This window comes from Undibacterium pigrum (genome assembly GCF_003201815.1).
Taxonomy (GTDB): Bacteria; Pseudomonadota; Gammaproteobacteria; order Burkholderiales; family Burkholderiaceae_D; genus Undibacterium; species Undibacterium pigrum.
This window is the reverse complement of the sequence record NZ_QJKB01000006.1, coordinates 229,410-342,124: the sequence shown is the minus strand read 5'-3', so window position 1 is coordinate 342,124 and position 112,715 is coordinate 229,410. Positions and strand designations below refer to the sequence as shown.

Annotated in this window: 102 protein-coding genes and 1 tRNA gene (1 of these 103 only partly in view); 34 read left to right on the top strand and 69 right to left on the bottom strand. The window is 51.5% G+C overall.

Annotated features, from left to right (window positions below; genetic code table 11):
* Positions 1-1,449 (top strand): DUF4214 domain-containing protein (locus DFR42_RS18870; protein WP_146218890.1); only part of this gene is annotated, 1,449 nt, incomplete at its 5' end.
* A gap of 104 nt (positions 1,450-1,553) precedes the next feature.
* On the opposite strand, the gene DFR42_RS29920 is transcribed toward DFR42_RS18870, so the two are convergent.
* A complete protein-coding gene (locus DFR42_RS29920; protein WP_281275181.1) occupies positions 1,554-1,688 on the bottom strand; it encodes a hypothetical protein in 135 nt (44 codons plus the stop codon).
* A 234-nt stretch (positions 1,689-1,922) separates the two neighbouring features.
* On the opposite strand from DFR42_RS29920, the gene DFR42_RS18865 reads away from it, so the two are divergent.
* The 9 genes from DFR42_RS18865 (at position 1,923) to DFR42_RS18825 (ending at position 14,023) form a co-directional block, all read left to right on the top strand.
* Positions 1,923-2,801: an ABC transporter ATP-binding protein gene (locus DFR42_RS18865; RefSeq protein ID WP_110256566.1), complete on the top strand. Its 879-nt coding sequence runs from the start codon at positions 1,923-1,925 to the stop codon at positions 2,799-2,801.
* The gene (locus DFR42_RS18860; protein ID WP_110256565.1) at positions 2,798-4,363 is read left to right on the top strand and encodes a hypothetical protein; all 1,566 of its coding nucleotides are present in this window, start codon (positions 2,798-2,800) and stop codon (positions 4,361-4,363) included. The genes DFR42_RS18865 and DFR42_RS18860 overlap by 4 nt, the downstream gene beginning before the upstream one ends.
* Positions 4,364-4,626: 263 nt before the next feature.
* The gene (locus DFR42_RS18855; RefSeq protein ID WP_110256564.1) at positions 4,627-6,471 is read left to right on the top strand and encodes a M48 family metallopeptidase; all 1,845 of its coding nucleotides are present in this window, start codon (positions 4,627-4,629) and stop codon (positions 6,469-6,471) included.
* 196 nt (positions 6,472-6,667) lie between these two features.
* Positions 6,668-7,936, top strand: a complete 1,269-nt coding sequence (locus tag DFR42_RS18850) for an efflux RND transporter periplasmic adaptor subunit (protein ID WP_110256563.1) — start codon at positions 6,668-6,670, stop codon at positions 7,934-7,936.
* A gap of 18 nt (positions 7,937-7,954) precedes the next feature.
* Positions 7,955-8,710, top strand: coding sequence for an ABC transporter ATP-binding protein (locus DFR42_RS18845; protein ID WP_110256562.1), 756 nt, complete (start codon positions 7,955-7,957; stop codon positions 8,708-8,710).
* Positions 8,711-8,721: 11 nt separating this feature from the next.
* Positions 8,722-10,035, top strand: coding sequence for an ABC transporter permease (locus DFR42_RS18840; protein WP_110256561.1), 1,314 nt, complete (start codon positions 8,722-8,724; stop codon positions 10,033-10,035).
* 7 nt (positions 10,036-10,042) lie between these two features.
* A complete protein-coding gene (locus tag DFR42_RS18835; protein WP_110256560.1) occupies positions 10,043-11,290 on the top strand; it encodes an ABC transporter permease in 1,248 nt (415 codons plus the stop codon).
* Positions 11,291-11,315: 25 nt separating this feature from the next.
* The gene (locus DFR42_RS18830; protein ID WP_110256559.1) at positions 11,316-12,650 is read left to right on the top strand and encodes a sigma-54-dependent transcriptional regulator; all 1,335 of its coding nucleotides are present in this window, start codon (positions 11,316-11,318) and stop codon (positions 12,648-12,650) included.
* A complete protein-coding gene (locus tag DFR42_RS18825; protein WP_110256558.1) occupies positions 12,647-14,023 on the top strand; it encodes a sensor histidine kinase in 1,377 nt (458 codons plus the stop codon). Before DFR42_RS18830 ends, DFR42_RS18825 begins: the two co-directional genes overlap by 4 nt.
* On the opposite strand, the gene DFR42_RS18820 is transcribed toward DFR42_RS18825, so the two are convergent.
* Both DFR42_RS18820 and DFR42_RS18815 read right to left on the bottom strand, forming a co-directional pair.
* Positions 14,020-15,255: an ATP-binding protein gene (locus tag DFR42_RS18820; RefSeq protein ID WP_245937013.1), complete on the bottom strand. Its 1,236-nt coding sequence runs from the start codon at positions 15,253-15,255 to the stop codon at positions 14,020-14,022. The genes DFR42_RS18825 and DFR42_RS18820 overlap by 4 nt on opposite strands.
* A gap of 2 nt (positions 15,256-15,257) precedes the next feature.
* Complete coding sequence (locus DFR42_RS18815; RefSeq protein ID WP_110256557.1) at positions 15,258-15,947, bottom strand: response regulator; 690 nt, start codon at positions 15,945-15,947, stop codon at positions 15,258-15,260.
* 222 nt (positions 15,948-16,169) lie between these two features.
* Between DFR42_RS18815 and DFR42_RS18810 the strand changes: the two genes are divergently transcribed.
* The gene (locus tag DFR42_RS18810; RefSeq protein ID WP_110256556.1) at positions 16,170-17,054 is read left to right on the top strand and encodes a dioxygenase family protein; all 885 of its coding nucleotides are present in this window, start codon (positions 16,170-16,172) and stop codon (positions 17,052-17,054) included.
* Positions 17,055-17,368: 314 nt separating this feature from the next.
* Complete coding sequence (locus tag DFR42_RS18805; protein ID WP_110256592.1) at positions 17,369-19,114, top strand: ABC-F family ATP-binding cassette domain-containing protein; 1,746 nt, start codon at positions 17,369-17,371, stop codon at positions 19,112-19,114.
* 137 nt (positions 19,115-19,251) lie between these two features.
* On the opposite strand, the gene DFR42_RS18800 is transcribed toward DFR42_RS18805, so the two are convergent.
* From DFR42_RS18800 to DFR42_RS18790, 3 genes are all read right to left on the bottom strand, one after another.
* On the bottom strand, positions 19,252-19,515 hold the full coding sequence (locus DFR42_RS18800; protein WP_110256555.1) for a hypothetical protein: 264 nt from the start codon (positions 19,513-19,515) through the stop codon (positions 19,252-19,254).
* Positions 19,516-19,581: 66 nt separating this feature from the next.
* Positions 19,582-21,105 (bottom strand): ATP-binding protein, encoded by a 1,524-nt coding sequence (locus tag DFR42_RS18795; protein ID WP_110256554.1) that lies wholly within the window; start codon positions 21,103-21,105, stop codon positions 19,582-19,584.
* Between the two features lie 64 nt (positions 21,106-21,169).
* Positions 21,170-21,811, bottom strand: coding sequence for a response regulator (locus tag DFR42_RS18790; RefSeq protein ID WP_110256553.1), 642 nt, complete (start codon positions 21,809-21,811; stop codon positions 21,170-21,172).
* 434 nt (positions 21,812-22,245) lie between these two features.
* Between DFR42_RS18790 and DFR42_RS18785 the strand changes: the two genes are divergently transcribed.
* The 3 genes from DFR42_RS18785 (at position 22,246) to DFR42_RS18775 (ending at position 25,128) form a co-directional block, all read left to right on the top strand.
* Positions 22,246-22,911: an energy transducer TonB gene (locus tag DFR42_RS18785; RefSeq protein ID WP_170133577.1), complete on the top strand. Its 666-nt coding sequence runs from the start codon at positions 22,246-22,248 to the stop codon at positions 22,909-22,911.
* Positions 22,912-23,031: 120 nt separating this feature from the next.
* Positions 23,032-23,427, top strand: a complete 396-nt coding sequence (locus DFR42_RS18780) for a hypothetical protein (protein ID WP_146218889.1) — start codon at positions 23,032-23,034, stop codon at positions 23,425-23,427.
* Positions 23,428-23,499: 72 nt separating this feature from the next.
* A complete protein-coding gene (locus DFR42_RS18775; protein ID WP_110256550.1) occupies positions 23,500-25,128 on the top strand; it encodes an alkaline phosphatase D family protein in 1,629 nt (542 codons plus the stop codon).
* A 92-nt stretch (positions 25,129-25,220) separates the two neighbouring features.
* On the opposite strand, the gene DFR42_RS18770 is transcribed toward DFR42_RS18775, so the two are convergent.
* The 7 genes from DFR42_RS18770 to DFR42_RS18740 form a co-directional block, all read right to left on the bottom strand.
* A complete protein-coding gene (locus DFR42_RS18770; protein WP_110256549.1) occupies positions 25,221-26,042 on the bottom strand; it encodes a penicillin-binding protein activator LpoB in 822 nt (273 codons plus the stop codon).
* 33 nt (positions 26,043-26,075) lie between these two features.
* The gene (gene lpoB / locus DFR42_RS18765) at positions 26,076-26,690 is read right to left on the bottom strand and encodes a penicillin-binding protein activator LpoB (RefSeq protein ID WP_110256548.1); all 615 of its coding nucleotides are present in this window, start codon (positions 26,688-26,690) and stop codon (positions 26,076-26,078) included.
* Positions 26,691-26,730: 40 nt separating this feature from the next.
* Positions 26,731-27,132 (bottom strand): YcfL family putative periplasmic lipoprotein, encoded by a 402-nt coding sequence (locus DFR42_RS18760; RefSeq protein ID WP_110256547.1) that lies wholly within the window; start codon positions 27,130-27,132, stop codon positions 26,731-26,733.
* Between the two features lie 94 nt (positions 27,133-27,226).
* Complete coding sequence (locus DFR42_RS18755; protein ID WP_110256546.1) at positions 27,227-28,738, bottom strand: COG3014 family protein; 1,512 nt, start codon at positions 28,736-28,738, stop codon at positions 27,227-27,229.
* A gap of 224 nt (positions 28,739-28,962) precedes the next feature.
* On the bottom strand, positions 28,963-29,940 hold the full coding sequence (locus DFR42_RS18750; protein WP_211324350.1) for an alpha/beta hydrolase family protein: 978 nt from the start codon (positions 29,938-29,940) through the stop codon (positions 28,963-28,965).
* Positions 29,937-30,314 carry a hypothetical protein gene (locus tag DFR42_RS18745; protein WP_211324349.1) on the bottom strand — a complete coding sequence of 126 codons (378 nt, stop codon included), beginning with the start codon at positions 30,312-30,314 and terminating at the stop codon, positions 29,937-29,939. Before DFR42_RS18745 ends, DFR42_RS18750 begins: the two co-directional genes overlap by 4 nt.
* 65 nt (positions 30,315-30,379) lie before the next feature.
* Positions 30,380-31,573 carry a toxin-antitoxin system YwqK family antitoxin gene (locus tag DFR42_RS18740; protein WP_110256543.1) on the bottom strand — a complete coding sequence of 398 codons (1,194 nt, stop codon included), beginning with the start codon at positions 31,571-31,573 and terminating at the stop codon, positions 30,380-30,382.
* 442 nt (positions 31,574-32,015) lie between these two features.
* Here DFR42_RS18740 and DFR42_RS18735 point away from each other — a divergent pair, with 442 nt between their 5' ends.
* The 4 genes from DFR42_RS18735 to DFR42_RS18720 all read left to right on the top strand — a co-directional run bounded on the left by DFR42_RS18735 (position 32,016) and on the right by DFR42_RS18720 (position 38,160).
* Positions 32,016-33,152, top strand: coding sequence for a DUF3466 family protein (locus DFR42_RS18735; protein WP_110256542.1), 1,137 nt, complete (start codon positions 32,016-32,018; stop codon positions 33,150-33,152).
* Between the two features lie 240 nt (positions 33,153-33,392).
* Complete coding sequence (locus tag DFR42_RS18730) at positions 33,393-35,741, top strand: Tex family protein (RefSeq protein ID WP_110256541.1); 2,349 nt, start codon at positions 33,393-33,395, stop codon at positions 35,739-35,741.
* A gap of 282 nt (positions 35,742-36,023) precedes the next feature.
* Complete coding sequence (gene adh, locus DFR42_RS18725) at positions 36,024-37,544, top strand: aldehyde dehydrogenase (RefSeq protein WP_110256540.1); 1,521 nt, start codon at positions 36,024-36,026, stop codon at positions 37,542-37,544.
* Between the two features lie 226 nt (positions 37,545-37,770).
* Positions 37,771-38,160 carry a DUF779 domain-containing protein gene (locus DFR42_RS18720; protein WP_110256539.1) on the top strand — a complete coding sequence of 130 codons (390 nt, stop codon included), beginning with the start codon at positions 37,771-37,773 and terminating at the stop codon, positions 38,158-38,160.
* Here the strand turns inward: DFR42_RS18720 and DFR42_RS18715 are convergent, their stop codons facing one another.
* Positions 38,161-40,008 carry a sigma-54-dependent Fis family transcriptional regulator gene (locus DFR42_RS18715; RefSeq protein ID WP_110256591.1) on the bottom strand — a complete coding sequence of 616 codons (1,848 nt, stop codon included), beginning with the start codon at positions 40,006-40,008 and terminating at the stop codon, positions 38,161-38,163.
* A gap of 544 nt (positions 40,009-40,552) precedes the next feature.
* On the opposite strand from DFR42_RS18715, the gene grxD reads away from it, so the two are divergent.
* Both grxD and DFR42_RS18705 read left to right on the top strand, forming a co-directional pair.
* Positions 40,553-40,864, top strand: coding sequence for a Grx4 family monothiol glutaredoxin (gene grxD, locus DFR42_RS18710; RefSeq protein ID WP_110256538.1), 312 nt, complete (start codon positions 40,553-40,555; stop codon positions 40,862-40,864).
* A gap of 7 nt (positions 40,865-40,871) precedes the next feature.
* On the top strand, positions 40,872-41,462 hold the full coding sequence (locus DFR42_RS18705; protein ID WP_110256537.1) for a UbiX family flavin prenyltransferase: 591 nt from the start codon (positions 40,872-40,874) through the stop codon (positions 41,460-41,462).
* Between the two features lie 182 nt (positions 41,463-41,644).
* Here the strand turns inward: DFR42_RS18705 and DFR42_RS18700 are convergent, their stop codons facing one another.
* Positions 41,645-42,487, bottom strand: coding sequence for a hypothetical protein (locus DFR42_RS18700; RefSeq protein ID WP_211324348.1), 843 nt, complete (start codon positions 42,485-42,487; stop codon positions 41,645-41,647).
* Between the two features lie 168 nt (positions 42,488-42,655).
* On the opposite strand from DFR42_RS18700, the gene DFR42_RS18695 reads away from it, so the two are divergent.
* Positions 42,656-44,743 (top strand): esterase-like activity of phytase family protein, encoded by a 2,088-nt coding sequence (locus tag DFR42_RS18695; RefSeq protein WP_245937012.1) that lies wholly within the window; start codon positions 42,656-42,658, stop codon positions 44,741-44,743.
* Between the two features lie 56 nt (positions 44,744-44,799).
* On the opposite strand, the gene DFR42_RS18690 is transcribed toward DFR42_RS18695, so the two are convergent.
* Positions 44,800-45,684 (bottom strand): LysR family transcriptional regulator, encoded by an 885-nt coding sequence (locus DFR42_RS18690; protein WP_110256589.1) that lies wholly within the window; start codon positions 45,682-45,684, stop codon positions 44,800-44,802.
* 78 nt (positions 45,685-45,762) lie between these two features.
* Here DFR42_RS18690 and DFR42_RS18685 point away from each other — a divergent pair, with 78 nt between their 5' ends.
* On the top strand, positions 45,763-46,191 hold the full coding sequence (locus DFR42_RS18685; RefSeq protein ID WP_110256536.1) for a DoxX family protein: 429 nt from the start codon (positions 45,763-45,765) through the stop codon (positions 46,189-46,191).
* A gap of 11 nt (positions 46,192-46,202) precedes the next feature.
* Positions 46,203-46,865 (top strand): glutathione S-transferase family protein, encoded by a 663-nt coding sequence (locus DFR42_RS18680; RefSeq protein WP_110256535.1) that lies wholly within the window; start codon positions 46,203-46,205, stop codon positions 46,863-46,865.
* Positions 46,866-46,908: 43 nt separating this feature from the next.
* On the opposite strand, the gene DFR42_RS18675 is transcribed toward DFR42_RS18680, so the two are convergent.
* From DFR42_RS18675 to DFR42_RS18615, 13 genes are all read right to left on the bottom strand, one after another.
* Positions 46,909-49,107 (bottom strand): S9 family peptidase, encoded by a 2,199-nt coding sequence (locus tag DFR42_RS18675; RefSeq protein WP_170133575.1) that lies wholly within the window; start codon positions 49,105-49,107, stop codon positions 46,909-46,911.
* Positions 49,108-49,279: 172 nt separating this feature from the next.
* Entirely contained in the window at positions 49,280-50,335 is a 1,056-nt protein-coding gene (locus DFR42_RS18670) for an AAA family ATPase (RefSeq protein WP_110256533.1), read from the bottom strand.
* Positions 50,332-50,922, bottom strand: coding sequence for a nicotinamide riboside transporter PnuC (pnuC, locus tag DFR42_RS18665; RefSeq protein WP_110256532.1), 591 nt, complete (start codon positions 50,920-50,922; stop codon positions 50,332-50,334). The genes DFR42_RS18670 and pnuC overlap by 4 nt, the downstream gene beginning before the upstream one ends.
* Complete coding sequence (locus DFR42_RS18660; RefSeq protein ID WP_110256531.1) at positions 50,919-52,271, bottom strand: AMP-binding protein; 1,353 nt, start codon at positions 52,269-52,271, stop codon at positions 50,919-50,921. Before DFR42_RS18660 ends, pnuC begins: the two co-directional genes overlap by 4 nt.
* Positions 52,268-52,855 carry a hypothetical protein gene (locus tag DFR42_RS18655; RefSeq protein ID WP_110256530.1) on the bottom strand — a complete coding sequence of 196 codons (588 nt, stop codon included), beginning with the start codon at positions 52,853-52,855 and terminating at the stop codon, positions 52,268-52,270. Before DFR42_RS18655 ends, DFR42_RS18660 begins: the two co-directional genes overlap by 4 nt.
* 10 nt (positions 52,856-52,865) lie before the next feature.
* Positions 52,866-54,701, bottom strand: coding sequence for a vWA domain-containing protein (locus tag DFR42_RS18650; protein WP_110256529.1), 1,836 nt, complete (start codon positions 54,699-54,701; stop codon positions 52,866-52,868).
* Entirely contained in the window at positions 54,701-55,720 is a 1,020-nt protein-coding gene (locus tag DFR42_RS18645) for a hypothetical protein (RefSeq protein WP_110256528.1), read from the bottom strand. Before DFR42_RS18645 ends, DFR42_RS18650 begins: the two co-directional genes overlap by 1 nt.
* Positions 55,717-57,297, bottom strand: a complete 1,581-nt coding sequence (locus tag DFR42_RS18640) for an AAA family ATPase (RefSeq protein ID WP_110256527.1) — start codon at positions 57,295-57,297, stop codon at positions 55,717-55,719. The genes DFR42_RS18645 and DFR42_RS18640 overlap by 4 nt, the downstream gene beginning before the upstream one ends.
* A 360-nt stretch (positions 57,298-57,657) precedes the next feature.
* Positions 57,658-58,155 carry a Csu type fimbrial protein gene (locus DFR42_RS18635; protein WP_110256526.1) on the bottom strand — a complete coding sequence of 166 codons (498 nt, stop codon included), beginning with the start codon at positions 58,153-58,155 and terminating at the stop codon, positions 57,658-57,660.
* Between the two features lie 235 nt (positions 58,156-58,390).
* Positions 58,391-58,858, bottom strand: a complete 468-nt coding sequence (locus tag DFR42_RS18630; protein WP_110256588.1) for a Csu type fimbrial protein — start codon at positions 58,856-58,858, stop codon at positions 58,391-58,393.
* Between the two features lie 2 nt (positions 58,859-58,860).
* Positions 58,861-61,149 (bottom strand): fimbria/pilus outer membrane usher protein, encoded by a 2,289-nt coding sequence (locus DFR42_RS18625; RefSeq protein ID WP_110256525.1) that lies wholly within the window; start codon positions 61,147-61,149, stop codon positions 58,861-58,863.
* Positions 61,146-61,856, bottom strand: coding sequence for a fimbrial biogenesis chaperone (locus tag DFR42_RS18620; RefSeq protein ID WP_245937011.1), 711 nt, complete (start codon positions 61,854-61,856; stop codon positions 61,146-61,148). Before DFR42_RS18620 ends, DFR42_RS18625 begins: the two co-directional genes overlap by 4 nt.
* Positions 61,857-61,884: 28 nt before the next feature.
* Positions 61,885-62,337, bottom strand: coding sequence for a Csu type fimbrial protein (locus DFR42_RS18615; protein ID WP_170133574.1), 453 nt, complete (start codon positions 62,335-62,337; stop codon positions 61,885-61,887).
* A gap of 382 nt (positions 62,338-62,719) precedes the next feature.
* Between DFR42_RS18615 and DFR42_RS18610 the strand changes: the two genes are divergently transcribed.
* A complete protein-coding gene (locus DFR42_RS18610) occupies positions 62,720-64,189 on the top strand; it encodes a hybrid sensor histidine kinase/response regulator (RefSeq protein WP_110256522.1) in 1,470 nt (489 codons plus the stop codon).
* Positions 64,189-64,839: a response regulator gene (locus tag DFR42_RS18605; protein WP_110256587.1), complete on the top strand. Its 651-nt coding sequence runs from the start codon at positions 64,189-64,191 to the stop codon at positions 64,837-64,839. Before DFR42_RS18610 ends, DFR42_RS18605 begins: the two co-directional genes overlap by 1 nt.
* Before the next feature lie 101 nt (positions 64,840-64,940).
* Here the strand turns inward: DFR42_RS18605 and DFR42_RS18600 are convergent, their stop codons facing one another.
* The 9 genes from DFR42_RS18600 to petA form a co-directional block, all read right to left on the bottom strand.
* Positions 64,941-65,381, bottom strand: a complete 441-nt coding sequence (locus DFR42_RS18600; protein ID WP_110256521.1) for a response regulator — start codon at positions 65,379-65,381, stop codon at positions 64,941-64,943.
* Positions 65,374-67,374 (bottom strand): sensor histidine kinase, encoded by a 2,001-nt coding sequence (locus DFR42_RS18595; protein ID WP_110256520.1) that lies wholly within the window; start codon positions 67,372-67,374, stop codon positions 65,374-65,376. Before DFR42_RS18595 ends, DFR42_RS18600 begins: the two co-directional genes overlap by 8 nt.
* A gap of 297 nt (positions 67,375-67,671) precedes the next feature.
* A complete protein-coding gene (locus tag DFR42_RS18590; RefSeq protein WP_110256519.1) occupies positions 67,672-68,070 on the bottom strand; it encodes an SMI1/KNR4 family protein in 399 nt (132 codons plus the stop codon).
* Between the two features lie 142 nt (positions 68,071-68,212).
* Positions 68,213-68,288: transfer RNA gene (locus DFR42_RS18585), tRNA-Thr, on the bottom strand.
* A 58-nt stretch (positions 68,289-68,346) separates the two neighbouring features.
* Positions 68,347-68,838 (bottom strand): ClpXP protease specificity-enhancing factor, encoded by a 492-nt coding sequence (locus tag DFR42_RS18580; protein ID WP_110256518.1) that lies wholly within the window; start codon positions 68,836-68,838, stop codon positions 68,347-68,349.
* 175 nt (positions 68,839-69,013) lie between these two features.
* Positions 69,014-69,625, bottom strand: coding sequence for a glutathione S-transferase N-terminal domain-containing protein (locus DFR42_RS18575; protein WP_110256517.1), 612 nt, complete (start codon positions 69,623-69,625; stop codon positions 69,014-69,016).
* Positions 69,626-69,776: 151 nt separating this feature from the next.
* A complete protein-coding gene (locus DFR42_RS18570; RefSeq protein ID WP_110256516.1) occupies positions 69,777-70,541 on the bottom strand; it encodes a cytochrome c1 in 765 nt (254 codons plus the stop codon).
* 22 nt (positions 70,542-70,563) lie between these two features.
* Entirely contained in the window at positions 70,564-71,976 is a 1,413-nt protein-coding gene (locus DFR42_RS18565; protein WP_110256515.1) for a cytochrome b, read from the bottom strand.
* On the bottom strand, positions 71,976-72,590 hold the full coding sequence (gene petA, locus DFR42_RS18560) for a ubiquinol-cytochrome c reductase iron-sulfur subunit (RefSeq protein WP_110256514.1): 615 nt from the start codon (positions 72,588-72,590) through the stop codon (positions 71,976-71,978). Before petA ends, DFR42_RS18565 begins: the two co-directional genes overlap by 1 nt.
* A 412-nt stretch (positions 72,591-73,002) precedes the next feature.
* On the opposite strand from petA, the gene mscL reads away from it, so the two are divergent.
* Positions 73,003-73,422, top strand: coding sequence for a large conductance mechanosensitive channel protein MscL (mscL, locus tag DFR42_RS18555; protein ID WP_110256513.1), 420 nt, complete (start codon positions 73,003-73,005; stop codon positions 73,420-73,422).
* Positions 73,423-73,622: 200 nt separating this feature from the next.
* Here mscL and DFR42_RS18550 read toward each other — a convergent pair whose 3' ends face one another.
* Positions 73,623-74,384 (bottom strand): Nif3-like dinuclear metal center hexameric protein, encoded by a 762-nt coding sequence (locus DFR42_RS18550; protein ID WP_110256512.1) that lies wholly within the window; start codon positions 74,382-74,384, stop codon positions 73,623-73,625.
* A gap of 13 nt (positions 74,385-74,397) precedes the next feature.
* Here DFR42_RS18550 and DFR42_RS18545 point away from each other — a divergent pair, with 13 nt between their 5' ends.
* Both DFR42_RS18545 and DFR42_RS18540 read left to right on the top strand, forming a co-directional pair.
* Positions 74,398-75,573 (top strand): Do family serine endopeptidase, encoded by a 1,176-nt coding sequence (locus DFR42_RS18545; RefSeq protein ID WP_110256511.1) that lies wholly within the window; start codon positions 74,398-74,400, stop codon positions 75,571-75,573.
* 6 nt (positions 75,574-75,579) lie between these two features.
* Positions 75,580-76,254 carry a DUF2461 domain-containing protein gene (locus DFR42_RS18540; protein ID WP_110256510.1) on the top strand — a complete coding sequence of 225 codons (675 nt, stop codon included), beginning with the start codon at positions 75,580-75,582 and terminating at the stop codon, positions 76,252-76,254.
* On the opposite strand, the gene tatC is transcribed toward DFR42_RS18540, so the two are convergent.
* From tatC to DFR42_RS18385, 30 genes are all read right to left on the bottom strand, one after another.
* On the bottom strand, positions 76,240-77,022 hold the full coding sequence (gene tatC, locus DFR42_RS18535; RefSeq protein WP_110256509.1) for a twin-arginine translocase subunit TatC: 783 nt from the start codon (positions 77,020-77,022) through the stop codon (positions 76,240-76,242). The genes DFR42_RS18540 and tatC overlap by 15 nt on opposite strands.
* A gap of 44 nt (positions 77,023-77,066) precedes the next feature.
* Positions 77,067-77,552 carry a Sec-independent protein translocase protein TatB gene (tatB, locus tag DFR42_RS18530; RefSeq protein ID WP_110256508.1) on the bottom strand — a complete coding sequence of 162 codons (486 nt, stop codon included), beginning with the start codon at positions 77,550-77,552 and terminating at the stop codon, positions 77,067-77,069.
* A gap of 46 nt (positions 77,553-77,598) precedes the next feature.
* The gene (tatA, locus tag DFR42_RS18525; protein WP_110256507.1) at positions 77,599-77,814 is read right to left on the bottom strand and encodes a Sec-independent protein translocase subunit TatA; all 216 of its coding nucleotides are present in this window, start codon (positions 77,812-77,814) and stop codon (positions 77,599-77,601) included.
* A 93-nt stretch (positions 77,815-77,907) separates the two neighbouring features.
* Positions 77,908-78,279 carry a histidine triad nucleotide-binding protein gene (locus tag DFR42_RS18520; protein WP_110256506.1) on the bottom strand — a complete coding sequence of 124 codons (372 nt, stop codon included), beginning with the start codon at positions 78,277-78,279 and terminating at the stop codon, positions 77,908-77,910.
* A 93-nt stretch (positions 78,280-78,372) separates the two neighbouring features.
* The gene (locus tag DFR42_RS18515) at positions 78,373-78,726 is read right to left on the bottom strand and encodes a phosphoribosyl-ATP diphosphatase (RefSeq protein WP_110256505.1); all 354 of its coding nucleotides are present in this window, start codon (positions 78,724-78,726) and stop codon (positions 78,373-78,375) included.
* Between the two features lie 24 nt (positions 78,727-78,750).
* Positions 78,751-79,152 (bottom strand): phosphoribosyl-AMP cyclohydrolase, encoded by a 402-nt coding sequence (gene hisI / locus DFR42_RS18510; protein ID WP_110256504.1) that lies wholly within the window; start codon positions 79,150-79,152, stop codon positions 78,751-78,753.
* Positions 79,149-79,913 (bottom strand): imidazole glycerol phosphate synthase subunit HisF, encoded by a 765-nt coding sequence (gene hisF / locus DFR42_RS18505; RefSeq protein WP_110256503.1) that lies wholly within the window; start codon positions 79,911-79,913, stop codon positions 79,149-79,151. The genes hisI and hisF overlap by 4 nt, the downstream gene beginning before the upstream one ends.
* Positions 79,910-80,701 carry a 1-(5-phosphoribosyl)-5-[(5-phosphoribosylamino)methylideneamino]imidazole-4-carboxamide isomerase gene (hisA, locus tag DFR42_RS18500; protein WP_110256502.1) on the bottom strand — a complete coding sequence of 264 codons (792 nt, stop codon included), beginning with the start codon at positions 80,699-80,701 and terminating at the stop codon, positions 79,910-79,912. Before hisA ends, hisF begins: the two co-directional genes overlap by 4 nt.
* A gap of 131 nt (positions 80,702-80,832) precedes the next feature.
* Positions 80,833-81,471 carry an imidazole glycerol phosphate synthase subunit HisH gene (gene hisH, locus DFR42_RS18495; protein WP_110256501.1) on the bottom strand — a complete coding sequence of 213 codons (639 nt, stop codon included), beginning with the start codon at positions 81,469-81,471 and terminating at the stop codon, positions 80,833-80,835.
* 67 nt (positions 81,472-81,538) lie between these two features.
* Positions 81,539-82,141, bottom strand: a complete 603-nt coding sequence (gene hisB, locus DFR42_RS18490) for an imidazoleglycerol-phosphate dehydratase HisB (RefSeq protein ID WP_110256500.1) — start codon at positions 82,139-82,141, stop codon at positions 81,539-81,541.
* Positions 82,138-83,214 (bottom strand): histidinol-phosphate transaminase, encoded by a 1,077-nt coding sequence (gene hisC / locus DFR42_RS18485; RefSeq protein WP_110256499.1) that lies wholly within the window; start codon positions 83,212-83,214, stop codon positions 82,138-82,140. The genes hisB and hisC overlap by 4 nt, the downstream gene beginning before the upstream one ends.
* A 60-nt stretch (positions 83,215-83,274) precedes the next feature.
* Positions 83,275-84,048, bottom strand: coding sequence for a DNA-methyltransferase (locus DFR42_RS18480; RefSeq protein WP_110256586.1), 774 nt, complete (start codon positions 84,046-84,048; stop codon positions 83,275-83,277).
* Between the two features lie 43 nt (positions 84,049-84,091).
* A complete protein-coding gene (gene hisD / locus DFR42_RS18475) occupies positions 84,092-85,408 on the bottom strand; it encodes a histidinol dehydrogenase (RefSeq protein WP_110256498.1) in 1,317 nt (438 codons plus the stop codon).
* Positions 85,409-85,425: 17 nt separating this feature from the next.
* Entirely contained in the window at positions 85,426-86,091 is a 666-nt protein-coding gene (gene hisG, locus DFR42_RS18470) for an ATP phosphoribosyltransferase (RefSeq protein WP_110256497.1), read from the bottom strand.
* A complete protein-coding gene (gene murA, locus DFR42_RS18465; protein WP_110256496.1) occupies positions 86,092-87,342 on the bottom strand; it encodes a UDP-N-acetylglucosamine 1-carboxyvinyltransferase in 1,251 nt (416 codons plus the stop codon).
* Positions 87,342-87,578, bottom strand: coding sequence for a BolA family protein (locus tag DFR42_RS18460; protein ID WP_110256495.1), 237 nt, complete (start codon positions 87,576-87,578; stop codon positions 87,342-87,344). Before DFR42_RS18460 ends, murA begins: the two co-directional genes overlap by 1 nt.
* 104 nt (positions 87,579-87,682) lie before the next feature.
* Positions 87,683-88,438: an ABC transporter permease gene (locus DFR42_RS18455; protein WP_211324356.1), complete on the bottom strand. Its 756-nt coding sequence runs from the start codon at positions 88,436-88,438 to the stop codon at positions 87,683-87,685.
* A gap of 5 nt (positions 88,439-88,443) precedes the next feature.
* Positions 88,444-89,364 (bottom strand): ABC transporter ATP-binding protein, encoded by a 921-nt coding sequence (locus DFR42_RS18450; protein ID WP_110256493.1) that lies wholly within the window; start codon positions 89,362-89,364, stop codon positions 88,444-88,446.
* A 193-nt stretch (positions 89,365-89,557) separates the two neighbouring features.
* Positions 89,558-89,836: an STAS domain-containing protein gene (locus tag DFR42_RS18445; RefSeq protein WP_281275182.1), complete on the bottom strand. Its 279-nt coding sequence runs from the start codon at positions 89,834-89,836 to the stop codon at positions 89,558-89,560.
* 36 nt (positions 89,837-89,872) lie between these two features.
* Positions 89,873-90,526 (bottom strand): MlaC/ttg2D family ABC transporter substrate-binding protein, encoded by a 654-nt coding sequence (locus tag DFR42_RS18440; RefSeq protein ID WP_425450889.1) that lies wholly within the window; start codon positions 90,524-90,526, stop codon positions 89,873-89,875.
* A 129-nt stretch (positions 90,527-90,655) separates the two neighbouring features.
* Positions 90,656-91,429: an MlaA family lipoprotein gene (locus DFR42_RS18435; RefSeq protein ID WP_425450888.1), complete on the bottom strand. Its 774-nt coding sequence runs from the start codon at positions 91,427-91,429 to the stop codon at positions 90,656-90,658.
* Positions 91,426-91,902, bottom strand: a complete 477-nt coding sequence (gene mlaD / locus DFR42_RS18430; protein WP_110256491.1) for an outer membrane lipid asymmetry maintenance protein MlaD — start codon at positions 91,900-91,902, stop codon at positions 91,426-91,428. Before mlaD ends, DFR42_RS18435 begins: the two co-directional genes overlap by 4 nt.
* A gap of 136 nt (positions 91,903-92,038) precedes the next feature.
* The gene (mlaE, locus tag DFR42_RS18425) at positions 92,039-92,809 is read right to left on the bottom strand and encodes a lipid asymmetry maintenance ABC transporter permease subunit MlaE (protein ID WP_110256490.1); all 771 of its coding nucleotides are present in this window, start codon (positions 92,807-92,809) and stop codon (positions 92,039-92,041) included.
* Positions 92,806-93,609 carry an ABC transporter ATP-binding protein gene (locus DFR42_RS18420; protein WP_110256489.1) on the bottom strand — a complete coding sequence of 268 codons (804 nt, stop codon included), beginning with the start codon at positions 93,607-93,609 and terminating at the stop codon, positions 92,806-92,808. The genes mlaE and DFR42_RS18420 overlap by 4 nt, the downstream gene beginning before the upstream one ends.
* Positions 93,610-93,939: 330 nt before the next feature.
* Positions 93,940-95,403 (bottom strand): glutamate synthase subunit beta, encoded by a 1,464-nt coding sequence (locus tag DFR42_RS18415; protein ID WP_110256488.1) that lies wholly within the window; start codon positions 95,401-95,403, stop codon positions 93,940-93,942.
* A 125-nt stretch (positions 95,404-95,528) separates the two neighbouring features.
* Positions 95,529-100,217, bottom strand: a complete 4,689-nt coding sequence (locus DFR42_RS18410) for a glutamate synthase-related protein (protein WP_110256487.1) — start codon at positions 100,215-100,217, stop codon at positions 95,529-95,531.
* A 441-nt stretch (positions 100,218-100,658) separates the two neighbouring features.
* Positions 100,659-101,357: a transposase gene (locus tag DFR42_RS18405; RefSeq protein WP_110256486.1), complete on the bottom strand. Its 699-nt coding sequence runs from the start codon at positions 101,355-101,357 to the stop codon at positions 100,659-100,661.
* 264 nt (positions 101,358-101,621) lie between these two features.
* The gene (locus tag DFR42_RS18400; protein ID WP_110256485.1) at positions 101,622-101,963 is read right to left on the bottom strand and encodes a hypothetical protein; all 342 of its coding nucleotides are present in this window, start codon (positions 101,961-101,963) and stop codon (positions 101,622-101,624) included.
* Positions 101,964-102,202: 239 nt separating this feature from the next.
* A complete protein-coding gene (phnD, locus tag DFR42_RS18395; protein WP_110256484.1) occupies positions 102,203-103,180 on the bottom strand; it encodes a phosphate/phosphite/phosphonate ABC transporter substrate-binding protein in 978 nt (325 codons plus the stop codon).
* A 585-nt stretch (positions 103,181-103,765) separates the two neighbouring features.
* Complete coding sequence (locus DFR42_RS18385; RefSeq protein ID WP_110256482.1) at positions 103,766-105,046, bottom strand: DEAD/DEAH box helicase; 1,281 nt, start codon at positions 105,044-105,046, stop codon at positions 103,766-103,768.
* Positions 105,047-105,271: 225 nt separating this feature from the next.
* Between DFR42_RS18385 and DFR42_RS18380 the strand changes: the two genes are divergently transcribed.
* The 5 genes from DFR42_RS18380 to pgm all read left to right on the top strand — a co-directional run.
* Positions 105,272-105,637 (top strand): hypothetical protein, encoded by a 366-nt coding sequence (locus DFR42_RS18380; RefSeq protein ID WP_110256481.1) that lies wholly within the window; start codon positions 105,272-105,274, stop codon positions 105,635-105,637.
* A gap of 167 nt (positions 105,638-105,804) precedes the next feature.
* Positions 105,805-107,076: a TolC family protein gene (locus tag DFR42_RS18375; protein WP_110256480.1), complete on the top strand. Its 1,272-nt coding sequence runs from the start codon at positions 105,805-105,807 to the stop codon at positions 107,074-107,076.
* A 7-nt stretch (positions 107,077-107,083) separates the two neighbouring features.
* Entirely contained in the window at positions 107,084-108,613 is a 1,530-nt protein-coding gene (locus tag DFR42_RS18370; protein WP_110256479.1) for an efflux RND transporter periplasmic adaptor subunit, read from the top strand.
* Positions 108,614-108,633: 20 nt separating this feature from the next.
* Complete coding sequence (locus tag DFR42_RS18365; protein WP_110256478.1) at positions 108,634-111,807, top strand: efflux RND transporter permease subunit; 3,174 nt, start codon at positions 108,634-108,636, stop codon at positions 111,805-111,807.
* Positions 111,808-112,112: 305 nt separating this feature from the next.
* On the top strand, positions 112,113-112,715 hold the start of the coding sequence (pgm, locus tag DFR42_RS18360; RefSeq protein WP_110256477.1) for a phosphoglucomutase (alpha-D-glucose-1,6-bisphosphate-dependent). It continues 1,101 nt past the right edge of the window; only the first 603 of its 1,704 coding nucleotides appear in the window; its start codon is at positions 112,113-112,115; the stop codon falls past the right edge of the window.

The window sequence follows — 112,715 nt, the reverse complement described above, 5'->3', positions numbered from 1 at the left end:
AATACCGTGACGGCGATTGGCAGCACGAATTGGAACCTGCCTAATCAGATTCTGAGTGGTAACAACACCCTGAAGGTCAGGGTAGCGGATCTGGCAGGTAATGGCGGGCCGACACTGTCTCAGGCTTTCAGCATCAATGCTGGTGTTGACAATCCCAACACGCCCAATAGCGATGCTGATGGTGATGGCATTACTCAGCAGATGGAATCGGAAGTCCCTAACCTGAACAGCGCCGGTAATGGCGATGGCAATGGTGACGGCATACCAGATCAGTCGCAGAAAAATGTGACATCCCTGACCTGGAACAGCAATACATCAGCGAATAACCATTATGTAACGCTGACCAATAGTAATTTCCTGGCACAAACCCAGACCCTGACCATGCCTGCGCTGACGAATTTGCCGGCAGAATTGAGCATGCCTTACGGCATGATCACGGCACAACTGGAAGGCCTGGCCGCTGGTCAGGAAACCACCATGACGATGTACACCGATGCATTGACACCGGTGAATGGCTACTGGGTACAGAACAAGGCTGGTGAATGGGTGAATATTGCCAGCAGCATTGCCAATGTGAATGGCAAGCTGAAGGTTGATTTCAAGATTGCCGATGGCGGCTTGTATGACAGTGATGGCAAGGCGGATGGCAAAATCCTGCTCAAAGGTGGCCTGGGCTTTAAAACCACGGTGCCGACTAACCCAAGTAGCTCTTTGCCTGGCGACAAGGATGGTGATGGTATCCCGGATGCAGTCGAAGCCAGGGTGGGTACCAAACTGGATCTGAAAGACAATGATGTCTTCCATCGCTCTGACTTGTTTGTGATGCAGTTATACCGTGACTTCCTGTTCCGCGAGGCAGATACGGCCGGGCTGCAATACTGGCAGGGGCAGATAGAAACCGGCAAGATGAGTCGCGCCCAGATGGCTGCATCCTTCATGGAGTCAGTTGAATTCCAGACTGGCATAGGCGGTATCACACGTCTTTACTTCGGTGCCTTTGATCGCTTGCCTGACCGTGAGGGCCTGGCTTACTGGATGCAGGCACAGAAAGATGGCATGAACCTGTCCAAGATCAGCTCGTCCTTTGTGGCCAGTGCAGAATTCCAGAAAACCTATGGGGCGCTGGACAATACCGCCTTTGTGGACCGTGTCTATCAAAACGTCTTGCACCGTCCTTCGGATGCAGCAGGCAAAGCCTATTGGCTGGGACAACTGGGCAATGGCTTGAGCCGTGGCGACATGCTGGCAGGCTTTACGGAGTCGACCGAGTTCAAGGCCAATTCACAAGCCAAAGTGTCGTTGACGCTGGATTATGTGGGCTTGCTGGGTCATGCCCCTGATCAGGCGACCTTTGATGCCTTGCTGGCGCAATCTGGCACGGATATCGTCACGCTCATTGGGCAATTCATGAATTCGCCGGAGTATTTGGCGAGGTTTATGGCTGGGTAATTTGATGCATGTGTAGTTCTGTGCGGAGTTCTCTCTTATTTCTATCTAAGGGGAACTCCGTCTTGTTTCAGTTATTCAGGCCATCAAGCCTTGCTAGATCTAGTTTATCCGCCCGTACGCTGCGTCCATGGCACAACTGTTCCAGCCTCTTTCTTGGCTTGCTTGGCGGCTTTCTTTTCTTTAGGCGTACTGGCCGCCTGCTTCTTGGTTTCTTTGTTACTTTGCTGAACTTTACTCATGATCTTACTCCTGGGAACACCAAGGCCTTGGTGACAAGCCAGTATAGGCTTCAATTAGCCCATTGACCGTTTTATAAAAAATATAGTCTCCTGAGTCTATTCAAAACCCTGACTCCAGAAGCAATCAGCCGTTCCATACCGCGATTTACGCATTCTGTCTCAATGCCGGGGCAAAGCCGACCGCTTTTCTTTACAGTCTTCCCATTCAAATAAAATCATGACGCGGGAGACAAGATGCTGGAAATCCGGAATGTCACAAAAAACTTTGGCAAGAAACTGACTGCCGTACACGACTTGTCACTCACACTGGACACAGGTGTGGTCGGCCTGATTGGACACAACGGCGCAGGTAAAACCACGCTAATGCAAATGGTGGCTACCCTGACGCGGCCCAGCAGTGGCAGCATACTTTTTCAGGGTGAGGATATCGTCAGAAAGCCGCAGGCCATACGCCAGAGACTGGGGTTTTTGCCGCAGGACTTTGGTATTTATCCTAACCTGACTGCACTGGAATTCATGCAATATTTCGCTGCGCTCAAAGGCGTACGCGACCCGGCCAGGATCAGGCATTTACTCGAAATGGTGAACCTGCATGAGCAGGCCAGACGCCAGGCATCCACATTTTCAGGCGGCATGCGCCGTCGCCTGGGTATAGCACAAGCCCTGCTGAATGATCCCGACATCCTCATCGTCGATGAGCCAACCGCCGGACTGGACCCGGAAGAGCGCCTGCGTTTTCGCCACCTCCTCAGTGAGCTGGGTTTCAAGAAACTGGTGATCATGTCCACCCACATCGTTTCTGACGTGGAAAGCATCGCCAGCAAACTGGCCATCATGCGCCAGGGGAGATTGATCACCTGTGCCACGCCAGATGAAATCCTGGCACAGGCACATGGGCAGATCTGGACAGCCGAAGTCGCCAGCCATGAATATGATGCCCTGCGCAGTAAAGTGCATGTCCTGCAAACACAAAAACAGGGCAATCAATTGAGCTTGCGTATCGCCCACCCACATCAGCCTTGTGCCGGTGCACTACATGCTGCACCCAGCCTGGAAGAAGCCCTGATGGCGCAACGCTATGCAATACCTGCTTCACAGGAGCTGGCAGCATGACTGGCGCGCTGTTAGCCACTCTGGTATTGAATGAAGCCCGTCTGCGGCTGCGACGCCTGAGCAGCGTGGTGACCGTGCTGGCGGTTATCGCTCTGGCCTGGAGCATGATACCCGATCCACGTTCGGGGCTGACCTTGATCGCCATCAAAGAGGCACGCGTCCTGTACACCAGTTCAGCCCTCGCCTATGGCAGTGCGATGCTGGCAAGCCTCTTGTTTGGCCTCGCTGGTTTTTATCTGGTACGAGGCAGAATTGCAGAGGATATGCGTAGCGGTTGCGGTGGAGTCATCGCTGCCACACAGGTCGGCAACGGCATTTTTCTATTAGGGCGCTGGCTGGGTGGAGTAGTGTATCTACTGGCCTTGATCGCTGCATTTCTGGGGGCCATGCTGGTTTGCCATTTGCTGCGTGGTGAAGGCCCAGTTGAATTGCTGATCTACCTGCAAACTTACGCAGCAGTACTCTTGCCCATGGTATTTTTTTCGGTCAGTTGCGCGATTTTGTTTGATAGTTATTCTATCCTGATGGGCAAACTCGGCGACCTTATTTTCTTTTTTATCTGGGTTGCACAAATCGCCTTGATGGAAAAAGTCGGAAATGGCATACAGGGAGAAATCAATCCCTTTATGTATATTGACTTCATGGGTTCGGCTACATCGATAGCGAACCTGAAAGTGTTAATGGGCACTACCCATTTTTCAGTAGGCGTCGCCAGCTTTAATGCAAAACTAAGCCCCATACTCCTTCCTGACAGCTTATGGACGGGCAAGCTGATGGCCTTGCGCTGTGCCAGTGCCGTGCTGGCTGTGTTGCCTTTACTACCCGCGACAATGCTGTTTCACCGCTTTTCACCAGACCGCATCAAGGTCGCCCAGACCCGCAAACGCCGTTCTCCCATCAACATGCTGAATCACCTGTTGCGGCCCTTTGCCCGTTTGTCACAACCACTATTCCGCCTGGCACAAACACTGCCCGGGCTGGCCGGCCAGATATGTGCCGACATGGCATTAACGGTAGCGACCAATCCACTGACGGGCGTGGCTTTGCTAGTCTTGCCCATGCTTGGAATATTTTTACGCATCACTGCCCTGCCCGGCTTGTTGACTATCAGTATCGCCATATGGGCCATCCTTATCTGTGACATGAGCTGCCGCGATCATCAGACCAGCACTGGTGAAATCACAGGCGCAGTCACTGGTGGCATAAGCCAGCGCTATATACGCCAGTTTGCTGCCACTGCCTTGCTTGGATTGCTATTGACCGGGGTTATTGCGGCCCGCTGGTCCATGCATGAACCTGTGCGTGCGATGGCCTTGCTGAGCGGTATTTTCAGCATGAGTGCAGTGGCCTGTTTGCTGGGACGCCTGTCAAAAACGCCGCGTACTTTTTTATCGCTCTTTTTGTTTACTCTGTATGTGGCAGTGAATGCAGTGAAGGTGCCCATGATAGATATATTTGGTTTCAATGGGGTGGCCAACACGCAATCCATGAGCTGGCAAATTATGCTGGGCCTGAGTGCGCTGACCACCGGATATATTTACAACAGACGCGCAGTGGCCTGAGAAAAATTGCCCTGGAGGAGCATTTGCAAATAACTGACATGCAAATGTATCCCCAGGGAAAAACACAAAATGTATTAATTGTAAGCAGACTTTAGTTTGATTGTTTTAGCAAAAGTATCTCCCTATACTTTTGCTCTACAAAAGGTGATTGGCGGATAGCGCCCTTCCCTGTATCCAGTCTGCTGAGTCCTCTGCCGTCTTCGTAGCCCGGCCTGTTCATCAGCATCGTTCCTTCGTTTTCATGACCAGGATAGATTACGCTTATGTCTGCCGGACTTACTCTAAAAAAAGATTTAGCAAAAATACTGCTGTATTCTCTGCTATCCCTGTTTTTGATCCCTCTGTTTACTTACTGGTTCGCCCAGCATGTGGAAAATAAACAGGATGAAAAATTTCTTTCCTATGTATCGCAGCAAATTACCAGCGATAGTAAATTAACTGCTGAAGAAAAATTTCAGCAACAAGAATTTTTCCGCCTGTATCCTCCTTCAAAAATCTGTGAAAGCGAAGTCGCTGAAGCTGCCAGTTACAAAGAGCGGGTATGTGCTCCTTACTCAGATAACTGGCAATTCACCATGGCCAGAAAAGTCTCAGCCTGGACCATGGCAGGTGGTGTGGTTTTGTTGATCAGTGTGTTATTGCTGGGTGCCTTTGCGTTTTTAAATGAAAAAGCCCAATACCTGAGTTTTGTCACTGGCTGGCGCTTGCTCACTTTAAGCTGCGCCGCCGGAACCATCGCTCAGGGAGCCATGCTGATGTGGCTGTCGTTCTGGGTCACTGCCTATTTCTTTCACAGCTACTCCATCAAGTTGATCGTCGTCGCAGTCATCTTTGTTGCGATAGCAGTTTTTTATGTGATTGCCAGCATCTTCAAGCGCGTCAGGAATGATCATCAGATACAGGGGGAACTCATTTGCGAACAGGCCGCACCGGGCTTGTGGCAACGCATACGCGATCTGGCTACCCGTCTGAAAACTGGCGCACCAGAGAATATTGTTGCGGGTATCGATGCCAATTTCTTTGTGACAGAATCACCCTTGAATGTCAGTGGCAGAAGTTTGCGTGGGCGCAGCCTGTTCATCAGCTTGCCGCTGCTGCGTCTGCTTAGCCAGTCCGAGGCAGATGCCGTACTGACACATGAACTGGCCCACTTCCGCGGCGGTGATACTGCCAATAGTGCTGCACTTGGCCCCAAACTGGCACAGTATGACCAGTACTGTGCTGAAATGAGTAGTGCCCACGTGCCTACAGTGTTTTATCTGATGTGCCTGTACCGCATGATTTTTGAAATTGCATCTGCACGCAATAGCCGCAACCGTGAATTTCTGGCTGACCGTATTGCTGCCAAAGTGATAGCGCCTGCTGCTGTCACTCATTCACTCATCAAAATTGCGGCTTATGCGAACTACCGCTCAAAAATCGAAAGTCAATTATTTTCACGCAATGAAAGGCAGGGCTCCAGTCTGGGGATTGCTCAATTCGTGGCGTCCGGCTTGCACCCTTATGCCAGCTCATCCGATTTCCTCGCCACCATGAAGCATGCCAGCGTGCCGCATCCTTATGACAGTCATCCCAAGATGATGGAACGCATGGAAAATGTTGGCCATATCGTGACCGAAGCAGGCTATGGTGCCATCGTCACCAGCGTACCAGCACAAACCTGGGCAGGCGATATACAAACAGCCGATGAAATAGAGCACCGTCTGTGGGCCAGCTACGAAGAAGATTTTTCCCAGGCACATGAACACAGTCTGGCCTATCGCTATGAACCGGCGAATGAAGAAGAGCAAGCACTGGTACTGCGCTATTTCCCGCCTGTGGAATTTTCCCTGAAAGAAGGCAAGACCATACAAGTAACCTATGCAGGCTGGATACTACCGGATGAAACCGAACCTGTCTCCTGGGACAGGGTAGCGACCTATGAATATGAAGATGGCATGATGTCAGACACCCTGACCATCAAGCATCCGGAAAAAGGCATGCTGGGTGCCAAGAGTACCAAGGTCAAGCTGCCAGGCATCAAGAAGGTACGTGAAGAATTCAAGAATGTCTCAGGACATTACTGGCATAGACACCAGGTCATGCGCCATCAGCAAGCCCTGCACTGACCCGGTTCTGGTCACACGAGAATCCCGCCCTGAACAGGCGGGATTTTTTTTGTACGCTCATTTGTACGCGCATCCGTACGGACAGCCGTACGGACAAGACGGACAAACGCACATCAAAAAATATCCATATAAATCAATCACTTAAAACTGGCACGCTTTCTGCTAATCATTAAGCAAACAATTTAGTGGATACATCATGATACGAGACACTTCAGGCCAGGACATGGTTTTATCAGCCGACAAAGGGAAAACACGCAAACGCGTGATCATGGCAGTTGCCGCCAGCGTAGTGGGCATCACTGCCCTGGCCTTGCTGATGTCAGCCTGGCGCGGCAGCAGCCAGTCTGTCAGTGCATCGCGCTTGCGTATTGCTGCTGTCAGCCATGGCAATCTGGTCAGGGATGCCGCAGTCAATGGCAGGGTAGTTGCTGCAGTCAGCCCCACTCTGTATTCCAGTGCCGGTGGCACAGTCACCCTGAAAGTCAATGCCGGTGAGACCGTTAAAAAAGGCGACATCGTCGCCGAGATAGAGTCCCCTGATCTGAATGACCAGTTGAAGCGTGAGCAATCGAATACCGAACAACTGGAAGCCGAAGTCGCACGCCAGCAAATCCTCGCAAAAAAGCAAAAGCTGATCGCCAGACGTGACGCTGACCAGGCCGAGATAGACCGCGTAGCTGCTCAGCGCGCCTTCCAGCGCATAGAGGCAGCCGGTGTCGTCGGTGTGGTTGCCAAGAATGATTTCCTGAAAGCCCAGGATGCCATGCATTCAACCGAGCTGCGTGCCAAGCATGCGGCTCAGGCTGCTGACCTGGAAAACGAAGATGTCAGCCTCGAATTAAAAACCAAGATGAGCCAGTTGCAACGTCAGCGTCTGAGCATGGATTATGCCAAGCGCCGCGTGGAAGAATTGAAATTGCGTGCGCCGGTAGACGGCATCATCGGCAGCCTGGCGATTTCCAATCGCAGCGTGGTGGCCGCCAATACCGCACTGATGACCCTGGTTGATTTGTCGCAACTTGAAGTTGAAGTCGAAATCCCTGAATCGTATATGACAGACCTGGGTCTGGGCATGAAGGCCGAGATCATGATCAACAATAATAAGGTCATGGGCACGCTGACCGCCATCTCGCCAGAAGTGGTGAAGAACCAGATCCTTGCCAGAGTTCGTTTCAGCGACAAACAGCCTGAAGGCCTGCGTCAAAGCCAGCGCGTCTCGGCCAGATTGCTGATGGAAGAAAAAGCCAACGTCATGATTTTGCCGCGCGGCCCTTTCGTTGAAGCAGAGGGTGGACGGTTTGTCTATGTAGTCGAAAACGGCGTTGCCCAGCGTCGTGCTATCAAGTTGGGTGCAACCAGTATTTCAGCAGTAGAAATTCTCAGTGGTTTGAAAGACGGCGACAAAGTCGTGATATCAGGTACCGATACATTTGAGAACGCCAATAGCGTATCCATTAACAATTAAATCAAGAAGGAATATCCCATGTTACGCATGAAAAATCTGAGCAAAGTTTACCGTACACATCTGATAGAGACCCATGCCCTGCGTGGCTTCGACATCCATGTCAAGGAAGGTGAATTTGTCACCGTCACCGGACCATCCGGTTCAGGCAAGACCACTTTCCTGAATATCGCTGGTTTGCTGGAAGACTTCAATGACGGTGATTACCTGCTCGATGGCATCAATGTCAAAGGCATGAACGACAATGCCCGCACCCGCCTGCGCAATGAAAAACTGGGCTTCATCTTCCAGGGTTTCAATCTGATTCCTGACTTGAATTTATTCGACAATGTCGACGTACCGCTGCGTTACCGTGGCTTGAATGCGACTGAACGTAAAGACCGCATTGAAGCAGCACTGGCACAGGTAGGCCTGGCCTCGCGCATGAAGCATTTCCCGGCTGAATTGTCTGGCGGCCAGCAGCAACGCGTGGCCATCGCCCGCGCCCTGGCTGGCTCACCCAAGCTCTTGCTGGCCGATGAACCAACCGGCAACCTGGATACCCAGATGGCGCGCAGCGTCATGGAATTGCTGGAAGAGATCAATGCCAAGGGCACGACCATTTTGATGGTCACCCATGATCCTGAACTGGCGGTTCGTGCCCAGCGCAATGTTCATATCATTGATGGTCAGGTCAGTGACCTGGTACGCAAGATGCCATCTCTGTATGATGCCAAAGCCGACGGGAAAAGCGAAGGCAGTTCGGCCAATGAAGTTGATAGTTCGGCAGTTGCCTGAGGAGCCGCATGATGTTTCGATATTATTTTTTACTTGGTGTGCGCAGCCTGCGCCGCAACCCGGCACTGACCGCACTGATGGTGCTGACCCTGGCTGTTGGCGTTGCTGCCAGTATCTCTACCCTGACTATTTTGCATGTGATGTCGGGTGACCCGATACCACAAAAGAGCGATCGTCTGTTCATGCCCTTGATGGATAACGGCCCATTGAAAGGTTACACCCCTGGTGAAGAGCCAAATGATATTCAGATGAGCTATCGTGATGCAATGAATCACCTGTCTGCCAAAATTGGAGAGAGGCGCGCGGCGATGTATGGCATCTTGATGGCCATAGAACCGGCCCGCAAAGACTTGCCGGCAATAGAATCAGAAGGTGTCGCCACTAACAAGGATTTTTTTGCCATGTTTGATACGCCCTTTGTGCATGGACAGGCATGGACGGAAAACGATGATGCAAAGGCGACGGATGTTGTAGTACTTGGCAACAAGCTGGCTGAAAAACTGTATGGCAAAACCAATCCCGTTGGCCAGTACCTGACCATGATAGGACACCAGTTCCAGATCGTGGGAGTACTTGGCCCCTGGGAACCCAGCCCTCGCTTTTACCGTTTCGCTGGCCGCAATGCGACCTTCGGTGAGCAGGAAGACTTCTTTATTCCCCTGGCAAGCGCCATCCGGCATGAAATCACCCACGCTGGCGGCATGGGCTGCACTGGCGACACCGAACCCGGCTGGCAGGGCAGGCTGAATTCTGAATGCACGTGGATAAGTTTCTGGTTTGAATTAAAGACTGCAAGCCTGCGTCAGGAACTGCAAAGCTATCTCGACAATTATGCCGCTGACCAGCGCAAACTGGGACGCTACATGCGCCAGGCAAAAAATAAGCTGTTCAATGTCATGGAATGGATGGAAGAAACCAAAGTCGTCGGCAACGATAACAAACTATCTGCATGGCTGGCCTTTGGTTTTCTGATGCTGTGTCTGGTCAATACCGTGGGGCTTTTGCTGGCGAAATTTTCTGTACGGGCATCGGAAGTGGGTGTGCGACGTGCGCTGGGCGCATCCCGCAAAGAGATATTTAATCAATTTCTCATCGAAAGCAGTGTCATCGGCCTGGCTGGCGGTGTCGCCGGTCTGATACTGGCTTTTGGCGCACTTGCCCTGATCGCCATGCAGTCAAAACAACTGACGGTCGTAGCACACATGGACTGGCAAATGCTGACCATCACCTTTGTCATGTCAGTCACGGCAGCGATAGTAGCGGGATTGTTCCCGACCTGGCGTGCATGCCAGGTGACACCTGCGATACAACTCAAATCACAATGAGGCCACTATGAAACTCAATTTCGAAATTCGCCCCATTTTTTCTGCGCTGCTGCGCAGTAAAACCGGTGCCATCCTGGTGGCTCTGCAGGTTGCCATCAGCCTGGCAATTTTAGCCAACGCTGTCTACATCGTTCAACTGCGTATGGAGGTAGTATCGCGGCCCAGCGGTGTGGCAGAAGAAAACGATCTGTTTTCCATCAACGTGAGTAACCGTAAGCTGGCTGAACACGCAGAACAAATCGCTACGCAGAAACATGACGAAGCGATCATACGCGGCGTATCTGGCGTGCAGGATGTCACGCGGGTCAGTCAGACGCCATTGTCCTGGTCTGGCAGCAGCACCGGCGTTTCGCTGGATAGAAAACAGGCTGCCAGCAGTAGCAGCGTATCGATGTATGTCGTATCCCAATCGGTGATGAAACTCTGGGGCTTGAAACTGACCGATGGTCGTGATTTCAACCAGGGGGAGTTCCGCGAAATTGATGCCAACACCAGCAAGGACTTTCCTGATGTCGTCATCATCACCAAGGCCACGGCAGAGAAGCTTTTTCCCGGCCAGGCCAGTGTGGTAGGAAAAAATATCTATTTTGGTACGGGTGACGATGCGAAGGAGACACGTATCATAGGTGTGCTGGACCGTTTGCAGACTCACGGCGCGCAAATAGGTGCAAAGGGTGAGATTTCAGTTGTCTTGCCTACCCGTATGTCAAACGACCCATATTCCAAGTATTCAGTACGTGCTGAACCTGGCCAGCGTGACCGCGTTATGAAAGATGTTGAGGTAGCCCTCAGAAAAGCCTCAGCAACACCGCTGATTATCAATCTGCGCAGTATGGAAAACGATCGCACCAGACGCTACCGTGCTGACAATGGCCTGGCCTGGATGCTGATCGCTGTATGCGTGCTGCTCCTTCTGGTGACTGCCAGTGGCATCGTCGGCATTTCCAGCCTGTGGGTGACACAGCGCCGCAAGCATATTGGTGTGCGCCGTGCCCTGGGTGCGCGCAGGATAGACGTACTGCGCTACTTCATCACAGAAAACTTCATGATCACCAGCTTTGGGATCGCCTGCGGCGTCGCCCTGGCCATAGGTCTGAATCAATTATTGGTCAGCAAACTGGAATTGACGAAATTACCCGTCGCTTATTTGCTGGGAGCCAGTGTAATTTTCTGGATACTTGGTATCATCGCGGTAGTAGGGCCAGCAGCACGCGCCGCTTCGATTTCACCGGCCACTGCTACCCGCAGTACCTGAAGCCCTGACATCCACAATAACGACAATGCCTACTGTATTAATAATTGATGACAACGCCACCGTCGCGGTGGCACTCGAAGTGCTGTTCTCATTGCATGAGATTGATGCAGTATGCGCCACATCGCCAGAGCAGGGGCTTGCGATGCTGGAGCACCAGGCTGTCGACCTGGTGATACAGGACATGAACTTCACGGCCGACACCACCTCGGGTGATGAAGGCCGTGCCCTGTTCACTGAAATACGCAAACGCTACCCTGACCTGCCCGTGATCTTGCTGACCGCCTGGACACATCTGGATGCAGCAGTAGAATTGATCAGATCAGGAGCTGCCGATTATCTAGGCAAACCCTGGAATGACCAGAAATTGCTGACTACCGTCAGGAATTTGATCGAGCTGGGGCAAAGCAATCGTGCCCTGCAACAAAGAATGCAGCGCGAGCGTAAGCAAAAGCGCGAGCTGGAGCAAAAATTCAATCTCTGCAATCTGGTCTGGAATGACGCTGCCACCGAGCGTGTGCTGGGCATGGCCTGCCAGGTGGCACGCGCCGATGTACCAGTGCTGATCACCGGCCCGAATGGCGCAGGCAAGGAAAGAATCGCAGAAATCATACAGGCCAATTCCAGCGTCAAGGACGGCCCTTTTGTCGTACTCAATTGCGGCGCACTGCCAGCAGAACTGATAGAAGCAGAATTGTTTGGCGCCGAAGCGGGTGCCTATACCGGCGCCAGCAAAGCCCGTGAAGGCAAGTTTGAAGCAGCAGATGGTGGCACCCTGTTCCTTGATGAAATAGGTAACCTGCCGCTGGCCGGGCAGATGAAATTATTGCGTGTGCTGGAAACCGGGCGCTTTGAAAGACTGGGCTCAAACAAGGAGAGGCAGGTCAAGGTCAGGGTACTGAGTGCCACCAATGCAGACCTGCCTGCCATGATCAGGGCGGGCAACTTCCGCCAGGATTTGCTATACCGCCTGAACGTCATCGAATTACATTTGCCCACACTGGCAGAACGCACAGGCGACATCTTGCCGCTGGCTGAACACTTCCTTAACAATGGCAAGACCCTGCATCCCAGCACCGCGTCGGCACTGGTGCAATATGCCTGGCCTGGCAACGTCAGGGAACTCAAGAATGTCATGCAGCGTGCCTGCCTGCTGGCCGCAAAAAATGAAATCATGCCAACAGATCTTGGCTTGCCGCTGGCAAATAGCTGGATCAACGAGCAAGAGCCAGACAAGGACGCCATAGAACGCGCCCTGCAAAAATCGCATGGCGTAGTGGCGCAAGCTGCTGCTGAACTGGGCCTGAGTCGCCAGGCATTGTATCGACGCATGGACAGACTGGGTATCAGCCGCAGCGCATGACAGACCAGACGCCCCCTCAGACAGCTGCATCAAGCAGCGGGCCAGACAAGCGCCCGCTGTTTTCCATACTGACACGCCTGACTTTGCTGATGCTGGCTATACTGCTGCTGGCGGTTGCCATCAGCATGGGCATCCTGCACTTGCTACCCGACCAGGTCTGGCTGGCAGCCGGGCTCAGCCTGCTGATCATCTTGCCGCTGGGCATAGGCATCATGCGCAGCCAGTTCCAGGCCATGATACGTTTGTTTCATACCCTGGCTGGTACGGTCATCAGTTATCAGGACAATGACTTTTCCATCGGCGTGCACTGGCCCCTGCAGGATGAGCTGGGCGAGCTGGTGGAGGCCCATAATGCACTGGGCGATGTTTTGCGCAAGCAGAGGCTGGACCTGGTACAGCGAGAATTATTGCTCGATACCATGGTGCAAAATACGCCGGTGGCGATGATGCTGGTGGCAAACCGTGGCCCCATAGTCTTCGCTAATATCGCGGCCAGGCAATTGCTCAATCAGGGGCGCAAACTGGAAGGTTTCAGTTTTGACGATATCCTGACCCAGGTCTCCAGCTCACTACGGGATGCCATACACCGTGGTGGTGATGGCTTATTCACCGTGGCTGCCAAAGATGCGGAAGAAGAGGAAGAAGTCTATCATCTGGCCCGTCGCCATTTCAGCCTGAATGGCCGCCATCATGAATTATTTTTATTGCGCCACCTGACAGTGGAATTGCGCCGCCAGGAAGTACAGACCTGGAAAAAAGTCATCCGCGTCATCAGCCATGAATTGAATAATTCCCTGGCGCCGATTGCCTCGCTGGCGAATTCAGCGGCAGTCCTGGTCAGCCGCGGCCAGACTGAACGCCTGCCCAGCATCTTGCAAACCATAGAAGAACGTACCCGCCATCTGGAAAGCTTTATCGATGGCTATGCACGCTTTGCCAAATTGCCGACACCCAGACTGGAAAGCACGCACTGGCATAGTTTCATTGCGGGCTTGAAGTCACAAGTCATCTTCACTGTCACTGACAGCCTGCCGGATGAAGCTGTCAATCTTGACCGGGCGCAGATGGAACATGCCTTGCTGAACCTCTTGAAGAACGCTCATGAGTCTGGCTCAAGAGCCGATGATGTCAGTCTCAGCATACGGACATTGCAAGGCGTAGCGCGCATAGAAGTCATGGACAGGGGCAGCGGCATGACAGACACCGTGATGTCGAATGCCCTGATTCCCTTCTACTCCACCAAGCGCAGCGGCACAGGTCTGGGGCTGGCACTGGTGCGCGAGATCATTGAAGCACATGGCGGCCGAATCAGTCTGCAAAACCGCGAAGGTGGTGGACTGACTGTGAGCCTGTTCCTGCCTTTGCCATCCTAGGCAAAGGCAAGCGGCAGTGTCATTTCCATGCATAGTCCCGCAGGCTGGCGATTGCTGGCGACGATATTTCCTCCATGCGCCTGTATCACACGCTGGGTAATCGCCAGCCCAAGGCCATAACCTTCACTGCCATGCTCGGCCAGTACGCTGCGATAAAACGGCTGGAAGATGCTTTGCAGTTCAGCTTCCGGTACACCAGTCCCCTCATCCAGCACCGATATATGCAACGCCCCCTGGCTGACTCCGGCTTGCAGGGTTACCGCAGTATCGGGACGGGTATGCCGGATGGCATTGCGCAAGACATTTTCCAGTGCACGGTGCAGTAATTCATAGCGCCCCAGCACACAGGTCTTGCTGATGTCATCGATAGAAAATTCAGTATGAAAAGTCTTGCCTGCGTTCCTGGCTTCAAAATGCGCATTGTCGCTCAGCTCGGCAAATAACTCATCCATGTGTATCAGGTCTTGCCCGGCATGGGCACCTGCTTCCAGACGCGACAGTGTCAGGATTTCGCCCACCAGCTTATCCATGCGCACGGCCTCCCTGTCCATGCGGACCATGTATTCCTCTGCCTTGTCTGGCTGCTGGCGGGCCAGGCCTATGGCAGCCTGCAAACGTGCCAATGGCGAACGCAATTCATGCGATACATCATGCAAAAGGCGGCGCTGGTTTTGCAGTGAACCTGTCAATTGCTCAGCCATACGATCAAAGTCACGGCCCAGCTCAGTCAGCTCGTCCTGGCGCTTGCCCATGCTGTCCCCTATGCGTGTATGCAGCTTGCCGCCTGTCAGCGCCTGAAATGCTTCACTCAGCTTGCGTATGGGCTTCGACATATACCAGGCCATCAGGGCGGCAAACAGCAGGCTGGCCAGCAAGGCACATGTCATGGGTATCAGGGCGCGCATGTCGCCACGCATTTCGCCACCATCAGGTGGCGGTTTGCGCTGTCCCATAGCCAGCGGCCCGCGGTCACCAGGTGGCTTTCCCGGCCCTTCCCCGCGATGGAAACCTGGCCCGGGGCCAGGACCTGAACCGGGACCAAAGCGACCGTCTGGCACAGGTTTGCCTGCATTCATATTTGCAATAGCGACAGACCTGGCAATTTCTTCATTGCTATGCTTGATCCAGAAAGTGATGCTGATACCGGCGATGGCAGTCAATTGTGCCAGCCAGATAAAGAAAAAGAACTTCCAGAATAATCGCCCGAGTTTCAGCATGCTGAGTTTAGGCATAATCACTCGCGCGTCAGCATATAACCCTGGCGGTACACGGTCTGGATGACGGTACGGCCATCAGCAAAGGCGCTGATCTTCTGGCGTATGCTGCTGAGGTGGACATCGATATTCCTGTCGAACCGGGCCAGTGGACGGCCCAGTCCCTGCTCGGACAATTCATTCTTGCTGACCGTTTGCCCGGCATTTTTTGCGAGCAGTTCCAGCAAGGTAAATTCGGTGCTGGTCAGGTCCAGCAATTTATTATTCCACTCTGCCCTGCGCTGGCCTGGCCATAATTGCAGGGCGCCGATGACCAGGCATTGCCTGTCCTGCTCGGCGGACATGCCAATTTCAGTACGGCGCAAGATAGCCCTGAGCCTGGCCAGCAATTCTCGCGGGGTACAGGGTTTGGGAACATAATCGTCGGCCCCCAGTTCGAGGCCTATGATGCGGTCTACATCATCTCCCCTTGCAGTCAGCATCAGCACCGGCATGCGACTATGCTCACGTATGCGGCGCAAGGCTTCTATGCCATTCATGCGCGGCATCATGACATCCAGCACGGCAATGGCATGCTGGCCAGACAGCGCTTCTTTCACGGCTTGCTCACCGTCATGCACGGTCGTAATGACAAAATCTTCACGCTCCAGGTATTCCCTGAGCATGCCTACAAGTTCGACGTCATCGTCTGCGAGCAATACCTTGGTCATGTGGAGAGAGAAGTGATTTTAGTTGCAGACGATGATAACAAAGCCCTACCCGCAGTTGGGTAAAACAGGGGCAAATTTACCTGCTTTTACAGTCTGTACTGTGTTACCGGCATTTTTATGGTGATGACACAAAATCCTTACCTAACTTTACCTTTGCTTTACTGCGCTTAACAAGTCGCCGCGACACAATGCAGCAAACCCACCCTGTAAGGAAAAGACATCATGCACAATCATGGCAAGCAACTGGAAACCGATCTCAATACGCTATTGCAGGCAGCGGCTTCGCGCAGGCAAATGCTGCGCTGGTTGTCCGCCGGTGGCGCGGTCACTTTACTGGGCTGCGGTGGCGGCAGCGATGCCAGCACAGCCACCAGCAGCTCCACTACGGCCACTACCAGTACAGGTACCAGCACTGGTACTGGCACGACCACAAGCTCAGGCACCAGCACAGGCAGCACTTCCTGCAGCATCATCCCGGAAGAAACCGCCGGCCCTTACCCTGGTGATGGCAGCAATAGCAATGGGACAGGCATCGCCAATGCCCTGGCCCTGTCCGGCATCGTGCGCAGTGATATCCGTTCCAGCATCGCCGGGGCCAGCGGTGTCGCAGCGGGCATACCCCTGACGATCAAACTGCAACTGCTGAATACCAAGAGCAGTTGCGCTTCGCTGGCTGGATATGCGATTTATCTCTGGCATTGTGACCGCGATGGCAATTATTCCATGTATTCAGCCGGTGTCACCGCAGAAAACTACCTGCGCGGCGTGCAGGAAACCGACAGCAATGGCAATGTCAGCTTTACCACGATCTTTCCTGGCTGTTACGACGGACGCATGCCGCATGTGCATTTCGAGATCTATCCCAGCCTGACAAAGGTCAGCAGTGCCAATAACAAGGTCAAAACTTCACAATTCACCTTCCCCATGGCGACCCTGAATGAAGCCTACCAGGCTACGGGTTACACCTCCAGCGTGCGTAATCTTGCGCGTATCACCTATGCAACTGACAATGTCTTCAGCGATGGCACCAGCCTGCAAATGGTCAGCGTCACTGGCAATGCCACGATGGGTTATGTTGTGACTTTGACTGTCGGGATTTCGGCATAATTTTTTGGCAAGTGGGTGGACAGGTAATCGGGCAGGGCAAAAGAGGCTAACTTGCCTCGCCCTGCAAACTTCACTAGAATCGGGTTTCGATCAAACTCTTTTTACAGAAAGGAGGAAACATGGAAGTTCTAAAGTATGCCATCAGCGGCATACGCAACTTTGGTACATTTGCCAGCTCTTGTCCTAGTTCCATCGCGCTGCGATAACAAGACGAGAGCACATTTATCCCACTTACCCTCCGGGCCTGTTCTCGGCTCATATCGTTAGCGCTCCTGTTGACGTGGATGCTTGCATCCCAAATCAAAGACAAGAGCATGACTACCTTATTATCTTCACAAGCATTACAACTGGAAACCAGCCACGGCGTTTTATTCCAGGATCTCAACTTCACCCTGCAAGTTGGCCAGCGCATAGGCTTGATAGGCCACAATGGCAGTGGTAAATCCACCCTGCTTTCCCTGCTGGCCGGACAACGCAGCGCCAATAGTGGCAGCATACAAATGGCACGCCTGTGTCGCCTGCAATATGTGGAGCAACATTTACCTCCAGCCCTGCATGCGCTCAGCCTCTACGATGCCATGCTAGATGCCATAGACGACATGCCGGAATTGCACTGGCGCGTTGACAGCCTCTTGCAGGAACTGGGCATTGATGCCGCTACCGCCAGGGTCGCTGTGCAATCACTATCCGGTGGCCAGCATACCCGCTTGCTGCTGGGTCGTGCCTTGCTGCGCGATCCCAACCTTTTGCTACTGGACGAACCCAGCAACCATCTCGACTTGCCATCTTTGTTATGGCTGGAAGAATTCTTGCTGAACTGGAAAGGCGCCTTCGTGCTGGTGTCGCATGACCAGCGCCTGCTGAACCGGGTGACGCGGCAAAGCTGGATTTTGCGTGACAGGCAAATCACCTGCTTTGACCAGCCCTGCTCGGAAGCATTGGAATCCCTCGCCCAGGCGGATGAAGCAGCACAGGCCAGGCGTGATGCCGAGCAATCAGAGATAGACCGCGTGACTGCCAGTAGCAAACGCCTGGCACTCTGGGGCAGTGTCTACGACAATGAAAAACTGGCGCGCAAAGCCAAGACCATGCAAAAACGGGCAGACCGGCTGAAGGAAGAACAAACCACAGTCACCGAAGGCCAGCCCTGGACTTTGAAATTGCATGGCAAGGCATCAGCAGCCAATCATTTGCTGCAACTGGAAAACCTGACCGTCAGGGCCACGCCAGGCTTGCCCGGCTTGTTCACGCTGGAGCAATTCAGCATACGGCCAGGTGACAAGATCGCCTTGCTGGGCGCGAACGGAACGGGTAAATCCTCTTTGCTCAGGCAGTGCTGGCAAGCGATATTGTCAGGAGAAACTTCTGAACAGATACGCTGGCATGCGGCTGCACAGATAGGTTATTACGACCAGTCTTTGCAACAACTCAACAGCGAAGCCAGCCTGCCAGATGCACTGTATCCCTTCGTCGCTGGTTCTGACACTGCCAGGACAGAGGTGGCGCGCAAGCAAGCCCTGATCTCGGCAGGTTTCCCCTATCACCGGCATCAGCAAAAAGTCGCATCGCTGAGCGGCGGTGAGAGGGCGCGCCTGTTATTCCTGGCGCTATCAATGGCCAGTTATCACTTGCTGTTTCTGGATGAGCCGACCAATCATCTGGATATGCAGGGCAAGCAGGAATTGACAGAGGCATTGTCGGGATTTGCCGGTGGCTTTTTACTGGTGTCACATGACCGCGACCTGATAGAACAAAGCTGTCAGGAATTCTGGGTGGTGCAGGATGGCCGACTGGAAAGATGGCTGGATGCAGAAATCGCTTATCAGTGCTTGCGTAACAAGCCTGCACTCAGTTCGGCACAACGTGGAGGTGCCTCAGAACCTGTCAAGACTGCCGAGCCGGTGATCAATGATACCGAGCTGGCTTTGCAAAGGCTATGTGAACTGGAAGAATTACTGCAAGCAGATCTGGCACGCAAACCCAGGCATCAGAAAGTGCAACAACAAGATAACTGGCGCGAAGAAATGGCAAGTTTGAATAGCCTGTTGGGTTTGAACTGAATTTGGACTAAGTTTTAATGCAGTTTGAACCAGGCTGGCAAGAACGTGTGAAGGCTGCCTGGTCAAGCCGCCTTCACAATTCATTTTAATGGCGAATTAAATCCTGAAGCGTGGCACCCAGGTGTTGCGCTTCTTTTTTATAAGCCTTCATCGCACCACATGCATTCATCCCTGAGACTATCTGTACGCATCTTGCACTTCGGGCAAGCAACCAGGTTTTCATTATGGCGGGAAACGGTAGAAAGTACCTTGACGATCAGCCATGCTGCAAAAACAAAAAAAGACACAAAGACAACAAAATAGCTTCCGGCAGAGCCAGTGATCCAGTTCTGCGCTATCGCAACACCGGCAATGCCTGATAACAGCAAGATGGCCAGCGCAGTCTTTAACCAGGGTTTCAATTGCTTATCCGTTCTAACATGTCATTCATTAAAATTCAGTTCTGAAAAATACTCCGTCTTCACGCCTCAGACCGGGGCGACAGGAAAACGTATGATGAGCTGCGTACCTTCTTCTGCCGATGATTGCAATTCAATCTCGCCATGAAAAGCAGCGACCCGTTCACGCATGCCGGTAATGCCTATGCCTGCTGAGCTATGGTGGATATCAAAGCCCTGGCCATTGTCACTGACTTCTATCTGCAAGCTGTTTTGCTCTTCCAGCATGGTCAAAGCCACTTCTACCTGCGTCGCCTGAGCATGCTTCATCACATTCGATAAAGCCTCCTGGATGATGCGGTAAACAGAAATTGCCAGGCCACTATCCAGCCCTGAAAAATCACCATCACTATCAAAATGAAACTGACATCCTTGCACATTGCTGTTGTAATGCCTGAGCATGTCTTCGACGGCCCCCTGCAAGCCCAGCATGTCCAGCACTTCCGGGCGCAAGCGTCTGACCAGGTTGCGACCATTTGCATATAAATCCAGGGTCAGCTTCGTAATGGCTTTGGCACGTTCCTGAATCTCTGCTGTCACTTCAGTTGCTTCTATTTGCGTAGCCAGATGTTGTATGCGCTGCGCCTCCAGCCTGGCGGCAATCAATGAAGCATTCAGTTCGTCATGAATTTCTATGGCGATGCTTTTACGTTCATCTTCAACGATGCTATGCACCTTTTGTATCAGCTTGCGTTTTTCTGCATTGGCTTTCAGCGCCTCATTGCGTGATTCCATCAGGTCACGCGTTCTTTCCTGCACCTTGTTTTCCAGGTCTTGTTTGGCTTGCTGCAGGCTGAGCGACATGGCATTGATGGATGTCTGCAAATCACCAATCTCGCCGCCGGTAGTCACTTCCAGAGTACTGGAATAATCACCTTCGCGTATCTCGCGCAGAGTTTCTATAGCTATCTGCAAGGGACGTGTCAGGCTCTGCGATAAATACACCGCCAATATCGCGCTGACAAACAAGGCCAGCGCACTGATAGCCAGCTCAAATGCAAAGCGCTGGCTATGCTTGGCCAGCATACGTGTCGCTGACATGCTCACTCTGACGTAGCCAAGTACATCAGCATTCTTGCCCTTATTGCCCATGCTCTCATTGGCGGCCTTGCTGGCTTCCGCAGGTGCAATATCAGTCCTGGTTTTTTGAGCATCCTGCAGCAAATTAACCCATACCAGTTGTCGTTTGACCGGCACTTCGACATAGCGTTCCGTACTTAATATTTTTTCGACAGAAATAATATGCAGCACATCTTTTTTTTCTGCATCCAGTACATCAATTCTATATATGCTGCGGTCAGACAACATGACATCGGTCATGGTACTTTTCAGAGCTGGCAAATTCTTGGTCAGCAGATTGTATTCCACACTTTCTGCCAGCGCAGTGGACACCACATAGGCACGTTCAGCCAGCTCGCCCTTGCCTTCTTCCAGCCTGGAGTGGTAGGTGTACCAGACCATGGAACAAAACATGTAAATCACCGGCAGCAAGATGATCAGGAACAGGCGCGAGCGCAAGTCCCAGTTGCGCCAGAGCAGCGCAGACAAATTCATTACGCCTCTGCCTGCGCGCTAGTTTGCATGCTTGCCTGCCGCTGCACTTGCAACTTAAACTGCATCATGGCGCAATCAGACCATGCTTGACTGCCAGCTTGGTGATATAGGCTGGACGATGTACGCCCAGTTTTTCCTTGATGGTCTGGCTGACATTGCTGATGGTCTTCAAAGACAGATCCAGTCTTTCAGCAATCTCGGCATTCGTCAGCCCTTCGGCCATGAGCTTGAAGATTTCCAGATCACGCTCGTTCAATAGCGACTGCGGCGACTCATCACCACGCACAGATAAATTTGCCAGCCTTTCTGCTATGTGCGGCAAGAAGTACAACTCACCCAGATGCGCTCGCTGCACCGCGGTTGCCAGATCCGCAGGATCACAATCCTTGGTCACAAAAGCCTTTGCGCCCAGCCGGTATGCTTCCTTGATCAATGCATCCTGGTCAAACTGGCTGAGGAAGATAATTTTCGCATCGGCATATTGCGCCAGAATATCGCGGGCGGCATCCAGACCCGTCAAATCGGCACCAAAGCGTATGTCCAGTATCACCACGTCCGGCTGCAAGGCAGCATATTGTTCAAATGCCTCTTGTGGTGTCCTGGCCTGCCCCAGCACCTTGATACCCAGATTACTGAGCGACATGGCAAAGCCTGTCATCACGATGGGATGGTCATCTGCCAGCAATACTCTTATATCGTTTTGCATTATTACAACACCTTATAGTTTGGCAAAGCAATTTACTCATTGGATGCAATGATAATGCTTTTTACTAGCAATGACATCATTCTCATTGATTCTGCCAGCTTAGGGGCTACAAAATACCTGCAAACATAGCTCACACTCCTTCTTGAGAGTCAGATATGACGGCATGATTTTCATGTCAAAACTATTTACCTTGCAGAACTTAGTCGCGAAAAAATCCATGCCTGCCTTGCGCAAGAAGCTCAATTTCCCAAAAAATTAATTAAAAATGCTTTTCAAGTGACATTTTTATTGCTATCTTAAAGCACATGGATTGCACATAAACACCATTTCAGCTTCCTGGTTCATAAAAAGGATGGAAATGCATGTTGCTTATCCCAGCTAGTCCCAATTACGGAAAGACCGTAGCTGGCCTGACCCCAAACCTGGAGAACAATATGGAATTCACAGAAAACCAACAACACCCCCTGCAGCGCATGTCACGTTTGGGTGTCGTCGCCGTGCTGCACGTGGCTTTGCTTGCTGCATTGCTGAGCAGCATGAAAATTACGATCACATCCAAAAAAGATGGCCCTATTCAGATCAGCCAGATAGAAAAACCTGTGGAAAAGGAAACGATTCCTCCACCTGAATTTGAGACCAGGCTGAAAAACCCTATCACTCCTCCGCTGATAGTCCCCGAGCCTCCCACAGGTTTGCCAACAAAAAAAGATGAAAGTGGGCTTACAAATACCGAGATTGGTATTAAAGATACTGGAAAAAGCGTGGGGACTGGCACCTTGGATGGAACCGTAGTGGCGGCTATAGCTCCCCCTAAAAACCCCATCCATGTCGCCGCAGTTATCAACCTGAATGCCTGCGACAAACCGGTTTACCCTGCCAGTTCGATACGCAATAACGAAGCTGGCACAGTCACGCTGTCCATGTTGATAGGTACTGATGGCAAAGTCATCGAAACCAAAACCCTGGACAGTAGCGGCTATCGCGCACTCGACAGGGCTGCCAGCCAGGCATTGTCACTGTGCCGTTTCACACCCGGCACGATAGACGGCGTGGCACAACAAAGCTGGACCAAGGTGCAATACGTCTGGAAGATAGACTGATTAGCTTCCACCAGTAGTGGCGCATCTACCTTTTTTGCTACTTTACCCTTTTTGCTGCCCGCCTTTTTTCCTTACGAGAGGCAGGCAGTTTTTTTTGAATACCAATTCATCAAAAATGCCATGAACATCATGCTCATTGCCCGTAACTGCTTTCAACTACTCAGTCTGGTCGGCAGCTTGCTTCTGGCCTCGCAAGTCTTTGCAATGCCACCTCCGGCAACACCAGAACCGCCATCAGAAAAAAATAGCAGTAGTACCATGCGTCAGGCGACCAGCTTGCCAATATTAATGGTGAATATTCATGACCAGTCCAGCCATGCAGCCAGCGCAAACGATCATGCATTCACCCCCTATCGGGGAGCACTGGCCCGTACTCCCTATCTAAACTGGATCATCATGTTGTGCGCCTGCCTGCTTCCACTGGGAATGCTGGTGGTAACGGTAGCCACTGTCATCGACTTTCGCAAAAACAGGAGCGATGATGAAACCTTGACGTTCATAGAACTGACTGGCTAAGTTGATTGACATACATTGGTCACACTGGCACTTTAGAATACGACGCTTATAAAGCCATTGTTGAGGATAGCCATGTCAAACGATCATGAATCAAACAAGAGCCAGCAACAACGTCGTCGCTTCCTGTGCAATGCCACCACCGGTGCTGGCGCCCTGATTGCCGGCGCTGCTCTGCCAAGGCTGGTGCGCGCCCAAAACAGCGCTCCTGCCATCATCACTGCCGACAAGTTGCGCCCGCAAATACCTTGTGGCGTCATGAGCGGCGACATTCACAAAGACAAGGCCATTATCTGGAGCCGCACTGACAGGCCAGCACGCATGCTGGTCGAGTATGCCAATAATGAGTCATTCAAGAATGCCCGCAGCATCAGCGGCCCGCTGGCGACACCCGGCACAGATTACACAGCACGCCTGGACCTCAGTGGTTTGTCTGCAGGCCAGCGTACTTTTTACCGCGTCAGTTTCCAGGATTTGCAAAATCCCTCAGCCAGAAGTGGAGTCGTGCAAGGCAGCTTGCTCCTCCCTGGTGGCACAGAACGAGATATTACATTTGCCTTTTCAGGCGATGAAGCAGGCCAGGGCTGGGGCATCAATGAAGCCTTTGGCGGTTATCGCATCTATGAAAGCATGCGACGTTTCCAGCCTGACTTTTTTATACATTCAGGCGACCAGATTTATGCAGATGGTCCCATACAGGCGCAAGTCAAACTGGAAGATGGCAGCCTCTGGAATAATATAGTCACGCCAGCCAAAGCCAAAGTGGCAGAGACCCTGGATGATTATCGCGGCAACTTTGCCTACAACTTCCTGGATGCCAATAAGCGCCGCTTTGCAGCGGAAGTACCTTTCCTGGTGCAATGGGATGATCATGAGGTACGTAATAACTGGTATCCCGGCCAACAGATAGGCGAGGCAGAAAAACGTTACCAGCAACGCGACTTGAATACCCTGGCGGCCAATGCGCGCCGCGCCATGTTTGAATACAACCCCTATCGCATAGACCAGCATGATCCAGAACGCATCTACCGCATGTTCAGTTATGGCCCATTGCTGGAAGTGTTCATGCTGGACGAGCGTAGCTATCGCGGCAAAAACTCCGCCAACCGGCAAACCAGCCTGGATGATGATGCCGTCTTTCTTGGCAAGCCACAATTGCAGTGGCTGAAACAAGCACTGTTGCGCTCACGCTCGACCTGGAAAGTCATTGCCAGCGACATGCCGATTTCCATCGTCGTACCAGACCTGAATCCCGACGTCGCCAAGGGCACGTATGAGGCCTGGGCCAATGGTGAGAATGGCAAACCGCTGGGGCGCGAACTGGAAATTGCCGAGATTTTGAAGTTTATCAAGCAGCACAATATCAAGAATATAGTCTGGGTAACTGCCGACGTCCACTATGCCGCAGCCACCTATTACACGCCAGAAAAAGCCCAGTTCACTGATTTCAAACCCTTTTGGGAATTTGTCGGCGGCCCACTGAATGCGGGCACCTTTGGCCCCAACGAAGTTGACCAGACCTTTGGCCCCGATGTGAAATATGTCAGCGTCCCTCAAGGCATGAAACAAAATCGCCCACCTACAGAATTGCTGCAATTTTTTGGCATAGCAAAAATTGATGCAAAGACCAAGACAATGACGGTTTCGCTACATGATATCGATGGCAAGAATTTGTATAAGGTGGATATACATCCAGAAGCCTGAGTCTTGAAAATCTGACGCTCCAGATGCAAAAAAGCCTGGTGAAAACACCAGGCTTTTTAAAACTGAAACCAGTTGCCAATAATCGATATCGATTATCTGTACACTGTTACTGGCTCAGTATTTTGTACAGGCACTACAGGCTGGCCATTTTGCATGCGACCCTGTCCACGATTGGCACCGCGTGGTGCACCAAACTGAACCAGGATTTCATCATAGGCTGCGTCAGCCAGGCTGCGTGAAGTTTCTTGCATGACTTTGCCGCGGTTGAAGACGACGCGGTCACCGGCACGGCTGATGATCTTGGTATCAACACCGGAGCCACTGGCGCTGAAAGCCGCCTTGATTTCATAGGTCTTGGTATTGATGAGGCTGAAATCAGCCACCAGGTCCAGCGACAGGCTGGCTGTCATGGAATTGCCGTATTGCAGTTGATTGCTTTCCTGGCGGAACTGGATATTGCTGACAGTGCCAAACAAGACGTAGTCAGCACCGGGATACATACCCTGCTTGATACGACCGATGATGTCGTAAATTTTTTCCATAGGCTTGCCCACATAAGGACGCGCCTGCACCAGAGAAACACCACCACCTTTGATCAGGGCACCTTTCAGGTCAGCCGTGTAGGTTTTCAATTCGCCACGGTCGATATAGGTATAAAAACCCTCGGCTTCGTAGTAGTTGCTTTCGCTTTTTGCATTGATATTGCCACGCTGGGAATAGCTGCGATCAGTTTCACGCTCACTATAGCTACCCTTGACGCTGCTCTTGCTGGACGCAGACACCACGCGGAAATACTCACTGACTTTTTCTTCATAAGTCAGGTCAGTCACGGCGATTCTTGGTTCAGCAGCATGGGCACTGAATGCCGCAGCAGAACAGAACAAGCCTGCCATCAGTTTTTTGAAATTCAACATCGTATTGCCTCTTTAAAAGATGAGCGACTGAAATTAGCGCTTGGAAGTTTTACGAATTTCTTTTTCGTCTTGCCATTCGATGGAACCATCTTCAATGTCATACAATTTCAAAGTCATTTTGTAGAACACGTCTTTGGTATTGGCATTTTGTTTGACGATGGAAACGATTTCGCCTTCCAGAGAATATTTGGCAGCACTCATATTGCCAACCTTGGCCTTGCCCTGCGCTTTGTACAAACCACTCTGGTTTTGACGCTGCAATTCATCGACACCTTGCTGCATTTCATCGGCGCTGCGCGTGAACTTGACCTTGCGGCTTTTCACCAGTGCAGTCTGGATGGTATTCATGATGGACTTGGTATCGATGTATTCGCTGGTCTTGTTGCGTACACCAGTCAAAGTCATGGTAGGGCGGTTTGCCAGTACCGGGTCTTCCAGCAGGGAACCGACCATTTTTTCTGCGATCATTTGCAAATCTGTAGAACCAAATTCATTGGTAACAGTTTCAACTGCCTTGGTATCACCATATGTAGTCTGGCGCGCCAGGCTGACTGTAGGTTGCGACAGTTTAGTCTGGCAGGCAGTGAGTGTCAGTCCAAGCAAAACCACCAGGGCGCAGCTTTTTGACAATGAGGAAATGCGTTTCATATGTACTCCAAAAAAATAATCTTGTTACTGTTGTTGTCGATCAGCGTGGCTCTGCACTCATTTCGATTTTGAAATCGGTCGCTTGTGGACCATAGGCCGTGCCTTTGATGAACTGGCTTTGCTGGCCCAGTATCATCAATGGTTTCCAGACTTCACCATCACCCACTTGCATGCCGGCAGCATCAGTCCAGCGGAAGCGATAATAAATACGGACATCGCGGTTAGTCAGATTGACAGTCTCGGCTTGCACCACCATGACATCATTCTTGCGCTGTGAACGCAGATCCGTCACTTGCACACCTTCAAGCGTGCCACGCACGATCAATTTGGCGGCTATACCAGGAGAAGATGCATTCGGTACAGGGTCAGCCATGGCTGGAGCGGTGATACAGGCGGCAACCAGGGCAGCGCATGCGGCAAATTGTTTGGAAATCTGTTTCATATATCCTCTAATATCAGTTGGATGTAGTGCTGGTGGTGCTGATGGTTCTATTGCTGCTGGTCGTACTATTTTTTACTATTTTGTACTGCTAATATTACTTTGTACCGCTGGTAGTAGTCGTACTGCTGGCGGTCGTCTTTGTTACGGTTTTTGCTTTTGCTGCAGGTTTTGCCTTGCCAGCTGGTTTTGGCGCTTCTGCTGCAGCGTCAGGTTCATTCTGCAATTGTGCCACAGGTGTCACACTACCGAATTTTGCCAGGTCACCCATGTAAGTCTTGTCCTGATAAATACGCACAGGCACGACCATGTAACGTCCATCGACCGTGATTTTGCTTGACTCACCACGATTGCCGAAGTTCAGGTCATAGTCGCCTGGAGGCAAAAATGCACGGGCAACGAATACGCGCTCAGGCAAAGTGCGCCACATGCGGTCATCTGCCGGGCTTTCAGTTGCGGCAACAGCCAGATTGGCTGCCAGGCCAGCGAGTGGACCAAAGTTTTTATTTACCTGATCTTGTACCAGGCCCTTGGTGACAGCGCGCACTGCTGCACGGGTATAGATACCTGGCAATTCATCTTTCAGAGCCTTACGTGCCATGACGTTGAAGTCAGTTACCAGCGCCGTAGGCAATACCTGGTTGCCGACACGGATACTATTGATGACTGGCGCATTCGGATCAGGATAGATGACCGGGAAAGCAAAGGAAATAGTCACCAGGCCACGACCTGTAGGTACAGGGAAGGCAATTTTCTTGGATTGACGTGCAGGTGAATTACCAGCTTCGATGACGAACAGCACATCAGTCACGCCTTTTTTGCGGCGGAAACTGGTACGCTGATCCAGGCCCTTCAAACCATCTTCCAGCACTGGCAAATCAGGACGCAATTCAATTGCCTTGCGATAGCCAGGTGCAGCCAGGCCAGGCTCATTCAGTGCCTCATAAACGAAGCCAGCCAGATAATGGCTGAGCGCATTTTGATAGCCGTTTTTGAGTTTCAGTACTTCCGGGTCATTCAGTGTTTCTACCGGATAACCATTTAATTCTTTGCCTGTAGAAGCCACACCCTTGTCCTTGGCTTCTTTTTCTGCTTCTGCGGTTTCCTTGGAACGGAACTCGGCAATGACGGCTTCGCGTTCATGGGTACGCTTGATATCGACGCGCGCAGTGTCGAGGTCACCCAGGTTCAGGCGGTCCATGGCCATGCGTGTGGTCAGCATGACTTTTTCGTAATCCTGGCCTTCGTAATCGCGGCTGGCATCACCCATGATGGTGGCACCGATCTGTCCCATCAGTTTTTGTGGGGAGGACTTCGCCGTTTCTTCCCAGATTTTCACCTTGGTATCGGCAACATCAAAAGCGTCCAGGCTTTCCTTGTAACGCTTGCCTATGCGCATCAATTCGCCTTTTTCCAGATTCAGCAGCAAGTCAGCTTTATTATTACCTTGCGTTTGCGCTTCAACCTGCTTGATGGCTTCATCAATCTGGCCGGATTTTGCCACTGAAAGAGAGGCAGCTACTTTGCTGTCATGTGTTTGCGTAGTCACGCAGCCTGTCAGCAGCAATGCAGCAACAAGAGGCGTGTAAGAAAGAGTCGAGAGGCGCATGGTTATCATTATGGAAGAGCAACAGTAAATGGAAATGCAAAACGCAGGCAGGGAATTATCCATACATACGCATAGCCAATAAGTATAGTAAGGCTTTGCATTTTTGTCATGGAATTAACTGCTACAAAATCGAAGTTCTTGTAACTAGTTGTAATGAATTAGCGGAAAAAGAATACTGTTTAGATATATATGCGCCGTAATGGACTTATTTTTATGACCTGTCATTATCGTCTGGCGTCCAGCAGCCAATTATCAATCTGATGCATAAAATCTGGCAAATAGTTTTTATCTTTGCTGCTGAGACTGTGACCTGCGTCAGGGAAACGACGTATATCGATGACTTTCCCGGCCGCCTGGAATTGCTGTTGCAAATGAGCAATGGATTTTTCTGGAATGACAGGGTCTGCCTCACCGACACCCAGCAATATCGGTATATCCAGCGCCAGCAAATTGGCGGTTTGCGGGATATGCGCTATTTCTGACCAATAACGCCAGCTACGGCCATGGATGCGCAAGCTATCGGGATCGCTTGCCGTGACGCTCAGACCATCCTGCAATTGCTGCCAGGCTGGCTGCATCGCTGGATTTTGCCTGGCCAATGCAGCGTAAACATCCAAGGCATTCATCCCTGCATGCGACAATAAAACCAGGTGGCTGGCATGCAATTGCTGCGCCAGTAGCGGTGCCAGCTCTGCTCCTTCGGATATGCCCATCATGATAAGGCGTTGCGGTTTTTGTGTCTGTGCTTGCAGCTTCGCAATTTGCGCGCGCATGAATTCCAGCTGGTCTGCCTGCCAGCGCGAAGGATGGTCAGCACGGATATAGTGCTCTCCGCATTTTGCGCCATTTGATCCCGGCAAGATGTGACGCTTGTGCAGAATAAAAATCCGGGTACGACCCGACTCACCCTCAAGACCAAAAAAATACTGCGGCAAAAACGGTCCCATGCTGACGCAATCTGAACCCGAAATCACAAAGAGCAGATTCGCCAGGGGCGTATCTGCATATCCTGATTGCCAGGGCTTTCTTTCCATTTCAAAATAAATCGCCTTGCCACCATCGCTGAACTGGAATTGATGCAAATGCACAGGCATGCTGTCACGACGCAGCTCTGCCACGCTGCAGGCGCTTAGCAAACAGCACAGCGCCAAGCTGGTGAGCGTGAAAAAGAACGTGGGAGAAAATTTGAGATTGAATTTCATGCCGAGCGAGCGATGAGCACACTGCAGGTCAGCAAAAGCAGGACTACGGGTGCCCAGATTCTGCGCTCCCATTTGCTGGGTGTGATGAGATTCAATATGCTGCTGATCGCCATGAAAACCACTACTGCCCAGATCGCCATGCGCGACCAGTCCAGATATTCCGGCAATAGCAGGCCAGCGCGAATAAAAATGATCAGCCCTGCCAAAGCCAGTAACACCAACTGAAACAGTGCTGCAATACGCAAACCTGAGGGTAGCGTGCCCGGATACCTGCCACCCATGGTCAGACTCCCCCACGGTGCACCGCACGCCAGACATAACTGAAACAGTGTCGCCAGCAGCAATAAAACACTGGCGACACTGACAAGCATCATCGTGTCCATCACTTATTGATCACTCAATAAGCGCACGGCAAGCTTGTCACGATGCAGGTTCTGCTTCATTTTGCAAATGCCTTGCGCGAACCATCTTCAAACACCTGATCATCCGCCAGCAGCTTGCCGCTCTCATCCCAGCTGCGTTCGCGCTGTATACGGCCGCGTTCATCATAATGCGATTCACGTACCAAGGTGCCATTTTGCGCAAAGCTCTGATGCACGCCAACAGGGCGTTCACGGTAACGGCCTTCGTAGACATAACGTTCAAGGCTGGACATCTTTCCGTTATCAAAGTAATTGCGTACTTCCTTGATATCATCCTTGCCTTCTATGGAGAATTTCTCACTGCGCTTGGCTTGCCCGTTCAAATAAAAACTGTTATCCGAAACCAGTCGGTTTTGACGGCGACCATCTTTGTCGGCAAAAGCAAAAAGCTGCTCACGGGTTTTTGAGCCACTCTCGTGATAATCGACTTCACGCTCGATGGCAATTGGTTTTTCTGTCACATTCCAGGCCAATTCCTTGCGCAGCACACCCTTGTCGGAATATTGCTTGCGCGTCTTTTGTTTGCCGTTGTTGACTTCTACTGTGTCAGGTTTGCCATTGTCATGGAAGTAGGTAGACTGCTGGCTGACACCCGCCAGAAAAGTGAACTGACTGCGCAAACGGCCACTGTCGGAAAACAATTGCACCTGCGATGGCTTGCCCTGGAAACCGCAGAGAGCAGCATCATTCGCATGCGGTGCCAGCAAGGCCTTGTCGCCACATTCGACTTCACTTAACTGCTTGTCCGGCGTGTAGCGAACAGACGCTTTTTCCTTGGGATTCTCGCCAATAAAAGCTACTTTTTTGAGTACGCCATTTGGATACCATTCGCGTATCAAGCCACGGGTACTGCCATTTTCATTATTTTCTTCGCGCAGCACTTGCCCGTTCGGTGCAAATTCGCGCAGTTTTCCGTGGGTATTGCCTCGCTCATTGACGCTGTACTCTTTCGTCAATACACCGTCATTGTAATAACGCACCACGCCTATATACACACCGGCCCGCAATTCCTGCTCACGCACCAGCTTGCCTGTATCCCTTTCCACGCATTTCATGATGCCAGTCTTGCCTGCCGTCGTGCTGCCATTGGCAGGGTTGACAGACTGCTTGTTGATTTCACAGTCTTCGACTGCCAGCGCAGAAGTACACCCTATTGCGGATATGAGCAAAACAAAAGCGCGCTGAGCGATATAGGCAGAATTATTTATCATTTTTTTCTCGATTACATATTTCAAAAGAATTCCATCATTCCTAACAAGGCATGATGAAGAAATTGACCATAAAGCTTGCGTCAATTTTTTCCCATCATATCAAGAACTTAAGAGGAAAAAATTTACTGTTATTACAGTGATAAATTTTTTTTAAGGAAAGCGAGCCAATTAAGCTGGGGATCAGGCATCAAAATCGCCTTTGCAGCAGCAATCATAAAAAAATGCATAAAAACAATGTTGAAAGAGTGAAAACAGATTTAATGATAATATTATCAAAGTCACCAGTTAATTGGAGGTGGGTGCGTATCCGCCCTCATCAAGCAATTAGGCCATGAGACTTTAGAAAACTGCTTGTCTGGCATCAATAACTCGAGCATGTTTTAACGGGCCTCGCTGACAAAACTTATTACTTTGATCAAAACAATACTTTGGAGTTTGTTGTATGTCCTCGAACGAAGTCAGTTTTCAAAAAACCTTGTACACCTACGCAGATCTGAGCACATTTGGCGGTCGCTATAGTTATGCCAATGCCATCAATAATTTTGGCGAAATGGTAGGTAACGACACCAAGAATGAATCCGGCAATTCGCAAAAATACGGTGCACCAACAAGCTACGCAGCGATCTGGAGCAATGCCTACTATGTACCCAAAACCACTTTGCTTGCAGAAGTCGATAGTCGCGCCTACGGTATCAACAACTTGTCGACCATCGTCGGCACTTCACTCAAAGAAGGGGTTGCTGGCTACCAGTTAGTTGCAACGGCCTGGCAAAATGGCGAAGCCCACTACCTGGAATCTTTGAGCAACGGTCAGTTCAAGAGTGTTGCCAAAAGCATTAATGATAAAGGCATCATCGTTGGTGACAGTTTTTCAGGTAACTCCTGGGATGAACATCACGCCACCTTGTGGAATGAAGCAGGTGCCATTGATCTGGGCACTCTGGGCGGCAAGGACAGTACAGCCAATGCCATCAATAATACAGGAGTCGTAGTGGGCTGGGCTTCCGGTGCCGAACTGGGTGACTATATGCACCCTGTCATGTGGGCAGAAGGAAAAATTATCAACCTGTCACCCACGCATCATGGTGTCGCAAGCAGTGTCAATGACAGCGGTATTGTTGTTGGCAGCATATTCGACGACGAGATGTATGCCCACCCCATGTTGTGGATCAATCAAAAAGAGATTGCCCTGCAAGCCAATGCGGGAGCGTATTGCTATGCAATTACAATCAATAACAAAAACCAGATCGTTGGTTCAGAAATCGCAAGCAACGGCGAATTTCATGCCTTGCTCTGGAATACGCCAGACAGTGCCCCAATAGATTTGAATCTCTATCTGGATCGTTCTCAGCTCGACGCGGGCTGGCGACTCGCAAGTGCCACGGATATCAATGAGCAGGGCTGGATAGTTGGTTCAGCCTTCAATAATATAACCTATGAGACGCATGCCTTCGTGCTTACAGCGAATGGCATCACAGGCTTGACTGGCCTTGCTCCTGCAGAGGTCGTGGCCCTTGCCGCTCCTGCCATTTCCGTTACACATGAGTCCAATGCAGATATCTGGACAGGCATTTATTAATGCTGGCAATCTCCGTGCAATAAAACAATAAAACTGCCCCTGCATTTGCTGCTGTATTTGCTCCTGTAAAGAAGCAAATGCAGCAACAAACACTGGAGCAGTTTTGCCATTTTTTCATCACATACCCGCAACTCCCCGCGACTAAGCCTAGTCTGTCGCCCCTGTCAAGACTGGCGCAAAGTCACAAATTGCGTATCATCTGCGCCTTGATTGCTTTTTTTATGTCTGGATTCTGGATTTATGTTGCCTTCGATTGAACAAAGACTTGCCGTAGAGCTGGCTGCCAAGCCGGTTCAGGTTGCCGCTGCTGTTGCCTTGCTGGATGAAGGTGCAACCGTCCCGTTTATCGCCCGTTACCGTAAAGAAGTGACCGGTGGCCTGGATGATATCCAGTTGCGCCTGCTGGAAGAGCGCCTGCGCTACCTTCGCGAACTGGAAGACCGCCGCACTGCCATCATCGCCTCGATAGAAGAACAGGGCAAGATGACACCGGTACTGCTGGATGCCATCACCCATGCCGAAGACAAGACCCGTCTCGAAGATTTGTACCTGCCATACAAACCCAAGCGCCGCACCAAGGCCCAGATCGCCGTTGAAGCTGGCTTGCTGCCACTGGCCGATGCCTTGCTGGCCGACCCCATGCTGAACCCGGATACTGAAGCTGCGAATTACCTGAAACCAGCCTTCACTACCGACAATGGCGACAACCCCGGTGTGCCAGATGCCAAAGCCGCTCTTGATGGCGCGCGCCAGATCCTGATGGAACGCTTTGCCGAAGACGCGACCCTGCTGCAAGCCCTGCGTGAATACCTGAATGATCACGGCATCGTGGAATCCAAGGTCGTTGCCGGCAAAGAAGAAGCCGGTGAAAAATTCGCCGATTATTTCGACTATTCAGAAACCCTGGGCACTATCCCTTCTCACCGCGCACTGGCACTGTTCCGTGGCCGCCGTGAAGAAATGCTGACCGTGACTTTGCGTCTCGACAGCGAAGAAGAAAAACCAAAATGGGATGCGCCGCTGAACCCTTGCGAAAGCCGCATCGCTGCCCGCTTTGGCGTCAGCCAGAAAGACCGCCCTGCCGACAAATGGCTGGTCGATACTGTGCGCTGGGCCTGGCGCGTCAAGGTCTTCATGCATCTCGATACTGAGTTGATGGGCAAGCTGCGCGAAACCGCAGAAATCGAAGCCATCAACGTATTCGCCCGCAACCTCAAAGCCCTGCTGCTGGCCGCCCCTGCTGGCCCACGCGCCACCATGGGTCTGGATCCTGGCCTGCGTACCGGCGTCAAGGTGGCGATCGTGGATGCGACAGGCAAAGTGGTTGAGCATGCGACTATCTATCCGCATCAACCGCGCAATGACTGGGATGGTTCCCTGCATGTATTGGCGCAACTGGCGGCCAAACACAATGTTTCGCTGATCTCTATCGGCAATGGTACGGCTTCGCGTGAAACCGACAAGCTGGCAGGCGATTTGATCAAGCTCAAGCCTGAACTCAAGCTGACCAAAATCGTCGTCTCTGAAGCTGGCGCATCGGTGTATTCCGCCTCTGAATTTGCCTCCAAAGAATTGCCTGATCTGGATGTGTCTATCCGCGGTGCGGTATCGATTGCACGCCGCCTGCAAGACCCACTGGCTGAGCTGGTAAAGATTGATCCCAAGTCCATCGGCGTTGGCCAGTACCAGCATGATGTCAGCCAGTCACAACTGGCGCGCTCACTTGATGCCGTGGTTGAAGATTGCGTGAATGCGGTTGGTGTTGATGTGAATACGGCTTCTGCACCTTTGCTGGCGCGCGTATCTGGCCTGTCATCCAGCGTGGCGCAAAGCATCGTCAATTTCCGCGATGCCAAGGGCATGTTCAACTCGCGTTCAGACTTGCGTGCAGTACCACGCCTGGGTGACAAGACTTTCGAGCAGGCAGCCGGTTTCTTGCGCATCATGAACGGTAGCAACCCGCTTGATGCATCGGCAGTCCACCCTGAGTCTTATCCACTCGTAGAAAAAATCCTGGCGGATATCAAGAAGGATGTGAAGGGCGTCATTGGCGACTCTGGCTTGCTGAAGTCTTTGAATCCAGCCAAATACGCCGATGAAAAATTTGGTGTGCCGACCATCACCGACATCATCGGTGAGCTGGAAAAACCAGGTCGCGACCCACGTCCAGAATTCACCACCGCCACCTTCAAGGACGGCGTGGAAGAAATCAAGGACTTGCGCCCTGACATGATTTTGGAAGGCGTAGTCACCAACGTTGCCGCCTTTGGCGCTTTCGTTGATATTGGTGTGCATCAGGATGGTCTGGTACATATCTCTGCCTTGTCGAATACCTTCGTCAAGGACCCGCATACAGTCGTCAAGGCTGGCCAGGTCGTTAAAGTGAAAGTGCTGGAAGTCGATGTCAAACGCCAGCGTATCGCCCTGACCATGCGCCTGAGCGATGCAGCACCTGTAGCAGGCAGCAAGCCTGAACAGCGTGGCGACCGTAACGACGCCAAGCGCCTAAATCAACACCGCTCACAAGCCCAGGCACCAGCACCTGCTGGTAATGCAATGGCAGCGGCGTTTGCGAAGTTGCGTGGGTAAGCAGTAATTAAGCAATAAGCTTGTTGATCAGACTGTCCCAAATTGTGACAGTCTGATCAGTGTTGCGAAATAATGTGACACTTGGACTGTCCACTGATCTCTTCTCAGCAAATCCTTCTTCAGCATCAGCAGTAAATTCCCCTCTGCACCCTTTCCATCTCCAGTCTGCACCTGCTGTATTTTTCCGCCAGGAAAATATTCCCGGCATGGCACGCCGTTTGCGTTGTTATCCCCGTGTCGCAGCTTATGCGCACCATCTAATAAACAACGGAGACCACCATCATGAACATGGCAGACATCAGCAAACTCGGTATCAGCAATCCCTTCGCCAAGCGCTACGACAATTTCATAGGCGGTAAATTTGTGGCCCCGGTCAAGGGTGAGTATTTCGAGAATATCAGCCCTGTCATCGGCCAGGCATTTTGCGAAGTGGCGCGTTCCACCGCAGAAGATGTGGAACTGGCACTCGATGCTGCGCATTCAGCCAAAGTAGCCTGGGGCAAGACTTCACCAGCCGAGCGCGCAAACATTCTCAACAAGATCGCTGACCGCATGGAAGCCAATCTGAGCCTGCTGGCGACTGCAGAGACCATAGACAATGGCAAACCCATACGCGAAACCATGGCGGCAGATATCCCGCTGGCGATAGATCACTTCCGTTATTTTGCCGGTTGCATACGTGCGCAGGAAGGTTCGGTTTCACAGATCGATGACCAGACTTATGCCTATCATTTTCATGAACCACTGGGCGTCGTCGGTCAGATCATTCCCTGGAATTTCCCTATCCTGATGGCAGTATGGAAAATGGCACCAGCCCTGGCGGCAGGCAATTGCATCGTCATGAAACCGGCAGAACAGACACCCGCCTCCATCATGGTACTGGTTGATCTGATCAAGGACCTGTTACCGCCTGGCGTCTTCAATGTCGTCAATGGCTTTGGCCTGGAAGCTGGCAAGCCACTGGCATCGAGCAAACGCATCGCCAAGATTGCCTTTACCGGTGAAACCGGCACTGGCCGTCTGATCATGCAATATGCATCGCAAAACCTGATTCCCGTGACTCTGGAACTCGGCGGTAAATCACCGAATATTTTCTTTGCCGATGTCATGGAAAAAGATGATGCCTTCTTTGACAAATGCCTGGAAGGCTTTGCCATGTTTGCGCTGAACCAGGGTGAAGTCTGCACCTGCCCTTCACGCGTGCTGATACAGGAATCCATCTACGACCAGTTCATGGCCAGAGCCATTAAACGTGTTGCCGCCATCAAACAGGGCAATCCACTGGACAGCGCCACCATGATAGGTGCACAGGCTTCGCAGGAACAACTGGAAAAAATCCTGTCTTACCTCGACATAGGCAAACAGGAAGGCGCGCAACTCCTGGCTGGTGGTGAAAGGAATGTACTCGAAGGCGACCTGGCCAAGGGTTACTACGTCAAACCAACCATCTTCCAGGGCCATAACAAGATGCGTATCTTCCAGGAAGAAATCTTTGGCCCAGTGGTGTCAGTGACTACCTTCAAGGATGAAGAAGATGCTATCGCTATAGCCAACGATACCCTGTACGGTCTGGGCGCTGGCCTGTGGACCCGCGACGGCTCCCGCGCCTTCCGCGTTGGCCGTGCTATCGAAGCTGGTCGCGTCTGGACCAATTGCTACCACCTGTATCCAGCGCATGCGGCATTTGGCGGTTACAAACAATCCGGCATAGGACGTGAAAATCACAAGATGATGCTGGATCACTATCAACAGACTAAAAACCTGCTGGTGAGTTATAACCCAAATGCGATGGGGTTCTTTTAGTAATCATTAAGGTCAAGACCTCTCAACACAGAGACACGGAGACACAGAGAAAGGCAAGAGAAAAACTGAAAGACCAAAACTTGCTTCTTCTCTTTATGCTTCATTCATAATTTGAACCACAGAGAAATTACAAAACAGACTTTGATCTTCTCCTGTTTTTCTCTGTGTCTCTGTGCCTCTGTGGTGAGCCTTTTGGTCTTTACGTAAAACAACCGAAACAAAAAAAATGACCACCACACCCGCCCGCGTCACCGCAACTCCTGCTGCACTGGAATTTATCAGCACGCTGCAAACCAAATATGGCCCACTATTATTTTTCCAGTCTGGCGGTTGCTGTGATGGCAGTTCACCGCTGTGTTATGCCCGGAATGAATACGGCATAGGCGATGCCGATGTGTATCTGGGTGATCTCAATGGTACACCGTTTTATATGGGCAGCGATCAGTTTGAATACTGGCGGCACACACAACTGATCATTGATGTCGTCAATGGCATGGGTGGCATGTTTTCACTCGACAATGGCACGGGCAAACGCTTCCTGACGCGCTCGCGCCTGTTTACTGATGAAGAAAATGATTTGCTGGGCACTGCGGTTTTGCACGGCCCGCAGGTTTGATCAGTCACACTTCAAAGCAGCCAGCTTGCGGTAAATAGTATTACGCGACACGCCCAGCGCCTTGGCTGCAGCAGTGACATTGCCCTGATGCTGTTGCAATGCCTGTTGTATCGCATCCATTTCCAGCGCATCCAGACTGGCTGGTGTTTGACTCAAGGCTATGGTGGCTGGCTTGAGAACCACGTCCATGTCTTCCAAAAAATCTTCAGGCAAATGTTCGAGACGGATTTCCATATCAGCGTCCGTCATGACGATGGCGGTGCGCAAGAGATTCGTCAATTGGCGGAAGTTACCCGGCCAGCCATGGGCATGGAATAACTGCATGACCGCAGGCGCAATCCTGTATAGCCTGCCTTCGCTTTCTGTCGCCAGGACTTTGGCTATGACGACATCAAGGTCTGTACGTTCACGCAGGGGCGGCAAACGCACTACCAGGCCATTCAGTCGGTAATACAGGTCATCACGGAATTCGCCTTTGCCTATCATCTCGCGCAGGTTGCGGTTGGTGGCGCAGATCAGTGCGAGGTTGACGGGGATGGATTTGCTGCTACCCAGCGGTGTCACCATTCGTTCCTGCAAGACCCGCAGCAAACGGGCTTGCAGATTCAGTGGCATATCGCCGATTTCATCGAGGAATAGCGTGCCGCCATTGGCCTGCAAGATCTTGCCGACATTGCCTTTCTTGCGTGCGCCAGTGAAAGCGCCATCTTCATAGCCGAACAGTTCTGATTCAATCAGGGTCTCTGGTATCGATGCACAATTCACGGCAACAAAGGGGCCGGATTTACGCGGTGAATCATTATGCACAGCCTGGGCCAGCAATTCCTTGCCTGTGCCGGTCTCACCCGTCACCAGTATCGAGATATCACGCCCTATGACACGTTTGAGTTTATCGATGGCGCGGGCAAGTTGCTCATCGCCGGTATCCAGATAATGCAGGCTCGATAGCTTGGGTTTGACTTCTGCCGCCTGCGGCTCACGTGCATTGTCCAGCACATGCCTGGCGCCAGTTGACTGACGCTTGAGACTCTGGCTTTTGGCATACACCCGCACACCATTGTGCAGGCACAGCGCCAGCAAACCCGGTGTCGCGGTGCGGTAGTGTTCATGCAAAGCTGATACAGGCAAACCAAACAGGGAACTGAAGGTATGCGTCAGCAAGGCAGATAGAGGCAAACCCAGCTGGAACAAGCCACTGCGGCTGGCAGATAAAAAACGACCATCATTGTCGAAACAGGCGATGCCCTCCATCAGGGTGCCCAAAAATTCCGGGCGGCTATGAAAACTGAGTTTGATGGCGTCCTGAAAAGAAGAGGCAAACAACTGGTTTTCTATCATCTGCGCCGACATGCGCACCAGAGCCATGGTGTGCTTGTGGAAATTATGCTGGTCACCGGTCACGTCCAGTACACCGATGACATTGCCCATGACATCAAAGATAGGTGCGGCTGAGCAAGTCAGAAAATTGTTAGCTTCAAGATAATGCTGGTCTGCATGGACGATGGTGGGTGTTTTTTCGGCAATGGCCGTGCCTATGGCATTGGTGCCCTTGCTGCGCTCAGACCAGGCGACGCCGGGGCTGAGTGCCACCCTGTCCGCCTTTTCCAGAAAATCCGCATCTCCCAGAGTATGAATGATGAGCCCGTTCACATCGGTCAGTATGACCATATTGTGCGTGTTGATTATTTGCTCATACAAATTTTCCATGACGGGCAAGGCATGCTGGTGCAAGACCCGGTTTTGCTCAAGCAGGGTCTTGAGATCGATCTTGCCCAGAGGGCCATAGTCTGGCGTTGCCGTGCGCGGCAAGCCATAGGCGGCGGAGCGTTCATGTGCCTGTTCTATCATCATGCGGGCAGACGAAGCAGAACTTATGCCAGGGCCAGGCTTTACTTGCCCGGAGGAAATTCCAGTGTCACGCATTTGCATACGGGTCTCCAGAGACATGGCCAATTTGTTTGGCTCTAAGGTCTTAATGTAACACTAGAACTCATTTCATAAATAGGATGAGTGCGAACAAGACGATTTGGGATGCAGTGCAAGGCGTGACGCACAGCTAAGGCGTCCGCCTTTGCAAGCGCGAGGTAACAAACTGCACGCAGCAATGCGCCCAAATCGTCAGTTCCCGAAGGGTTTGCCTCATAACGCGCGCTGGACTGCGTTGGACTCGTTGTCAATAGGCAAGCTATTGACTGCCTCGTCCGCCTTGCCAGCCCACGTTATGAGGCAAACGCATCTCACCCTATTTATGAAATGAGTTCTAATAGATTATCGCACCAGAAACCGCAAATTAATTTACCTTCACTTACCTGACCAGCGTCAAGCGACACTGGACGGGGCTTTCTACTATAATGCTGGAATTAGTCATAATTACTGATTTAGGAAGATAGCCATGAGCGACGTACAAAGCTGGATCAAAGAAACTGTTACTGCAAACCCTGTAGTGTTATTTATGAAGGGTACTGCCCAATTCCCGCAATGCGGCTTTTCTGGCCGTGCGATTCAACTGCTGAAAGCTTGTGGCGTGCAAAACATGGTCACTGTAAATGTGCTGGAAGACCCGGAAGTACGCCAGGGTATCAAGGATTTTTCCAACTGGCCTACCGTACCGCAGTTGTATGTCAAAGGCGAATTCGTTGGTGGTTCTGACATCATGAATGAAATGTTTGACAGCGGTGAGTTGCAAACCTTGCTGAAAGACTAAGCAAGGCATGACTGAAGCCGCAGCCCCCAAGCGCCTGATTGTTGCCATTACCGGTGCAACAGGTGCCATCTATGGTGTGCGGCTGCTGCAAGTCTTGCGAAATATTTCTGGAGTAGAAAGTCATTTGCTGATTTCAGAAGCAGGTGTACTGAACCTGCACCAGGAAATGGACTTGAAGCGTAAGGATGTAGAAGCACTGGCCGATGTTGTCCACAATGTCCGTGATGTCGGCGCCAGTATCGCCAGCGGTTCGTTCTTGTCAGACGGAATGGTCATCGCCCCCTGCTCGATGAAGACACTGGCAGCCGTGGCACATGGGCTGTCTGACAACCTCATCACCCGCGCTGCCGATGTAGTCTTGAAGGAACGCCGCCGCCTGGTTTTGATGGTGCGCGAAACGCCTTTCAACCTCGCGCACTTGCGCAATATGACAGCCGTCACAGAAATGGGCGGCATCATCTTCCCGCCCCTGCCTGGTTTTTACCACCGTCCGCAAAGCATAGAAGAGATGGTCGACCATACCCTTGGTCGCGTACTCGATATGTTTGCCTTGCCGCATGCATTGACTCCACGCTGGCAAGGCCTCAAAGACTCTTAGCGGATTTACACAAAACCGCCTCAGCTGCGTTGCAGCGACTAGCCGTACTAAAAAAGTACTACCTTCGTCGCTACGGTGTATTGGGGTTTCAGACAACACGTTGTCTGCCAACGTAACGAAGCTCTCTTGCAAGAGAGCTTACCTAAAGCGTTAGCCTTGCTGGGACAATTTTGTGTAAGTCCTTAGTACCTATCCATGATGAGCTGGGTCTTCAGCGAATCTTCTGCCACAAACCATCCACGCGAAATCAAATAAGCCTGCAATTCATCATGCTTGGCAGAGGCTGTTGCTTCGCTCTTGGTCTTGAACGAGGCTTCGACGATATAGTCAGTACCTGTGCCTGCCTGATTCAGGATGGGCCAGACTTCAATGTACAGCGTCATGCCACTCCAGGTGCCGACTGAGCGCTTGGCCAGTATCGGGCCATACTTGCGCGAGCTATCCAGCATGGCCGTGCCCCAACCGCTATACAGCCAGTTATTCAGCTTGCCGGGGATATTCTTTTTGAGCAGACTGCGAGCATCGCTTGCAGATGGCAAATCCATGCCGCTATAGCCAGATTTGCTGTCTTTCTTGCTGTTGGAAATGCTCAGAGTTTTCTTTTGATAACCCCATTCGATCTGGGCTTCATAGTTCTTTTCTGTAGAGTCAAAACCCTGGGCATTGGCGCGGTACAGGGCTTCAGTGATATTGCCATCGTCTATGGCATAACGCTTCTTGTAAGTCAGCTCGAAATCACTTTCACCTTCCGTCTTGCGTATGCGGGCTATCCAGGTATTGCCATAGATATCCTTGGCATTGGTATCCATGAACAGGATATTCATCTTGGTCACGGATGTTGGCATGTTGAAGGTATTGAGTACCGTACTCTTGAGTTTATGATCTGTATCCAGAACCACATTCGGGTTCATGAGTAATTTGACTTCATAGTCAGGGACCATATTGCCAGCGGCAATAGCATTAGCCAAAGGCAGCAACAAGCTCAGCGCAAGACCGCTTATGGTGCGTACAGCAAATTTCATCATGACAGGCACTCCATGGAAAAGGTGCGCACACTATAGTTGTCATTTATGACCTTGACATTACGACAGCAAATTGGTGGTGGTTATGCTGTCATTGCTGCGTCACATGCAGCTAGTACATTCGCGAGCAAGAATTTTCACGCAAATTTACTACTCAAAAGGTCATCTCAAATGAAGCAAAGTAGCAAAAACCTGATGCTGGGCATCAGTAGTCTGACTGCAGCCATGTTGCTTAGTGCCTGCGGCGGCGGTAGCAATAATACGCTCACCACTCCGGCCACGCCTACTCCGGTGAGTGGCGTATTCCTCGATGCCGCAGTTGAAGGCCTGGATTATTCCATCGCTGGCGGCAGCAAGCTCAGTACATCGGCCACCGGCGGTTTTAACTGCAACGTTGGTGATACAGTCGCCTTCTCAGTCGGCGGTATCGCCCTGGGTAATGCGCCTTGCGCAGCAACTGCTACACCATTGACCCTGGCCAATTCCAACAACGTCAAGGATGACAGCGTCGTCAACCGCCTGCTATTCCTGCAATTGCTGGATGAAGACAATGATGTTGCTACCGGCATCAAAATACCTGCTACAGTAAAGACTGCACTCGCTGGCCAGACGCTGGACTTCAATGCCACTGCTGCCAACTTCAATACAGCACTGACAGCAACTCTGGCCAAGCTGCCAGCGAATTACCAAAAACTCACTGTGGATGCAGACCGCCGCACCCTGGTACGCGAACATTTTGAAGACACCATGGCATCCAAGCTGGGCACACCTGTCGTTGATACTGTGACGCAAACCAACGCGCTGGGTACGGTCAGTGCCGCCGTCACGCGTTATCAGGTGCAGGCTGCTGATAATTTCTTTGTGCCGTATGAGGGTACGAATGCCGCAGTCAAGGCTGAATTCCCGAAAGGTTTCTTGCCGTCCTATGGCTCAGGCCTGACCTTCAAGGGCAAAGCCGCTGATGGTTCGCTTGAATTTTATGGCATCACCGACCGCGGCCCGAATGGCGATGGCCCCAAAGTGCCTAACTCTGTCGTCACTGCAGGTGCCACTGGTACCAGCGATGCCAAGTTCTTTCCTTCCCCCAGCTTTACACCTTCATTTGGCCTGATCAGCATAGGCAAGGATGGCGCGGTACTGAAATCCAGCACGCCCATCAAATTCAGCGCCACCATCAATGCATCTGGTCTGTCTATCGCGGCTGGCAAGCTTGGCTCTTCAGCAGAAGTACCTTTGAATGATGCAGCCAAGTTTGATGCCAGCAGCAAAACCACGTTCAGCGACTACGGCCTCGATACTGAATCCATCGTCTATGATGCAGCACGTGGTGTAGTCTGGGTGTCAGATGAATACGGTCCTTTCATTTTGAAGATTGATGTTGCCACCGGCATCATCCTGAAAAAATACCAGCCAGGCACAGGCGCAGCCGACCTGCCAGCCGTCTTGCTGAAACGCCGTGCCAACCGCGGCATGGAAGGCCTGTCACTGGAAGTCGCCACCGGCAAGCTGAATGGCTTTGTGCAAAGCCCTCTCGATGATGGCAAGGCCAATTACATCGTGCCCGGTGCAACTGCAGCGACCAGTGAAAGTATCAAGGACTACGCCAAGTTCAACCGCTGGGTAGAGTTTGACCCAACCACAGAAAAAACCAGGCTGTATGCCTACCCTATCGACAGCACACAATACACTGCAGGCAAGACAGGCAATGCCAAACTGGGTGATATGGTTTCGCTGGGTAATGGCAAATTCATCGTCATAGAACAGGGCACAGATGCGAACGGCAAGGCTTTCAACAAGCTGATGCTGGTACAGGTGCCCAGCAATGCGACCGATATCGCCAACATGGGTACGGACCTGGAAAAAAGCAGCATGACTGGTGCGGCAGTCAATGGTGTCAATTATGCTGACATCGTTTTGCTGAAGAAAACCCAGTTGTTTGATTTGAACAATGCAGGCTGGCTGGCAGAAAAAGCCGAAGGCCTGGCCCTGGTCGATGAAAACACCCTGGCACTGACGAATGATGATGACTTTGGCATGAAGACTGTGATCGTCGATCCTACAGGCGCTATCGTGGTTGGTGCGGACGTCACCAAATGTACGGTAGATGCCAATGGCGCCCTGACAACCACGGCTGGAGCACTCGGCTGTACCGCAGGCAATACCATGCGCGTAGCCCGTGGTGCAGATACTGAACGCCCTAACCGTATCTGGCTTTTCAAGTTCAGCAAAAAACTGTCCGACTTCAATATCCCTTCCTGATATTGTCTATAGCGATAGAAAGCCGCTGTGAGTGATCAAGCTCACGGCGGCTTTTTTCATTTCAAGACCATCTCTTGCGACAGGTAAGAATACACCGCCGACACCCGGCGCAAATGCCTGGCTTCGGTATGCGTGAGCAGCCACAACTCAGTCTGGCATTCATCCAGCACATCACTCAGTTGCACTACATCTTTACGGCCCTGAGCGAGAAATAGCGGCAAGATACCCAGGCCCAGGCCCTGCCCCACCAGCTCTGCCACGGTGAGTATGCTATTGACCTTGTAGGTCGCCTGCAGCTTTGGGAAATGCTTCTTGCGCCATACGACAGACGGATGTTCTGGCAAGGCATCGTCAGGGGCAATCCAGTGATGGCGCTGGGCAATGTCAGCATCAAAGTGCCTGATCTTGCTGGTCTTGCCTGCATACAAAGCCACACGTATCGGCCCCAGGTGCTTGCCTATCAAATGCTGCGGTGGCCGCTTGCTTGCCCGTATGGCAATGTCGGCATCGCGCCTGGTCAGGCTGGCGAGTTCATTGCCGGCATGCAGGTCCAGGCTCAACAAGGGATGCAGTAGTTGCAAGGGCTTTAATACTGGTGCCAGCAAGCCATGCAATATGGTGTCTGTCGTCGTGATGCGCACGGCTCCTGCAACCTGATCTGGCTGCATTTGCATGGCTGAACGGGCAGCTTCCAGCTGCGCTTCCATTTGCTCTGCATGCACTGCCAGTTCCTGCGCCAGCTCATTGGCCTGATAACCTGTACGCGAGCGTTCAAACAGGCGCTGACCCAGGCCTTTTTCCAGTTTTTGTATGCTGCGAAAGACGGTGGATGCATCCAGTGCCAGCCGTTCTCCCGCCTCAGCCAGCTTGCCGGTGCGTACCAGCGCCAGCACCACCTCAAGGTCAGCAGCATTTAGCTTGTATTGCGTTTTTGCATTCATAGTTTGCTCCATCGCCTATTTTCATTGCAAATGCGAAATCATATAGTAGCTCCATCAATCACTTTTTTGGAGAACAAAATGACTCATTCAAATCCCTCTGCAGACCAGGGCAGCAATGCCTACGGTATCACTTTGCTGCGCGTCAGCCTGGGCATCATGTGGATAGCCCACGCCCTGCTGAAGCTATTTGTATTTACCCTGCCCGGCACCGCGCAGTTTTTTACCAGCATAGGTTATCCGGGCTTTCTCGCTTACCCAGTGTTTGCGCTGGAATTACTCGGTGGCCTGGCACTGGTACTCGGCATCTACAGCCGTCAGGTTGCGCTGGCACTGGTGCCCATCATGGCGGTTGCCGCTACTGTGCATTTTGGCAATGGCTGGGTGCATACCAGTCCTAACGGTGGCTGGGAATATCCAGTGTTTCTGATCGTGACATCAATCGCGCTCTGGTTACTCGGTGATGGTGCCTTTGCCCTTCGTCGTAGCTCACGCTTTTCACTGGCATAAAGGGGAAAATCATGGGCAACAAATACACCCTGATCAGCCACAAGCTTTGCCCCTATGTGCAACGCGCGGCCATTACCCTCGCCGAGAAAGGTCTGGACTTTGAACGCATAGACATAGACCTGGCGAACAAGCCTGACTGGTTCCTGCAAGTGTCACCACTGGGCAAGACACCAGTGTTGCTGGTGGATGGACAAGCCATCTTTGATTCAGCAGTCATATGCGAATACCTGGATGAAACCACGCCACACCGCCTGCATCCGGAAGCTGCACTGGAAAGAGCGCAACACCGCGCCTGGATAGAATTTGCCTCAGCCACCCTGAATAACATAGGCGGTTTTTACAATGCCGCAGATGCGCAGATTTTGAATGCCAAAGCAGAGGAACTAAAAACGAAGTTTGCACAACTGGAAAAGCAGCTAGGCGATGGGCCTTATTTTTCAGGAGAAAATTTCAGTCTGGTGGATGCCGCATTTGCGCCAGTGTTCCGCTATTTTGATGTATTTGAACAGATAGCAGATTTTGAATTTTTTACTGACCTTCCCAAGCTAACAACGTGGCGGCAAACCTTGCAGGCACGGGCTTCAGTACAGGCTGCTGTCAGTGAAGACTACCCTGCTTTATTAAGCGCTTTCTTGCGTGCACGTCATTCTGCTTTATCAGCTTTGATGCAATAAAAAAAGTGCAGATTTTTCTGCACCTTTTTTACATCTCAAACAATCATAGATTATTTTTCAAGAATTCCCATTTGGCTTTTTGCAGTGACCACATGGTCCAGTCGCCACGCGGGCCATGGCCAGCACCCGGATACAATTGCAGGCTGTAATCCTTGCCATTCTTGATGAGTTCATCAATGAACATGATGGTATTTTGCGGGTGAACATTGTCATCCATGGTGCCATGCATGAGCATGATCTTGCCACTCAGGTCCTTGGCAGCTTTCAGCACACTGCCCTTGTCATAGCCTTCTGCATTGTCCTGTGGCAGGCCCATGTAGCGCTCGGTATACACGCTGTCATACAAGCGATAATCCGTGACTGGCGCACCGACGAAACCTATCTTCCATGCCTTGCTATGGGTCATCGCATAAGAAGTCATATAGCCACCATAGCTCCAGCCATTCAGGGCTATCCTGTCCATATCTGCCCAGCCCTGCTTGCGCAACCATTCCAGGCCATCAAGCTGGTCCTGCAATTCAAGCTGGCCCAGTTTTTTGTGTATCGGCCAGGCACTGGCAAGACCCTTGTTGCTGGCGCTGCGGTTATCCAGTACCCAGACGACATAGCCTTGCTGCGCCAGGAAATGGTGCCAGAGATTGCTGCTCCAGCGGTCAACGACTTGCGGTGCCATGGGGCCAGAGTACAGATGCTGGTAGACCGGGTATTTCTTTTTAGGATCAAAATCCGGTGGCAGGAACAGCAGGCTTTCCATGAGGAAGCCATCACGCGACTTGATTTGTTGTTGGGTGACTTTGCCCAGTTTCAGGCTTTGCATTTTTTCTGGCACACCTGTATCATCGACCAGTTTTTGCGATATACCTTCTGCATTGAATACGGCCTGCTTTGGTGCTTGTTTGAGACTGCTCCAGCTATCGATAAAATGCGTATAGGCACTATTCCAGCGTGCATTGTGGGTGCCTGATTCTGTCGTCAATCTTTGCAGCTTGCTGCCATCGAGATTGACTGCATACACATCATTGCCTATGGGGTTGCGTTCATTGGCTGCAAAAAACACTTTGCCTTTTGCTTCATCGACACCATAGACGCTGCGGATATCCCAGTCGCCTTTGGTGATTGCGCCCTTGAACTGATATTGCTGGTCATAGCGATACAGGTGATGGTGACCGGTACGATCAGATTCCCAGATAAAGCTGCCGTCTTTCAAGAATTGTGGCAAAGGCAGGCGCTCCACCCAGGCAGGGCTGCTCTCGCGCAGTAAATGCCTGCTGCGGTATTGCGCATCATACAGGCGCAAGTCCAGCCAGGTTTGCACGCGGTCTTGCCAGGATGCCAGCAACTTGCCATCTGGTGTCCAGCCCACCTGGACGATCAGGGTTTCCTTGCCTGCATAAGGGTTTTCAGTCCAGCTGGTTTTGCCGCTCATATCAACGACACCCAGTTTGACTTCAGGGTTAGGGTCACCGGCCTTGGGATAACGGGTGCGCTCGCTTTTGATGGGTTGCGCATGGTCACCGCTGAGGGTGTAGACCGGCACCTTGCTCTCATCAAAACTCAGGTAAGCGATTTTTTTGGAATCCGGTGCCCACCAGAATGCGCGCAAGTGGCCGCGGCCATAAATTTCTTCCGTATAGACCCAGTCCAGACGGCCATTGAAAATGGTTTCGCTACCGCCCGTGGTCAGGCGTTTTTCTGTGGCCGTGGCGAGGTCCGTCAGATAGATGTCATTACCCTTCAGGTAGGCGACCGATTGCAGGTCGGGCGAGAGGATGGCCTCATCTTCAGCCTGGTCCGGGGTATGGGTCAGCTCTTTGACTTTGCCCTGTTTCAGGTCCAGCAGCCACAAATCATTTTTATAGGTGAACAGATAAGATTTCAAGTCTGGCTTGAACTGCGGTGTCAGCTTGTCGACCTGGGCCTTGGCTTCTTTTTCTGGTATGCCTGCGGCTGTCATCAGGGCCAGGATATTGCCATCGGCAGCCAGGGCCTGTTTTTCCCAGCTGGCGGGATTAACGACAAATTGCTGGACTATGCCATCCTTGCTTTGCGTTTCTATCAAACGGTTTTGCGCATCCCAGACCAGGCGTGTCAGTGGTTTGGTATCGAATTTTTCTTTTTTTGTCGGGTGATACAGCATCTCAAGGCTGAGCATGCCGTCATGCGTCTGAGTTTGAGCCTGAGCCTGCGCTGCCGTCGCGATCAGCAAAAGCGGCAAGATGCCATGTGTGAAACGGATTTTCATGAATTCCCTCAATATTTTTATAATGGATATAGCAGCCAGAGTGTAGCGCCCTATCCTGACTAAGACTATTTCGCTTCCACACAGTTCACCGCAAGGCATTGAACAAGACAAAGCTCAGAAAAAAGCCCGCCTGCTTTAAAAATCTAAAGGCAAGCCTGTATTATGGTGATTTTTATTTGCCAGCCAGATATGCCATGACCTGAGACAGGCGCTGTTCTACGCTGCCACTGACGCATAAAAAGGGCAAGGCGCGCTGTGCCAGTTGCTGTTTATACCATTCCTGCTGATGCAGGCGGAAAGCCTGGTCCTGGCGTGTGCCATCCTGTATCAGGGGGATATCGATATCGCACAGGATGATGAAGTCATATGGCGTATTTGCCATGTCTTGCAAGGCGTCAGAAGCTTGTTCAAACATCGCCAGGCTATACAGCAGTGTCGTCAGTGGTGAAGTATCACAGACCAGCCACTGCTTTGCCTGGGTACGCAACTGATCTTCCAGCGCCAGCTGCCTCACCGCGATAGCTTGCATATCTTCAAATCCCAGTTGCCCCTGTTTTTCTACCCACAGCTCACGTCCGTACTCCGGCACCCACATTGTTTGCAAATGCCGGGCAAGTGCCGCGGCCAGGGTAGTCTTGCCACTGGACTCTGCCCCCAGCAGGCAAATCTTTCTGACGAAGCTGGCATACACATGTGGAGACAGATAGGCTTTATTGGCGTGGGGATCAAGGCGTACTCTGGTGCCAGAAACCGGCACAGTAATACGCTGCTGATCGAGCTTAATATGCCTTACCTCAGGCAGGTCAGGATCATGTTGCCGGAAGCGCTGTGTCAATACAGCAGCAAAGCCATCACCATAATCTTCGCTGGTGAAAACAACATCAACCGCAGTTTCCAGTAGCTCCAGGCATAACCAGGCGACGAACTGCCGGTGCATATCTTCAGCAGCATCATTGTGCGGAACTTCAGGGATCAGCTGGATACTGCGTTCACTACACAGGCGCTGCAAGATTGCATCATCGATGACCAGCCGCCGGATATCCGGGAAGGACAACGCCAGCCAGCGGTCACGCTCTGACGGGCCACATAAGGGAAACTCCGGCTTGGTATAACTGATCACCAGCAAATCTTCACATGCCGCAATTGCCTGTTCTATGAGGTATTCATGCCCCTTATGCAAAGGACAAAACTTACCGACGATCAAACCACGTTGAAATGATTTACTCATCTGGCCTCGGCCACAAAAGCAATGGACTGATCACTGTTCAGGTTTTTTCGCCATGCCAGCCAGGACACAATGGCATTGATCCAGTAAGCCGCATACAGGAAAGCCGTCAGATACAATTCTCGGCTGGCATACAGGGGCACGGCGATGGTATTCACCAGCAGCCAAAACACCCAGGTTTCCATACGTCTTTGCATCAATAGTATTTGCGCAATGATGCTGAAAACCAGCACCGCAGAATCAACAAAGGGGGCATAAGCCTTGGTCCAGTAATAGAGGAGTGCCCCATAAGCCAGCGTCGCCAGCAAACCCACAGGGACAGACCAGAGATAACTGGCCTTGCCAGCCCTGGAAATTGGCAGAGGCGTGCCATTGCGCCCTTTCTGCCACTGCCACCAGCCTGTGATGCTGGTGATGATAAAAAACAATTGCAGCAATACATCGGCATACAACAAGGCGTGGCCAAATACCAGGGCAAACAGGATACTGCCTATGATGCCTGTCCACCAAGTGTGTACGCTATTACGTCCTGCCAGAATGATGGAGGCAGTGGTGACTGCATTGGCAGATAATTCTAAAGCTGAAATCAAGGGTAAGCGCCTTCCAGGTCGGATGTGTATTGCAGTATTTTATTATCGGTCGTGATCGTTTCTACCGTCAGTTGCCGGATATCGAACAAGCCTGCCAGCGCCTGCCTTGCATCTTCAGCGAGATGCATGACGGAAGCTGCCAGCCGTATGACGCTGCTGCCATCTGCACGCTGATGAAAACCATATTGCGGTAGTGGCAAAGCCTGTAATGCATGGGTGATATCGATATTATTGACCCAGGCACCAGCCCTGGTTTGAAACCGGACGGGTGAACGGCCAGCCAGGTCCAGCAGCATGGGGCCTTTGACACTGGTCGTCATGGCAGCAAAATCCCCGGTACGGTAACGCAGCAGCGGCATGCAGAAATTGAAGCCCCCAGACAGGCAAATTTCACCTCGCTGGCCCGCTGCCACAGGTTGACCATCGCTATCGAGTATCTCTACATATAATTCTGGCTGCAATAGCAAATGACCACCAACAGCGGCATCATACACAGCCACAGGCCCGACTTCATTGAGAGAATAGATATCCAGCACAGGACAGCGAAAGCGCGTCTCCAGCATCTGGCGCATGCCAGTTGACATGGCCATGGATACCGAGATCAGGGCGCGCGGCAAATTTGTCAGTTCCAGCTTTGCCAGTTCGGCAAATGAGAGCGGGTCACCGGTCATGACTTCTGGTGCCAGCGCATCCAGATAGCGCGCGCGGTCCTCAGGTTTGCGCCAGTCATCCACATGCAAATTGATCTTGGCCAGGCCAGAATCATCCATGGTGGGTGTCACTGAGGTATAGGTAAAACAGCGTTGCTGGAAACCCACCAGTACCACGCCGACTTGCCCGCGTCCGTGTCGTAGCGTGATGCCATTCAGCAGCAAAGCCCGTTTGTGGAAAGTAAGGTAACGTGCCGCCACGACAGGATGGGAAGCGATGAGCATGGGGTGACCAGTCGTGCCCGTGGTGCGGAAATTGATGAGCCTTTCCAGGGGCACAGTATCAGGCACAAAGGCAGCTATGTCTGCTGCCAGGTCGGCACGGTTGACAGGCGGTATGTCTGCAAATTTCGCAGGAGCAGAACCCAGTGCCCGGTAATACGGGACATGGGTAAATACATGTGCAATGAATTGTCTGAGCCAGTCAGGTATCAGTTCCTGGCTCCATGTGATAGGCTGGTCTACATGCTTTTTTTCAAACTCACGCAGTTCTGCCACTTCATGGTCAAGCAGGCGGTTACCGCTCTGATTGCGGAAGGTCGGAGCAAATGGATGCTCGGCCATGAAATCCAGCATGGCCTTGCCATGTCCGGACAAGGTCGGATAATTGCTGATCTCTTTTGATGTACCCAGGCTCATTCACGCGTCCACTTGTCCGCAGATTCTTCTGCCGCTTTCTTCGCCAGCGCTTCACGTATGGCACGTGCACGCTGTTCCGCTGCGCGACTGGCTTCGACAAGGCGGCGGCGCTCCATGCCGCTGATGCTGGATAATCTGTCTGTTGCCTGCGCCAGGCTTTCGCCCTCAGGCCGGTAATTCAAGCGCGCCAGCACTACCCTGGCGAGTTCTTCTCGCCTGTCGGGGTCACTGGTAAATTTATGCGCGGCAGTGGCTGCTGCCAGTTCAGCCACGGTCTGCTCAAGTATGCTCATGAACTGTGCCGCTGGCAAAGCTGCCCTGATAAACCATTCATCTGCCAGCAACCAGGTCGTAATCATGGTCAGAGCCAGGCGGTTTCTGTCTTTACCGGCATCCATGCCATCAAATCTTTCCAGATTATCCAGCGGCGTTGCATTACCCAGCATGCGCATCACGTCGTTAACCAGTGCTGCCACGGCGACGCCTTTATTGTTTTTCGCCATGCGCGGTTCATCAAGGAAATCTGGCGGTATGTTTGCCAGCCTGTGCGTCAGGGTTTCCAGTATGGGGCCTATGTTATCCATGCTTTTTTGCTTACCTCAGATAATGTTGCTGACTGAAAACGCGGGCGAATTCCATCAGTTGCTCGAAGCCGGTAATGGCATGGATATGCCAGCCCTGTTCATCGCGGGCACGCTTGAGGTCTTGTGGCACCTGTGTATAGTATCTGGATTCTTTTTCCCAGTCTGATGGCAAATTCAGGGCCATGCTGCCACCGGCACGTCCTTTTTCCAGAGCCATGGCGGAGATATCCCAGCCATCATTGCCGCGCTCATCCTTATCGAACATGGTGGTAATACCATCGTCGGAAATCATCAGTATATGCACAGCTCTGTCCTCCGGTTTTCTATTGGCAAAGGTGTCGCGCATACGTGGTATGGGGAAGCAAGTTGCACCGCCAAAAAAACCGGTCAGCACACTGAGTATTTCTGCATCGTCGCGCACAAAGCCATTGGTTTGCAGGGTCTGGTTCTTGCCACTCCACAAAGTCACCTGTACACGCGAACCTGCGCGCAAGGCTGACATGGCGATGATGGCACCCGCCAGTGTCAGGTAGGAGGTATGTGTCTGCGGGTTGGGCATGGAACCGGAACTATCTACATACATGTCCAGGTCTACCGGTATATGTCCGGGATCTTTACCCTGCTCGTTGCCGTAAGCGCGCTTTACCGTGGTCAGGCCAGGGATGGGGCGTGGCGACTGTAGCAAAGTCTGCAGCCAGTCTATCTCATCAAAGGGTTCGCCTATATCCCATTGTTCCAGCCCTTCCAGTTGCGGTTCTGGTGACAGCGGCCTGGGTCGCTTGGGGAAAGGCACCAGATGTGGCAAGGCGCGTTCACGGTAATAGCGTATGGCAATTTCATGATCCGACATCTGTATGCCTGCGGCCCTGAGGATTTCGCCATATTCATAAGGCTCGCGGGTTTGTCCTGATGATGAGGATGCCGTGTTTTCATCTGGCTGCGTCCTGACTTCATCGACACCTGATACCAGCGGGTCATTGGCCGGGTGGATGGCACCATCGATTTCATCCGCCTCTATCTCCTGTGCTCCTATGGGTTCACAACCGGCTGCGGCATCTTTGGTGTCATGTAAATGTGCAAGCGCTTGCTGGCTGGCACTGGCTTCATTATCGGCAATCAGATAGGGCAACAACAGCGTGGCAAACTTGCCTGCGCCATGCATCCAGTCACCTGCATACACGCGTATCAGACGAGCGCCCAGCCAGGCGTCGGTATCCATTTCTGTGCTGACTTCTTTGGTGGGGATCAGGCTGCCTTTTTGCAGTTTCCATAATTGCTCATAGATGCGCATGTATAGCGCCCAGACCTGGCTGGCAGTTGCGGCATTGTCGCCCTGGTCTTTGCCATCCTTGTCTTTACCATCTTGTGCCAGACGCAGATAAATATCGGCCATGCGCAAACCTGCCTGTCTGTGCAACCTGTCATTGATATACAGGTCGGTGTACAGATTGGCGACCATGGGAGCAAATTTTTCCAGCGTGGGCAAGGCGCGGCGTATCCGGGCCAGCAGGCGAAATTGTTCAGTGACACTGCCCGGCGCAAAAACATGATGGCCGACTTCATGCGCCAGAATTTCCACGGCATAGTCTTGCAAACCCAAATGCTGTATGCCTTCCAGATCGACCACCACGCTTTGATCAGACAAACGTATCATGGCAAAGCTGCCGCTCAGGCCCTCTTGCGAGGCGGCAAGACGGCTTTCACACAATAGAGGCTCATGCAGGCGCGTGAACCTGCTCCAGGCCGCCAGTGCCTGTGGCCAGGCTGCCTGCCATGCAGCGAGTAGTGTCTGCTGAACTGCAGTTTGCTGAGCTGCAGTCTGCTGATCTGTGGATGGCGTATTCATTACAGTGGATACAGGCTGATGCCATAAGTATACGGTGAACTGACAGCGACCGTATGCAGATTGCAGGTCAGGGCCAATTCTTTGACTGGCAAGTTCAGGACATGTTTGCCACGCCTGGTTTGCAGGATATTGCCCTGGCAACTGACACCGGTTGCCCCAGCCGTAATATCCAGCACTGCGCCATGCTCAAACTCATCCTTGCTGGATGGATGCAAGACTGCGCCGTAAACATCGGCCATCAGCAAGAAATAGCGGTCAGCACTTTTTACCCAAAAGCCATATTCACAGGCACGCAATTCTGGTGGCGCAGGGAAGGCGCCGCCGAAACCGGTGAACTGGCCTGTGGTCATGCCCTGCCCTGTCGTATAGCTGTACTTAATCCTGGCCGCAGTATCAGGGCACCACCATGGGTCTTGCTGCATCTGTTTTTTTATTTGTGACCATTCGCTACCTGGGTCTGCACCCAGCAATTGCAATAACAAGGCTGGTGGTAAAGTATCGGCGATGGCCATGGCACCATCCCTGAAATGTGCCATGCCAGCACGCCATGCCAGTATCTGCCCGGTGGCCTGCAAGGCTGCCAGGCTGGTGATTTGCGGCGCGATGTGTTTCATTTCCTCCTGCCACTGATCGATTCTTGCGCTCGAAGTTTTTTCTATATTCAGTGCGGCATTGGTCAGCAGGGCAATTACTTCTGTTGGCGCATTCACCAGGATGTGGACATAGGCTGGCAACAAGTCTTGCCATACGCGATCAACAACCTTGCTGCGCGCACCGGCCCCAGTCAAAGCCTGGCCAACCAGATCCAGCGTAATATCGTAGGCAGTCAGTGCAATGACGGCCAGCCTGTCTGGCATATGCGCAGTGACGGCTTGCATGACGGGGGCCACGCTGCCTTGCAAAAAATCAGCGAGAGCCTGCACATCAAAAGCGGGATAACGCCGCCTGGCTTCAACTACCCTGGCATTGAACTGGCTGCGTCCTGCTGCCAGTACCTGAGCAAATGGTCCGGATATCATTGAGAGCGCAGCCACTTGAGATAATTGGTATAGCGCTGATGCAGGTATTTCAGCTTGAGTAAATCATCATATAAATGGCCATATAATTTACGACCTTTGACGCGATCACCGATCAGGCGTTCTATCCTCATCAGCCTGGCCCTGGTATCGCGTTCGCTGACATCATTCAGGCCTTGCGCGAATTCTGCCGCCAGCTCTCCTACCGGGTCATCCCTGTCCAGATCAAGGCGATTGAATTCATCATTCGAGAGATCAAACAGGCGGCGCAACCAGCCCAGACGGTCAGTCTTGTAGGCGGCATTTTCCGGACGCGAGAAAAATGGCGCATCGATATCGGGATGCAGTTTATCCAGCAAAACAAAGGGCAAAACCTGGCGCAGGTCATCCAGCTCCACACTTTTATTGCCACGGAAATAAGCCAGCGATTTGGCGAAAATCAGCAAGGTCATGAGATTACGCACCGATACGCCATTCATGGTCTGGCAACCCAGGTCCTTGAGGCGGTCGCGGCCATTGTCTGCGGCTACGAGCTGGCCCCAGTCCATGCCGGATAAACGTGCAGTGTCCTTGGTCATGTACTCAAACTGGGCACCAGCGGTTTCAAACAATTCAAACTGACTGCAAAAGAATTCCAGCCTGTGCCTTACTTCTGGCGGCACTTCTATCTGGCGGATTTCTTCGGCGGCACGGTCCACTTCTTTTTCGGTGAAGATCAATTCACGCGGCATCAGTTCTTCTGGCCGTATATTTTCTTCTATGCGCACCAGCAAGTCGTTCAGGAAACGCGGGTTGAAAGCCAGTGCCTGCACGGTCACATCTATGCGGTCACGCAGGGCATCTATCACCTGATAAGTGCCACCACCCTGGTCATCATTCGCCGTCAGATACCAGGCTGACTCGGGGCATTCAAAAATCTGTCCCAGTACCTCGGCATAATTGTCGCCCATCACGGTCAGCAAGGCGCTTTGCGTGCGGGTGGGAATGCGGTTATATTCATCGACGATCTTGACACGCATGCCCAGCCATTTGCGCCAGGCGATGCGGATATCATCCATATTCTGCGCTGCCATCAAATCTGCTGGCAAAGGATTACCCAGCAGATCGGCTATCGTCATTTGTGGATGACCATGCTGCATGGCACGGCGTACATCGCGCACAGGTGCACCAGATAGTACGCCCATCAGGATAGCACTGGCCGTCTTGCCGCGCCCTGGCCCGCCAACGAAGAGGCATTTTTTGCGGGTAACAAAAGTCAGCAGCGGCAACAGGATAAAGCTGGAATAACTTTGCGCTGATGGCAGCGTCAAAGTGCGCTTGCTGTCGCCTACCGCATAAGTCTGGCTGGGGCCTTCGTTATATTCAATATCATAGTGCGGGCTGATGATGGCGTTATTGACTATCCAGAAGTAAGCCTGGCGCAATTTTTCATCAAGAGCCTGTTCACCTGCCACCGCTGCTGTACTGCTTTGCACCGGCCCCTGGTACAGGGACGCCACATCAAACTGCCGTGGCTTGACCACAGGCTTGGGATTGGTGGGTGCTTGCGAAATGCGGTTGAAGATATTAAATGGCGACATCAGGGTTTTCCAGGTGTTTATTTAATGAGTGTCCAGCATTTTTCCATACAAAGACTTGTATGTGACAAAAATGCTTCAGGATGTCATTTTAAACATGCGAGAAAAAAATGGCGAATGCAAAGAGTGTAAGCAAGTGTGATGGCAGCCAGAAAGGCTCATGCCGTATCATCAAGCTAAAAGTAGGGGTACAGGGAGAATGAGGGAAGGCTGGGGAAACAGAAAATGCAGAATAAAGGCGGATACAAGCTGGTTTCATTTCTGTTTGATTTGGCCAGTTTCACTTGTTTTGCTGACTGACCCTTAGCCGGGGGTCAGTCAGTAGCAGAATGTCTGCCAGGAAACCAGACGAAGCCTCAAAGCTTAATAAGTCAGTGTGATCGTAACGCTATCGCTATAGACGCCAGCATCAGCAATTTGGCCACTGGGTACACGGCCATATACTGAGACAGACTGCGCAGCGCCTGTACCGGTACCAAGCAGGGTATCAGTGCCGACTGTATTACCCCAGACTACGCTGCGGCCAGAATCTTTGTACAAAGAATAATTCAGCGTGCCGCTGACCGAACCGGTCATTTTCCTGACAGCAGTAGATGCACCAGACCCACCGCCTGCATCCATGCCGATATTGTAGGCAGTGCCATTGGTGCAGGTGATGCTGATGGCTGCACTATTATCGATCTGGGTTGCTGTATAGCTGCCGAAAGCCATAGACGCACCGGTGACCGAGCATGCTGACAGTACTGTAGATGATACTGACAGTGTGCCAGTAGAAGTGGCGGCGAAGCCGTTTGCTGTTGTGCACAGGCACAATACTGTCAGCAGTTTGGCGATTTGGCGGCGGTTGTTGGCGTTGAACATGATATTTTCCTCTGGCTATACTATTGGGCTGGTGTCTGGCTTGTGTCTGGTTTGTATCTAGTTTTGAGCTTGTTTTTTCAAGAATCTGAATAACTTTGCTGTGACTAAACTTTATGCCATGCAAGCTTGCCTTGATATCAGGGGAAACCTGAGTTTTGGTTTTTTCAACTAAGGGTTTTCCTGATGAAAAAAACACATCTTTCCATAATGCTCGCTTTTTTACCCTCGCATATAGCTAATAAGTTAACAATATGGTGACAGTATCGAGGTAACTACCTGCCTTGACGTTCTGTTTGGCAGTGATGCGCCCATAGACAGAATAATTCTTGACGACTGGTACGACCACATTGAGCAGGTAACCATCGCTGACGATACCGGAACCCGCCGTGCCGTCACCCCAGACCGTCGTGCGCCCGGCATTGCTGTATAGCTGATAAGCCAGTTGTGAACTGCCACTGGTCATCAGCCGTGACGAAATAGTGCCCGTCATGCCGGCATTGAGTTTGACGGTGTAACTGACGAGTACCGATACCAGCGCATTGCAGGTCACAGTCACTGTGCTGCTGATATCGGAAGGTGTGTTCGAGAATGGGTCATAATTACTGAAGGCCACAGGCAGTGCCGAGACAGTACAGGTCAGTGCCTGCGCCTGCTGGCTGGCAGCCAGCATCAAGATAAAGAATAGTTTGCAAAGATGGCGCATGATCATTTACAGGTAAGTGGGCCTATGACAGGTATGGTTTCGTTTTGCGGAATGCTGCCAGGATCGAGACGGCATACTGCGCCACTGGCTGTGATGATTTCCAGCGTGCCTTCAATTTGCAATTCAGGGAAATAAGTTTCGCCGTCATAGCCAACGATGGCCGTGTGCCCGCCCTGCTTGAGTTTCACGGTACTGCCTACTGCCAGGAATTTACCCTCGCTATCCTTCAGGATGATGCGTACACCCAGGCTCTTGGCAAGTTTAAAGCGCACGACCACGCCGTTGCGGTCTTGTGGCTTGATGGTGAATTCCGAAGCGCCTACCTGTACATCCAGTGGCAAGTCCCTGAGGTCCAGGGAAATCTTGTTGGCTTCATAGGCACGCAAATCAGGGATCAGTAATTTCCCGCGCTGGTCCGTCCTGCCCACCAGGCGGTTTTCAGCGTAGACGGCAACATTGCTGACGCCATTGGTATCGACTACCGCAAAGCTGTCATCCACCCAGTTGGACAAAAACAGGGAATTGTCTGCCCATACCAGTGCGCCGCGCACATTGGCGCGCTGGCTCAATAAATTGCCATTTTGCGCCACTGCAAAACTGGCGCGCGCTGCATTGGAACGGTAAGAAAATTCAGCCAGCCTCTGCGTAAAGTCGCCTTCATTATCCTGCAACTGCCAGCCTATATCTCCAACGAGATTGGCCGGGCGGGAAGCCTGCAGAGAAAAATTGCGCAAGCCACTACCGGATGTATAGGTGCTGCTGACACTGTCTTTCTCGCCCAGTGCCATTAGCAAGCCTACGGTTAAACCATAGCTGTGATCAGTACGGTTCTTGTATCCTGTCAGGAAAAAATTGGTACGGTTGAACAGGGACTTGAAGTAAGAAAAAGAAATGATGTCAGCATCCAGCGGCCTTAGCTCTGGCATGCTTTCTGTGCCTGGCAAAGTGGTCCTGGCAGAGGTATAAGCCAGATTGAAGGAACCATATTTTTGCGAGTACAAGCCCATGCTCATGGTCAGCAGCGAGCGTGGGACGGGTATGCCAAACATGGCACCGATGTCGCGATAATGCCGGTCAGCCTGGGTCTTGGAAATAGAGAAACTGGCATTCGCAGCCCGCCTTTCAAACCCCAGCAGATATTGCCTGCCCAGATTGTCTGCCGTTGCACTGCCACTGACTGCAGCACTGAGCACACCCCATTCGTGGAACGCGCTGGTCGCCCCTATGCCAGCCTGACGCAGGCCTGATGTCGCTTCTGCATGCCCTTCTATCGTCACCGTGGGTGACCAGCCGTAGCGCACTGAAGCTGAGGTGGCCGCACCGCCATAATCACTGCTCTGCAAGCCGTAATTTTTGCGTATGGAACCAGCTTCTATGGAGTAAGACAGCAAGCCATCGCGCAATAATTTTTCACTGGCGTAAAACGGGATATTCCTGAATGTCTGGCGACCCAGCGCATCCGTCACGGCGATGGACATGGTGCCTGCGCCAGTCGCGACAGGTGGACGACGTATCTCAAAAGGCCCGGGTGGCACGGTCTCGGACAACTGGCGTATGCCATTGAGGAACAGGTCAACATTCGATGCCACCACCGCTTCGCCGCGCAAATCCGGGGTGGGGAAAGTCACCAGGTCAGGACGCAGGGCGAAGTCTGTCGATAGCTGTATCCCACCCATGCGCACTGGCCTTGACCATGGCAAACCATTGCTGATGAAGTCGCCAAGCCGGTAGCGCTGCAAGCTATTGGGATTGGAGTAAGTGTAAGTGCTGTCCAGACGCAGGGAATTTGTTTTACCTTCGTGTGCATAGGTCAGACCGGTACTGCTGAAAACATGAGGACCGTAAAAAGCCCTGGCCTCGGCCAGCGCACTGACAGCCTTGCTGCCGCCGCTCTGGGACGCCAGTACATCATAATTGAGTAAGGCCCCAGGATATTTGTCTGCCAGGGCAACGGTTTCGCTTTCTGATGTGGCCGTATTCAATTGGGTGGTGTTGAGCAGATCTGGCCGCACCCGGATACTGATTTTTTGCGCGGCCATATCAAGTTGAAAGTCTTCTGCAATACTGGATAAATCAACTTGCTCTTTCGATGTCGTATTCAGGCGCAAACCGGCGGACTGCAATTCATCGGGGCTGACAAACAGCTTGCCCGCCCTTCTGGTAAATTGCAGCACAGTCTGGGTTTGACGCCCGTTCACGCTCACCTCCAGCAATAATATCTCGTCTGCTGGCGCAGCTTCAGGCTGACCCGCCAGGCAAAAGAATATGGCACACACGGCCAATAATCTCATGGCGATACTGTGGTTTCCACTTCGACAGGCCCGGTATCGGCTGTCGCATATATTTTCACGGGCAACCCGGCCTTGAGTCCGGCACTGGATTCAAATTCATAGCGTCGTTTGGCACCCGCCAGAGCATAAGGGTTGGCGGCCACCTTGGGCACCAGGCGTTTTCCATCTGGCAGGGCGAGACTGAGATTGAGCAGCTTGGTTCTTTGCCCACCCTGGTTTTCCACAACGATGGCCTGTTTGCCACCGGCTTCAACCTTCCAGTTTATTTTCGCTGCCTGCATTTTTTCAGGCTGGAAAAACACGGGCATGGAAATTCGGAACTTGAACGCAACTGCGGCCTGTTCCTTGCCAGGAAGTTCATCGATCAACAGGCGATAGGCCAGCTCGACCTTGCTGGACAGCGGCTTGCGCGAGATGACGCGTATCACCTGAGCAGCGCCTGGCTCTATGCTGAACATGGGGGGGCTGATCAGCAGGGCTTCTGTGCTGTTGAGCTGGTCGTCATTCTCAAGCTGCGTCCATTCATAGCCACGAACCTGAAGGGAAACCGGATGATCATCCTTGTTGACGATGCGTATGACACCAGCATTACGGTTCATGCTCAATTCCAGCACGACCGGGGCAATTTCAAAATTGGAGGCATGGGCAGGTAAGCTTCCTGCCAGGAAACCTAGGCCTATCATTAAAACACATGCATAAGGAAACATGACGTCTCCTCCATCGCGAGGTTTTACATCAATAGGTCAGGGTGATACTTACTACTTCATTGTAATTACCAGGTGCTACTACCTGACCAGCCGGGATGCGACCATATACAGGCAGATTTTGCATATTGCCATTACCAGTACCGGTGATGGCATGATTGTCGGAGGCGCTTCCCCACAGCTTGCTGCGGGACTGATCCTGATACAAGGCATAGCTCAGGGCTGCATTCGCCGGACCTGACATTTGCCTCATACCCGCATTAGCGCCACTCCCACCGCCCAGGCTCAGCACATATGTGGTGCCTTGCGAACAATTCACACCGATATTGCCAGCTTGCTCAACGGCTGCTATTTCATAATTACCAAAAGATACTGCGGAGCCATTGACTGTACAAGTTGGGACAACCACTGCAGATACTGCCAGGCTGGCAGTACGAGTTTCTGCCAGCGCTGGGTTGAGTATAGCAAGAAAGCCAACAATCATTACTAAATTAGTTATTGAATTTGGCAATTCTTTTGATTTGTTAGAAAAAATACACATATCCTGATATGAGGTGGGCGAGACAATTTTTACTGCTCGGGCATGCAGCAGGCAACAAACTCCTCACTGGTAAACAGATGTTGACCAGCATGAGGATATGCATTTTTGACAAAAAATTACACTTAATTCTATAATAATTGCTAATATCTATTTAACAAGCATACTTTTGCATCCCGATTAATTCGGGATACTTGATTAATTAATAACAATCTATGGGGACAAAACCCAGAGATGGCTGGATATCGCCATTATCCGCCATCTGCATGCAAAGTCGCTTTATTAAACAATATTTTTCCTTCTAACCAAAGTGGAAGGCAAGTAGCTCATGACCATACCACTGCGTGTACTGCTGGTAGAAGATGTCAGCGAAGATGCAGAACTGATCATCCGCGAACTCAAGCGCGGTGGCTTCGCCCCCGACTGGCAGCGAGTAGATAATGCACAGGCCATGCAGGATGCGCTGAAAGAAGCGAAATGGGATATCGTCATCTGCGATTATTCCATGCCCGCCTTTAGTGGCCTGAAGGCGCTGGATGTGCTCAAGCGCATGAAGATACATATCCCCTTTATCATCACGTCTGGCACCATAGGTGAAAATACGGCCATCGAAGTCATGCGTGCCGGGGCCGATGACTTTTTCCTCAAGCAAAATATCACTCGTCTCCCTCTGGCCATAGAAAGAGAATTGCGGGACGCAGCCCTGAGGCGCAAGAAACTGGCCAGTGAAACGGCTTTGCGCGAAATGCAGGTGCGCTTTCATGCTTTCATGAACAATGCGCCCATGCCGGCCTGGATCAAGGACAGGGATTTGCGCTATGTCTATGTGAACGCAGCCCAGGCCAGCTTCTTTGGAATGGCACCCGCAGAAATGCTAGGTTGCGATGATTTTGACCTGATGTCCATCGGTGCCGCACAGAACTCGCGCCAGCATGACGAGCAGGTACTGGCGAGCAATGACAGCCTGAGTACACAGGAAACCATTGCCGATGAAAGCCTGACGGCCAGGATACTCAATATCATCCGCTTCCCGCTGGGCATGGATGAAGGCGTGCCGCTGGTGGCAGGTCTGGCAATGGACGTGACCGAACAAGTGCATGACCAGGCCAGCCTGAAGGCTGCCAATCAGCGTCTGCAATTGCTATCTGGCAGCGTCATCGAAGTGCAGGAAAGGGAGCGCCAGCATCTGGCACGCGGCCTGCATGACGATGTGGGGCAATCACTGACTGCCCTGAAGATCATGCTGCAGGCCGCACAAAGGCTGGAGAGCGAAGAGCGTCATACCAGGCTGCAGGAAGGCATAGAACTGGTGTCCAGCATCCTGTCACAGGTGCGTACCCTGTCACTGGAATTGCGGCCACCCCAGCTGGATAACCTGGGCCTGGTATCGGCCCTGCGCTGGTATGTGGAAAGCAAAACCTCCAGTGATGGCTTGCACGGCTGGTTTGAATATGAAGGCGTGATCAGCAAGCTGCACCCCGATATTGAGAACACCTGTTTTCGTATCGTACAGGAAGCCATCACCAATATCCTGCGGCATGCCAAGGCAAAAAATATCTGGGTCAGGCTGGATAAGAATGAAAGTAATCTGATCTTGCGCATACGTGACGATGGCAAGGGTTTTGACGTAGACCAGGCGCGTGAAAATGCCGTACTAGGCAACAGCTTTGGTCTGCTGAACATGGAAGAGCGTGCCCTGCTGGTCGGCGGCACGATGGACATCACTTCATCACCCGGCGCGGGCGTGAATATTGATGTTGTGCTTCCTTTCACACCTCACATCAGGGGGCTGACATGATGAACATACGCGTTTTACTGGCTGAGGACCATGCACTGGTACGTAGTGGCATACATTCCCTGCTCAAGACCATGCCGGGCATGCAGGTAGTGGCAGAAGCGGCCGATGGTGCCGCTGCGCTGGCAGAGGCAGAAGCCCACAGGCCTGACCTGGCCATACTGGATATTGCCATGAAGGGCATGAATGGCATAGAAGCCGTGCGCCATTTCCGCGCCCGTTTCCCAGACGTCAAATTACTCATGCTATCGATGTACAGCAGCGAAGAATATGTGATGCAAGCCCTGAATGCAGGTGCCAGCGGTTATCTCTTGAAAGACTCAGCCACCTATGAGCTTGAACGGGCGATACGCCAGGTGATGCAGGGCCAGCGCTATCTGGATTCTTTCCTGTCACCGCAGGCGCTGGATCAGTACATGCGCAAGGTTGCTGAAAAAGGCACGAACATGGAAGTATTGACGCCCAGGCAAAGGCAGATACTGCAATTGATTGCGGAGGGCGACAACACCAAGGAAATCGCCTACCGCCTTAACCTCAGCGGCAAGACGGTAGAAACCCACAGGGCACAACTGATGGACCGTCTGGATATCCATGATGTGCCCGGCCTGGTACGCTATGCAATACGCGTGGGGCTGACCACGGCAGAAAAATAAGCTTATTGATATTGATACTGAAACTGTGGCTAAGGCTGGAGGAAGTTGAATACCGCACTCCCTCCCCTTCAGCTCACTTATTTCAGGATGGGGATGGGTGCTCAGTTGGGTGCCTTATTGGTGACCGTCCAGTACAAGCCAACCTGGGCCACGACATTCATGAAGGCATCAAAGTCCACGGGTTTGACCAGGTAGCTATTAACCCCCAGCTTGTAGCTTTCGGTGACGTCGGTGCATTCTGCCGAAGAAGTCAGGATAACGACCGGTATCGACTTGGTCTTATCATTTGCCTTCAGGTGTTTCAACACTTCTATGCCATCCATCTTGGGCATTTTGACATCCAGCAAAACCAGTTTGGGATTACCTGTCTGCCTCCTGCTATAGCCTCCGGCGCAAAACAGAAAGTCCAGTGCTTCTGCACCATCTTTTACCCAGGTCAGCTTATTGCCAAAATTATGCTTCCTCAATGCGCGCATGGTCATTTCTGCGTCATCTTCGCTATCTTCCACCAGCAGGATTTCTGCTGCATCGATGTCATCCATTCTGCTCTCCTACCGGTAATGAAAAAAAGAAACTGGCGCCCTCGTTGACACTGGACTGCGCCCAGATGCGCCCGCCATGACGTGTCAAGACCCTTTGTGTGATCGCCAGCCCCACTCCTGTCCCCTTGAAGTCGCTGGCATGGTGCAAGCGCTGGAATACGCCAAATAATTTATCGTAATATTCCATATTGAAACCGACGCCATTGTCTTTGACGCTATAGACGATATGATCGCCATCAACGGAACCGCTGATCTGCACCGAGGGATTATCACTCTTGCTACTGTACTTGATGGCGTTTGAAATCAGATTCAGCCATGCCTGCTTCAGCAAGGCACGGTCTGCCTGTGCTGCTGGCAACTCTTCGAGTTTTATTTCCGGCACTTTTTCTACCTGTTGCAATGACTCTTGTATGACTTCCCTGACCAGTGCGGTCATATCCAGATTGTATTTATGCACTTCTTGCCGGCCCAGACGTGAGAAGGCCAGTAAGTCATCTATCAAAATACCCATGCGCTGGCTATTTTTACGGATGACAGAAAGATAGCGCAGTGCATCAGCATCGAGTTTGTTGCCATAGTCTTCTTCCAGCATGCGGCCAAAACCATCGATAGCTCGCAAGGGTGCTCGCAAATCATGGGAGACGGAATAACTGAAACTTTCCAGGTCTGCGGTACGCTCGGCAACACGCTGCTCCAGCGAGGCATTAAAGCCACTCAAATCCTGGTTCAGCTTGCCCAGCTCACTGGTTCTTTCTTCTACCTTCAACTCCAGGTCAAGATTGGCTTGCTGCAATGCCAGCTCCAGTTCTGAACGCTGCGCATTCAATCTTTTCAATAGCCAAAAAGCGTACAGCAGCATAGCGAAGCCCAGCATATTGCCGAGGATGATGACCATGGTGGTACTGGAGGTGCTTTGTTCTGACTCTTGCTTTCTTTGCTGCAGCAATTGATTTTCTGTATTCCTGAATTGCTGCATGATTTGTATCAGGGGACTGAAGGCCATGCCTACCCTGGTTTTTGCCGTGCCAGCTTCAGCATTGGCTGCCAGGGCCTGCCTGGCAGTATCCAGCGCGCCAGGTAACAGTTTTTCCAGATTAGCGAGTCTGTCACGCTGCAGGACATTGTCGCTGATGGCCTGTTTCAACTCCGCCATCTTGATCTGTATATTGCCAGCCATATCATCAAGTTCATGCCGCTCGTTAGCCGTGCCTGCCCTTGCCAGATAGCCAGCCATTTCATCAGAAATGATTTTCACTTCATAGGTATGCTCTACCCAGGTATTGCGCGCATCCTGCGCCCGCAAACTACCATAGGATACAAACATGGTGGTCACCAGCACAGTCACAGCCACACCAAGGAAGACATACAGATTTGACTCGCCTTTTGCGAGGGAATTCATTTCTGGTCTTTCCAGCATCAGGGCACAGGCAAACATGCTCATGGAAAAGCCCGTCATGAATGCCATGCGCGGGAAACCATACCAGGTGTAAGCCAGATCCAGCAAGAGCATATAACCGACCATGCCCAGCACACTGATGGTCAGCATCACCGCTGCCACGGTACGTGGCTTGATATAGAACTGATTATCAGAAGTACGCAGCAGACCTGCACCGCCGGCCAGGAAGGCCAGGGCGGTATTGGGCGCCATGCGGCCAGGCGAGGGATTAAGATCACTATACCAGCGGTGTACCGCAGCCAGATCTATGCCCAGACTGACATTGAAAAGATTTTCTATCAGCATCAGACCTGCGATGATGACGATCAAAATTCCTGCAATATTGCGTATCAAGGAGGTACGCGGGGAAAAATAGAGAGGCAACAGGAAAGCCAGGCCAGCCAGGAAAAAACAAAAGGCGGTAGGAAATACCATTGCGGTGCTGCTGGAAAATATCTTCACCAGATAGCTGTTCTGGCTAAGCCAGGCCGCCATGGTAACCAGGCTGATCAGGAGCAAGCCCAGACCAATTAAACCTACCGACTTGAGGCGTGTCATTTTTCGACTCCAATCAGATGCGTATGTGGATGAATGCAAATTCACCAGCAAGTTTCACTGTCGGCAGATCTATTAATGCTTATGTCAGGTCTTTCTTTGATGCATACAGCTACATGCCAGTTTTTTTACTGACCATGGCTGCTGTCACATCAATTTCAACGATTTTTTAATGCAATTTCAATAATTAACAAAATGAGAATACCAGAAAAATCTGGCATCGCCAAATAATGTCGCTTGCCGTTTATTGAAACAAAATCTGGCAGGAGTAAGCCGGACCGGCTTGAATCGAAAAAACTTTCAGGTGGTAACAGGCATTGCACTGAACTCTGCCGCGACTGGCTGCAATTCATCCACATCGTGTCTGTGCAGATAGACATGCTGGTCGAGTTCGCCATTCTTCAGAATTTGAAAGCACAAGCTATCGCCACCACCATTGCGTGCTATCAATATCAGATCATCGGGCAAGCCATAATGCTGCCTGGCTGTCTGCGTTTCATGGACGATGCTATTACAGCTACTCTTGAGTCTTCTTTTATCTGTAGTGTCATAAAAAGGATGTAAGTCGAAAACATCCTCAAAAATCTCAATGGAGCCGCCATTCCTCTGCATCATCCTGTTGCGAAATGAATCGGGGAAACGTATACCCAGTTCGGCCTCTGCCAACTCTATAAATTTTTCATCTAAGGTGAAGGCCATATGCGCTGTCCAGACTTTTACGGGAAATAAAAGCTTAACAAGTTCTGACGGTGGGAGAAATACCATGCCGCAGGGGAGGATGCAGAAATCTGAAGGTATAAAGAAAAAACCCACCGTTATTGCTAACGATGGGTTTTTAATTTGGTGCCGACTGCCGGAATCGAACTGGCCACCTGATGATTACAAGTCAACTGCTCTACCAAATGAGCTAAGTCGGCGAAACTTTTTTCGTTTTTGCTTCGTTGCCGTTGCATTCCCGAAGACCAAGATTATAGGCTACTTTATTATTTTTAGCGAGGGCTTTTCTGATTTTTTTTCAGATTTTTTTATTTCATCTGTAGAAACCTGATTTTCTACTGGGGCGGGCGTACTTTTTACAGATGCCAGGCCCAGCACGGGCTTGGTATTTTCTTCAACTTCTGCGGCGACTTCTTCATTTTCTTCTTCAGCTTCGCTGAGATCGACTTCAAAAGCCATACCCTGACCGTTTTCACTGGCGTAGACTGCCAGTACATTTTCTACTGGCACATAGATTTCGCGGGAGACGCCACCAAAGCGGGCTTTGAAGGCCACGGCATCATTGTCCATCTTCAGGCCGCTGGTTGCACCGAAACTGATGTTGAGTACGATTTCACCATTCCGGACGAATTCCATGGGGACACGGGCAGCATGATTGACCTTGACCGCCATGTAAGGGGTGAAGCCATTGTCAGTGCACCATTCATAGATGGCACGCATAAAATAAGGTTTGGTGGATATTTCTTGCATGGTTATACAATCGGTGAAAATGTACTTTAAGAGCTGCGCTAAGTTTACAACTACGTGTGCAACAAGGAAATGCCGTAATAAACGCTATCAGGCCTGCTTCAAGCATAGGCGTAGTGCCCAAAAACAACAAGGCTGATATGCATCAGCCTTGTTATCTTATCCTTAAAAGTCTTGCTTATCTGCGCATGACTTTTTCAGAAGGTGTCAGTGCTTCGATGTAGGCAGGACGGGAGAAAATACGTTCTGCATATTTCATCAAAGGAGCTGCTGTCTTCGACAATTCTATACCGTAGTGATCGAGGCGCCACAGCAATGGGGCGACAGCCACATCCAGCATGGAGAACTCATCACCCAGCATGTATTTGTTCTTGACGAACAAAGGTGCAAGCTGAGTCAGGCGGTCGCGGATTTCTGCGCGGGCCTTGTCCTGTACTTTGGCTGACGCGGTGTTCTTGTCATTTTCCAGAGTATGGACGTGGATGAATAATTCTTTTTCAAAATTGAATAACATCAGACGTGCGCGGGCGCGCTGCAGCGGGTCTGCCGGCATCAGTTGCGGATGCGGGAAGCGTTCATCTATGTATTCGTTGATGATATTGGATTCATACAATATCAATTCACGTTCAACCAGAATAGGCACCTGACCATAAGGATTCATGGTCGAGATATCTTCAGGCTTATTAAACAGATCAACATCGCGGATTTCAAAATCCATGCCTTTTTCAAACAAAACCAGGCGGCAACGTTGAGAAAATGGGCAGGTTGTACCCGAGTAGAGAACCATCATTTTTATAGTTCCTTAGAAACAATCAGGGCGAGGAGCCAGTTTTGCGCACCTCACCCCAGGGATTACACGTCCGTCTACGACGGAGAAAAACGGACGATCTCAAAAAATTCCTGGCCCGTGCTATGAATAGCGCAAGCCGGAAACCTTACATTTATTTTACTTCTTTCCAGTAGGACGCGTTCAAACGCCATGCCAGTGTTGCCAGAGTCGCCAGGAACAGCAAGACCCAGACACCCAGGCGTTTGCGTGTGCTTTGTGCTGGCTCACCCATCCACTGCATGTAGGCAACCAGGTCACCAACAGCATTGTCATATTCTATCTTACTCAATGTGCCTGGCTTCAGCTGCTCAAAACCAACAAACTTATGCGTAGTTTTGGATGGATCATGCGGATCTTTTTCTTCCACTACTTTTTCAGCTTGTACACCTTGCAACTCCCACAGTACATGTGGCATGCCTACGTTAGGAAACACTTTGTTATTCCAGCCGGTAGGACGGGAATCATCTTTGTAGTAAGTACGCAGATAAGTGTAAATCCAGTCAGCACCAGTGCCATCCCCAGAAGCTTTGGCACGGGCAATCACAGACAAATCAGGTGGAACTGCGCCAAACCATTCCTTGGCATCCTTGGCTGACATGGTCGTCTTCATCAGATCGCCGACCTTTTCACCAGTGAACAGCAGGTTTTGCTTGATCTGGTCATCTGTCAAACCGATATCTTTCAAACGGTTGTAACGCATGGCCGAAGCAGAGTGGCAGTTCAGGCAATAGTTGACGAACAACTTGGCGCCGTTTTGCAATGCTGCCATATCAGTAGAACGATCAGGTGCGTGGTCCAGTGGGAAAGTACCGCCACTTGCCAGTACCATGGCAGGAGCAAATGCCAGCACAGCGATCAGTTTTTTAAGTAATTTCATGCTTGTTCTTCCTCGCTATTTCTCAGTGCGCTGCAAATGTAACGCGCTTAGGCACGGGCTTGAATGTTCCCATTGCACTCCACCATGGCATCAGCATGAAGAAGCCGAAGTAGATGACTGCACAAACTTGGGAAACACGCTCACCGATCGGAGATGGTGCCTGTACACCGAGGTAACCCAGGGTAACGAAGGCAATACCGAAGACGATGTACACATACTTGTGCCAGTCAGGACGGTAACGTATCGATTTAACCGGAGAAACGTCCAGCCATGGCAACAGGGCCAGGATCATGACAGAACCGCCGAACAATACCACACCCCAGAATTTCGCATCCAGTGCACCTGGCATCATGCCCGCGATAGCAACCAGTGCAATTGCTGCAATGGCAATCTTCAGCAATTGTGGCAACTTCGTAGTCAGCCAGATCAGTGCAACATAAGCTACAGCACCGGCTTGCACGACAAACAGGAACTCGGAAGTAGTCGCACGCAGAATCGAGTAGAAAGGCGTGAAATACCAGGTTGGAGCAATATGCGGAGGCGTTTTCAGTGAATCAGCCGGGATAAAGTTGTTGTACTCAAGGAAGTAACCACCCATTTCCGGTGCAAAGAAAACCACGGCACTGAAGATGGTCAGGAACACAGTCACGCCAAAAATATCGTGGAAAGTGTAATAAGGGTGAGAAGGCACGCCATCAACAGGGTGACCGTCAGGACCGATGTTGTCCTTGATTTCTATGCCGTCAGGGTTATTGGAACCCACTTCATGCAAGGCGATCAAGTGAGCAGCTACCAGACCCAGCAGGACCAGAGGGATAGCGATCACGTGGAAGGAGAAGAAGCGGTTCAATGTTGCGTCAGACACGACATAGTCACCACGGATCCACAGAGACAGATCAGGGCCGATGAAAGGAATGGCACCAAACAGGTTAACAATAACCTGAGCACCCCAGTAAGACATCTGACCCCATGGCAGCAGGTAACCGAAGAAGGCTTCGGCCATCAGGCACAGGAAAATCGCAAAACCAAACAACCAGATCAGTTCACGTGGCTTGCGATAAGAACCGTACAGGAAGGCACGGGTCATATGCAAATAGACCACAATGAAGAAAGCAGAAGCGCCGGTTGAGTGCATATAGCGCACCAGCCAACCCCATGGCACATCACGCATGATGTATTCAACCGATGCAAACGCCAGATTCGCATCTGGTTTGTAATGCATGACCAGGAAAATACCGGTAACGATCTGGATAACCAGCACCAGCATCGCCAGGGAACCAAAGATGTACCAGAAGTTGAAGTTCTTTGGCGCGTAATACTTGCCCCATTGATCATTCCACAGCTTGGTCAGCGGAAAACGGGAGTCAACCCAGTTCAAGGCCTTATCCACGACAGGAGCGTCCGCCGGGAGTTTTTTCTCAACAAATGCCATGATCAGGCCTCGCCTTTCTCATCTTTACCGATGATGATTTTGGTATCCGACAAAAACATATGAGGGGGCACATCCAGATTTTGTGGGGCTGGTTTGTTCTTATATACGCGGCCAGCCAGATCGAAAGTCGAACCATGGCACGGGCAGAGGAAGCCACCATTCCAGTCATCCGGCAAGGATGGCTGCGCGCCAGACTGGAACTTGGAACTTGGAGAGCAGCCCAGATGGGAACAGATACCAACCGTTACCAGGATGTCGCTATGCTCTTTGCGCGAACGGGTTTGCTTGTCACAATATTCTGGCATCGCCATGGTGTAAGGTTTTTCCGATTTTGGATCAGCAACCTTGTCTTCAGTCTTTTTCAGACTGTCCATCATTTCTGGTGTGCGTTTCAAAATCCACACGGGCTTACCACGCCATTCCGTCGTTTGCATCTCGCCTGGTTTCAAGGCAGAGATGTCCACCTCTACCGGTGCACCTGCTGCCTTGGCACGCTCGGACGGCTGGAAAGTGCTTACCAACGCACCTGCCGTTGCCAAGCCAGCCACACCACCCGCCGCGCAAGTGGCGACGAGCAAACCGCGACGGCCGGAATCGACCTGCTTTTCGATACTCATACCAACCCCAATCTGTCAATAATCAAAACTTGATGAAGCAAAAACCCAGCTTCTAGCAACCTTAAATTATAAATGACCCGGATATGGTTTTAAAGAAAAAGATATCCGAAACGCCAACTTGCTGGCATTTTTCAACAATTCAAGCCCGAATTGCATCTTCAGGTTGGCTGGATCTTTACTTTGAGCACAAAATCAAGGTCAATAATAAGTATTCCTGCATCAAGAGAAAAGAAAATTGACAAAAAACTGTCTTCTTTTCATCTGCTTTGCGCATTAAAATCGGGCTACTTACATTTTGGACATGCATTTTGTAGTGTGTTTTGCACAAAAACAGGGGGCTTATTAGCTCTTTACCACTTGTTTACCACCTCTTTTCAGTATTTCATTCAGTCTTTTCAACCGGAGAATTTCTATGGGCATGTTGCACGAATTTAAAACCTTTATCAGCCGGGGCAATGTCGTTGATCTGGCTGTCGGCGTCATCATCGGTGCAGCATTTGGCAAAATCGTTGATTCTCTGGTGGGCGATATTGTCATGCCCATCATCGGGCGCATAGTCGGCGGACTGGATTTTTCCAACTACTATATCCCGCTGAATGGTCAGGGCACGCACCTGGTACTGGCAGAAGCCAAAAAAGCCGGCGGCGTCATCGCCTACGGTAATTTCATCACGGTCACGGTCAGCTTCGTTATTCTGGCATTTGTGATTTTCCAGATGGTAAAACTGGTCAATGCCCTCAGAAAAGCAGAACCAGCACCGGAACCTGCACCAGAAGTCACGCCTGAAGATGTGTTGTTATTGCGTGAGATCAGGGATGCTTTGAGGAAGTGATTGCTTTTGGAGTTGCTATTGGCACTGCAGACCAAGGTGCTATCCATACCTGACCCGCTCCTCTGTAGGAGCGGCTTCAGCCGCGAATACCTGGCAAAACTCAAGCCCGGTAGAACAAACTGATCGCGGCTAAAGCCGCTCCTACAAAATCAGGCGATTCCCGGATTGCTATAAGCCACGCTCAAAATAAGTACCCCCCCTCACACGGGATTATCAATATCCACAAAACTATGCTGCACCCCGAACGTGTCAGCAATGAACGCTCCCAGGCTCTGCACCCCAAAACGCTCGGTCGCATGATGGCCGCAGGCGATATAGGCCACGCCTGATTCACGCGCCAGGTGCACCGTAGGCTCGGAAATTTCGCCGCTCAGGTACACCGAGGCACCTGCCGTAATCGCCTGGTCCAGCATATTCTGGGCGGCACCAGTGCACCAGGCCACGCGCCCCACCGCAGCAGCGGGATCACCGATCAGCAGAGGTTTGCGCCCGAGTTTCAATTCTATATGCAGGGCCAGGTCGGCCAGCGTTGTGACGGCCTTGTCATCTACCGTCCCCAGCCAGGCCAGATCGTTTTCACCAAAGCGCCCATCTGCAGTCAGGCCCAGGCGACGGGCCAGACCTATGTTATTACCCAGTTCTGCATGATTATCCAGCGGCAGATGGTAGGCAAACAGGGAAATATCATTTTCCAGCAGCAGTTTCAGGCGTCTCTGTTTTTGCCCGATGACGCGCATATCTTCACCGCGCCAGAAGTAACCATGATGCACGAGTATGGCATCGGCCTGCATTTCCACGGCTTTTTCCAATAATGCTAAACTCGCAGTCACGCCACTGACGATATGTTTAATCGTGCTGCGCCCTTCCACCTGTACGCCGTTTGGGCAATAATCACGAAAGCAATTTACCTGCAATTCTTTTGCCAGAAATTGCGCTAATTCGTCCCGATTCACTGATTTCATACTGATACTTCCTATGCGTCGTCTTTGGTTATTGTTTGCCCAAACTGTTACTGTCGGTCTGGCGCTCTGGTTTATTGTAACCACCTTGAAACCCGATTGGGTAAAAGCAGGCTATAACAACAGGCAAACCCAGACCCTGAATGCCGGTGCCATCGTCAAGGAAGCGCCTGCCAACAGCGTGCCCGCGCAAAGCTCTTATGGTGCAGCTGCCAAGCGTGCCATGCCTTCGGTCGTAAATATTTTCACCTCGAAAGAAGTGCGCCAGCGCCGCAACCCGGCCTTGAATGATCCTTTCCTCAGGCGTTTTTTCGGTGACCAGCAAAACCGGCAGGCCGAACGCCTCTCCAGCCTGGGCTCGGGCGTCATCGTCAGTTCTGAAGGTTATATCCTGACGAATAACCATGTGGTGGAAGCTGCGGACGATATCGAAGTTGCCCTGGCAGATGGCCGCAAGACCAGCGCCAAGATAGTCGGCACTGACCCCGAAACCGATCTGGCTGTCATCAAAATCGATTTGCCGGATTTACCTGCCATTACCCTAGGCCGCTCTGACACCGCCAGTGTGGGCGACGTGGTCCTCGCCATTGGCAATCCTTTTGGTGTGGGCCAGACTGTCACCATGGGCATCATCTCTGCCCTGGGGCGCAATAATCTGACTGAAAATGCCTTTGAAAACTTTATCCAGACCGATGCTGCGGTCAATCCTGGCAACTCCGGTGGAGCACTGGTGGATGTAAATGGCAATCTGCTGGGTGTGAATACCGCGATTTATTCGCAGACAGGTGGCTCGGTGGGTATAGGCTTTGCCATTCCGGCGACTACCGTCAAGCAGGTCATGGAATCCATTATCACCAATGGCCAGGTAGTGCGCGGCTGGATAGGCGTAGAGCCGCAAGACATCACGCCAGAACTGGCCGACAGCTTTGGGCTGAAGCAGAAATCCGGTGCCATCATCGCTGGCGTAATCCGCGGTGGCCCGGCTGACAAGGCTGGCATGAAACCAGGTGACATCCTGATTGCGATCGAAGGCAAACCCGTGGGTGACACTACCCAGATGCTGAACCTGGTGGCACAACTCAAGCCAGGCAACAAGGCCAAGATTACCGTCTTGCGTGATACCAAGGAACCAACACTGGAAATTCTGATAGGCAAACGCCCGTCAGCACGTAAAGAAGAAAACCGGGAATAAAAATCCATGCATTTGATCGACTTGCAAGCTTATTTGTCCGAACTGGGCGACAACAATAACCGCGCCTGGTTCGTCATGAACAAACCGCGCTATGACATTTTACGAGCAGAATTTTTACAACTGGTGACTGAGCTGATTACAGATATCAGCAAGTTTGATCCTGCCATCCTGGGGCTAGAACCCAAAAAAGCCTTGTTCCGCATCAACCGCGATGTGCGTTTTGCGCATGACAAATCGCCGTACAAAACCACCTTCTCTTCCTCCATCGTTCCCAATGGACGCAAGAAGCCCAGCGAAGGCGGCGGGCCTGCCTATTATTTCCAGATGGATGGTACTGGCCGTCTGTTCTATGCGGTCGGTGAATACATGCCACCGTCAGACCGCTTGAAGGCGATACGCACTCACATCGTGACTGACCCGGAAGGTTTTGCCAAAGTCTTGAAAGACAAGAAGCTGAAAGCCCAGTTTGGTACGCTGCAGGAAGAAGGCAAGCTGCAACGCCCACCTAAAGGCTTTGATGCTGATCTGCCGCATATAGAGCAGATCAAGCTGAAGAATTTCATGGTATGGACAGAGTGCCCGCTCAAGGGCATGGATACAGATGAGCTGAAAACCACCTTGCTGACAGCTTACCGCAGCGCAATGCCACTGGTAAGCTGGCTGAGATCAGTTCCCGCCTGATTCTTTGGATTCGCTGGACTCAGGTGCCTGGGTTGCTTTCACAAACAAGGGAGCAATCAGCAAGCCCAGTTCGTACAGCAGTATCATCGGTACAGCCAGTGAAAACTGGCTGACGATATCTGGGGGAGTCACGATGGCAGCAATCACAAAAGCACCGACGATGACATAAGGCCGTATGGCCTTGAGTTTATCAAGCGGCACCAGGCCCATGCGCACCAGCACCACCACCACGACCGGCACTTCAAAGGTCACGCCAAATGCCAGGCACATGGACATGATGAAATCCAGATAGTTTTCTATGTCAGGCGAGACATTGATGGACGTAGGCGCAAATTCATTAATGAATTTAAAAACCCGGCCAAACACCAGGAAATAGCAAAACGCCACGCCGGAAAGAAAAAGTAGCGAAGAAGAAATCACCAGGGGTGCAACCAGACGTTTTTCATGCGCATACAAGCCGGGGGCCACGAAAGCCCAGACTTGATACAGTATCCAGGGCAGGGCCAGCATGAAAGCCAGCAACAGGGTCACCTTCATCGGCACCAAAAAAGGCGAAATGACACCGGTTGCTATCATTTTCGACCCTGCAGGCAGGGATGCCAGCATGGGTTGCGCCAGGAAATCATAAATCGCCGATGGCCCTGGCCATAACATCAGGCCGCCACAGGCAATCAACAGTCCATACATGGACTTGACCAGCCTGTCGCGCAATTCCACCAGATGCGAGATAAAGCTTTCTTCCGGGCCTTGTTCCGTGTGATCGCTCATGCGAATACCGCCAAATTATAAATACGCAAAGACATAAGCGAAAATTAAAAGAAACTGCCGCCAGAACGGGGGTAGGCGCGATGACGCGCCATTCTTGCCGATCCAGAGATAATATGCTGACGCTGGCCATGGCGGTTTTTATACCAGGCAGGCAATGCAGAAGTACGGGCAAGTTTTTTGCGGCGGAAGCTTTTTGCCTTGACTGCCAGTTGCTCAGGCGTGGCCGTGTGCAGCAGGGCAGTATCGGTCTCCTGATCCAGATTGCGCAATTCCTGCTCAGTTTCTGACCAGGTCTGGTGTATGGATTGCTCTACATTATGAGCGGCCTCCTGTACATCCTTTTGCATCTTGCGCAATTCTTCCAGCTCGATTTCGCGGCTGACTTCAGACTTGACTTCATTGATATAACGTTGCGCACGACCCAGCAGGGTGCCAGCCATCCTTGCCACCTTGGGCAATTTTTCAGGACCGATCACGATCAGGGCAACCACACCTATCAGCGCGAGCTTGCTGATTCCCAGATCTATCATGCTGACAATCCCGGTGATGACTGCACATCAGTGCAAGGGAAATACATCACAGCTTGGATTTGTCTTTGGCTTCTACGTCTATGGTGCCTTTGTCAGCAACCTGGGATGCGCCTGGTTTATCTTCTTCACCCTTGACGCCATCCTTGAAACCCTTGACGGCCTTACCAAGGTCAGAACCGACATTGCCCAGTTTCTTGGTGCCAAACACCAGCACGATGACAACCAGAACAATCAGCCAGTGCCAAATACTAAATGAACCCATTACTTACTCCTAGTGAGAGCCTTGCCCTCGAAAATATAATCAAAACCTGTCGCTGTCACAGCCAGTCCGGCCACTGACAGCTATCAATTTCTATCAGCGCTGTCCGCGCCATGGCTTGGGACCGCCTATCACGTGCATATGCAGATGATACACCTCCTGCCCGCCATCCGGCCCGGTGTTGATCAGGGTTTTATAACCCCCGGACAAACTACCGTCAGCCCCTTGCACTGGTGCACAACCTTGCTCTTGTGCAAGTTTTGGTGCCAATGCCAGCATTTTACCCAATAAAGCCGTGTGTTCAGGTTGCGCAGAAGACAGCGTATCGATATGCACTTTGGGGATAATCAGCAAGTGCACGGGAGCAGCCGGGTTGATATCTTTAAAGGCCAGCAATTCTTCATCTTCATAGACGCTGGCAGAGGGAATTTGTTTTGCAGCAATCTTACAAAAAATACAGTTATCCACGTTTTATCCGTTCATTTTCAACAAGACGCATATTGATAATCAATCGACCTCATTTGATATTCATCTGATTTGATTCAAATGACAAGTCGATATTCACGCATCCTTGCGTGCCGCTTTTTCTTCAATACCAGAAATACCTTCACGTCTGGCCAGCTCATCAAGCACCTGTTGAGGGCCCAGATCATACTGGGCCAACATGACAAGAGAATGAAACCAGAGGTCGGCGCATTCATATAAAAGCTTGCTGGCATCACCCGACACCCGCGCATCCTTGGCAGCCATGACAGTTTCTGTTGCTTCTTCGCCTATCTTTTTCAAGATAGCGTCGTCACCCTTGGAAAACAGGCGCGCCACATAGGATTTATCCGGGTCGCCACCATTGGCCAGCTTGCGGCTTTCTATGATTTCTGCCAGACGTTGCAAGGTCTGCTCTTGGGAAACACTCATAACAATATACTCATTTTTTGATGCTTATTTGTAGATACTTTCCGGATCTTTCAAGACCGGATCGACGGCTTGCCAGTCACCGTCATTGAGGCTGCCTTCAAATTTCTGGAAGAAACAGGAATGGCGGCCAGTATGGCAGGCAATGCTGTCCGTCTGTTCTATCTTCAGCAAGACCACGTCTTCGTCGCAATCGATGCGGATTTCCTTGACCTTCTGGATGTGGCCGGATTCTTCGCCCTTATGCCAGAGTTTCTTGCGTGAACGACTCCAGTAAACAGCTTCACCCAGTTCCACAGTCTTGGAAAGAGCATCGCGGTTCATCCAGGCAAACATCAGGATGTCGTTGCTGCTGGCTTCTTGCGCGATAACAGGCACCAGGCCGTTTTCATCCCACTTGACCTTGTTCAACCATTTTGCCGCGCTCATGACAACCTCATGGGGATATGTTGTGCTGCCATAAATTGTTTTGCTTCACCTACTGTATGTTGTCCATAATGGAAGATACTGGCAGCCAGTACTGCATCTGCCCCACCTACCTTGATACCATCCGCCAGGTCTTGCAAGCCACCAACACCGCCTGAGGCGATGACGGGTATCGATACTGCATCCGATACTGCGCGCGTCAGACCCAGATCAAAACCAGAACGGGTGCCGTCCTTGTCCATGCTGGTCAGCAAAATTTCTCCTGCTCCCAGTTTGGCCATGTGCTGCGCCCATTCCACTGCATCCAGTCCTGTTGCATTGCGGCCACCATGAGTAAATACTTCCCACTTGCCTGGCCCTACATTTTTTGCATCAATCGCCACGACTATGCATTGCGAACCATATTTATGCGCAGCATCTGCCACCAGTTGTGGATTGGTCACGGCAGAAGTATTGATGCCTACTTTGTCAGCACCGGCATTGAGCAAACGACGTACGTCGGCCACCGTGCGCACACCGCCACCAACAGTCAGAGGGATGAACACTTGTGAAGCCACAGCTTCAATAATCGGCAAAATCAGATCACGGCCATCAGAAGAAGCCGTGATATCGAGAAAAGTAATTTCATCTGCGCCCTGCCCGTCATAACGGCGGGCGATTTCTACCGGGTCACCAGCGTCACGCAGTTCCTGGAAATTAATACCCTTGACGACGCGGCCAGCGGTCACATCAAGACAAGGGATAATACGTTTGGCTAAGCTCATTCAGTCTCTTCTTCATCATCGAATTCACCGCTGAGCTCATCGGCACGGTCTTGTGCAGACAACAAATCCAGCGTGCCTTCGTAAATCGAACGGCCACAGATCACACCTTCTATGCCCTCGTCCTGCACAGCGCACAGGGCTTCGACGTCGGCCAGTACATGCACGCCGCCAGAAGCAATCACCGGGATGCTGACAGCCTGCGCCAGCTTGACAGTAGCTTCAATATTCACGCCGCCCATCATGCCGTCACGGCCTATGTCGGTATAGACGATGGCTTCAACACCATAGCCTTCAAATTTTTTGGCGAGGTCGATGACTTCATGGCCAGACAATTTGCTCCAGCCATCGGTAGCTACCTTGCCATCCTTGGCATCTATGCCAACGATAATCTGGCCCGGAAAGGCACTGCAGGCATCTGCCAGGAAACCGGGGTTCTTGACTGCCGCCGTACCGATGATGATGTAGGACAGACCATCATCCAGATAACGTTCTATGGTATCGAGATCACGGATACCGCCACCCAGTTGTACCGGGATTTCTTCCGTATCGGTTTCTTCTGCGTAATCACGCACCGCTTGTATGATGGCTTTGACCGCCGCCTCGTTCTTGGGCTTGCCGGCAAACGCGCCGTTCAAATCCACCAGATGCAGACGACGCGCGCCCTGACGCAGCCAGTGGCGCGCCATTTCGGCTGGGTCTTCAGAAAATACGGTGGCCTGGTCCATATCGCCTTGTTTAAGGCGTACGCAGTGGCCATCTTTCAGGTCTATAGCAGGGATGAGCAGCATGATATGAGAAAAAGTAGGAACGTCAATGAGACAATAAAAAAAGACAATACCAGTTAAAAATCAGGGTAAACAATTTACATCAGACACTAATCAGACAGCAGTCAGACACTAATCAGACACTGCAGAGCCACTTATGGTTTCCAGTGTACAAAATTCTTATACAGTTGCAAGCCAGCTGTGGCGCTCTTTTCAGGGTGGAACTGGGTAGCGAAGATATTGTCACGCGCTACTGCACAGGCAAACAGACTGCCATAATCCGTCATGCCCACCGCATGTTGCGCATCCGCTGGCTGGGCATAATAACTGTGCACAAAATAAAAATAAGCATCGTCGGCAATGTCTTGCCACAAAGCATGAGACTGCGATTGCTGCACACGGTTCCAGCCCATTTGTGGAACTTTGTAACGCGAACCATCTGCCTGCAATTGCCCATCCAGATCAAAGCGTACCACTTTACCGGGCAAGAGACCCAGACCAGGCGTGTCACCTTCTTCACTGACATCAAACAGCATTTGCTCACCCACGCAAACACCAAACAGTGGTTTGCTGCGGGCGGCTTCCAGCAAGGCATCTTGCAGGCCTGATTCACGCAGGCAGCTCATGCAGTCAGGCATGGCACCCTGACCTGGTAACACAATACGGTCTGCGCTACGGATATCGGCCACTTCGCCAGAAATCAGCACATTGGCTTCAGGTGCAACAGCACGCAGGGCTTGCGCTACCGAGCGCAAATTACCCATGCCGTAATCTACTACTACAATTTTATTCATAATGAATCACCAGCAAGCTGGTATCTCGTGTCTGCGATTTGTATCTGTATCGGTATTTGCATTACGATCAAAGGCTGCCTTTGGTCGAGGGTATGGTTCCTGCCGCACGCGCATCCAGCTCGGTTGCCATGCGCAGGGCGCGGCCAAAGGCCTTGAATACTGTTTCGCATTGATGATGAGAATTGTCGCCGCGCAAGTTATCGATGTGCAAGCTGACTAAAGCATGATTGACGAAACCCTGGAAAAACTCACGGGTCAGGTCCACATCAAAATTGCCTATCATGGCGCGGGTAAAGGGGATATGGTATTCCAGGCCCGGGCGGCCAGAAAAGTCGATGACCACGCGTGACAATGCCTCATCCAGCGGCACATAGGCGTGACCATAACGGCGTATGCCTTTTTTATCACCAATTGCCTTGGCAAATGCCTGGCCCAGGGTAATACCAACGTCTTCTACCGTGTGATGGGCATCAATATGCAGGTCACCGACGGCTTCTATGTCGAGATCAATCAGGCCATGACGGGCAATCTGATCCAGCATATGGTCCAGAAAAGGGACGCCGGTATTGAGTTTTTGCTGGCCTGTGCCATCAAGATTAATGGCAACACGGATTTGTGTTTCATTGGTATTGCGGGTAACCGCCGCAATGCGTTCTATGGGCTTATTCATTTTGATGATAAAGATGCTGCCAGGGCAGCAAGAAAAAGAGCATTCTCTTCACGGGTGCTGACTGTGATACGCAGACAGTTACCCAGCAGATTATGCATTTTACCTACATTTTTGACTAAAATTTTTTGTTCGCGTAATTTCACAAAGACTTGTTCGGCATTCGCAACACGTATCAGCACAAAATTGGCAGCCGAAGGAAAGACTTGCACCTCTGGCAAGCTTGCCAGAGCAGCCATTAATGACGCGCGTTGCTGGCGCAATTCTGCTGCCTGATCATCCAGCACCTCTACCCTGTTCAGCACAAATTCTGCCGCTGCCTGCGTCAAGACATTGATATTGTAAGGCGGGCGCACTTTTTCAAATTCATGCATCAGGGCATTATTGCCAGCCATATAACCCAGCCGTATACCTGCCAGACCCAGCTTGGAGACGGTGCGCATGACGACCAGGTTATCAAACTCTGCCAGACGTGACATGAAGCTGGCCTGGGCAAACGGTTGATAAGCTTCATCAACGATGACGATGCCTTTATTGCCAACCGCTTGCAGAATAGCCACCATGTCATCCGCGTAATACAGCGTGCCGGTGGGATTATTGGGGTAAGCCAGGTAAGTGATCGCTGGTTGATGCTCAGCAATCAATGCCAGCATGGCTGCCTTGTTCAGTGTGAAATCAGGGTTCAGGTCCACGCCCACGAATTCCAGCCCGGCAAACAGGGCGGACATGGCGTACATGACAAAGCCGGGCACAGGTGCCAGCACCTTGGCACCTGGCTTTGCGCAGGCGATGGAGACCATGCTGATAAGTTCATCCGAGCCATTGCCCAATACGATGTCATGGCCCGCAGGCACACCGAGTTTGTCGGCAAGCAATTGCTTGAGGCTGGCATAGGCTGGTTGTGGATAGCGGTTCAGTGCCACGCCTGCCAGATGCTGGGCCAGTTCCTGCTGCATGTCGGGCGGCAGCAGGTAAGGGTTTTCCATCGCATCCAGCTTCACAAAACCGCTGGCGTCCGGCACATGATAGGCGGACAGGCTGGCGATTTCAGGGCGTATCAATTTGGTGATGCTCAATTCTTTGCTCCATGTTCAGGGCTTACATTGAAAATCAGATTGACCAGACTTCAGCACAAATCAGGCAGAAAGTGCTTCCGTGTCGATTGAGGCCAGGCGATTTTCTATCATTGCGCAATAGTCGGGATTTAATTCAAATCCGACAAAATCACGCCCGCAACGTTTGGCAGCTACGGCGGTGGTCCCGCTGCCCATGAAGGGATCGAGTACAACACCGCCGGGTGGGCAGGAAGCCTTGATCATGCGCTCGATGATTTCGAGCGGTTTTTGGGTAGGATGTTCTTCGCGTTCGGCATGCTCTCTGTGCAGGCGCGAGACACTCCATACATCCTTGGGATTGAATCCCATTTCCAGCCACTTTGCACCCTCAAAAATCTTGCGGCTGCGGGCTTTCTTGGTGGCTGCATCATACGGGATGCGTATGGCATCCAGGTCAAAATAATAATCTTTGGCTTTGACAAAAAAGCCTATGGTGTCATGCACCGATGAATATTTTCTTACCGTACCGCCCATCGACGGCACGCGCCTGTCCCAGATGATTTCATTCATCATGCTCATACGCTGCTTGAGCATGACAAAGACTTCAGGCGAATAACGCCAGGTCAGGAAGATATACAGGCTGCCGTTCGCTTTCAGCTTGGGCAGGGCCAGATCTATCCACTGCGCCATCCATTCCAGATAGGCAGCCGACTCCATCTTGTCTGACTCATTGCCATAATCCTTGCCCAGACCATAGGGCGGGTCAGCCAGCAATAAGTCTATGCTGGCATCAGGCAGACGCGCCAGACCTTGCAGCGCATCTTCACAAAAAACCTGGTTACGCCATTCGGCCATCATATGCAGGTATAGGTATTCATGGCAGCCAGCAATTTTACTTTCATGACTTGAGCCGCAATTCTGCACTGCGCGCGTGGGCTTGCAAGCCTTCGCCGTAGGCCAGTTCAGCGGCTACTTTACCGAGGGTTTGTGCGCCCTGCTCACTGACAAAAATCATCGATGAACGTTTTTGGAAATCATACACGCCCAGCGGTGAAGAGAAACGTGCCGTGCGTGAAGTAGGTAAGACATGGTTGGGGCCAGCACAATAATCACCCAGGGATTCAGATGAATAACGACCGAGGAACATGGCACCGGCATGGCGTATCTTGTCGGCCCATTGCTGAGGGTTTTCTGCAGAAATTTCCAGATGTTCAGCTGCGATGCTATTAGCGATTTCGCAGGCTTCATCCATATCGCGCACCTTGATCAGTGCACCACGGTTGGCCAGTGAAGTGCGTATCACTTCATGTCTGGGCATGGCTGGCAGCAGCTTGATGATGCTGGCTTGCACGGCCTCAATATATGCTTCATCCGGACACAATAAAATGGATTGCGCCAGCTCGTCATGCTCAGCTTGCGAAAACAAATCCATGGCAACCCAGTCAGGGTCTGTCGTGCCATCGCACAAGACCAGAATCTCGGACGGGCCAGCGATCATGTCTATGCCAACCACACCAAATACACGACGCTTGGCAGCAGCCACATAGGCATTGCCTGGGCCTACGATTTTATCGACAGCGGGTATCGTTGCCGTACCATAAGCCAGAGCACCAACGGCCTGCGCACCACCGATAGTGAAGACACGGTCAACACCAGCGATTGCTGCAGCCGCCAAGACCAGGGGATTTTTTACGCCGTCTGGCGTAGGCACCACCATGATGATTTCTTTGACGCCCGCCACCTTGGCCGGTATCGCATTCATCAATACTGACGATGGATAAGCTGCCTTGCCGCCAGGTACATAGATACCAACGCGATCGAGTGGCGTGACTTTTTGGCCGAGCACCGTGCCATCAGCTTCGGTATAGCTGAAACCGGCAGAGCCACATTCTGCTTTTTGAATTTCGTGATAGGCACGTACGCGTGCTGCTGCCGTTTCCAGCGCAGTGCGGCGTTCGGCATTCAGTGATGCAAGTGCGGCCTGCATTTCTTCCTGCGTCAACTCCAGCGCCGCAACGCTGCTGGCATTCAGGCGGTCAAAACGATTGGTCGCTTCCAGCACGGCAGTGTCGCCACTGGCTTTGACACTGGCCAGTATCTGCGCAGCGGCGCGGTCTATCGCTTCATCTTCACTGGCTTCAAAAGCCAGCAGTGAACTCAGTTTCCTGGAAAAATCTGCCTCTGTCGTATCAAGCCGGGTAATCAGGGATGCCATGCTGTTCTCTTGGTCAATTATGCATTTGCCTTGGAGGCACGATCGAATGCTTCCAGTATGGGTTGCAAGCGTTCACGTTTCAATTTCAATGCTGCCTGGTTAACCACGAGGCGCGAAGAAATTTCCATGATGTGTTCCACTTCCACCAGGTTATTCGCACGCAAGGTGCTGCCGGTACTGACCAGATCGACAATCGCATCTGACAAGCCAACCAGTGGTGCCAGCTCCATGGAGCCATACAGTTTGATCAGATCAACGTGCACACCCTTGGCGGCAAAATGCTGACGCGCAGTTTCGGTGTACTTGGTCGCAACCCGCAGGCGCGCGCCCTGGCGGACAGCGTTTTCGTAATCAAAACCTACGGACACAGCAACCGACATACGGCATTTGGCAATGTTCAGATCGATAGGCTGGTACAGGCCAGCACCACCATGCTCATGCAGAACATCCTTGCCAGCCACACCAAAATCAGCCGCGCCATATTGCACATAAGTGGGTACGTCAGAAGCGCGCACGATGATGACGCGCACATCAGGATCATTGGTAGACAAAATCAGCTTGCGCGATTTCTCTGGATCTTCGGTCACACGTATGCCTGCTGCTTCCAGCAAGGGCAGGGTTTCTTCAAAGATGCGGCCTTTGGACAAGGCCAGTGTCAATTGTGGAGTGGCGGGTGAAGACATTTATTTGACTCGCTGTATCTGTGCACCGACTGCGGAGAGTTTGACTTCCATACGGTCATAGCCGCGATCCAGATGGTAGATACGGTCTATCAGGGTTTCACCCTCGGCTACCATGGCGGCTATCACCAGCGAGGCAGAGGCGCGCAAGTCTGTTGCCATGACAGGTGCGCCGACCAGTTTGTCGACACCATTGACGATGGCTGTATGGCCATCAATTTCTATCTTCGCGCCCAGGCGGTTCATTTCCTGTACATGCATGAAGCGGTTTTCAAAGATGGTTTCAGTGACTATGCTGGTGCCCTGGGCGATACAGTCCAGCGCCATGAATTGCGCCTGCATGTCGGTCGGGAAGCCTGGGTATTCAGTTGTGCGGAAACCGACTGCCTTGGGGCGGCCGCTCATTTGCGCACGTATCCAGTCCGGGCCTGTGGTCAATATCACACCTGCTTCACGTAACTTGTCGAGTGCAACATCGAGAATGTCACTGCGGGTGTTTTTCAGCGTAATGTCACCACCGGTGGCAGCTACTGCACACAGGAAGGTTGCGGTTTCTATGCGGTCAGCGATGACGGTATGCGTCGCGCCATGCAAACTCTCTACACCCTGGATGACCAGGCGGTCTGTGCCTATGCCTTCTATCTTCGCACCCATGGCCACCAGCAGGTTGGCCAGGTCAGTAACTTCCGGCTCACGTGCGGCATTTTCCAGTACGGTTTCACCTTCGGCCAGCGTCGCGGCCATCAGCAAATTTTCTGTACCGGTCACGGTAATCATGTCAGTGACTATGCGTGCGCCCTTGAGCTTCTTGGCTTTGGCGTGTATGTAACCAGCTTCGATATTGATCTCGGCACCCATGGCTTGCAAGCCCTTGATGTGCTGATCAACAGGGCGTGAGCCTATCGCACAACCGCCTGGCAAAGATACTTTGGCTTCACCAAAACGTGCCAGCAATGGACCGAGCACCAGTATCGATGCACGCATGGTTTTTACCAGATCATACGGTGCTTCCAGCTTGTCCACGGCTGCACCATTGAGTACGGTCACACCATTTTCCTGCGTGACTTGCAAACCCATCTGGCGCAGCAATTTCAGCATGGTGCTGACATCTTGCAGCGAAGGCACATTGTGCAATTCGACATTACCAGAAGTCAGCAAACCTGCGCACAGGATAGGCAGTGCAGCATTTTTTGCGCCGGAAATCGTGATGTCACCATTCAGGCGATTGCCGCCTGTGATCAATAATTTATCCATTATGCAGCGTACTCTTCAGGCGTCAGGGTTTTCATGGAAAGGGCATGTATTTCTTCACGCATGCGGTCACCCAGCACGGCATAAACAATTTGATGACGTTGTATCGGACGCTTGCCAGCAAAGGCGGCAGAGACGATGACTGCTGTGAAATGCTGGCCGTCGCCTTCGACTTCCAGGTGAGTACATTCCAGACCGGCTGCAATGTAATTTTTAATTTGTTCGGGCGTAGGAAACACGGCTAACTCTCTTGATCAAAATGGTGAAGCAATTGTTGTACTGCGTATTGTTTTTACTTGATACTGACTCTGTGTCTTACTTAGTCTCTCACTCAGTGTCTTACTCAGTGTCGTAACTTATAACCACGTTTCAACATCTGGATGGCAATCGTCGCCAGCAATAATGAAAACACGGAAACGATCATCAGGCTATGCTGAGGATCAACGTCGGACTTGCCGAAGAAGCCAAAGCGGAAGCCATCTATCATGTAGAAAAACGGATTGAAACGCGAAATACTTTGCCAGATGCCAGGCAGGGAATGGATGGAATAAAACACGCCAGACAGGAAGGTGGCAGGCATAATCAAAAAGTTTTGGAAGGCCGCGAGCTGGTCAAATTTTTCTGCCCAGATACCGGCGATCAAACCCATGGTACCCAGCATGGCAGCACCAAGGAAAGCGAAAATCGCTATCCACCATGGTGCAACAAAATGCAGGTCAGCAAACCAGGCAGTGACGATGAAGACACCTGCGCCAACGGCAACGCCACGCAAGATGGCTGCCAATACATAGGCACTAAAAATTTCCCAGTGCGAAAGTGGCGGCAAGAGGATGAACACCAGGTTACCAGTGATCTTGGACTGTATCAGTGAAGAAGAAGAATTCGCAAACGCATTTTGCAAGACACTCATCATGACCAGGCCAGGCACCAGGAAGGCCGTGTATTTGACGCCAGGATAAACCTGTACATGCTCTTCCAGCACATGGCCGAAAATCAGCAAGTACAAAATGGCTGTCATGATGGGCGCAGTGATGGTTTGTGTCGCGACTTTCCAGAAGCGCAAAACTTCTTTGTAAAACAAGGTATTGAAACCGGTCAAGCTGCTCATTTGCTGCCCTCCATAATTTGCAGGAAGACATCTTCCAGATCAGCTTGCAATAAATGCATATCTTCGATAATACAACCATCAGCACGGAAGGCGGCCAGCATGCTCTCTACTTGGTTGTAGTCAGTTACGCGCAGGGCAAACTGGCGCGGGTCTGATGGGGTTTCATGGGTAATCACTTTGTCGCGCAAGCTGGCAGGCAAAGTCACTACGCCACTAGCTGCCAGGGTGATGCGCAATTGCGAGCCCGAGATGCGCTTGATCAGATTGGCCGTGCTATCCAGCGCCACGACCTTGCCCAGTTTCAGCATGGCGATGCGGTTGCACAAGGCTTGTGCTTCTTCCAGATAATGTGTGGTCAGAACAACAGTATGCCCTTCGCGATTCAGGCGGGCGATGAATTGCCACAGGGTCTGACGCAATTCCACATCGACACCGGCAGTTGGTTCATCCAGCACAATGACGGGCGGCTTATGCACCAGCGCCTGCGCCACCAGCACGCGACGCTTCATGCCACCTGACAGGGCGCGCATATTGACATCGGCCTTATTGGTCAGGTCGAGGTTTTCCATGACCTCGTCTATCCATTTGTCATTGTTCTTCAGGCCAAAATAGCCGGATTGCATGCGCAAGGTTTCACGCACGGTGAAGAAAGGGTCGAATACCAGTTCTTGCGGCACCACGCCCAGCTTCTTGCGGGCATTGCGGTAATCCGTGACCACGTCATGGCCTTGCACGGTGATATTGCCGGCATCAGCCCGGTTAAGGCCTGCCAGTATGGATATCAGGGTAGTCTTGCCTGCACCATTTGGCCCCAGCAAACCGAAAAATTCACCCTCTTCTATTGTGAGTGAGACACCACCCAGTGCTTGTAGCGACTGGTAGCGTTTTTGTATGTTGCTAATTTGTATGGCTGCCATCTGGCGTGTTTGCACTAAGTGCTCATCAGGGAATTAAGAACCGGAAAACCCGGTTTCTTGTCACTAGTTCACTATTACAGTCCACTAGAGTGACGAAACCTTTGATTATAGGGGATTTTCGGGATTTGATCTGAATTGGCATGCCGGTATTGTCACCATGCATGCCACACAGAAATAGAAACTCAGGATGCGATCAATGTCGCTCTGGTGTATGAAGCTGGAATTGCTCGTTGAGACCGTATAGTGCCAATAAACTCAGCAAGCTGGCAGAATAACCACTGAACTGCAGTTGCACGCCTTTCTGGATAGCCTGACGTTGCCAGGCTATCATGACCGCCACAGCGCTGGAGTCAATTTTAGTCAGCGCCGACAAGTCGAACGCTGACTGACCTGCAGCTATGGCAGACAAGCCTGCAGCAACAACTGCATTGGCATTATCATGGCTAAGCTCACCTGTTACTGTATACACAATACGTTCCCGGACTGATTTTGCGTTATATCTTGCGTTTTATTTTGCTGCGTTTTTCGCCGCACTGGAAGCAGCGAGTTTCTTGTTCTTTTCAGCCAGCGTCTTGATCAGGCCATCAATACCGGACTTGCTGATTTCAGCAGAGAAACTGCCTTTATAAGTTTCCACCAGCCATGCGCCGAGTACATTGATGTCAAAAATCTTCCAGCCAGTTGCCAATTTTTCCAGGCGATAGTTCAAAACGATAGGTTCACCGCGTGATTGTATGACCTGGGTACGTACCTCAACTTCAGTATCACTGGCTTCAGCACGCATAGGCTTGAATTCGACACGTTGATCCTTGATCTGAGAAATCGCGCCAGAATAAGTGAACACCAGCAAAGTGCGGAATTCATTGGTCAGTTGCTTTTGCTGTTCAGGCGTCGCTTCTTTCCAGCTTTTACCAGCAGCCAGGGAAGTCATGCGGGGAAAGTCTATGAATGGCAGGATCTTGCTTTCCACCATGTCATAAACTTTCTTTTGATTTCCGGCCTGGATATCCTTGTCATTTTTTGCCGTGTCCAGGATTTCCTGGCTCAGACGTTTGATCAGGGCATCAGGTGCTTCCTGTGCCTGGGCTGCGCCACTGGCCATACCAGTGATAAGCAAGCTGGCAAATACAAAGTTAAAAAATTTTGTCAGAGTTCGTTTCATTTTATTATTCCTGTTCCTGATTTTGCGGTAGACACCGCACATGAGCAGTTAACTTGTCAGCAGCCTCGGCGGTTGACCCGGTTCACCACACTTACACCAATTCTTACAATTTCAAACGGCAGCTATTATTTAGTCCGCGTCAGGACTCACCTGACCAGCACGGCGTTGCAAATAGGCATCACGGAAGAATACATATTTATCAAGTGCCGCTTCTTCCAGCAAGCTGCCGGCATCCAGCACTGACGCACGCTTGTCAACCAGACGTACTACCGAACCTATGTTCTTGATATACATGGGGCGTTTGTAGTACCACAAATCACCATACATATCGACAGGCATGGCGAAAGCATCGCGTACTGTTGATGGCCCGAATACTGGCAATACCAGATAAGGCCCAGACTTGACACCCCAGCGCCCCAGCGTCTGACCAAAGTCTTCATTATGCTTGGGCATGCCAGCAGCCGAACCTATGTCTATCAAACCACCCAAACCTATGGTGGTATTGACGGCAAACCGCATGACATCAGTGGCACTGTCATTGACACGGCCCTGCAGCAAATTGTTCACTGCATTCCAGACATCACCAATATTGCTGAAAAAATTACCTATACCAGTCTGTACAAAGCCGGGTGTTGCTGCACGGTATGCTTCTGCCACTGGTTTAACGACCGCAGTATCCACAGTATCGTTGAAACTGAACATGGCACGGTTGAAACCCTCAAGCGGATCACGCGGGTTCTTACCTATATTGGTCTTGGTGCTCAATACATCAAGAGTCTGGTCAGCCTTATCCTTGATTTTTTCTACAGTGACTGTGCTGCAGCCGGTCAGCAACACGCTGGCCAATAAAAGGAACATGGCCAAGATCCTGCCAGAGGCAGGAAATTTATCTGTTCTTGTCATTTTTTCTCTTCCGTATTTCCGTCTGCTGCTTTGCTGAACAAGAACTGACTAATCAGGCTTTCCAGCACGATGGCATCCTGGGTAAATGTAATTCTGTCGCCAGCAGCCAATAACTTCTCATCGCTGCCTGCGGTCAAACCTATATATTGCTCACCAAGCAAACCTGCGGTCAGGATCTTGATGGATGAATTTTTTGGGAATTTGTAACGCTTTTCCAACTCCATGACGACAGTTGCCTGATAGGTTTTATCGTCAAATTTAATTTCACTGATACGCCCTACCACCACACCCGCACTTTTCACTGCCGCCCTTGGCTTGAGCCCGCCTATATTGTCGAAGCGCCCAGTTACAGTATAGGTCTGCTCAAAAGACAGAGAGCTTAAATTGCCTGCCTTGAGTGCCAGAAACAACAGTGCAGCCGCGCCCAGCAAAACAAACAGGCCTACCCAGAAGTCGAGAGATTTTTTTTGCATTTTTTTCCTTCAATTCTTACGAGTTCTTGCGCTTTTTGCGCTTTCTTGCGATTTAGCTAATCGCCCTGCTTCAGCGCAGGTTTCAAAATGAATTCAGTCAGCCCAGCCAGCATGACTATATGCTGGCAAGCCCTTATTACTGGAACATCCAGGCCGTCAACAGGAAGTCCAGCCACAACACCAGCAATGATGATATGACCACGGTCCTGGTAGTGGCACGCGCTACACCCTCGGGGGTAGGCTGCGCTTCATAGCCCTGGAATAATGCAACAAAGCTTACTGCAAAACCAAAAACGATGCTTTTGACAACACCATTGCCTATATCCTGAAATACTTCCACCCCCGCCTGCATCTGTGACCAGAACGCGCCATTATCGACACCGATGAGTTTCACACCCACGACATAACCGCCAATAATGCCCATGGCATTAAAGATGGAAGTCAGTATCGGCATCGCGATGATGCCTGCCAGAAAACGCGGGGCCAGCACCCTTTGTATGGGATTGACTGCCATCATTTCCATCGCAGCCAGTTGCTCACCGGCCTTCATCAGACCTATCTCTGCCGTCAGCGATGTACCTGCGCGACCGGCAAACAATAAGGCCGTGACCACCGGGCCAAGTTCACGCACCAGCGAGAGCGCGACCAGCAGACCCAGCGCTTCTTCAGAGCCATAGCGGTTCAGGGTGTAATAACCCTGATATGCCAGTACAAAACCGACAAACAATCCCGACACGGCAATAATCACCATGGAATAATTGCCTATGAAATGGATCTGGTCTGTTACCAGGCGTGGCCTGCGCCATAAACCCAGGCAATTTGCCAATATCGAAAAAAAGCTGCGGGCCGCATAACCCACATCTGCCATGGTTGACCTGACAAAACCGCCAATTTTTTCTACGATCATGTGCGCTTCTCCAAACCCAGGTCAACCTGCAGGGATGCGCCGGGATAATGGAAAGGCACGGGTCCGTCTGCCTCTGCATGCACAAACTGTTTTACATAGGGGTCTTCAGACACCCGCATTTCTTCAGGCGTACCCTGCGCGACGATCTTGCCCTTAGACAGGAAGTAGACATAGTCCGCAATCGCAAAGGTTTCATGGACATCATGCGACACCAGGATGGACGTAGACCCTAAAGCGTCATTCAAGTTCCGTATCAAATTGGCAGCAACGCCCATGGAGATAGGATCAAGACCAGCAAAGGGCTCGTCATACATAATCAATTCTGGGTCCAGCGCCACTGCACGGGCCAGCGCCACGCGCCTGGCCATACCACCGGATATTTCAGCGGGCATCAAAGCCGCCGCATTACGCAAACCCACGGCCTGCAACTTCAGCAAGACCAGGTCACGTATCATTGCTTCGCTGAGATTGGTATGTTCGCGCATGGGGAAAGCGACGTTATCAAAGACATTCAAGTCTGTGAACAGGGCACCATGCTGGAACAGCATGCCCATTTTCCTGCGTATGGCATACAAGCCCTGGGTATCAAGCGCACTGATCTCTTGCCCATTGACCTTGATACTGCCACGCTGCGCGCGGATTTGCCCACCTATCAGACGCAAGATCGTGGTCTTGCCCGAACCTGAACCACCCATGACAGCAATCAGTTTACCGCGTGGGAAATCCATACGGAGTTCAGACAGGATAGTCCGGTCTCCATACCCAAACTGGATATCGCGAATTTCTACAAGATTTGGCACAGCAATGGGGAGATAGTTTTATAAAAACTAGATTGTAATGCAGAAAGGCAAAGAGGGTTGTACAGACAACTATGACAAAAAAACAAGGTATTGATGAATATTCAGAATATTCCAGCTATTTCGCGCAAAACGCGATAAATACAAAATTTTCCGAATTTAATTCAAACAACAGGAGTGAAAAATAATTTTTTAAATGAACCAAGAGTCAGTTATTTACAAATTTCCAGCGCAAGGCGGCTTTATCACCACCAGGAATGACTGATTTACCGGAGATTTTACTCGCCGTGGCAAATCAGTCTGGCCTTATGCAAATACAGACTGCAGGGCGTCTTAACGAGGCAAAACAGAGTCGCCCATGAGGAAGGCATCCACTTCACGCGCACATTGACGCCCTTCGCGTATCGCCCACACCACCAGCGACTGCCCGCGACGCATGTCACCTGCGGCATACACCTTGTCGACATTTGTCTTATAGCAGCCAGCGCCATCTGTCGTTGCCCTGGCATTGCCGCGCGCATCTTTATCGACACCGAAAGCATCCAGTACTTGTTGTACTGGCGAGACAAAACCCATGGCCAGCAAGACCAGATCGGCTTTCATTTCGAATTCTGAGTCTGGTACTTCCTGCATTTTGCCGTCTTTCCATTCCACGCGGCAGGCGATCAGCTTTTCTACCTTGCCTGCCTTGCCTTCCAGACGCTTGGTCGCTACCGCCCAGTCACGGTCGCAACCTTCTTCATGCGAAGATGAGGTACGCAACTTGGTGGGCCAGTAAGGCCAGACCAGGGATTTGTTTTCTTGCTCAGGCGGTTGTGGCATCAGTTCAAACTGGGCGATTGATTTGGCACCGTGACGGTTGGATGTGCCCACGCAGTCAGAACCGGTATCACCGCCACCGATAACGACCACATGCTTGCCACTGGCCATGATCTGGTCCTTGACCTTGTCACCGGCATTGACCTTGTTTTGCAGCGGCAAAAAGTCCATCGCGAAATGCACGCCTTTGAGTTCGCGTCCAGGCACGGGCAAGTCGCGCGGTGTTTCTGCACCACCGGCAATGATGACGGCATCAAAGTCTTTTTGCAGTTGTTCAGGCGAGATGGTTTCCTTGGCCCAGTTGGTCACTGTCGCCGGGAAATCCTTGCCGACGAATACGCTGGTGCGGAAAGTCACGCCTTCAGCCACCATCTGATCGACACGGCGGTCGATGTGGGATTTTTCCATCTTGAAGTCAGGGATGCCATAACGCAGCAAGCCACCAACGCGGTCATTCTTTTCAAACACAGTTACATCATGACCAACACGTGCCAGTTGCTGGGCTGCTGCCAGGCCCGCAGGACCTGAACCAACCACGGCAATTTTCTTGCCAGTCTTGATAGATGGCACTTGCGGCAGAACCCAGCCGTTTTCCCAGCCTTTGTCGATGATGAAATGTTCTATCGACTTGATACCGACGGCATCGCTGTTAATACCCAGGGTACAGGCAGACTCACATGGTGCAGGACAAATACGGCCAGTGAACTCAGGGAAGTTATTCGTCGAATGCAGGGTATCGAGCGCCAGTTTGTAATTACCGTTGAACACCAGGTCATTCCAGTCAGGGATGATGTTGTTTACGGGGCAGCCGTTATTACAGAAAGGAATGCCGCAATCCATGCAGCGCGCTGCCTGCACCTTGGCTTGGCCATCATCAAGATGTACCAGAAATTCCTTGTAATGCTTTTTGCGTGACTGCGGTGCTTCGCTTGCTTCCTGCAAACGCTGGTATTCCATGAAGCCGGTAACTTTACCCATTTTCTAACCTCAATTTTGTTGCGGGCATATGCCCTGTCTGAATTTGAAATAAGCTGAAATAAGCTAAATAGTCTGGAGAACACAGGAGGGCGCGACCGCAGACTGGCTGCGGCACGCTCACTCGACTATGCCGTGACTTTTTCCTTTTTCGCTGCGAGCTGTTTTGCCGCATACATTTCACCCAAAGCGCGCTTGTATTCGGTAGGGAATACCTTGACGAACTTGGCACGGCTGCGGGCCCAGTCGTCCAGCAAATTGCGGGCGCGGGTACTGCCTGTGTGTTTGAAATGACGCTCTATCAGATTGCGCAAGATAGCTTCATCAGTCTCGCCGTCACCGCCACGCAGGCGGCTATGCCAGATTGATTTATCCAGAGTTGCCACTTGTACGTCACCAGCCAGGACCGGCTCCAGTGTCACCATGGACATATTGCACTTGGCCTCAAATTCACCTTCAGGGTCATAGACATAAGCGATACCGCCCGACATACCGGCAGCAAAGTTACGACCTGTGTTGCCCAACACGATGACGGTGCCGCCTGTCATGTATTCGCAGCCATGGTCGCCAGTACCTTCCACCACAGTGACTGCGCCAGAATTACGTACCGCGAAACGTTCGCCGGCAACACCGTTGATAAAGGCTTCACCAGAGATGGCACCGTACAGTACCGTGTTACCACAGATGATGTTGTCCACTGCCCAGCCGCGGAATTCTGTATTTGGGCGGATGATAATGCGGCCACCAGACAAACCTTTACCTACATAATCATTACCTTCGCCCACCAGATCCAGTGTCACGCCATGCGCCAGGAAAGCACCGGCAGACTGACCAGCCGTACCTTGCAACTGTATGTGGATAGTGTCATCCGGCAAACCTGCGTGACCATATTTTTTGGCCACTTCGCCAGACAACATCGTACCTACCGTGCGGTTCAGGTTTTTGATCGGTGATATGAAGGATACTTTTTCACCAGTTTCCAGAGCAATTTTTGCCTGGGCAATCAGTTTATTGTCGAGGGCTTTTTCCAGGCCATGATCTTGTACATCAACATGGCGTATTGCTGCACCTTCAGCCAGTTCTGGCTGATAGAAGATGCGGCTGAAATCCAGCCCCTTGGCTTTCCAGTGCGACACCGCCTTGGATTTATCCAGCAAATCAACACGGCCTATCAAATCGTCATAAGTGCGTATGCCCAGTTGCGCCATGATCTGACGCAATTCTTCTGCTACAAAGAAGAAGTAATTGACGACATATTCAGGCTTGCCAGAGAACTTGGCACGCAAGACCGGGTCTTGTGTCGCCACGCCTACCGGGCAAGTATTCAAATGGCATTTGCGCATCATGATGCAGCCTTCAACCACCAGCGGTGCTGTAGCAAAGCCGATTTCATCGGCACCCAGCATCGCTGCAATGGCGACGTCACGGCCCGTCTTCATCTGGCCATCAGCCTGTACACGGACACGTCCACGCAAGCCATTCAAGACCAGGGTTTGCTGGGTTTCAGACAAGCCCAGTTCCCATGGTGTACCAGCATGCTTGATGGACGATAAAGGTGAGGCACCCGTACCACCGTCATGACCAGCGATGACGACGTGATCTGCCTTGGCTTTGGACACACCGGCAGCAACCGTACCCACACCAACTTCAGACACCAGCTTGACTGAGATCGATGCTTTTGGATTGGCGTTTTTCAAGTCATGAATCAACTGCGCCAAATCTTCAATCGAATAAATATCATGATGCGGCGGCGGAGAAATCAAGCCCACACCAGGTACAGAGAAACGCAGCTTGGCGATGTATTCAGAGACCTTATGTCCTGGCAACTGCCCGCCCTCGCCCGGCTTGGCACCTTGCGCCATCTTGATCTGTATCTGGTCGGCAGAACTCAGATACTCAGCCGTAACACCAAAGCGACCAGAGGCGACTTGCTTGATTTTCGAGCGCAGCGAATCACCATCCTGCAAGGGAATGTCCACTTCTATCTGGTCTTTGCCGATGACGGAAGCCAGGGTTGCACCCTGCTTGATAGGGATGCCTTTCAGTTCTTGCTGATAACGCGCTGGGTCTTCACCGCCTTCACCGGTATTTGATTTGCCACCTATGCGGTTCATGGCTACAGCCAGCGTTGCATGTGCTTCTGTACTGATGGAACCCAGGGACATCGCGCCAGTCGCGAAACGCTTGACGATTTCCTTCGCAGGTTCGACCTGGTCCAGAGCGATGGCTTTACTTGGATCAATCTTGAATTCAAACAGGCCACGCAAAGTCATATGACGCTTGCTCTGGTCATTGATGATCTGTGCGTATTCTTTATACGAATTGTAGTTGTTGGCACGGGTGGAATGCTGCAACTTGGCGATTGCATCCGGTGTCCACATATGGTCTTCACCACGCACGCGGAAGGCATATTCGCCACCGGCATCCAGGGCATTTTCCAGTACTGGGTCCAGACCAAAAGCAGCTTTGTGCAAACGCAGGGCTTCTTCTGCAACTTCAAATACGCCTATGCCTTCTACATTCGATGCCGTGCCCTTGAAGTATTTGTCAACCAGGGATTTGTTGAGACCGACGGCTTCAAAAATCTGCGCGCCGCAATAAGACATATAGGTAGAGATACCCATCTTGGACATGACTTTCATCAAGCCCTTGCCGACTGCCTTGGTGTAGTTATAAACGGCTTTTTCTGCTGACAATTCACCCGACAGATCCTTGGCCATATCTGCCAGTGTCTGCATCGCCAGATAAGGATGGACAGCTTCTGCACCATAACCTGCCAGCAGGGCAAAGTGATGGGTTTCGCGGGCAGAGCCAGTCTCGACTACCAGACCGGTCGTCGTACGCAAACCCTTGCTGACCAGATGCTGATGCACGGTAGATGTTGCCAGCAAGGCCGGAATGGCGACATAGTTGGCATCCATCTTGCGGTCCGTGATGATCATGATGTTGTGACCAGACTTGACCGCATCAACAACCTCAGCGCAGATGGATGCCAGGCGTGCTTCGATACCATCCTTGCCCCAGGCGATGGGATAGCAGATATCCAGTTCGTAGGACTTGAACTTGCCACCGGTATTGGCGCTGATATTGCGCAGCTTGGCGATGTCAGCAAAATCCAGTATCGGTTGTGCGACTTCGAGGCGCATAGGCGGATTGATGTTATTGGTATCCAGCAAATTCGGTTTCGGGCCGATGAAGGATACCAGCGACATCACCATCGCTTCGCGAATAGGATCGATAGGCGGATTGGTCACCTGCGCAAATAATTGCTTGAAGTAGTTATACAGAGGCTTGAGCTTGTTCGACATGACGGCCAGCGAAGAGTCATTGCCCATGGAGCCTATGGCTTCTTCACCTGCCAGCGCCATTGGTGCCATCAGGAATTTCAAGTCTTCCTGGGTGTAGCCAAAGGCTTGCTGACGGTCCAGCAAAGTCGCTGAGTATTCTGTCTTGTCTTCTGCTGCCTTCAATTCATTTAGCTTGATACGGACAGACTTGATCCATTGTTTGTAAGGCTTGGCGTTAGCGTAAGTGTCCTTGATTTCCTTGTCATCGATGATGCGGCCAGCTTCCAGGTCGATGAGGAACATCTTGCCTGGTTGCAGACGCCATTTCTTGATGATCTTGGATTCTGGAATAGGCAAAACACCAGATTCCGATGCCATGACGACCAGGTCATCATCAGTAACGATATAGCGTGCAGGACGCAGGCCATTGCGATCCAGTGTGCCACCGATCTGGCGGCCATCGGTAAAGGCCATGGCGGCAGGGCCGTCCCATGGTTCCATCATGGCCGCATGGTATTCATAGAAGGCGCGGCGGTTTTCATCCATCATGGTGTGGTTTTCCCAGGCTTCAGGGATCATCATCATCATCGCTTGTGCAATTGGATAACCAGCCATGACCAGCAATTCCAGCGCATTATCGAAGCTGGCAGTATCAGACTGGCCTTCAAATATCAGTGGATACAGTTTTTGCAGATCGTCGCCGAGTACTGCCGATTTCATGACGCCTTCACGGGCGCGCATCCAGTTGAAATTGCCTTTTACCGTGTTGATTTCACCGTTATGCGCAATCATGCGGTAAGGGTGGGCCAGCGGCCATTCAGGGAAGGTATTGGTCGAGAAACGCTGATGCACCAGGGCCAGCGCAGAAACGCAACGCTCGTCCTGCAAGTCTTTATAGTAGACACCAACCTGGTCGGCCAGCAGCAAGCCTTTGTAGACGATGGTACGGGCAGACATGGACGGCACGAAGTATTCCTTGCCATGCAAAAGATGCAGGGCTTCAATCGCATGCACAGCCGATTTGCGGATTACATACAGTTTGCGCTCCAGCGCATCAGTCACCATGATGTCAGGACCGCGACCGATGAAAATCTGACGGATGACCGGCTCTTTTTCACGCACGGTAGGTGACATGGGCATGTCGCGGTCTACCGGCACATCACGCCAGCCCAGTACGACCTGGCCTTCTGCGCGCACGGCACGTTCTATCTCTTGTTCGCAAGCCAGGCGGGATGCATGTTCCTTCGGCAGGAAGATCATGCCCACGCCATATTCACCAGGTGGCGGCAGGTTGATGCCCTGCTTGGCCATCTCTTCACGGTAATACTGGTCAGGAATCTGGATCAGGATACCGGCACCATCGCCCATCAGGGCATCGGCACCAACCGCGCCCCTGTGGTCAAGATTTTTCAAAATCAATAAACCCTGATCGACGATGGCATGCGTCTTCTTGCCTTTGATATGGGCAACAAAACCTACGCCACAGGCGTCATGTTCATTGGATGGGTCGTATAAACCTTGAGCGTGCATAGTGGATCTCCGGAGGACAATTTCAATATCAGGACTTACGTGAAACAGCTGTCGGCATGAATAGCTGGCTTTGCTATTCAGCAATTTTGCTGGCTGCGGATGGCAGCTTGATGACGTTAGCTTGAAGGGTGATCAAACTGTGGGCCAGGCTTCCGGGTAAGGGCATGGCGCTACGCTGGACAAATGTGCCAGGCATTCGTTAATTGTGAATGCGCCGGCACGACAGTTTGGCGTAAATCCTGTCAGGACAAGACAAAGAATAGTGCAGTGCAAAATATTACGCAACTGGTTTAATTAGGGTCAGTGTCAAATTAAATTGACCACATTTTCATGAATATTTAAATGGGGACATAGTGAAAGAAGCCGAATTTATTGGCTTACCGCGTGCTCATAAGAATTTTGGGGCGTGAAAGCCAGCAGCCTCTGGCAGCCACAGGACTACTAAGTATTTTCCCCGGCCTTGCGTGGCCGACCACGCTTGACTGGTTCTACCCGTCTTTCGGTCAGCTTGCTCATTTCTATCTTGAATTTGGCTGAACCCAGCATCCAGGCCTTGGTGGTTGCCTGGGTGATTTCAGTGATTTGCCTGCCCGATAATCCGCTCTCCAGGCTTTGCTTGTACGCAGCCTCACGCTGGAAAGGAGTATTACCCAGAGCCCAATAGCAACTATGGTCGGTAATCAGGGGGTCTATCAACAGGCCGACGTGATGACGGTAGCTGGACCAGGTGTAGTCGAGCAAGTCCTGCACCAGACCGGCACGTTGAGGATTGCTTTCCAGATAAATACTGCAGGGGATGAAGTAGGTAGCAGACTCAATGACCGTGGCGCGGTAACGTCCCTGCCACAAGGTACCGCTGCGCTGGTATTTGCGATTGAAATAAGGGACATAGTGCCGCCCCAGCCATTGCATCATCTTGCCCAGGCCAGGTTCATCACCAGGTGTCAGCAATAAATGCAAGTGGTCTGGCATCAGCACATAGGCATGGATGGCCACATCAAACAATTTGGCGGCTTGCCTGAGCCAGTCCAGAAAGCTGCTGTAATCCTCGGCATCCAGAAAAATCAGGCTGCCAGCATTGCCGCGCTGGATAACATGGTGTTGTTGATGCGGGATAACTAAACGGGCTAATCTGGCCATGTGTATGCAGGCAATCCAAAAGAGTCTGGATTGTGCTTGGCATCTGGCTATCTTGTCAAAACTTATCTGTGCGGCGACCTTGGTACTAGTAAGCACCAATAAGCAATGACAGCTAAAAGTAGCCAACAGCGCCTTCAACAAATCGAAGATAAGACATCCGCACCATGTCCTGATCACAGGGCATGGTCTGGCTATGGTCTATATAGTCTTCTGGGAGGCGCTTCAGCTTTCCGGTGTTGCCGGAAAGCCCGCAATCCCGCTTTATCAGGCCGCGATGAGTTCTTGAACCGGGCTTTTCAAGCGGAAAGCTTTGAGTGCACGGGATGCATCCGGCACTGCGACGATTTCTGGAGTACCAGTCATCAATTCAGAAATACGGCTTTTCAGGGCTTTTGCCTGTGTCGCCAGATTGAAGTGCGCAGGACGTTGCGTCTGCACGATACCCCAGCGCACTACAGGCGCATGGCCACTGCCGTCCAGCAAGGACTTTTCACGCAACCAGTTCTCGAAAGAACGGGTAGTCATGTTGCTTTCTATCCAGATCAAATGATCGGAGGTCATTTTCTTGCTGTTGTCCGAAGGGCGAACCAGTATTTCGTAAATCATTTTCTGACTCCTTAAAGGGAAACTTTGCTTAAAGGAAGGTGTCAGCAAAGATTCTTTAGTCCAAAAACGCACCGGTTCGCAATTCAGTTGACACATTAATGTACAAAAATGAGAAATTTTTTTATACGTTTTATAAAAAAACAATAAATTAGGCCAAATTACGGCAAAATTCCTCGATTTATTGTATTTTTTTCAGCTTTCGTTACAAATTATCTGGAACTATTCTGAATTATTCCGACTTATTTAATGCGGGAAGCTTCCAGCACGAAACTCAATTTGCCAAAACGGGCACTGACTTCATCAAATTTCTTTTGTTTTTGCGCATCAGTCAGACTTGGATTGTTCAGGTTTTCGCGCAAAAGGCTGAACAATGTCAAATCAGCAATTGGTTTCAACTGTGCATCAGTAGAACGCTGGAAACCAGACAAATTCAAAATGTCTTTCAATACAGCCTGAGCCTGCTTTTGCTTGCCGTAGTTAATAAAGAAATCTTCAATACGGGTTTTCAGGGCTGGTGACAAATCCTTGCGATACAGGATAGGGTCATTTGGAATCAGAGGGGAAGTCCAGATAACGCGAACTTTGGCGATTTGTTCTGGCGCTTCTTTTTTCAATCTGTCCATTTCTTCAGAATTAAACGTGGCCACATCAGCTTCACCTTGAGTGACAGCAGCAAAATTGCTTTGATGGTTGCCGACATTGACCTTCTTGAACAGCTTGTTGATATCTATCTTATTTTTAGCAAACAGATAATAAGCAGGAACCAGATAGCCAGAAGTGGATTTCTTGTCGCCGTCAGAGAATACATAGGTGCCAGGTTTGGCCGATACCTGATCAAAATTAGTCAGAGGGCTCTTGCTGGAAGCGATCAGCAAAGAGTTATAGCCGCGTGAGCCATCACTTTTCACCATTTGTGCAAACACAGTGGATTTGCCATCTTCAACGGCATCCAGGGCTACCTTGCTACTCAGCCAGGCGACTTGTATCTTGTTTTCTTTCAAGCCGCTGACGATTTCACTGTAATTGGAAGAAATGGCTGCAGTCACTTCTGTGCCTGTGCTTTTTGCCAGATCATCCAGCAATGGCTGCCAGCGTTTGCGGGTATCTTCAATACTGGTGGTGGCGATCAGGCCAACGGTGAGTTTTTCTGCTGCGTGGGCAACAGACACGAACAAACTGCCGACCAGCAGCGTCAGGGGAATAATTTTTTTAAACATAGAGCCTCGATAGATAAAACAAATACCCAAAGCATCAGGAATGCTGATGACCGGTCAGACATGTATGCGATAGCAGACAAACAAGTGCCGTCAATGACGTACTTTGGGACAGGAATTGGGGGGATTGGGTGCGCGCCAGATGAGTTCTGCACATCAATTAAGCAGAATTATAGCATCAGATGAATTTGGGCAACAATTTTCCACAAAGCAAGAAATATATTCGAGCCTGTTGCCAAATGCTCAGTCATTGCTGAAAAAACAGGCAAACAATTTCATCTGGCTTGCCAGAAACAATTGCCAGCCGACCTCAAAATTTGACAAAAAAGATATAAGATAATCCAAAGCAAGTCATTGATTTACATAGATAAAATTAATTATATCCAGAATTTTTCAGTGACTGTCTCTGCGCCAGAGAAACACAAATACACAGTTCAAACTTACTTCGGGCTTCTGTTGTAAATTTGTCTCTTGAAGATGCATGAACTTGACAACTACTAGCGTAGTTGGCGCAGGTAAAACTCACCAGCTAATTGAGACCTAGCCTGCTTTTTTGGCAGTCTGGGCAGTTTTGGCATGATCAGGGCACTATTTATTCTGTGCCGCCAGTTCGCGCAGCTTGTCCTTTTTACTCTTGCGCTTGCCCTTGATGCCGCCAGTTGGTGCCTCAGATTCTGCAGGGGTCATGTCCCCTGCCGTCTGGCTGGGCTCAAAACCTGCCAGCGTTTCGCGTGAGACGCGTTTATCCTGACGTTTTTCTATCAGGCGGAAATGCATTTCATGTTCAGCCAGGATAAAGCTGATGGCGCTGCCACTGGCACCGGCACGACCAGTACGACCTATGCGATGGATATAGTCATCTGCAGAACGCGGCAAATCATAATTGACGACAGCAGGCAATCCAGCCACATCGATGCCGCGTGCTGCCAGATCAGTGGCAACCAGCACCTGGATACGGTTGGCCTTGAAGTCAGTCAGCATATGCTGGCGCGCACCCTGGCTGGCATCGCCGTTAAAGGCTTCAGCCTTGATGCCAGCTTTTTTCAATTTATTCGATACCGTGTCACTGGCATATTTAGTAGCAACAAAAACCAGCACGCGCTCCCATTGCTGCTCTTTAATCAGGTGTACCAACAGACGGGTGCGCTTGTCGCCATCTACAGCTATCGCCCTTTGCGCGATATCTGGCAGGTTTTCAGTGAGGTCTTCAATCGCTATGCGCTTGGGTTCATGCAATAAAGCCAGGGCCAGTTTTTTTACTGCAGGCGAAAAAGTGGCCGAGAAAAACAGGTTTTGCCGCTGCGCGGGCAATTGTTCGAGTATGCGTTTGATTTCATCGGCAAAGCCAAGATCCAGCAACCTGTCTGCCTCATCCAGCACCAGAGTGCTGACGTGCTGCAATGAAAGAGCATTGTTATCCAGCAAATCAAGCAGGCGGCCAGGTGTACTGATGACAACATCAGCGCCGCCACGCAAATGCATCATTTGCGGATTGATGGAGGCGCCGCCATAGATCACAGCGACTTTCAATTTTTTGGGCAAGTGCCCGGCCAGTGCTTCTATGGTTTGCCCAACTTGTCCTGACAACTCACGGGTAGGCACCAGGACCAGCACTTTTACCTTGCGCTGTTTGCTGCCTTCTTTGCTGCCCTCTTCCCTGTCTTGTTCCATATCTTGTTGCAGACGCTGCAATAAGGGCAAGGCAAAAGCGGCTGTCTTGCCTGAGCCAGTCTGTGCCAGTGCCATAACATCCTGGCCAGCAAGCACGGCAGGAATAGCCTCAGTCTGCACAGCAGTAGGAAGCGTATATTGGCGCGCTGCCACAGCAAGCAAGAGTTCAGGGCTAAGGCCCAGGGTAGCAAAAGTCATGGAAAAATCTGGAGTAGGAAATTATGATGGTAATCAGTCAAGGCTCTTGTGATGATCTTGTGATGAGCTATCGCGCATTGTAGAACATAAAGCTTATTCACCAGAGTATGATTTTTTTGACGGGCCTTGACTCTGTAGCGACTACAGGGTGTTTAATGACCAGTAGCTACAGATATCTGCTCAGCCCACCATGCCTGAATTGCTTTAGGGTTTATAATCCACCACATGCTTAAGAAATTTGTCTTCATGATCATCCTTGCCTTCACCCTCCAGCTAAGCTGGGCGGTGGCGAGTGCTTATTGCATGCATGAGACAGACAAGAGCGCGCAGCATTTTGGTCATCATCCGCATGAACATGAGGCTGTAGATGGCGAGATACATACAGACAAGTCTGCGGACAAGTCACAAAAGAAAGCTGCCACTCACCCCGATTGTGCTTCTTGTACGCCCAGTCCGCTGGCTGCCTATTCTTCCAATTTACTGGTCAGCCAGTCAGCACTGATCGTTTACCAGCTCAGTGGCTCGGCTTTGCAAACTCCTGCGCCATTCCTGGCTCAACCTGAACGTCCCAAATGGATGGCCCTTGCCTAAGTCCGGCGAGCTATCTGTCTAATTTATTTCTCTGCGTTTGTGTTTTGTCACGTACTTTTGCAGGTACTTTTACAGGTACTTTTGCGTGCGAGCTGACGCATTTACTAAGCTAAAAACTTGACGGTTACTTGCTGGATTCTTCCTTTTCGTTTTTCCAGGAGAATGCCATGCAAAAATTATTATCATCCACTTTAGTGGTCGTACTACTGTGCACAGTACAGCCACCGGTATCAGCACAAAACACTGCACCTGCGGCCAGTACTGCCGCACTCAGCCTGCCTGCCGCATTAAGGCAGGCGCTTGCCAATAATCCCGACATCGCTGCTGCCAGGCGTGAAGTGCAGGCCAGCGAGGGTGCCTTGCGCCAGGCTGGTGTCATGCCCAACCCTGAACTGTCTGCGCTGGTCGAAGATGCCAGGCAAGACAGTCGCAGCACCACCATACAAATCAATCAGGCGCTGGAACTAGGCGGCAAACGCGGCGCACGCATCAGCGTCGCCGAGCGTAGTCGTAGCGCTGCCTTGAATGAACTGGCGATCAAATCAGCCGAGATCAGGGCAGCAGTCAGCACACAGTTTTTTGCCGTTTTGATTGCACAGGAGCGCCAGCGTCTGGCCACAGTGTCGCTGGAACTGGCACAGCGGGCCAGCCATGCTGCCAGCCGCCAGGTCAGTCTCGGTAAAATCCCGCCACTGGAAGCAAGCAGGGCTGGCATTGCCGAATCTGGCGTGCGTGTGGAACTTGCGCAAGCCAATAGCGACTTGCTGATAGCCAGACAAAGCCTGGCAACAGCCATGGGCAGTAAGCTGGCTGCTGAGCTGCAATTGCAAGCTGAATTCCATACCTTGCCCGCCTTGCCCGACTTGCAAAAACTGATGCAAGCCCTGGCACGCTCGCCATTGATGCAACGCGCACAACTGGAAGTGGACAAGCGACTGGCCATGTCAGCGCTGGAAAAAAGCAGGCAAGTCCCTGACCTGACTTTAAGCATAGGCAACAAGCGTGAACAGCAAACTGGCCGCAACCAGGCCATCGTCGGCATCAGCATCCCGCTAAACCTGTTTGACCGCAACCAGGGCAATCTGCAGGAAGCCCTGAGCCGCGCAGACAAGGCCAGGGATGAATTGACAGCCACAGAAAACCGCCTGCATGGCGAAGTGCTGCAAGCCCATCAGCGTTTGAGCCTGGCCAGGGAAGAAGCCGAGATGCTGAAAAAAGATATGCTGCCGGGCGCGCAGCAGGCTTATGAGCTCGCCATCAAGGGCTTTGAATACGGCAAGTTCAATTTCATGGATGTGCTGGACGCCCAGCGTTCATTACTACAAGCCAGGGCGCAATACTTGCGCAGCCTGTCAGAAGCCCAGCGCGCTGCAGCGGACATCGAGGCTTACATAGGGGACAGTGAATTCAGCCTGTTCACCACCACCTCTTCATTTTAGGATTTGTATGAAACTGAATATCAATAAAAAAACTGCCGTGCCAGTCATCATCGTCATCCTCATAGGTGCAATACTGGCTGCGCTGATACTGAGCACAGGAAAATCGAAAAAAACTGATGAACATGGCAGCCATACAGAGCAGGCGGAACATGCCGACAAAGAACATCATGACGAAGCCAGTGAAGCCGAGGCCGCCACCAAAGGCCCGCATGGCGGCAAGCTGTTCAGCAAGGATGGCTATGCGCTGGAAGTGACTATTTTCGAACAAAACACGGCACCAGAATTTCGCCTGTATACCTACCTGGATGGCAAGCCACTGTCACCTGCAGCGAATAACGTCACCATCAATCTGGAGCGTCTGGGTGGCGCAGTACAAAACTTCAAGTTCAGCACAGAAAAAAATTATCTGAAAAGTGACGCGATAGTCGAAGAGCCGCACTCCTTCAAAGCCAGCATCACAGCCCAGCATGCGGGCAAGAGCTATCAGTTCAATTACGAACAGATAGAAGGCCGTGTCAGCATGAATGCCTTAAAGCGCAAGCAAAATGGCGTGGAGACAGAAATAGCAGGCGCAGTAAAACTGCAAAGCAATCTGAACCTGTTGGGTGAAGTGCGCCTGAATGAAGACAGCATGCTGCAAATTGTGCCGCGCCTCTCAGGTGTGGTGGAAAGCGTGGCGGTGAATGCGGGTGACAAGGTTAGCAAGGGGCAGTTACTGGCGGTGATATCCAGCCAGGCCCTCGTCGATTTGCGCACCGAAGTGTTGGCAACACAAAAACGCCATGCACTGGCGCGTAGTAATTTTGAGCGCGAGAAAAAACTCTGGGAAGAAAAAATCTCAGCCGAACAGGATTATCTGCATGCCCGCAATGCCATGCAGGAAGCCGACATCACCCTGCAAAGTGCGCAACAAAAACTGGCGTCCCTGGGTGCAGGCATGGCCAGCAAGGGCAATCTGAACCGATATGAAATCCGTTCACCCATCGCTGGCACAGTGACCGAGAAACATATCAGCATGGGCCAGTCTCTCAAGGATGATGCTGCCATTTTTACGGTAGCTGACCTCAGCAGTGTCTGGGTGGAAATCGCGATACCTGCCAAGGATCTCAACAATGTCAGGACAGGCCAGAGCGCCAAAGTCAGTGCCAATGCCTTTGACGCAACGGCAGAAGGCAAGCTCAGCTATGTAGGTGCCGTCATGGGAGAACAAACCCGCACGGCCAAAGCACGCTTGCTGCTGCCCAATACCAAGGGTGCATGGTATCCCGGCCTGACTGTGAATGTCGCCCTGCTGTCCGCCGAAGTGGAAGTACCGGTTGCGATAGTCAATGAAGCCATACAAATCATCGATGAACAAGCCACAGTGTTTGCCAGCTATGGCGATCAACTGGAAGCCAGGCCAGTGGAACTGGGACGCAGCGATGGCAAGTACACAGAAATACGCAAGGGCTTGCAGGCGGGTACCGCATACGTTGCGAAGAACAGTTTCCTGATCAAGGCTGAGCTGGGCAAAGCTGCCGCCAGTCATGAACACTAAGAGCATGAGGAAAATACATCATGTTTGAAAAAATCATACAATTTTCGATAACGCAGCGCTGGCTGGTCATCATGCTGACCCTGGCGCTGGCAGCACTGGGCATTTTCAGTTACCAGCGCCTGCCGATTGATGCCGTACCCGACATCACCAATGTCCAGGTACAGGTCAATACTGTCGCTCCCGGCTATTCACCACTGGAGGCTGAGCAGCGCATCAGCTTTCCCATAGAAACCGTGATGGCGGGCCTGCCCAACCTGCAACAAACACGTTCACTGTCACGCTATGGTTTGTCACAAGTGACCATCATCTTCAAGGATGGTACTGACATTTACTTTGCCCGCCAGCTCGTCAATGAACGCATACAGGAAGCCAAGGGCAAGCTGCCAGCAGGCATAGAACCTGGCATGGGGCCTATCTCCACTGGCCTGGGCGAGATTGTCATGTGGACAGTGGAGAGCAAGGAAGGTGCGCTCAAGGCTGATGGTCAGCCCTACTCTGCCACCGACTTGCGGGAAATACAGGACTGGATAGTCAAGCCACAACTGCGCAATGTTGCAGGCGTGACCGAGATCAATACCATAGGCGGTTATGCCAAGGAATTTCTGGTGGCACCATCGCCAGAAAAACTGGTGTCACATGGTTTGAGCTGGCAAGATGTCGTCACCGCACTGGAAAAAAATAATGGCAATGTCGGCGCGGGTTATATAGAAAGACGTGGCGAACAATACCTCGTCAGGGCACCGGGACAACTGGCTTCCATGGATGACATACGCAATGTCGTCGTCAGCACCCAGAAAAATATTCCTGTGCGTATCGGCGATATCGCCGAAGTCAGCATAGGCCGTGAACTACGCACGGGCGCAGCCACTGAAAATGGCCGTGAAGTCGTGCTAGGAACGGTGTTCATGCTGATAGGTGAAAACAGCCGCAAGGTATCGCAGGATGTGGCAAAGAAACTCGCTGAAATCAACCGCAGCCTGCCGCCTGGCATTGTTGCCAGCACCGTATATGACCGCACCGTGCTGGTCGACAAGGCCATCAATACGGTAAAGAAAAACCTGCTGGAAGGTGCCGTGCTGGTGATCGCCATCCTCTTTTTATTTTTGGGGAATATCCGTGCAGCCATCATCACTGCCATGGTGATACCGCTGGCAATGCTGTTCACTTTCACCGGCATGGTAGGCAACAAGGTGAGTGCCAATCTCATGAGTCTCGGCGCGCTGGATTTTGGCATCATCATCGATGGTGCCGTGGTCATTGTCGAAAATTGCGTGCGCAGGCTGGCTCATGCACAAGCGGCTGCCGGGCGTACATTAAACCGCAGTGAACGCCTGCAGGAAGTTTTCGCTGCTGCCAGAGAAGCCCGCCGCCCCCTGTTGTTTGGCCAGTTGATCATCATGGTGGTTTACCTGCCCATCTTTGCGCTGACCGGCGTCGAAGGCAAAATGTTCCACCCCATGGCGTTTACCGTGGTTGCTGCCCTGATTGCCGCAATGGTCTTGTCGATGACTTTCATCCCTGCCGCCGTCGCCCTGTTCATCGGTGAACACGTTAGCGAAAAAGAAAACCGTTTGATGCTGTTAGCCAAACAGCTCTATCAACCCATGCTGGACTTTGTCCTGCAAAGCAAGGCGCTCGTCTTAAGCATCGTGCTGGTGGTACTAGCCTTGAGTGGCTTGCTGGCCAGCCGCATGGGCAGCGAATTTGTGCCCAGTCTGAATGAAGGCGATATCGCCCTGCACGCCATGCGCATACCAGGCACCAGCCTGAGCCAGGCATTGCAGATGCAGATAGAACTGGAGCATGTGATACGCACTTTCCCAGAGGTGGATAAAGTCTTTGGCAAGCTGGGCACTGCAGAAATAGCGACGGACCCCATGCCGCCAAATGTGGCTGACACCTTCATCATGCTCAAGCCGCAAGCGCAATGGCCAGACCCAAAGCGCAGCAAGGACGATCTGGTAGCAGCCATACAGGAAGCGGTAGAAAAAGTGCCGGGTAATAACTATGAATTTACCCAGCCGATACAGATGCGCTTCAATGAACTGATCTCAGGTGTGCGCAGTGACGTCGCGATCAAGGTGTTTGGTGACGACATGGATATCATGAACCGCACCGGGGAGCAGATTGCTAGGGTACTGGAAAAAATTCCCGGTGCTGCCGACGTCAAGCTGGAGCAAACTACCGGTCTGCCTATGCTGAGCATCAACATCAACCGCGAAAAGGCAGCCAGACTGGGCTTGAATATCAGCGATGTACAGGATGTGATTTCAGCAGCCATAGGCGGCAAAGAATCTGGCACCCTGTTCCAGGGTGACCGCCGTTTCGATATCGTCGTGCGCCTGCCAGAAAATGTACGCAGCGATATCGATGCCATCAAGCGCCTGCCTATACGCTTGCCGAATGTAACGAGCGCACAAAATGGCACGGCCAGTTTCATTACCCTGGCTGACCTGGCAAGCATAGACATGGCACCTGGCCCCAACCAGATCAGCCGTGAAGATGGCAAGCGCCGCGTCGTCGTCACTGCCAATGTGCGTGGTCGCGACATAGGCTCCTTCGTGAAAGAAGCGCAGGAACAACTGGCACAGAAAGTCAAAGTCCCAACGGCTTACTGGACCACCTGGGGCGGCACGTTCGAGCAATTGCAGTCTGCATCGCAACGCCTGCAAATCGTCGTCCCCGCTGCCTTGCTACTGGTCTTCATGCTGCTGTTCGCCATGTTTGGCAATATCAGGGATGGCCTGCTGGTATTTACAGGCGTGCCGTTTGCCCTGACTGGCGGCATCGTCGCACTGTGGTTGCGGGATATACCGCTGTCGATTTCTGCCGGTGTAGGCTTCATCGCCCTGTCTGGCGTTGCGGTATTGAACGGCCTGGTCATGATTGCCTATATACGCAGCCTGCGTGAAGAAGGCATGGCACTGGACAAGGCCATCCAGCAAGGCGCATTGACACGCCTGCGCCCGGTATTGATGACGGCGCTGGTAGCATCCCTGGGCTTCATCCCCATGGCGCTGGCAACAGGGACGGGGGCTGAAGTGCAAAGGCCACTGGCAACCGTCGTCATAGGCGGCATCCTGTCATCCACCCTATTGACGCTGCTGGTTTTGCCCTTGCTTTATCAAATGAGTCATCGCGAAAAGGAAAGCTTGAAAGAAGTGAGGCACTTGCATAGTCCCGAAATGGGATAGTGCAATAGGGTTGATTTACTTTGCCTGTCGTCGCACTTGAAAGAATCTCAGGCGCGACGACCGGGGCAGAGATATTGAAATAAAGGAGCAAGCCTGGCTTTCCACATAAAGTTAAACCTCGCCAAGTACAGCGTACTCCAAGAGAGAGAACATCTGCCAGGCTATTGCTCACAATAGGAGTCGTCGCTGTTTTAGACCAGCACAAAAACTTGGTTCGTCAACGAACAGAACAGACCTGATGCATCAACGATAATCCCTTGAACGTCATCGATACATGTGCGTGCAAAATTCGCAGAAAGAACTCCATGCATATCCATCCGCTTGCAGGTCAATTGTCACCAGATTCTGCACTGGTCGATGTGAACCAGCTAATCGCCGCTTATTACAAACACATCCCAGATGCACAAATCGCTGCGCAAAGAGTAGCATTTGGCACTTCTGGCCACCGCGGTTCCTCGTTCCAGACCAGCTTCAATGAATATCATGTTCTTGCCATTACTCAGGCAATTTGTGACTATCGTCAGCAACAGGGTATCAGCGGCCCCTTGTTCCTCGGTATTGATACCCATGCCTTGTCAGAACCGGCACGCATCAGCGCGATAGAAGTGCTTGCGGCCAATGGCATCACCCTCATGCTGTCCAGCGGTGACGAATACACACCGACACCTGCTGTATCGCTGGCTATCCTGATGTATAACCGTGGTCGCCGTTCTGCTACTGCTATTGCTGGTGGCATTGAGCAAAACACTGGCCTGGCCGATGGCATCGTCATTACACCCTCCCACAATCCACCCGACAATGGCGGCTTTAAATACAATGCCGTCAATGGTGGCCCGGCAGATACAGCCACCACCGACTGGATAGGCAAGCGTGCCAATGAACTCATGGCCCCGAATTTGAAGGACGTA

Excerpts from the sequence above, each read along its gene's own strand:
- grxD (WP_110256538.1), top strand. The coding sequence starts at position 40,553 with ATGAGCGACGTACAAAGCTGGATCAAAGAAACTGTTACTGCAAACCCT.
- DFR42_RS18570 (WP_110256516.1), bottom strand. The coding sequence starts at position 70,541 with ATGAAATTACTTAAAAAACTGATCGCTGTGCTGGCATTTGCTCCTGCC.
- DFR42_RS18760 (WP_110256547.1), bottom strand. The coding sequence starts at position 27,132 with ATGAAACAGATTTCCAAACAATTTGCCGCATGCGCTGCCCTGGTTGCC.
- DFR42_RS18640 (WP_110256527.1), bottom strand. The coding sequence starts at position 57,297 with ATGTCGCCATTTAATATCTTCAACCGCATTTCGCAAGCACCCACCAAT.
- tatB (WP_110256508.1), bottom strand. The coding sequence starts at position 77,552 with ATGATAGATCTGGGAATCAGCAAGCTCGCGCTGATAGGTGTGGTTGCC.
- DFR42_RS18865 (WP_110256566.1), top strand. The coding sequence starts at position 1,923 with ATGCTGGAAATCCGGAATGTCACAAAAAACTTTGGCAAGAAACTGACT.
- DFR42_RS18680 (WP_110256535.1), top strand. The coding sequence starts at position 46,203 with ATGGGCAACAAATACACCCTGATCAGCCACAAGCTTTGCCCCTATGTG.
- DFR42_RS18615 (WP_170133574.1), bottom strand. The coding sequence starts at position 62,337 with ATGATTGTTGGCTTTCTTGCTATACTCAACCCAGCGCTGGCAGAAACT.
- DFR42_RS18695 (WP_245937012.1), top strand. The coding sequence starts at position 42,656 with ATGAAGCAAAGTAGCAAAAACCTGATGCTGGGCATCAGTAGTCTGACT.
- DFR42_RS18715 (WP_110256591.1), bottom strand. The coding sequence starts at position 40,008 with ATGATAGAACAGGCACATGAACGCTCCGCCGCCTATGGCTTGCCGCGC.
- DFR42_RS18795 (WP_110256554.1), bottom strand. The coding sequence starts at position 21,105 with ATGAATTTGTCTGCGCTGCTCTGGCGCAACTGGGACTTGCGCTCGCGC.
- DFR42_RS18805 (WP_110256592.1), top strand. The coding sequence starts at position 17,369 with ATGACTACCTTATTATCTTCACAAGCATTACAACTGGAAACCAGCCAC.
- DFR42_RS18435 (WP_425450888.1), bottom strand. The coding sequence starts at position 91,429 with ATGACAAGAACAGATAAATTTCCTGCCTCTGGCAGGATCTTGGCCATG.
- murA (WP_110256496.1), bottom strand. The coding sequence starts at position 87,342 with ATGGATAAATTATTGATCACAGGCGGCAATCGCCTGAATGGTGACATC.
- hisD (WP_110256498.1), bottom strand. The coding sequence starts at position 85,408 with ATGGCATCCCTGATTACCCGGCTTGATACGACAGAGGCAGATTTTTCC.
- DFR42_RS18515 (WP_110256505.1), bottom strand. The coding sequence starts at position 78,726 with ATGAGTGTTTCCCAAGAGCAGACCTTGCAACGTCTGGCAGAAATCATA.
- hisH (WP_110256501.1), bottom strand. The coding sequence starts at position 81,471 with ATGAATAAAATTGTAGTAGTAGATTACGGCATGGGTAATTTGCGCTCG.
- DFR42_RS18830 (WP_110256559.1), top strand. The coding sequence starts at position 11,316 with ATGCCTACTGTATTAATAATTGATGACAACGCCACCGTCGCGGTGGCA.
- DFR42_RS18405 (WP_110256486.1), bottom strand. The coding sequence starts at position 101,357 with ATGGCCAGATTAGCCCGTTTAGTTATCCCGCATCAACAACACCATGTT.
- phnD (WP_110256484.1), bottom strand. The coding sequence starts at position 103,180 with ATGTTTAAAAAAATTATTCCCCTGACGCTGCTGGTCGGCAGTTTGTTC.
- DFR42_RS18480 (WP_110256586.1), bottom strand. The coding sequence starts at position 84,048 with ATGGCCGAATGGCGTAACCAGGTTTTTTGTGAAGATGCGCTGCAAGGT.
- DFR42_RS18720 (WP_110256539.1), top strand. The coding sequence starts at position 37,771 with ATGACCACCACACCCGCCCGCGTCACCGCAACTCCTGCTGCACTGGAA.
- DFR42_RS18745 (WP_211324349.1), bottom strand. The coding sequence starts at position 30,314 with ATGATGCTTGTCAGTGTCGCCAGTGTTTTATTGCTGCTGGCGACACTG.
- DFR42_RS18840 (WP_110256561.1), top strand. The coding sequence starts at position 8,722 with ATGTTTCGATATTATTTTTTACTTGGTGTGCGCAGCCTGCGCCGCAAC.
- petA (WP_110256514.1), bottom strand. The coding sequence starts at position 72,590 with ATGAGTATCGAAAAGCAGGTCGATTCCGGCCGTCGCGGTTTGCTCGTC.
- DFR42_RS18540 (WP_110256510.1), top strand. The coding sequence starts at position 75,580 with ATGCATTTGATCGACTTGCAAGCTTATTTGTCCGAACTGGGCGACAAC.
- DFR42_RS18775 (WP_110256550.1), top strand. The coding sequence starts at position 23,500 with ATGTCAAACGATCATGAATCAAACAAGAGCCAGCAACAACGTCGTCGC.
- DFR42_RS18645 (WP_110256528.1), bottom strand. The coding sequence starts at position 55,720 with ATGATATCCGGACCATTTGCTCAGGTACTGGCAGCAGGACGCAGCCAG.
- DFR42_RS18400 (WP_110256485.1), bottom strand. The coding sequence starts at position 101,963 with ATGATTTACGAAATACTGGTTCGCCCTTCGGACAACAGCAAGAAAATG.
- DFR42_RS18600 (WP_110256521.1), bottom strand. The coding sequence starts at position 65,381 with ATGGATGACATCGATGCAGCAGAAATCCTGCTGGTGGAAGATAGCGAA.
- DFR42_RS18675 (WP_170133575.1), bottom strand. The coding sequence starts at position 49,107 with ATGAAAATCCGTTTCACACATGGCATCTTGCCGCTTTTGCTGATCGCG.
- DFR42_RS18740 (WP_110256543.1), bottom strand. The coding sequence starts at position 31,573 with ATGATAAATAATTCTGCCTATATCGCTCAGCGCGCTTTTGTTTTGCTC.
- DFR42_RS18385 (WP_110256482.1), bottom strand. The coding sequence starts at position 105,046 with ATGACTTTTGCTACCCTGGGCCTTAGCCCTGAACTCTTGCTTGCTGTG.
- DFR42_RS18670 (WP_110256533.1), bottom strand. The coding sequence starts at position 50,335 with ATGAGTAAATCATTTCAACGTGGTTTGATCGTCGGTAAGTTTTGTCCT.
- DFR42_RS18410 (WP_110256487.1), bottom strand. The coding sequence starts at position 100,217 with ATGCACGCTCAAGGTTTATACGACCCATCCAATGAACATGACGCCTGT.
- DFR42_RS18580 (WP_110256518.1), bottom strand. The coding sequence starts at position 68,838 with ATGCAAGAAATATCCACCAAACCTTATTTTATGCGTGCCATCTATGAA.
- DFR42_RS18860 (WP_110256565.1), top strand. The coding sequence starts at position 2,798 with ATGACTGGCGCGCTGTTAGCCACTCTGGTATTGAATGAAGCCCGTCTG.
- lpoB (WP_110256548.1), bottom strand. The coding sequence starts at position 26,690 with ATGAAACGCATTTCCTCATTGTCAAAAAGCTGCGCCCTGGTGGTTTTG.
- DFR42_RS18770 (WP_110256549.1), bottom strand. The coding sequence starts at position 26,042 with ATGTTGAATTTCAAAAAACTGATGGCAGGCTTGTTCTGTTCTGCTGCG.
- tatA (WP_110256507.1), bottom strand. The coding sequence starts at position 77,814 with ATGGGTTCATTTAGTATTTGGCACTGGCTGATTGTTCTGGTTGTCATC.
- DFR42_RS18730 (WP_110256541.1), top strand. The coding sequence starts at position 33,393 with ATGTTGCCTTCGATTGAACAAAGACTTGCCGTAGAGCTGGCTGCCAAG.
- DFR42_RS18415 (WP_110256488.1), bottom strand. The coding sequence starts at position 95,403 with ATGGGTAAAGTTACCGGCTTCATGGAATACCAGCGTTTGCAGGAAGCA.
- DFR42_RS18380 (WP_110256481.1), top strand. The coding sequence starts at position 105,272 with ATGCTTAAGAAATTTGTCTTCATGATCATCCTTGCCTTCACCCTCCAG.
- DFR42_RS18630 (WP_110256588.1), bottom strand. The coding sequence starts at position 58,858 with ATGCGCCATCTTTGCAAACTATTCTTTATCTTGATGCTGGCTGCCAGC.
- DFR42_RS18690 (WP_110256589.1), bottom strand. The coding sequence starts at position 45,684 with ATGAATGCAAAAACGCAATACAAGCTAAATGCTGCTGACCTTGAGGTG.
- DFR42_RS18590 (WP_110256519.1), bottom strand. The coding sequence starts at position 68,070 with ATGGCCTTCACCTTAGATGAAAAATTTATAGAGTTGGCAGAGGCCGAA.
- DFR42_RS18750 (WP_211324350.1), bottom strand. The coding sequence starts at position 29,940 with ATGAAATTCAATCTCAAATTTTCTCCCACGTTCTTTTTCACGCTCACC.
- DFR42_RS18370 (WP_110256479.1), top strand. The coding sequence starts at position 107,084 with ATGAAACTGAATATCAATAAAAAAACTGCCGTGCCAGTCATCATCGTC.
- hisG (WP_110256497.1), bottom strand. The coding sequence starts at position 86,091 with ATGTCTTCACCCGCCACTCCACAATTGACACTGGCCTTGTCCAAAGGC.
- mlaD (WP_110256491.1), bottom strand. The coding sequence starts at position 91,902 with ATGCAAAAAAAATCTCTCGACTTCTGGGTAGGCCTGTTTGTTTTGCTG.
- DFR42_RS18810 (WP_110256556.1), top strand. The coding sequence starts at position 16,170 with ATGCACAATCATGGCAAGCAACTGGAAACCGATCTCAATACGCTATTG.
- mscL (WP_110256513.1), top strand. The coding sequence starts at position 73,003 with ATGGGCATGTTGCACGAATTTAAAACCTTTATCAGCCGGGGCAATGTC.
- hisA (WP_110256502.1), bottom strand. The coding sequence starts at position 80,701 with ATGCTGCTCATCCCTGCTATAGACCTGAAAGATGGCCACTGCGTACGC.
- DFR42_RS18550 (WP_110256512.1), bottom strand. The coding sequence starts at position 74,384 with ATGAAATCAGTGAATCGGGACGAATTAGCGCAATTTCTGGCAAAAGAA.
- DFR42_RS18780 (WP_146218889.1), top strand. The coding sequence starts at position 23,032 with ATGAACATCATGCTCATTGCCCGTAACTGCTTTCAACTACTCAGTCTG.
- DFR42_RS18625 (WP_110256525.1), bottom strand. The coding sequence starts at position 61,149 with ATGAGATTATTGGCCGTGTGTGCCATATTCTTTTGCCTGGCGGGTCAG.
- DFR42_RS18620 (WP_245937011.1), bottom strand. The coding sequence starts at position 61,856 with ATGTTTCCTTATGCATGTGTTTTAATGATAGGCCTAGGTTTCCTGGCA.
- DFR42_RS29920 (WP_281275181.1), bottom strand. The coding sequence starts at position 1,688 with ATGAGTAAAGTTCAGCAAAGTAACAAAGAAACCAAGAAGCAGGCGGCC.
- DFR42_RS18650 (WP_110256529.1), bottom strand. The coding sequence starts at position 54,701 with ATGAATACGCCATCCACAGATCAGCAGACTGCAGCTCAGCAAACTGCA.
- hisI (WP_110256504.1), bottom strand. The coding sequence starts at position 79,152 with ATGAGCGCGGCAAAATGGTTGAACAAGGTCAAGTGGGATGAAAACGGC.
- DFR42_RS18815 (WP_110256557.1), bottom strand. The coding sequence starts at position 15,947 with ATGACCAAGGTATTGCTCGCAGACGATGACGTCGAACTTGTAGGCATG.
- DFR42_RS18375 (WP_110256480.1), top strand. The coding sequence starts at position 105,805 with ATGCAAAAATTATTATCATCCACTTTAGTGGTCGTACTACTGTGCACA.
- hisB (WP_110256500.1), bottom strand. The coding sequence starts at position 82,141 with ATGAATAAGCCCATAGAACGCATTGCGGCGGTTACCCGCAATACCAAT.
- DFR42_RS18575 (WP_110256517.1), bottom strand. The coding sequence starts at position 69,625 with ATGATGGTTCTCTACTCGGGTACAACCTGCCCATTTTCTCAACGTTGC.
- DFR42_RS18790 (WP_110256553.1), bottom strand. The coding sequence starts at position 21,811 with ATGCAAAACGATATAAGAGTATTGCTGGCAGATGACCATCCCATCGTG.
- DFR42_RS18820 (WP_245937013.1), bottom strand. The coding sequence starts at position 15,255 with ATGCCTAAACTCAGCATGCTGAAACTCGGGCGATTATTCTGGAAGTTC.
- DFR42_RS18825 (WP_110256558.1), top strand. The coding sequence starts at position 12,647 with ATGACAGACCAGACGCCCCCTCAGACAGCTGCATCAAGCAGCGGGCCA.
- DFR42_RS18845 (WP_110256562.1), top strand. The coding sequence starts at position 7,955 with ATGTTACGCATGAAAAATCTGAGCAAAGTTTACCGTACACATCTGATA.
- DFR42_RS18685 (WP_110256536.1), top strand. The coding sequence starts at position 45,763 with ATGACTCATTCAAATCCCTCTGCAGACCAGGGCAGCAATGCCTACGGT.
- DFR42_RS18440 (WP_425450889.1), bottom strand. The coding sequence starts at position 90,526 with ATGAAACGAACTCTGACAAAATTTTTTAACTTTGTATTTGCCAGCTTG.
- DFR42_RS18595 (WP_110256520.1), bottom strand. The coding sequence starts at position 67,374 with ATGACACGCCTCAAGTCGGTAGGTTTAATTGGTCTGGGCTTGCTCCTG.
- DFR42_RS18655 (WP_110256530.1), bottom strand. The coding sequence starts at position 52,855 with ATGGATAACATAGGCCCCATACTGGAAACCCTGACGCACAGGCTGGCA.
- adh (WP_110256540.1), top strand. The coding sequence starts at position 36,024 with ATGAACATGGCAGACATCAGCAAACTCGGTATCAGCAATCCCTTCGCC.
- DFR42_RS18785 (WP_170133577.1), top strand. The coding sequence starts at position 22,246 with ATGGAATTCACAGAAAACCAACAACACCCCCTGCAGCGCATGTCACGT.
- DFR42_RS18705 (WP_110256537.1), top strand. The coding sequence starts at position 40,872 with ATGACTGAAGCCGCAGCCCCCAAGCGCCTGATTGTTGCCATTACCGGT.
- DFR42_RS18755 (WP_110256546.1), bottom strand. The coding sequence starts at position 28,738 with ATGCGCCTCTCGACTCTTTCTTACACGCCTCTTGTTGCTGCATTGCTG.
- DFR42_RS18605 (WP_110256587.1), top strand. The coding sequence starts at position 64,189 with ATGAACATACGCGTTTTACTGGCTGAGGACCATGCACTGGTACGTAGT.
- tatC (WP_110256509.1), bottom strand. The coding sequence starts at position 77,022 with ATGAGCGATCACACGGAACAAGGCCCGGAAGAAAGCTTTATCTCGCAT.
- mlaE (WP_110256490.1), bottom strand. The coding sequence starts at position 92,809 with ATGATCGTAGAAAAAATTGGCGGTTTTGTCAGGTCAACCATGGCAGAT.
- DFR42_RS18545 (WP_110256511.1), top strand. The coding sequence starts at position 74,398 with ATGCGTCGTCTTTGGTTATTGTTTGCCCAAACTGTTACTGTCGGTCTG.
- hisF (WP_110256503.1), bottom strand. The coding sequence starts at position 79,913 with ATGAGCTTAGCCAAACGTATTATCCCTTGTCTTGATGTGACCGCTGGC.
- DFR42_RS18835 (WP_110256560.1), top strand. The coding sequence starts at position 10,043 with ATGAAACTCAATTTCGAAATTCGCCCCATTTTTTCTGCGCTGCTGCGC.
- DFR42_RS18735 (WP_110256542.1), top strand. The coding sequence starts at position 32,016 with ATGTCCTCGAACGAAGTCAGTTTTCAAAAAACCTTGTACACCTACGCA.
- DFR42_RS18450 (WP_110256493.1), bottom strand. The coding sequence starts at position 89,364 with ATGGCAGCCATACAAATTAGCAACATACAAAAACGCTACCAGTCGCTA.
- DFR42_RS18610 (WP_110256522.1), top strand. The coding sequence starts at position 62,720 with ATGACCATACCACTGCGTGTACTGCTGGTAGAAGATGTCAGCGAAGAT.
- DFR42_RS18700 (WP_211324348.1), bottom strand. The coding sequence starts at position 42,487 with ATGATGAAATTTGCTGTACGCACCATAAGCGGTCTTGCGCTGAGCTTG.
- DFR42_RS18660 (WP_110256531.1), bottom strand. The coding sequence starts at position 52,271 with ATGAGCCTGGGTACATCAAAAGAGATCAGCAATTATCCGACCTTGTCC.
- DFR42_RS18635 (WP_110256526.1), bottom strand. The coding sequence starts at position 58,155 with ATGTTCAACGCCAACAACCGCCGCCAAATCGCCAAACTGCTGACAGTA.
- DFR42_RS18850 (WP_110256563.1), top strand. The coding sequence starts at position 6,668 with ATGATACGAGACACTTCAGGCCAGGACATGGTTTTATCAGCCGACAAA.
- DFR42_RS18855 (WP_110256564.1), top strand. The coding sequence starts at position 4,627 with ATGTCTGCCGGACTTACTCTAAAAAAAGATTTAGCAAAAATACTGCTG.
- DFR42_RS18365 (WP_110256478.1), top strand. The coding sequence starts at position 108,634 with ATGTTTGAAAAAATCATACAATTTTCGATAACGCAGCGCTGGCTGGTC.